This is a genomic window from Pseudomonas sp. 8Z (assembly GCF_902506535.1).
Lineage (GTDB): Bacteria > Pseudomonadota > Gammaproteobacteria > Pseudomonadales > Pseudomonadaceae > Aquipseudomonas.
Map to the genome: position 1 here is coordinate 1 of NZ_LR733827.1, position 111,615 is coordinate 111,615.

The window sequence follows — 111,615 nt, forward strand, 5'->3', positions numbered from 1 at the left end:
TGGAAGGGAGCCATGAATCAATTCGCGATCCTTTACGGAGATCGCTTCACCAGGCCCGCCTGGTGAATTCACTGTCCGTCGGGTGACGGGCGTTAACGCCCGCACACAAAAAATCTGACAGTCTCGGACAGTCCCAACAAAACAACCAACACCGAATTGCCAGCCCGGTATCAAACAAGCCGCCCCTCAAAGAAAGGTGCGCTTTTCATTCAAGACCAAGCCCCCTGCAAACCTGCATCAATCAACCCACCAACAACCACCTCCTCCACAAACCCAGCGACGTTCATCTAACTGTCACATTGGTTTCATAGAGTGTTCACAAGGCCTGCAGATACTTGGGCCCGTTCCATCCAACACTAATCCTGCTAGGAGCAAGGCATGAAACTGAAGCGTTTGATGGCGGCCCTGACGTTCGCCGCTACCGGCGTAGGCGCCGTAACCGCAATGGCTGCCATCGACCCGGCTCTGCCGACCTATGAAAAGACTTCCGGTGTATCGGGTAACCTGTCCAGCGTCGGTTCCGACACCCTGGCCAACCTGATGACCCTGTGGGCAGAGGACTACAAGAAGCTCTACCCCAACGTGAACATCCAGATCCAGGCCGCTGGTTCTTCCACCGCGCCACCCGCTCTGACCGAAGGCACCTCCAACCTCGGCCCGATGAGCCGCAAGATGAAGGACAACGAGCTGCAGGCCTTCGAAGAGAAGTACGGCTACAAGCCGACCGCTATCCCGGTCGCGATCGACGCCCTGGCCGTGTTCGTGCACAAGGACAACCCGATCAAGCAACTGACCATGCAGCAGGTCGATGCCATCTTCTCCAGCACCCGTCTGTGCGGTGAAACCAAGGAAATCAAAACCTGGGGCGACGCTGGTCTGACCGGCGAGTGGGCGGCCAAGCCGATCCAACTGTTCGGTCGTAACTCGGTATCCGGCACCTACGGTTACTTCAAGGAAGAAGCCCTGTGCAAAGGTGACTTCCGCTCCAACGTCAACGAGCAGCCGGGTTCGGCTTCCGTGGTGCAGTCGATCTCCAGCACCGTCAATGCCATCGGTTACTCGGGTATCGGTTACCGCACTGCCAGCGTCCGCGCCGTACCGCTGGTGAACAAGAAGGGTGAAGTCGAAGAAGCCAGCGAAACCAACGCCCTGTCCGGCAAGTACCCGCTGTCGCGCTTCCTGTTCGTCTACGTCAACAAGGCGCCGAACAAGCCGCTGGATCCGCTGGAAGCCGAGTTCGTGAAGCTGGTGCTGTCCAAGCAGGGTCAGGAAGTCGTAGTGAAGGATGGCTACATCCCGCTGCCGGCCAAGGTAGCTGAGAAGACTCTGAAAGAACTGGGCCTGTAATTCAGCCCGGCAGGGCGCTGGCAGCGATGTCATGCGCCCTGTACGACACGCCCGCGACTCCTCTGAGTCGCGGGCGTTGTCGCGTCACTGCGCTGTAATTTTTCTGTCATACAAGCCCGATAAAGTGAAGCACCTCACAATGTGCGGGCGATGTCCGCCGTGCCCGAGACCTCCTCATGAATGACCTGGCCAATAACCGCATGAGCGCTTCCGATAGCCAACGGATCGACTTCGACACCCCCGTCTTGAAACGCAAGCGCCGCATGCGTGCGCTCAAGGATCGTGCCGCACGCTGGTACGTGTCCATTGGTGGTCTGGCCGTACTGGCCTGCATCACCCTGATCTTCTTCTACCTCGCCTATGTCGTGGCGCCGATGTTCGCCGGTGCCGACATGGAGGCGCGCAAGGTTCAGCAGCCGGCCTGGTTGGCCGAGCAGGGTGAGCCGCTGATGCTGGCACTCGAAGAGCAGAACAAGGTCGCCATGCGCCTGTCGCGCAGCGGTCAGGTGCAGTTCTTCACCCTTAAAGATGGCGCGGCCCTCAAGTCCGTGCAGATTGCCTTGCCCGAAGGCGTCAGCATCGTCTCCCATGCCGAGGATCAACCCGGTAGCCACCGCGTGGTGCTGGGCTTGTCCAACGGCCAGGTGCTGGTGTTCCAGGTTGCCTACAAGGTGACCTACCCGAACAACGTCAAAACCATCGAGCCGCAGATTCAGTACCCCTTCGGCGATCAGCCGATCAGCCTGGATACTCAAGGGCGTGCCATCGAGCACGTGGCCATGAGCGAGAACGGCGAGAGCCTGATGCTCAGCGGCTCGGTCGGTGCCGAGCTGCAACTGCTCAACATCAGCCGTGAAGAAAACCTGATGACCGGTGAGGTCAGCCTCGACGAGACGCGCATCGACCTGCCGCAGATCGCTGATCCGATCAAGGCCATGGTTATCGATCCGCGTCAGCAGTGGCTGTTCGTGGTCAACGGTAAAGCCACCGTCGATGTCTTCGATCTGCGCAGCAAGGCGCTCAATGGCCGCTACAAGCTGCTGCAGGGCGATGCCGAAGTCAGCACGGTCAATCCGTTGCTCGGCGGTATTTCGCTGATGATTGGCGACACGCAAGGCGGCATCGCGCAGTGGTTCATGGTGCGTGACGCCGACGGCAAGTCCGAGCTGACCCGCATCCGCGACTTCAAACTGGGTCAGGCGGCGATCACTCAGATCATCCCCGAAGAGCGCCGCAAGGGCTTCATCGCCCTGGACGCCGACGGTCGCATGGGCATCTTCCACAGCACCGCACACCGCACCCTGCTGACCGAGAAAATCGCCGACGGCGCCAGCATCGGCGCCCTGTCGCCGCGTGCTAACCGCCTGCTGGTGGAGTCCGATGGCAAGCTGCAGCGCTTCTACATCGACAACCCGCACCCGGAAATCTCCTGGAGCGCGCTGTGGGGCAAGGTCTGGTACGAGAGCTATGACGAGCCCAAGCAAGTCTGGCAGTCCACCTCCGCCAACGGCGACTTCGAGCCCAAGCTGAGCCTGGCGCCGCTGACCTTCGGTACGTTGAAAGCCGCCTTCTACGCCATGCTTCTGGCCGCTCCGCTGGCCATCTGCGCGGCCATCTACACCGCCTACTTCATGGCCCCGGCCATGCGCCGCAAGGTCAAGCCGGTGATCGAGCTGATGGAGGCGCTGCCGACGGTGATCCTCGGCTTCTTCGCCGGTCTGTTCCTGGCGCCCTACGTTGAAGGTCACCTGCCGGGCATCTTCAGCCTGCTGTTGCTGACCCCGGTTGGCGTGCTGCTGGCGGCCTATGCTTGGAGCCGTTTGCCCGAGCGCATCCGCCTGGTAATACCCGATGGCTGGGAAGCGGCGCTGCTGATCCCGGTGATCCTGCTGGTCGGTGCCAGTTCGCTGGGCATGAGCGGGCACATGGAAAACTGGTTCTTCGGCGGCGACATGCGCCTATGGCTGAGTAATGACCTGGGCATCAACTTCGACCAGCGCAATGCCCTGGTGGTCGGTCTGGCCATGGGTTTCGCGGTGATTCCGAATATCTACTCGATCGCCGAGGATGCCGTGTTCAGCGTGCCAAAAAGTCTGACTTTCGGCTCTCTGGCCCTAGGTGCCACGCCCTGGCAGACCCTGACCCGCGTGGTCATTCTCACTGCCAGTCCGGGCATCTTCTCGGCGCTGATGATCGGCCTGGGCCGCGCCGTCGGCGAGACCATGATCGTGCTGATGGCCACCGGCAACACGCCGATCATGGACATGAACATCTTCGAGGGCCTGCGCACGCTGGCCGCCAACGTCGCGGTGGAAATGCCCGAGTCCGAAGTGGGCAGTACCCACTATCGCGTGCTGTTCCTCTCCGCGCTGGTGCTGCTGAGCTTCACCTTCGTGATGAACACCTTGGCGGAGCTGATCCGTAACCGTCTGCGCAAGAAATACGCGTCGCTCTGAGAACTGGGGAAGACTGATGTCCTTGAAAAGCAAAGAGCAAAACTTCGGCACCTGGTTCAAGAGCGGTGCGCCTTGGGTGTGGATGACGGCCAGTGGCGTGTCAATCGCCGTGATCGTCACCCTCGGCCTGCTCGCCGTGATCGCCGTGCGCGGTCTGGGCCACTTCTGGCCTGCCGATGTGATCGAAGCTCAGTATCAGGTGCCGGGTGAAACCGCCAAGGCCATGGCCGGTGAACTGGTGCAAAAAGAGCAGGTGCCGCGCGCGCGCCTGGCCGATGCCGGTATGCCGGTAGACGTCAATGGTGGCGAGTTCCTCACCCGCGAGCTGTTCAAGGTCGGCAACCGCGAGCTGTACGGTGCTGACTTCAACTGGGTCGTCGCCGAATGGATGAGCGAGCCGCGCACACCGGCTGAGATGCTGGTGGTCGAGCGCCGCGAGTGGGGCAACTTCTACGGCTACTTGGTGGACGTAAAGGAGAACGGCAAGGTCGTTGCCGAGGGCAACAACGCCTGGGCCGATCTGCAACAGCGCATCGCACGCGCCGACGAATTGCAGAGCAAGCTGGCGGCGCTGCAAAAGCGTGATATCGGCAGCATCAACTATGGCCTTGAGCAACTGCGTTTGAGCAAACGTAGCCTGGAGCTGGCCGGTAAACTGGACGCAACAGCCCAGGCTGACCTGGATGCGCGGCGTGCCGAATACGACGCCCAGTACAAGGCGCTCGAAGGCCAGTTGACCGACCTCAACCAGCAGCTCTCGCGTGACAGCATGACGGTCAAGACCGTCGATGGTCGCCAGCAGGAGATTGCCCTGAGCAAGGTGGTGCGCGCCTATCAGCCCAATGCCATGGGCACCGGTGCCAAAATCGGCTTCTACTTCGCCAAACTGTGGGAGTTCGTCAGTGACGACCCGCGTGAGGCCAACACCGAGGGCGGTATCTTCCCGGCCATCTTCGGCACCGTGATGATGACCCTGATCATGGCCGTGATCGTCACCCCGTTCGGCGTGCTGGCGGCCATCTACCTGCGTGAATATGCCAAGCAGGGCGCCCTGACGCGCATCATCCGTATCGCTGTGAACAACCTGGCGGGCGTGCCGGCCATCGTCTACGGTGTGTTCGGCCTGGGCTTCTTCGTCTACGTGCTGGGTGGCTCGATCGACCGTCTATTCTTCCCTGAAGCGGCGCCGGCGCCGACCTTCGGCACGCCGGGCCTGCTCTGGGCCTCGCTGACCCTGGCGATCCTCGCCGTGCCGGTGGTGATCGTCGCCACCGAGGAAGGCCTGGCGCGTATTCCGCGTGCCCTGCGTGAAGGCTCGCTGGCGCTCGGTGCGACCAAAGCCGAAACGCTGTGGAAAGTGGTACTGCCGATGGCCAGCCCGGCGATGATGACCGGCATGATCCTCGCGGTGGCGCGTGCCGCCGGCGAAGTGGCGCCGCTGATGCTGGTCGGTGTGGTCAAGCTGGCGCCGAGTCTGCCGGTCGATGCCAACTACCCGTATCTGCACCTGGATCAGAAGATCATGCACCTGGGCTTCCACATCTACGACGTCGGCTTCCAGAGCCCCAACGTCGAGGCCGCGCGCCCGCTGGTGTATGCCACCGCGTTGCTGCTGGTGCTGGTGATTGTCCTGCTCAACCTGAGCGCCGTCTTCATCCGTAACCACCTGCGCGAGAAGTACAAGGCGCTGGATCACTAATTCTGCTGCAGGCCGCAAGCTGCAGGCGTCAGGCGTCAGGCGTCAGGCGTCAGGCGCAAGCCGACCTGCAGCCTGCCGCTTGAAGCCTATAGCCTCCGAAGGAGACTGCTATGCAACACGAAGTACACACCCACGGTATCGACATGGCCGCCCTTGGCCGCCAGAAGCAGGGTCTGAACCTGGCTGACGAGACCGTTGCCCTGGAAGTGCCCGGTCTGAACCTGTTCTATGGCGACAAGCAGGCGCTGTTCGACGTGTCGATGAACATTCCCAGGCAGCGTGTGACCGCCTTCATTGGCCCGTCCGGTTGCGGCAAGTCGACTCTGCTGCGTACCTTCAACCGCATGAACGATCTGGTCGACGGCTGCCGCGTCGACGGCGAGATCCGTCTCGACGGCCAGAACATCTACCAGAAGGGTGTGGACGTCGCCGAACTGCGCCGCCGCGTCGGCATGGTGTTCCAGAAGCCCAACCCGTTCCCCAAGAGCATCTACGAGAACGTGGTGTACGGCCTGCGTATCCAGGGCGTGAACCAGAAGCGCGTGCTCGACGAAACCGTCGAGTGGGCACTGAAGAGCGCCGCGCTGTGGGACGAGGTCAAAGACCGTCTGCATGACTCGGCACTGGGCCTGTCCGGTGGTCAGCAGCAGCGTCTGGTGATCGCCCGTACCGTGGCGGTGCAGCCCGAAGTGCTGCTGCTCGACGAACCCTGCTCGGCACTCGATCCAATCTCCACGCTGAAGGTCGAAGAGCTGATCTACGAATTGAAATCCAAGTACACCATCGTCATCGTCACCCACAACATGCAGCAGGCGGCGCGTGTCTCCGACTACACCGCGTTCATGTACATGGGCAAACTGATCGAGTTCGGCGACACCGACACGCTGTTCACCAACCCGGCCAAGAAGCAGACCGAAGACTACATCACCGGTCGTTACGGTTGAGGGCAGCGGCAAGCTACAAGCCGCAAGCTGCCAGCCAGCTCGCGGCAACCAGACACTTCACCGATCGGCTTGCAGCTTGGAGCTTGCCGCTTGAAGCTTTCGCGGAGCGAATTTCATGAACAAAGACAACCTGACCCAGCACATCTCCCAGCAATTCAACGCCGAGCTGGAGGAAGTCCGCAGCCACCTGTTGGCCATGGGCGGCCTGGTGGAAAAACAGGTCAACGACGCCGTAACTGCCCTGATCGATGCCGATTCTGGCCTGGCTCAGCAGGTGCGCGAGATCGATGACCAGATCAATCAGATGGAGCGCAACATCGACGAGGAGTGCATCCGCATCCTCGCCCGTCGCCAGCCGGCCGCCTCCGACCTGCGCCTGATCATCAGCATCTCCAAGTCGGTGATCGACCTCGAACGCATCGGCGACGAGTCGACCAAGATCGCCAAGCGCGCCATCCAGCTCAGCGAGGAAGGCGAGGCGCCGAAAGGCTACGTGGAAATCCGCCATATCGGCGACCAGGTGCGCAAGATGGTGCGCGACGCGCTGGACGCCTTCGCCCGCTTCGATGCCGAGCTGGCCCTGGCCGTGGCCCAGTACGACAAGACCGTCGACCGCGAGTACAAGACGGCGTTGCGCGAGCTGGTCACCTACATGATGGAAGACCCGCGCTCGATCTCCCGCGTGATTAACGTGATCTGGGTGCTGCGTTCGCTGGAGCGGATTGGCGATCATGCGCGCAACATTGCCGAACTGGTGATCTACCTAGTGCGCGGCACCGATGTGCGCCACCTCGGCCTGACCCGCATGCGTGAAGAGGTCGAGGGCAAGCCCGAGGCCTGATGCCTGCTAGCGAGTCAACGGCCCGCACTTGCGGGCCGTTTCGTTTGCGCGATTTACTCAGTGTTCGACGTTTTCCGTTGGCCTTTGGCGACTGGCCATGACTATGCTTAGCGTCATTGATACAGGAGTAGCCGATGAGCAAAGTCAGTGTGCTGGTAGTGGACGACGCGACCTTTATCCGCGATTTGGTCAAGAAAGGCTTGCGCGACAACTTCCCCGGCGTACAGATCGAAGAGGCGGTAAACGGTCGCAAGGCCCAGCAATTGCTGGCGCGCCAGGCGGTCGACCTGATCCTGTGCGATTGGGAGATGCCGGAAATGTCCGGCCTCGAACTGCTGACGTGGTGCCGTGAGCAGGACAGCCTCAAGGGCGTGCCGTTCATCATGGTGACCAGCCGTGGCGACAAGGAAAACGTCGTCCAGGCGATTCAGGCCGGGGTTTCCGATTTCATCGGTAAGCCGTTCTCCAACGAGCAACTGGTCACCAAGGTGAAAAAGGCCATGAGCCGCGCCGGCAAGCTGCAGGCGCTGGTTTCCGGTGCCGCGCCCAAGATGCTCGGCAGCGGCGCATTGGCCAACGACTCGCTGGCTGCGTTGACGGGTGGCAAGGCCGAAGTGGTCAAACCAGCGGCCAAGCCTGCCGCCAGTGTCGATGCCGCCGCCGTGTTCGCCAAACCGGCGGCGCCTGCGGCCAAACCTTCCGCGACGCCGAGTGGACGTGGCCAGGGGCAATTGCGTCTGCCCGGCGGCAGCATGCCCTGCGTGATCAAGGCACTCAGCCTCAAGGAGGCGCTGCTGCTGGTCAAGCGCGGCGAGACGCTGCCACAGGTGCTGGAAAGCGCCGTGCTCGATCTGGAGCAGGGCGAAGCGGCGGAAACGGCGCGCCTCAATGGCTACCTGCATGCGGTAGTGGCCCACGAACCCAAGCCCGACAGCGAGTGGCTGCAACTGACCTTCCGCTTTGTCGACCGTGACCCGCAGAAGCTCGATTACCTGTCGCGGCTGATCGCCCGCGGCACGGCGCAGAAACATTTCGTCCCCGGCGCGTAGCGCGGACGCATTCCGAGAGGCTTTCTGCCGCTCGCACCCAGCTTGATGCACGTTCTACCTGACTGAGGTTGTGTGCCCCGGATGCAATTCGGGGCTCTTTTACAGCAGACTGCCCGGCGGTGGTGAGCCGGTTCACAGCCTGACGGTCGGTATCTCGCGGCTCCGGCGCTACGCTGCTAGGCTTGTCTGCCTGGATAGCCAAAAGCCATAAGATCCGAGTAGTCATGCTAGGGCGTCTGATTTTTCTCTGCAGTTTGCTGGCCCTCAGTGGCCAGGCCGCTGCCCTGACCATCTACAAGTACGTCGACAAGAACGGCGTCGTCACCTATAGCGACCAGGCCGCGCCTGGCGCACAGGTGTTCGTGTTCAACGACCGTATGGTCGAGCGTCTCGATACCCAAGTGAAGCTGGAAACCCAGAAGCACGAAGCCGGTGAGACGCTGCTGGTGCGCAACGATTTGTTCGCGCCGGTGGAGGTCGAACTGAAGCTGGAACAGGTGCAGAACGCCATTGGCGCGCCGGACAAACCGATTCGCTGGGTGCTGCCGCCGCGCAGCCATATCCGCCTCGCCACGCTGACCGCCGAAGACCCATCCAAGCCCCTGCGCTACAAGCCCAGGCTGCGCTACGCGCTAGGTGACCCGCGCCTGCAGCCGAGCATTCATCGTTATCCGTTGCCCTGGCGCGGCGGCCCCTTCCGCCAGACGCAAGGCGCTAATGGCACCTACAGCCACTTCACCGCCAAGGGCCGCTATGCCGTGGATGTCGCCATGCCCGAGGGCACGCCTATCGTTGCTGCGCGCGCCGGCGTGGTGGTCAAAACCGAAAGTCAGCAGAGCGGGCGTGGCAACAATCCAGCCGGTAACTTCGTTCGTATCCTGCATGATGACGGCACCATGGGCGTCTACCTGCACCTGATGCGCGGCTCGGTCAGCGTCAAGGAGGGCCAACGCGTGGAGACCGGTACCTTGCTTGCACGCTCCGGCAATACCGGCAACAGCACCGGCCCACACCTGCACTTCGTGGTACAGCGCAACGTCGGCCTGGCCGTCGAGTCTATCCCCTTCACCTTCCGCCAGCCGGTGGACAGCCTGCCCAACTTCGCCGTCGGCGGCGAATAACCCACAGCAGTCGGCTTGGCGTGTGCGGCAGATGCATGCAACGCCATCCGTCAGTGCTGTCGTCCTTGCTCCTGGCTTGCTTAAGCCGTAGCCCTGTCGCGTCGCCTGTGTAAAGAACATGTCCGCCATCTGTGTGATGCGGGCGGAAGTCGCCCTTCCGCCTGTCGCTCGGGGTCTCGTGAGCGGAAAGGATCTTTCACCTGCCTTTTAGCTAAAGTCTTTAATTATCAATGGCTTAGTTGATTGGCACCGCTATTGCTAAATACAGGAAAACGGGTGTCCGACTATGGCTATCGATACAGACTACGTGCAGAACATGGCGACCCAGTTGGCTCAGTATGAAGTACAGGGCCAACTGGCCAGGGCCAATCGCAATCAGGCCTCGTACCAGGCTCAGCTCAATGCATTGAACTCGCTTGATTCCGCGCTCAAGGCATTCAAGTCCAGCGCCAGTGGTCTGAAGAGCGCTGGCAGCACCATGCTGGTCAATAGCGCCAAATTCAGCGAGGAGGGCTATGCCAGCGCCACGGTCAGCAGCAAGGCGGTCAGTGGTAGTTATGACTTTTTCGTCGAGCAACTCGCCAGCAAGAGCCAGTTTGCGCTCGAAGGCCTGCAGGACTCTGATCTGGGTAGCGGCAGCCTGACTCTGGGGCAGGGCGGCGAGTCCTTCACCATCGACCTCGGCGCTACCGCTACCCTCAGCGACCTGGCTGCCGCCATCAATGACGCGGCGGACAATACCGGGCTCAAGGCGACGCTGGTGCGCAGCAGCGGCCAGGTCAACCTGGTGCTGACCAGCGAAAAGACCGGCGCCGATCAGGCCATCAGCCTGTCCGCCAGCGGTAACACCGCGATGCAGAATGCCGTGAGCAATCCGCGTGAGCTGTCCGTGGCCAAGGACGCCATCGTGCGCCTGGGTGGCGAGGGCGGTATCGAGCTGCGCAGCACCAGCAATACCTTCGACAACGTCATCGACGGTGTCAGCCTGACTTTCACCAAGGCTCAGCAGAGTGGTGACACGCCTCTGAATGTCGAGGTCGCCCAGGACCAGAAAGCCACCAAGGAGAAGGCGCAGACCTTCGTGACGGCGTTCAACACCCTGATGAGCAGCTTCGACACGCTCACCGTCAGTGGCAGCGAGAGCAGTGCTCGTGGCGCCCTGGCTGGTGATGCCAGCGTGCGCTCCATCGAGGGCATGCTCAACCAATTGATCCGTACTCCGTTTGGCGGGGCCAGCCTGACCGAGTTTGGCATTAGCGCTGACCGCAACGGCAAGCTGACCATCGATAGCGCGCGTTTCGAGAAGGCCCTGGCGGCCAATCCCGAGGGCTTCGAAAAGCTGTTCAACGACAAGGGCAACCTGCTCGACACCCTGGACAAGAACCTCGCGGCCTACACCAGCAGCGCTGGTGGACTGCTCACCGATCGCAAAGACAACCTCAACCTCCAACTGCGCCGCGTCAACCAGCAGTTCGACACCCTGCAGACGCAGTACGACTCCTACTACAACCGTTACCTGCGCCAGTACACCGGTCTGATGCAGACCATGGCGGCGATGGAACAGACATCCGGAATGTTCTGATGAGCGCTTACACATTCAACGAAAGCTACGACAACTACCGCACCGTCGACCTCGAAGCGCGTGCCGCCTCGGCATCGCCTTACGAGCTGGTACTGGTTCTGTTCGATGGTCTGCTCGATGAGCTGGCCCGTGCCCGTGGCCATATCGAAGCCAAGCGCTACCAGCAGAAGGGTCAGTCGCTGGAGAAGTGCCTGAACATCCTCGGTGGTCTCAGCGGCGCCCTCGATTACGAGAATGGCGGTGAAGTGGTGCAGGGCCTGGCGCGTCTCTATGACTACTGCATCTATCGCCTCTCGGATGTCAGCGTGACCCTCTCGCTGGAAGGCCTCGACGAAGTCGTCGGTCTGGTCGGCGTGCTGCGCGAGGGCTGGGAAGGCGTGAATGCAGCGCGCAAGTGAATTGCGAGTCCTGAAGCAATTGCATGAGCAACTGCAGGACGCATTGCGGCAAGGCCACTGGACGCGGATCGGCGAGATCGATGCGTCAATCCGTGTCTGCCTTCAAGGCTTGGCTGAATTGCCCACCCTGGGCGAAGACGTACAGGCCGCCAAACTCCGGCTGCAGCGACTGCATGAACTGGCTCGTCAGGCCGGTGCCGAGGAGTGCGAGCGCATGCGCAAGATACTGCTGACGCACCGCGAGTATGCCGAAGTGCGTAGTGCCTACATGCATGTCGATCTGTTTCAAGGTGGGAGTTAATAGGTGGTGCAGATGATCCCCAGCAGTGTCCAGAACACCCTCTCCAGCGCCGATGTGGAGTCGTTGCCAGCGGGGTTCGTGCAGGCCCAGGCCGCAGACGCCGAGGGCGCACTGCCAGTGTTCGGCCTGCAATTGGCTGGTGAGGCGGTTGAGTTGGTCGAGCCGCTGCTCATGGTGCATGCGCTGGGTGCGCCGGTCGAAGATCAAGCCGCCTCGCAAGACCTGGGCGAGCCGAATGTTGAGCAATGGTTGCAGGGCATGCTGGAGCAGCAGAGCGTGCAACTGCAGGCGCGTGAAACGCCGCCAGCGCAGGCGCCTCATGACAATGCCGATGAAGCCTCGCAACCGGTTGACGGCGACGTGCTGCTCAATCCATTGCCGCAGATGGCGCAACCTAGCGTTGCGCCTGTAGCGACTGCCGAGCCTGTGCGCAATACACGTACGGCGCTGCCGCTCGCGACAGCCGCTCAAAGCACCGTCGCACCGACGTTCACGCCTGTGGTCGTACCTGAGCAGGACTCCAGCATGGCGCTGCTCAATGCAGAACCAAGCGAGGCGAGCGATGCAGCAGTGGACATTGGCTTGCTGGAGCGTATTGCACTGCCCAGCCAGGATGGCGATAGCAGCGCACCAACCGCCAACAGCAGCGTACAAAACAGCGTGCACAATAGCTCGCAGGCTGCGCTTGGTGAGCGCACGTTGCGCTTGCAAGGCGCACCGGCGCAGTGGGGCGAACAGATGCTGCAGAGCCTGCGCGAGCATGTCGATCTGCAGATCAACCAGCGCATTCAGAACGCCACCATTCGTCTCGATCCGCCTGAGCTGGGCAGCCTGGAAATCTATCTCAGCCACGAGTCCGGTCGCCTCAACGTGCAGCTATCGGCAGCCAACGTCGATGTCGCCCGTCTGCTGCAGCAGACCAGCGACCGCCTGCGTCAGGAACTGGTCGGACAGAACTTCGTGCAGGTCAACGTACAGGTGTCCGCCGACGCCCAGGGTGGCCGTCAGCAAGGGCAGACGCCGCGTCAGGCCTGGGCTGGCGAAGAGCAAGTGGCCGCCGCCAGCGTCTTCCCGACTGACGAGCAGCGCAATACCACGGATTCGACCCGCGATGTGCTGGTCACCGTTTAACCCATGCAAGTGAATCGAGAGCAGTTATGACAGCGCCGCGGATCCTCCTCCTGCTGGTTATCCTCAACACCCTGGTGGTGATCGGTAGCACGGTATTCAACTACACCCAGATCAAGGCGCTGCAGGCCGGTCAAAGTACAACCGGCGAGGCACCAGCCGAGGCGCAAGAGGAAAAGGTCGAGTACCAGTTCTTCCCCATCGAGAAAGTCATCGTCAGCCTCAAAGGCCAGAGCCGCGAGCATTACTTCGTCCTTGACCTGGTATTGCAGGCCGACATCGAAGCGGATCCGAAGAAGCTTGAGCAGATCGACCCGATGGTGCGCAACTCGGTAGTCGCTCACCTCTCGGCAATGACCTTCGAACAACTGCGCGCGCTGCCGATTCCCGAATTGCAGAGCACTCTGGAGCGGGCGCTGTTCGACGACTTCGCCAGCAAGAAACTGGCGATTCCCTTCGCCAATGTGCTGGTCAGCAAGCTGATCGTTCAGTAGCGCACAGCTACGCGGCCGTGCCGAAACGGGAGCAGAACTCATCCATGAACGCCACCTGCGCCATCGACTACCGTTACGCCGCCGAACAGGGCGGTGCCGCCCTCTTCGCCCCCGGTGCCGAGCAGAAGTGGTTGTTGCAGTACCTGCCGCTGGTCAAGCGCATCGTCAGCCAACTGTCGCTGCAGGCCAACCAGGTGCTCGACCGCGAGGATATGGAGCAGATTGGCCTGATGGGCTTGCTCGACAGCTTGCGCCGCTATGGCACGCCGGACGAGCAGTTCGGTCGTTTCGCCGCGTTGCGCGTACGCGGCGCCATCCTTGACGAGTTGCGTCGTCAGGACTGGCGGCCACGCCAGGTGCGCCAGCAGACGCACAAGATGCGCGACGCCATCCGCCAACTGACGCGCCAGCTCGGGCGTATACCGCAGGATGAAGAAATCCTCGCGGCCACCGGCATCAGTGCCAAGGATTATCAGGATTTCCTGCAGGCCGACGCTTGCGAGGCCATCGAAAGCCTCGACGAGTTGCTGCAGAGCGGTCACGAAGCCTTCATCGAAGGCGGCAGCGCCGTTGAAGAGCGTGTACTCAAGGAGCGCCTGCTGGCTCAGGCGCTGAGTCAGCTCAGTGAGCGCGAGCAACTGGTGCTGACCCTTTACTACCAACATGAGCTGAGTCTCAAGGAAATCGCCCTGGTGCTGGAACTGAGCGACGCACGCGTTTGCCAGTTGAGCAAGCAGGCGATCGCCAAGGCCAGCCGCTATCTGAGCGAGAGAGACTAGGGTGCAGAAGTTACTCGGAGCATTGATCATCGTCGCCTGCGTACTGGGCGGTTACATCATGGCGCACGGCCAGTTGGCCATGCTCTGGCAACCGGCTGAGGTGATCATCATTCTGGGGGCCGGTCTGGGCGCGCTGGTGGTGGCCAACCCCAAGGACGTACTGGTGGAGATGCTGCACCAGATCAAGGACGTGTTCGTCTACAAGAAGCGCGGTGAAGAATTTCAGCGCCAGTTGCTGATGCTGCTCTACGAGTTGCTGGAAATGGTCGAGGTTGGCGGCCTCAAAGTGCTCGACGCACACATTGAGGAGCCCGAGCAGAGTGATTTGTTCGCCAAGTATCCGTTGATCCGTCAGGAGAAGAACCTGATGGCTTTCATCGCCGACAACTTCCGCCTGATGGCCATGGGCAAGATCAGCGCGCACGAGCTTGAAGGCTTCCTCGAACAGGAGCTTGAAGCCATGGAGCACGTGCTGATGCAGCCGTCACGCTCGCTGCACAAGATCGGTGAAGCCATGCCGGGCTTCGGCATCCTCGCGGCGATCCTTGGCATCGTCATCACCATGGGCAACATCGGTGGCTCGGTGGCCGAGATTGGCGCCCACGTGGCAGCGGCGCTGGTCGGCACCTTCCTCGGTATCTTCATGTGCTACTGCGTGATGGATCCGCTGTCGAGCGCCATGGGCCAGCGCATCAAGACCGAAATGTCGGCGCTCGAATGCGTGCGTACCACCTTGGTCGCCCACGTTGCCGGTAAGCCTACGCTGCTGGCGGTGGACGCCGGGCGCAAGCTGATCGAGCAGGACGTTAAACCGGCCTTCAAGCAACTGGAGATCTGGGTCAATCGCTACGAGGATGAAAGGGACGCGGCATGAAGAAGCGTGGCGGCGAAGAACACGAAATCATCATCAAACGGCGTGGCAAGAAGGGTGGTCACGACGAGCATGGTGGTGCCTGGAAGGTGGCCTTCGCCGACTTCACCATGGCCATGATGGCGCTGTTCATGGTGCTGTGGATCATCCAGCCGCAGACCCAGGAAGCCAGCCGCGCTAATGCCGACATGATGAACAACCCACTGGTCGATGGCGGTGCCGGTGTCTTCGACGGCACCAGCACCACACCGCTGGATCTCGATGGCATGCCGGTGCAGGTCAGCCCGCGTCAAGACCGCGAGAATCAGGCGCGTACGCCAGACGAAGACCCTGGCGCGAGCATGGACGATGCGGCGCCAGGTGCACCGCGCCGACCGCACTATGACGACCCGGAGCAGATGCAGGAGCTGGTCAAGCTGATGCAGGAGCTGGCGCTGCAACTGGACGCCGAGGCCAATGTCGAGATCAAGGTGGTGCCACAGGGCCTGCGCATCCTGATCAAGGATGACCAGAAGCGTTTCATGTTCAACCGTGGCAGCTCCCAGCTCGATCCGCAGTTCGAGATTCTGCTCAAGCGCCTGGCCGGGATTCTGGCCAAGGTCGACAACCACCTGATCATCAGCGGCCATACCGACTCCACGCCTTACCGCGGCATCGTCGGCGGTTACAACAACTGGAATCTGTCCGGCGATCGTGCCCTGCGCGCGCGCAACGTGCTGGTTGACGGCGGCTTGCCTGCCCCTTCGGTGTTGCAGGTGACCGCACAGGCCGACGGCATGCCGTTGTTGCCGAAAGACCCGGAAAATGGCGCCAATCGTCGTATCGAACTGCTGCTGCTGACGACGCGAGCCGAAGGGCTGTACCGCCAGTTATTTGGCGAGCAGCAGGCGCGGGTTGAATACCGGGATGAGGGCGCGCGTTTCAAGGCGCCACAGGGCTGAGCGGTGTCAGAGGTGCTTCAGACCTCTGGCCGGACAGTAAAGCTGGCGCGTTTCCAAGGCGTAGAGGCAGTCTTCGAGGCGCGTCAGCCGTATGCTGGCGCCCTTGTGTCGACCATAAAGCAGGTTGAACACCAGTTCGTCGTCGCTATCACTGCTCAGCCCGGTGAGCTGGCCGTCTTCAACGTACAGGCGGTAGCTGCCGAGGAAGCCATACTCAACCTTGCCGGAGGTTTCCAGAATGCTGTCGCCCTGGCGGGTCATGGCGTAGAAGCGGCCTTCGTCGACCCGCAGGCTGTGGCTGATGTCCAGCACCTGGCCGTTGCTTAGCTGCACTTGGCCCTGAGACTGGTAGCGGCCGTCGATTTCCGCACTGGAGTGGAAGTTCAGCCACAGCACGAGCATGACCGTGAGCAGCGCGCAGATGGCTAGCGCTACGCCGTGGCGATTGGCGTCGAAACCTGAGCGCGCGGTCACTTTAGGCACCCGATTAGCTGAGCCTGAGCGAGTTGATGGAGCTGGCTATCGTGAAACATCAGTGAGTGAGCCTCGCCGTCGGGATTCAGGCAGAGCAGTTCGTAGAAGCTGCCGTGCAAATCCAGAATCAGAGTGCTGGGACGCTCGGCCAGGCTGGCGAGTTGGCTGGTCAGTGCGTGTGTTTGCAGGATCAGTTGCTGCAGTTGCTGCTCGCTCTGTGCGGTATAGCGCATCTGCAGCGGGCCAAGCGTTATTTCGCTGCTGAACACTGGCTCAGGTTGGCTGGTGTTGTAGAGGTAGGCGAATAGGCTGATCAGCAGCATGCCGAAGAGGGCTAGCAGCACGATCCAGGGCGTATTTGGGCGGTCATGCTGTGCCGTGTGGGGCGTGGCGGATGTCGCCTCGCTCACCTCGCCGATGTCATCGATGCTCGGTGGGTAGACCAGGTAGCTGGGGTTGAGCATGTAGCCGCGACGCGGCAGGGTCTGGATGATCTCGCGGCTTTTCTCGTCGCCGAGCACCTGGCGCAAGGTGTAGATCTGCTGATTGAGGCTGCCCTGGCCGACGACGCGATCCGCCCAGGCGTGGTTCATCAGTTCCTCGCGGGCCACGACTTCCCCAGGTTCCTGCAGCAGGCGTTCGAGCAGGCGACTGCCGGAGTAGCCGAGGTCGACTTTCTCCTCGATGCCTCCTTTGACCAGGGTGAGCTGGTAAAGCGCAGGATAGAAGTGTGCGTAGCAATCACTGCGGCCTGTTTTGATGATCAGGCAGGTAATGGGGCTTCCCGGCTCGGCTGTTAGCGTCTCGATGCTGGTGTTCATGCGATCCTGCGGGTGAAGGGATGTCCGTAAGGTTTTTCGAGGCAAAAACGGTCGGCATTTTGGCGTCAAAATCATATGACGGCAAGTCTTGTGCCAATGCTGCTGAGTCATTGATGACTGAAAGTCGCACTACAGTGGCATGAAAAGTCTCTGGCCGTCATCCGACGGATGATTAAGAATCTCACTAAGTTTTCTGTGGCGTTGGGCGCGAAATTGGCACCACCAATGAAAACGCCCCGCATGAGCGGGGCGCTTGGGGGCGATGGATCGCCGCGGATGACGCAGCAATCAGCCCAGCAGGGACATGACCATGCTCGGCATCTGGCCGGCTTGTTGCAGCATGGAGATGCCGGACTGCATGAGCATGCTGTTTTTGGTCATGTTGGCGCTTTCCTTGGCGAAGTCGGCATCCATGATGCGACCTTTGGCCATGTCGGTGTTGTCCTTCATGTTCGCCAGGTTGTTGGAGGTGTGGTTCAGGCGGTTGATGTTGGCGCCGAAGTCAGCACGCAGCGAGCCGATGTCGTCCAGCGCATCACTCAGGGTGTCGATCATCGCGTTGGCGTTGGTGTTGAGCGCGGTGTCCGGGTCGTCAGTGCTGGCCAGCTCTGTCCCAGTGACGGTGTCGTCGCTGAACGTATCGGAAATGGCGGCCAGGGAGGTGCCCAGCGTGCTCAGCTTGGCGCTGACGTCCAACTCCAGGGTTTCAGCCGAGCTGGCGCCGATCTGGAAGTTGACGGCAGCGGACAGCTTGCCATTGGAGCCGTCGACAGTGGTGCCGTCGCTGAACAGGTTTTCACCGGCGTACTTGGTGTTCTTGATGATGTTGGCCATTTCCTTGCCAAGCTCGTCGTACTCGCCTTGCAGGGCGATCAGGTCGGCGCCGCTGTTGGTGGCGTTGGACGCTTGGGTGGCCAGATCCTTCATGCGCTGGACGATATCGGTCATCTCGCTGAACGCGCCTTCGGCGGTTTGCAGCAGGGAGGTAGCGTCACCGGTGTTGCGCATGGCCACGTCCATACCGCGCGATTGCGCGTTCAGGCGGGTGGCGATTTGCAGGCCGGCGGCATCGTCAGCGGCGCTGTTGATGCGAAAGCCAGTGCCCAGGCGCTGTTGGTTGGTGCCCAGGGCGTTGTTGGTTTTACCCAGGTTGGTTTGGGTAACCAGCGAGGAGTAGTTGGTATGAATCGACAGAGCCATGTGGATATTCCTTCGTGTGTGAGCGCCAGTGCCTGAGCCTCTTGCGGGAGGGGCGACGGCGAGTGGCGCTTACATAAGTCGAGAGTGAGCGTGCGTGTGGCGATGTAAGCCAGAAGGCGCAACTTCTTGCGCCATTCGAGCAATCAGCCCAGCAGGGACATGACCATGCTCGGCATTTGGCCGGCTTGTTGCAGCATGGAGATGCCGGACTGCATGAGCATGCTGTTTTTGGTCATGTTGGCGCTTTCCTTGGCGAAGTCGGCATCCATGATGCGACCTTTGGCCATGTCGGTGTTGTCCTTCATGTTCGCCAGGTTGTTGGAGGTGTGGTTCAGGCGGTTGATGTTGGCGCCCAGTTGCGAACGCAGAGTGCCGACGGCGTCCAGCGCGGTTTCCAGCTCGTCCATGGCACTACCAGCGTTGGTCGCGTCATCAAGGGTTTCGGCCTTGACGGTGGTGATCGCGCCGGTGACGGCAGTGAGGTTGGTGCTGGCGTTGAACGACAGGGTTTCGGCGCTGCTGGAGCCAATCTGGAAGTTCATTGCAGCAGTCAGCTTGCCACCGGCAGCGAACAGGTTTTCGCCCGCGTACTTGGTGTTGCTGATGATGTTGGTCAGCTCGTTGCCCAGCTCGTCGAACTCGGACTTCAGGGACGCGCGGTCGTCGTCACTGTTGGTGTCGTTCGCTGCCTGAGTGGCCAGATCCTTCATGCGCTGCATGATGTCGGTCATTTCGCTGAAGGCGCCTTCAGCGGTCTGCAGCAGGGAGATGGAGTCGCCAGTGTTGCGCATGGCTACGTCCATGCCGCGCGATTGGGCGTCCAGACGAGTGGCGATCTGCAGGCCGGCAGCGTCGTCGGCGGCGCTGTTGATACGGAAGCCAGTACCCAGGCGCTGTTGGTTGGTGCCCAGGGCGTTGTTGGTCTTACCCAGGTTGGTTTGGGTAACGAGCGAGGAGTAGTTGGTATGAATCGACAGAGCCATGGAGAGATTCCTTCAGTTAAATGAAGCTGGCTGTGATTGCCTGCTGTAGGTGAAGGGCGACCGGCTCTTGGCGCTGCTTAAATGACGGTGCAGATTTTTCTGCAGGATCGATTTTCTGGGGACGCGGTGCGCTCGCCGCGATAAAAAACGGCGACCCGAGGGTCGCCGTTGTGTCGCGTTGAGCGATCAGCCAATCTCGATCATCTCGAAGTCCAGCTTGCCGACGCCGCAGTCGGGGCATAGCCAGTCTTGCGGTACATCTTCCCAGCGGGTGCCGGGAGCGATGCCGTCATCCGGCCAGCCTTCACGCTCGTCATAGATCAGTCCACAGACTACGCATTGCCACTTTTTCATCTCGACCTCGGGTGCATCTCACGGTGTCGGCACGCTACCGTAATTGCGCTGGGGCGCCAAGCTGGCGGACGGCAATCGCCCGCCAGCGTCTACCTTGGCTGGCCGTCAGCGGCTGGCCAGCAGTGGATCGCTGATGCCGATGAGGTACAGGCTGACCAGTGCAATGCTACCGGCCATGGCCAGGTAGTAGAGCGTCGGCAGTATGGTCTTGCGCAGGGTGATGCCTTCGCGTCCGAGTAGGCCGACAGTCGCCGAGGCCGCTACCACGTTGTGAATGGCGATCATGTTGCCTGCTGCCGCGCCCACCGATTGCAGCGCCACCATCATCGCCCCGGAAACCCCCAGCAGTTCGGCAGCGTTGTACTGGAACTGCGCCAGCATCAGGTTGGACACGGTGTTGGAGCCAGCGATGAAGGCGCCCAGCGCACCCACGGCCGGGGCGAAGAATGGATAGATGCCACCGACGCTGTCGGCCACCAGTTGCGCCATGGCCACCGGCATCGACGCCAGATCGCTACCGTTGACCCCGGAGTTGATCAGGATACGCACCATGGGAATGGTGAAGATCAGCACGAAGCCGGCGCCGAGCAGGGTCTTACTCGACTCGCCCACCGCCGCCTTGAGTTCGGGTAAGCGCATGCGGTGGATGAAGAAGGTCACCAGCACCACCATGCACAGGATGCCCCCCGGCAGATACAGCGGCTCGATGGTGCCGGACACGCCGGTTTCGCCGAGGATGTCCTTCCAGCCGAAGCTCAGGCTCATCAGCGCCGCTTTCACCTCGGGGAAGGTACGCGAGATCACCAGAAACACGGCGAGCAGCAGATACGGTGCCCAGGCCATGGGCACCGAAATTGGTGCCTTGCCCGCCACCTCGTCGAGCTTCATCTCGATCTTGCCCATCCACTCCGCTGGCCAGTCCTTGGCCTCGGCGAAGTCCCAGGTGTCCTTCGGCAGCAGGAAGCCGGTCTTGGCCGCCGGCACGACGATGGCTAGGCCGACCAGGGCGCCGATCATCGAAGGGAATTCCGGGCCGAGGAACACGCCGGCTGCCATGTACGGCAGGGAGAAGGCGAACGCGGTGAAGAGGGCGAACGGCGCGATGGCCAGGCCTTCCTTCCAGCTCTGATTCTTGCCGAAGAAGCGCGTCATGATCATCACCATGATCAGCGGCATCAGCAGGCCGATCAGGCCGTGAGTGATGGCGACGCGCGAGTAGATCAGGTGGAAGAAGGTTTCCCAGGTGCTGCCGTTGGCCACCAGTTGTTCGGTCAGGCCGGTTTTGTCCAGGCCCGCGCCAACGCCGACGAGAATCGGCGTACCCACCGCACCGAACGACACCGGCGTGGATTGCACCATCATCCCCAGTACCACTGCGGCTAGGGCCGGGAAGCCCAGGGCCACCAGAAGCGGCGCGGCCACTGCGGCCGGGGTGCCGAAGCCGGAGGCGCCCTCGATAAAGCAGCCGAACAGCCAGGCGACGATCAGCGCCTGCACGCGGCGGTCCGGGCTGATATTGGAGAACCCCCGGCGAATCGCCGCGATGCCGCCGGAGTGCTTGAGGGTATTGAGCAGCAGGATGGCGCCGAAGATGATCCACAGGATCGAGGCTGTGAGAATCAGCCCTTGCAGGCTGGACGCGATGACCCGGTTGAGGGACATATCCCAAGCCAGCAAACCGATCAGGGCGGTGAGGACGAACACCAGCGGCATCGCGTACTTGGCCGGCCAGCGAAAGCCGATCAACAGCACACCCGCTAGCACCAGCGGCACGAAGGCCAGGATGGACAGCAGCGTTTGACTCATGGGTTGGTTCCTTCTTTTTCTTGTGAACCACAGTTTCCGGGGCTACCCGGTGCCACGCATCTGGAAGGGCCGGGCGCTGCGGCGCCGACCTTTCCGCGAGCCGCGACGGCAGCCGCCGCGCTCATGCTCGAAAGCCCCGACGGTCAGCAACCGTCGGGGCTTGTTACTGCTCAGTGGAGGCTTTCAGGCCATCCACGGCTGCGAACTCGCTTTGTGTGGGAGGGGCTGGGCGGCATCCCGCTTTAGCCGCGACAAGCAAGCTTTAGAACGCTCGCGGCTGAAGCCCCTCCCACAGTCGTTCAAACCTCCTCTTTGAAGCGCAGACGCCAGGCGTGCAGCAGCGGCTCGGTGTAACCGGACGGCTGCTCGCGGCCCTTGAACACCAGATCACTGGCGGCGCGCAAGGCGTGGGATTGCTCGACGTTCGGTACCATCTGGCGGTAGGCCGGGTCGCCGGCGTTCTGCCCGTCGACCACCTGCGCCATGCGCTGCAGCGTCTCGCGCACCTGGGCCTCGCTGACCACACCGTGATGCAGCCAGTTGGCGATGTGCTGAGCGGAAATGCGCAGCGTGGCGCGGTCTTCCATCAGGCCGACGTTGTGGATATCCGGCACCTTGGAGCAGCCCACGCCCTGTTCGACCCAGCGCACCACGTAGCCGAGGATGCCCTGGCAGTTGTTTTCCAGCTCCTGCTGGATTTCGCTGGCGCTCCACGGCCGTTCGGCGCTGACCGGCACACTGAGCAGCTCGCTCAGCAGGCTGTCGCGCTGGCTGGTCAGGTCGATCAGCTCCAGCTCGCTCTGCACCGCCTGCACGTCGATCTGGTGATAGTGCAGGGCGTGCAGCACGGCGGCGGTCGGTGATGGCACCCAGGCGGTGTTGGCGCCGGCTTTCGGGTGGCCGATCTTCTGTTCGAGCATGGCCGCCATCAGATCCGGCATGGCCCACATGCCCTTGCCGATCTGCGCCTTGCCACGCAGCCCGCAGGCCAGGCCGACCAGCACGTTATTGCGCTCGTAGGCCTGGATCCAGGCGCTGGATTTCATGTCGCCCTTGCGCAGCATGGCGCCGGCTTCCATGGCGGTGTGCATCTCGTCGCCGGTGCGGTCGAGAAAACCGGTGTTGATGAAGGCCACGCGCGCGCTGGCCGCCTCGATGCAGGCCTTGAGGTTGACGCTGGTGCGCCGCTCCTCGTCCATGATGCCCATTTTCAGGGTATTGGCTGGCAGGCTCAGCAGTTGCTCGACGCGCCCGAACAGCTCGCTGGCGAACGCCACTTCGGCGGGGCCGTGCATCTTAGGTTTGACGATATAGACGCTGCCGGTGCGCGAGTTGCCACGGCGCTGCAGATCATGCAGGGCGATCAGGCTGGTGACCACGGCATCGAGAATGCCCTCGGGAATTTCCAAGCCTTCGCCGTCGAGGATCGCCGGGTTGCTCATCAGGTGGCCGACGTTGCGCACCAACAGCAGCGAACGGCCATGCAGGGTCAGTTCGCTGCCATCAGCGGCGGTGTAGACGCGATCCGGGTTGAGGTGGCGGGTGATACGCTTGCCGCCCTTGTCCAGTTCCTCGGTCAGGTCGCCCTTCATCAGGCCCAGCCAGTTACGGTAGACCAGCACCTTGTCGGCGGCGTCGACGGCGGCCACCGAGTCTTCGCAGTCCATGATGGTCGACAGCGCCGCTTCCATCAGCACGTCCTTGACTCCGGCGGCGTCAGTGCGACCGATGGGGCTGCTGGCGTCGATCTGGATTTCGAAGTGCAGGCCGTTGTTCTTCAGCAGCACGGCGCTCGGCGTGGCCGCCTTGCCCTGGAAGCCAACGAACTTCTCCGCTTGCGCCAGCGAGGTCTGCGCGCCGCTGCTCAGGGTCACCTGCAACTGGCCGGCGACCACCGCGTAGGCGCAGGCTTCGGCGTGCGAGCCCTGGGCCAGCGGCGCGGCCTGGTCGAGGAAGGCGCGGGCGAAGGCGATCACCTTGGCGCCGCGCACTTCGTTATAGCCCGGCCCCTTGCTGGCGCCACCTTCTTCGCTGATGGCGTCGGTGCCGTACAGGGCGTCGTACAGCGAGCCCCAGCGGGCATTGGCAGCGTTCAGCGCGTAGCGGGCGTTCATCACCGGCACCACTAATTGCGGGCCGGCCTGGCTGGCAATTTCGCTGTCGACGTTAGATGTGCTCGCCTTGACGGTCTGCGGTTGCGGCAGCAGATAACCGATGGATTCGAGAAAGGCGCGGTAGGCGGCCATGTCGCGAATCGGCCCTGGGTTGGCGCGGTGCCAGGTGTCCAGCTCGCTCTGCAGGCGATCGCGCTCGGCCAGTAAGGCGCGGTTGCGTGGCGCCAGGTCATGCACCAGGGCGTCGAAACCGCTCCAGAAGGCCGCCGCTTCGATACCGCTGCCGGGCAGCACTTCGCTTTCGATGAATTGCTTGAGCTCGGCGGCCACTTGCAGGCGCTGACATTGCACGCGTTCGGTCATGTTGCTGTTCTCCTGTCTGCATCCGGTTGACTGGGATGCCTATAAATATCGTTTTGCCTCGATCAGTCCCTTCGTCCCTTTGGCGGAGGATTAGGGCGGGCCGCGCACGGAGAGAAATAGCGGTATTTCGCGTCGCTTCCAGCCCTCTCCCCCAAGCGGGAGAGGGGAGAAAACGATAGGTGCTGCTTACAGCACCGCTATCCCCGCCTTGGCTACTTGCGCGTCCTGTTCGGCCTTGACCCCGGACACACCCACGGCGCCGACCACCTGCCCTTCGACCACGATCGGTACACCGCCTTCGAGCGAGGTGATCAGCGGCGCGCTGATAAAGGCAGTGCGACCGCCGTTGACCATGTCCTCGTAGCCCTTGGTTTCGCGGCGGCCAAGGGCGGCGCTGCGGGCCTTCTCGGTGGCGATATAGGCGCCGATGGGCGCGCAGCCATCGAGGCGTTCCAGTGCCAGCGGGTGGCCGCCATCGTCGACCACGGCGATGCTCACGGCCCAGCCCTGTTGCTGCGCTTCGCTGCGGGCCGCCAGGAGTATCTGGGCGACTTCGTTCTGGCTGAGTACGGCTTTGCTTTGCATGGCATACCTCGTGTTCTTGGCTTTTTCGCCCCTCTCCCGTTGACATGAGAGGGTGTTCAGTTGCGTAGCCCGGATGCAATCCGGGGATATCTGGCACCTTTCCCGGATCGCATCCGGGCTACCGGGAAATCACCGTGGGAGCGGCTTCAGCCGCGATAACAGCTCGCCGCTAAAGCGCCTCCTACAGGCGGTCTCATTCTTTACATCCACCGCTTTGGTGGATCGATGAAGCGTGATCCACCCTACGGTTAGTCGCGTAGCCCGTCGGGCTACCGGGAAATCACCGTGGGAGCGGCTTCAGCCGCGATAACAGCTCGCCGCTAAAGCACCTCCCACAGGCGGTCTCATTCTTTACATCCACCGCTTTGGTGGATCGATGAAGCGTGATCCACCCTACGGTTAGTCGCGTAGCCCCGTCGGGCTACCGGGAAATCACCGTGGGAGCGGCTTCAGCCGCGATAACAGCTCGCCGCTAAAGCACCTCCCACAGGCGGTCTCATTCTTTACATCCACCGCTTTGGTGGATCGGTGAAGCGTGATCCACCCTACGGTCAGCGTTCGCTGGTCACTCCATCGCCTCCTCGACTATCTCGATCCAGTGCCGCACCGGCGTACGCCCGGCGCCGTCCAGATGGCTCTGGCAGCCGATATTGGCGGTGACGATGGCGTCGGGTTTGCCGCTTTCCAGGGCGTTCAATTTGTTGTCGCGAAGCTGCCGTGACAGCTCGGGCTGGGTCAGCGAATAGGTGCCGGCCGAGCCGCAGCACAGGTGGCCGTCCGGCACGGCGGTGAGGCCGAAGCCGAGGCGCGCCAGTACGCCTTCCACCGCACCGCCGAGCTTCTGCGCATGCTGCAGGGTGCAGGGGCAATGAAAGGCCAGGCGTTGTTCGACTCTTACCTGCAGCTTTTCCAGCGCCTCGTTCTGCAGCACCTCGACCAGATCCTTGGCCAGGGCACTGACCCGCGCCGCCTTGCCCGCGTAGGCCGGATCGCCCGCGAGCAGGTGGCCGTAATCCTTGACGAAGGCACCGCAGCCGCTGGCGGTCTGCACGATGGCCTCAATGCCGGCTTCGATGGCCGACCACCAGGCGTCGATGTTCTGCCGCGCACGTTGCAGGCCCGCTTCCTGGGCGTTGAGGTGATAGTCCACGGCGCCGCAGCAACCGGCCTCGCGGATCGGCGTGACGCTGATGCCCAGGCGATCGAGCACGCGCGCGGTGGCGGCATTGGTATTGGGCGACAGCCCCGGTTGCACGCAGCCTTCGAGCATCAGCACGCGGCGCGTGTGCTGCGTGGTTGGGCGCGGCTTGGCCGGGCGAATCTCGCGCGGCAGCTTGGCCTTGAGCGCGGTCGGCAGCAGTGGGCGCAGGGCCAGGCCGGTCTGGGTCAGCGCCTTGAACAGCGCCGGGCGTGGCACCACAGCGCGCAGGCTCTGGCGCAGTAGCTGCTGGCCTAGCGGGCGCGGCACCTGTTGTTCGGCGACCTCGCGGCCAATGTCCAGCAGGTTGTGGTACTGCACGCCGGAGGGGCAGGTGGTTTCGCAGTTGCGGCAGGTCAGGCAGCGATCCAGATGCTGCTGGGTCTTGGCGGTGACTGCGCCGCCTTCGAGCATCTGCTTGATCAGGTAAATGCGCCCGCGGGGGCCGTCCAGCTCGTCGCCGAGCACCTGATAGGTCGGGCAGGTGGCGTTGCAGAAGCCGCAATGCACGCAGGAGCGCAGGATGCGCTCTGCTTCCTCGGCGCGCGGCAGGCGCTTGGCCTGTTCACTCAGATTGGTCTGCACGTCTTACACCTCGGCGTACATGCGGCCAGGGTTGAAGATACCCTGGGGATCGAGTTGGTTCTTCAACTGGCGCTGGTAGCGCAGCAGCGGGGCGGCCAGCGGCTGGAAGGGATTGGCCTGGCCTCCCGCGAAGCAGGTGGCGTGACCGCCGAGCCCCCCCGTCACACGCTGGATCAGATCGCCGTCGGCCTCGGTCTTCAGCCAGCGCTGCGCGCCGCCCCAGTCGATCAACTGGCGGCCTGGCAGGTCGAGCAGGCCGCTACCCACTGGCAGCGACAGGCGCCACAGGGTGCCGCTGGCGCTAAAGAACGGCAGGCGCTGTTCACGTAGTTGCTGCCAGTAGAGGTTGTCGATTTCTTCGCCGCCCAGGCGCTGACGCGCAGCCTGCACCGAGCCCACGCCGCCTTCCAGGCGCAGGTGCAGCGCCGCGCCGTCATGGCTCGCGGCGCTGATCGGCAACGGTTGCTGGCCCCATTCGGCGAGCTTTTTCAGCGCCTGGCGAGCATCCAGATCGAGGCGCAGGCTGAGCACCTGGCGCGGCTTGGGCAGCACCTTGAGCGACACCTCGGTGAGCAGGCCAAGGCAGCCAAAACTGCCGGCCAGCAGGCGCGACAGGTCGTAACCGGCGACGTTCTTCATCACCTCGCCGCCGAAGCGCAGCAATTTGCCCTGGCCGGTGATGACGCGGGTGCCGAGCACCTGATCGCGCACCGAACCCGCCCACGGGCGGCGCGGGCCGGACAGCCCGGCAGCGACCATGCCGCCGAGGGTGGCGCCTGCGCCCAGGTGCGGCGGTTCGCACGGCAGCATCTGGTTGTTGGCCTGCAGCGCCGCTTCGATCTCGGCCAGCGGCGTACCAGCGCGGGCGGTCAGCACCAGTTCGGTGGGGTCGTAGCTGACGATGCCGCAGTGCATGCGGGTATCGAGCACTTCGCCGGTGGTGGCGCGGCCCAGATGAGCCTTGCTGGCGCTGCCCTGGATGCGCAGCGGTGTGGCGCTGTTGAGCGCGTGGTTGACCTGTTCCAGCAGCGCGGCGCTGGCGTCGAAATCTGCGTGCATCAGAAACGCTCCAGTTCCGGGAAGGGCAGTTGGCCGTGGTGCACGTGCATGGCGCCGAACTCGGCGCAGCGGTGCAGGGTGGGGATGTTCTTGCCCGGATTGAGCAGGCCTGCCGGGTCGAACGCCGCCTTCACCGCGTGGAACAGGGTGATCTCATCGCTGTTGAACTGCGCGCACATCTGGTTGATCTTCTCGCGGCCCACGCCGTGCTCGCCGGTGATGCTGCCGCCGACCTTGACGCAGAGTTCGAGGATCTTGCCGCCGATGGCCTCGGCGCGCTCCAGCTCGCCGGGCACGTTGGCATCGAAGAGGATCAGTGGGTGCATATTGCCGTCGCCAGCATGGAACACGTTGGCCACGCGCAGACCGTACTCTTCGGACAACTCGGCGATGCCGCGCAGCACGCCGGGTAGCTCGCGGCGGGGGATGGTGCCGTCCATGCAGTAGTAGTCCGGCGAGATGCGCCCGACCGCCGGGAAGGCGTTCTTGCGCCCGGCCCAGAATTTCACCCGTTCGGCCTCGTCGCGGGCCAGGCGCACTTCGGTGGCGCCGGCCTTTGCCAGCACCTCACGCACGCGCTCGCAGTCATCGGCGACGTCGGCCTCCACGCCGTCTAGCTCGCAGAGCAGGATGGCTTCGGCCTCCACCGGATAACCGGCGTGGATAAAGTCCTCAGCGGCGCGAATCGCCAGGTTGTCCATCATCTCCAGGCCGCCGGGGATGATGCCGGCGGCGATGATGTCACCGACCGCGCGGCCGGCCTTTTCCACCGAGTCGAAGGCGGCCAGCAGCACCTTGGCCACCTGCGGCTTGGGCAGCAGCTTGACCGTCACTTCGGTGACGATGCCGAGCATGCCCTCGGAGCCGGTGAACAGCGCCAGCAGGTCGAACCCCGGCGTATCCAGGGCGTCGCTGCCGAGGGTCATGAACTCGCCTTCGACGGTGAGGATGTCCACCTTGAGCAGGTTGTGCACGGTCAGGCCGTACTTCAGGCAGTGCACGCCTCCAGCGTTTTCGGCGACGTTGCCGCCAATGGAGCAGGCGATCTGCGAGGACGGGTCGGGGGCGTAATACAGGTCGAAGGGCGCGGCTGCCTGGGAAATCGCCAGGTTGCGCACACCGGGTTGCACGCGGGCGAAGCGGGCCTCGCGGTTGATCTCAAGAATCTGGTTGAAGCGCGCCATCACCAGCAGGATGCCTTTTTCCAGCGGCAGCGCGCCGCCGGACAGGCCGGTGCCGGCGCCGCGTGCGACCACCGGCACGCCACGGGCATGGCAGAGCTTGAGCAACTGCTGCACCTGCTCGATACGCTCGGGCAGCACCACCAGCATCGGCGTGGTGCGATAGGCGGACAGCCCATCGCACTCATAAGGCTTGAGGTCTTCCTGGGTATGCAGGATGCCGAGATCGGGCAGGCGCTGGCGCAGCTCCGCCAGCAGGGCGGCCTTGTCGACCTCGGGTAGCGCGCCGTCGACGCGCTCGTCGTACAGAATGCTCATGGCAGGCTCAATCGTGGACGTTGTTGTTGTTATCGGTCATGTCGCGAACTTGGCAGCATCATTAGGTGCTGTGAGCGCCTGCGTCCATCTCTATTTATGCTGGTACGACCAGTTTCTTTCGGCAGTCTTTCAGCGTAAAAAGCATGAAATACCTGTAATAGCTGGCTAACGGTCAGTTTGGCTGCAGCTTCTCGTAGGCTTTGATTAAGTGGTACGACCAGTTGTTGGAGGCGTGATGGAGCTCAAGCAGAATACGGCGCGGCGTCAGGTCAGCGACGTGGTGGCCGAGCGGATCGAGCGGCTGATCGTCGATGGCGTGCTCAAGGTGGGTCAGCCGCTGCCGTCGGAACGGCGCCTGTGCGAGAAACTGGGCATCTCCCGCTCGGCGCTGCGTGAAGGGCTCAAGGTGCTGCGTGGGCGCGGCATTATCGAGACCGCGCATGGGCGCGACTCGCGGGTGGCCAAGCTCAGCGGCGAGCGCGACGCCAGCCCGCTGATGCACCTGTTCGGCTCGCAGCCGCGCACCCTGTATGACCTGCTGGAAGTGCGCGGCCTGCTCGAAGGCGAGTCGGCGCGCCTGGCGGCGTTGCGCGGCACCGACGCGGATTTCGTCATCCTCACCCGGCGCTACGAGGAGATGCTAGCCGCCCATGCGCAGGAGCAGCCGGTCGACCCACGCGAGCATGCGCGCCTCGATCACGCCTTCCACCTGGCCATCTGCGAGGCTTCGCACAACCCGGTGCTGGTGCACACCCTGCAATCGCTGACCGACCTGATGCTCAGCACCGTATTCGCCTCGGTGAACAACCTTTACCACCGCCCCGCGCAGAAGCGGCAGATCGATCGTCAGCATTCACGGCTGTACCACGCCGTGATCGAACGCCTGCCGGAACAGGCCCAGCGCGCCGCGCGCGACCACATCCACAGCATCCGCGACAACCTGCAGGAGATCGAGCAGGAAGAGCAGCGCCTGGTACGCGCCACCATGCGCCTGGAAGGCTGGGCATAAGCTTCAAGCGACAAGAGCGTAGGGCGGGTGAAACCCGCCACCAATGCCCCGGCGGGTTGCACCCGCCTTACCGGCTAGCGAAAGGTGCTGGTGACCACGCCTTCTTCCACCACTTGCGCCTCGATCACCTTTTGGCTGCCGAGGTTGCGCACGCGAATTACCTCGGCGGCGCGGCCATTGGCCAGGGCTTCGCCGCTGACCGAGGCGGAGATGCCGTCCTGGCTGGCGATGATGGTCACCTGTTGGCCACGGCGTACCAGCAATGGTTCGCTGAGCAGGTTGGGGGCGATCAGTTGGCCGCTGCGGATACGTCGCTTGGCGCCCTGGCCGATCACGTCCTGCGGGTCGTTATAAAAGCCACGGACGTTGCGCGCGATGTTGATGTCCTGCAATTGCACCTGTTCGGCGCTGATGGTCTGGCCGCGTTCAATCACTGTCGCGGCGTGTGCCACGGGCAGTTGCACGCTGGCCTGTACCAAGGCCAGAACCTGCCAGCCCGCCCCATCGGCGCAACTGAGTTCGAGGCGCTGGCGCTCCAGCGGTGAGGGGTCGTCGCTGCGCCGTTCGACCTTTAGGGCCTGGCTGCACGGCGCAAGGTGCTCGGCATTGTTCAGCAAGGTGGTGCCCAAGCTGTGGCGCATGCCTTTCCAGGCTTCGCGTTTGGCTTGTGCTTGCAGTTGCTGTTGCATGTAGGTGGCGATGGCCTGGTCGATTTGCTCGGCGGCGGCGGGTGCGGCTTGGGCGTGCGTGGCAGCGAGCAAAAGCAGGAGGGCGCAGGCGGAAAAGGCACTTCCGCATTTGCTCGGCAGGCCGCGTCGATGCGGAAAGCGGACGACACTCAAGGGCCGTGAGTTATCTATAAAACCTTTGTAAATCAAAAACATATACCAGCCTTTGGGGTTGGGCACGCTTTGTGCTGAAGGCCCTGCATGCAAAACCTTGGTAAGGGTGTCGGCCAATGAGTATACGGATTGATGATGTGGTGGGCCTGCATTCGCGCGCGCTCGAACTGCGCATGCAGCGCAGTGAGATTCTCGCCGCGAATCTGGCCAACGAAGACACGCCGGGCTTTCAAGCGCGTGATATCGACTTCGCCGGTGAGATGCAGCGGCTCGATCCGCAGCAGCCGTTTTCTGCCAGCACGGCGGATCTCAAGTACCGCGTGCCGACCCAGCCATCGCAGGACGGCAATACCGTCGAGCTGAGCGTCGAGCAAACCGCCTTCTCCAAGAACTCCATGGATTTCCAGACCAGCCTGACCTTTATCAGCATGAAGCTGCGCGGTCTCAAACAAGCCATCGAGGGGCGTTGAGCATGGCGTTCGATTCCATTTACCGCATCGCCGGTTCGGCCATGAACGCGCAGACCGTGCGCCTTAATACCGTGGCCAGCAACCTGGCCAACGCCGACTCCGCCGCGAGCAAGGCTGAGGACGTGTACCAGCCACGTCGCCCGGTATTCGCTGCCGTGTATGACAACGACCAGTTAACCCGTGAGGTCGGCATGGGCAGCGCGCATGTGCAGATTCTCGACGTGGTCAGCGACAGCCGCGAGCCGGTGCGCCGTTACGAACCGGACAATCCACTGGCTGATGCCAGGGGCTATGTCTTCTATGCACCGGTCGATCAGATCGAGGAAATGACCGACATGATGTCGGCCACGCGCAGCTTCGAAACCAACGTCGAAGTGCTCAACCGCCTCAAGAGCATGCAGCAAGGCTTGCTCAAACTCGGAGAATCCTGATGGCCACGGTCAGCAATGACACCCAGAACAGCGCCGTATATGGCATCGACGAGGCGGTGAAGCAGTCGGTCAATGTCAGTGACGCGGCGCAGTTGGAAAACAACTTCCTCACCCTGATGGTCGCGCAGATCCAGAATCAGGATCCGACCAGCCCGGTGGACAGCACTGAGTTCCTCAACCAGTTCGCCGCCATGAGTCAGGTCAAGAGCCTGGAGAACATGGCCTCGCTGAGCACCAGCAATCTGGTGCTGATGGATAACCTGCAGACCCTCACGGCTGCTGGCCTGGTCGGCCAGGAGGTGACGGTGGCAGTCGAGCAACTGGATCTGGGTGAGGACAAGGTCACAGGTAACATCAACCTGGAGCATGCCGCGGGTCAGTTGACGCTCAAACTCACCGACAGCAACGGCGTGAGCCGGGAGATCGAGATGGGCTCGCAGGCGCCTGGGTTAATGCCTTTCGAGCTGGACCCGCAGGCACTCGGTTTGGCCCCCGGCACCTACGCGGTCGAGGTCAGCAGTGACAGTGGCGAGTACCCCAAGGTCGAGGTGGTCGGGCGTGTCAGCCATGTACGCGTCAGTAGCGAAGGCCCGGTGCTGGATGTCGCGGGTGTTGGCTCTGTGCCCTTCTACAACATCACCGAATTCGGCCAGCCGCAGACAACCAGTCTGCTCTGATCGCTCTCTTCCCGTTTCTGCAAAGGTTCAGTCGCCATGAGTTTCAACATCGCCATGACCGGCCTCAGTGCCGTCAACGAACAGCTCAACACCATCAGCAATAACATCGCCAACGCCGGTACCACGGGTTTCAAATCCTCGCGTACCGAGTTCGGCAGCATCTATGCCGACAGTCAGGCGATGGGCGTCGAGGTGCTGGCCAGCACGCAGAGCATCAGCCAGGGTGGCTCTCTGGTGACCACCGGGCGCAACCTGGATCTGGCCATCTCCGGTGGCGGTTTCTTCGTCACCCGTGGCAGTAACGGCGACATCAGCTACACCCGCGCAGGGGTGTTCGGCGCTGATCGGAACAATTTCATCGTCAATGCCGCCGGGCAGACGTTGCAGGGCTATTCGGTCGACGCCGCCGGCAACTTGTTGACCGGTGCCATGGGCGATCTGCAATTGCAGACCGCTAACCTGCCGGCCAAGGCCACCGACAGCCTCGAATTCACCATGAACCTGGATTCCAACCAGGACGTGCCGACGGTTGCGCCGTTCGATCCGGCCAACGTCAACACCTACAACTCCACCTACACCACCAAGATTTTCGACTCCCAGGGTAAGGAACACACCCTGACCCAGTATTTCGTCAAAGCCGCCGACAACAACTGGAACGCCCATTACTACGCCGATGGCGCCTCCGTTGGCGGCCCGCAGGCGCTGACGTTCGCCACCAACGGCGCACTGGCCACGCCAGCCGCCCCGGTCAATGTTGGTTTCGCCTTGCCGGGTGTCGACGCCATGAGCATCGACATCGATTACGGCGTTTCCAGCCAGTACGGCTCGGACTTCCTGGTCAGCACCAACCGCCCTAACGGTTACGCGGCAGGCGAGCAGACCGGCCTGTCGGTGGAGAAGGACGGCATGGTCTACGCCAACTACAGCAACGGCCAACGCATGCTGCAGGGCCAAGTGGCTTTGGCCAACTTCACCAATGCCGGTGGCTTGAAGAGCGTCAGCGGCACCGCCTGGGTGGAAACGGCCGATTCCGGGGTGGCGTTGATCGGTGCGCCGGGCCTTGGCTCGTTTGGCGAACTGGTGGCCGGTTCGTTGGAAAACTCCAACGTCGACCTGACCCAGCAACTGGTCGGCCTCATGGAAGGCCAGCGTAACTACCAGGCCAACACCAAGGTGCTGACCACTAACGACGAACTCACCCAAGTGCTGTTCAACGCGATCTGAGGCTGACCCATGGACCGTCTCGGTTACACCGCAATGACCGCCGCCAGCCGCACCATGAGTTCGCTCACGGTGCGCGCCAACAACCTGGCCAACGTCAATACCCCCGGCTTTCGCGCCGACCTGGAACAGGCTCAGGCTCTTGCCGTCGAGGGCTACGGCTACGACAGCCGCCACCTGGCGCAGGTCAAGAACAATGGCGTGAACCTCACGCCTGGCGCGCTGATGGCCACCGGCCGCGATCTCGATGTGGCGATTCAGGGGCAGGGCCTGTTCGTCGTCGAGGGCGACAACGGTGCCGAGCGCTACACCCGCAATGGTGCGCTGCAGGTCGATGCCGAGTTGCGCCTGACCCTCAATGGGCGCCCGGTGATGGGCGAGGGCGGCCCCATCGTGCTGCCCGAGTACGACAGCCTGAGCATTGGTCGCGATGGCACGGTGTCGGTCATCCCGCGTGGCGATTTCGTCACCGCCGAGGTTGACCGCATCCGCGTGGTGGATGTCGATGCTGGCGCGCTGAGCAAGGACGAAAGCGGCCTGCTGTCGCGCACCGACGGCCAGCCCGCCGAGGATCTGGAAACGCCGCTAGTGGTGTCCGGTTATCTGGAGGCGAGCAACGTCGGCGCCATCGACCAACTGGTAGCGACCATGAGCCTGAATCGCCTGTTCGAGACGCAGGTGAAGATGATGAAGGCGGCTGAAGACCTCTCTGAGGCCGGCAACCGCATGATCCGCGGCGGTTGATGGGAACGCCCGTAGGGTGGGCTCCAGTCGTAGGGTGGGCTTCAGCCCACCTGGTTGCTCTGCAATGGTGGGCTAAAGCCCACCCTACAGCGGATCGCCGCCCGGCCCACCCTACGGGTGACCGAACACGACGAGTAGCCCGGATGCAATCCGGGAACGATTTCCCCGGATTGCATCCGGGCTACAGACAAACGAGGTAACGCACATGAGTTCCGCACTGTGGGTCAGCAAGACTGGCCTGGCTGCTCAGGATACGGCGATGAGCGCCGTGGCCAACAATCTGGCCAACGTCAACACCACGGGCTTCAAGAGCGACCGCGTGGTGTTCGAGGATCTGTTCTACGCCATCGAGAAGCAGCCCGGTGCTCAGGCGGATCAGGTCAATACCGTGCCGTCGGGTATTCAGCTCGGCAGCGGCGTGCGCGTGGCCGGTACGCAGAAGGTGTTCACCGAAGGCAGCATCCAGACCACCGGTCAGCCGATGGATCTGGCCATCATCGGCAGCGGTTTCTTTCAGGTTGAAGCGCCTAACGGCGACATCTACTACACCGAAAGCGGCCAGTTCCAGCTCAACGCCGAAGGCGTGATCGTCAACGCTCAGGGCCTGCCGCTGACGCCGAACATCGAAGTGCCCGCCGGCAGCAGCCGCTTCACCGTGGGCAGCGACGGCACCGTCACCGCCGTGCTGGCCGGTGACACCCAGCCCAGTGAGCTGGGCCAGATTACCCTGGTCAATTTCCCCAATCCGGGCGGCCTGGAAGCGCTGGGCGGCAACCTCTATCGCGAAACTGTAGCCAGCGGCGAGCCGGCCGAAGGCGCGCCGGGTGAAGAAGGCCTCGGCAACCTCAAGCAAGGCGTGCTGGAAGGCTCCAATGTGCAGGTGGTCGAGGCCATGGTCAACATGATCTCCATTCAGCGTGCCTACGAGGCCAACGCCAAGGTGCTCGATGCTGCATCAGGCATGCAGCAGTTCCTCAACCAGACCGTGTGATCGCCATGAAGCGTCTGCTCCCGCTCGTTTTGCTGTTGTCGCTCGGCGGTTGCGCCAGTTTCAACGAGATGCTGCCCGACGAGGATTCCAGCCAGTACCAGCCGCTGGAGCTGGACTACAGCGTGCCGCCGCCCTCGCGTGGCGGCCTGTTCCGCAGTGGTTACAGCGGCTCGCTGATCGGCGACAAGCGTGCAGTGCGAGTGGGCGACATTCTCACCGTGGTGCTCGATGAGTCCACCCAATCGAGCAAGAGCGCGGGCACCAGCTTCGGCAAGACCGCCAACGCCACCATCGGCATTCCCACCGTGTTGGGTAAGCAGTACGACCGCCTGGAAAGCTCGGCAACCGCTGATCGCGACTTCGACGGTTCGGCGCAAAGCTCGCAGCAGAACACCCTGCGTGGCTCCATCGCCGTGACCGTGCACCAGGTGCTGCCCAACGGCACCTTGCTGATCAAGGGCGAGAAGGCCCTGCGTCTGAACCAGGGCGATGAGTACATCCGCCTGGTTGGCCTGGTGCGGGTCGACGACATCGACCGTGGCAACCAGATTTCCTCGCAGAACGTGGCCAATGCACGTATCTCCTATGCCGGGCGCGGTGTGCTCAACGACAGCAACTCGGCAGGTTGGCTGACGCGCTTCTTCACCAGCCCGCTGTTTCCTCTTTAAAGGCTCGCCAGCATGCTCAAACGTCTTCTCGTGATCTGCGCCCTGATCTGGCCTGTATCGTCCAGGGCCGTGCCGCTGATGGATCTGGTGGACATCGAAGGCATCCGTGGTAACCAACTGATTGGCTATGGCCTGGTGGTGGGCCTCGATGGCACCGGCGACAAGAACCAGGTGCGCTTCACCAGCCAGTCGGTGGCCAACATGATCAAACAGTTCGGCGTCAACCTGCCGCCGAACGTCGACCCCAAGCTGAAGAACGTCGCGGCGGTCACTATTACCGCCGAGATTCCGCCGTCCTACAGCCCTGGGCAGAGCGTGGACGTGATCGTCTCCTCGCTCGGTGATGCCAAGAGCCTGCGCGGCGGCCAGTTGCTGATGACGCCGCTGCAAGGCGTCGACGGCGAGACCTACGCCCTGGCCCAGGGCGCCGTGGTCGTCGGCGGCCTGAATGCCACCGGCCAGAGCGGTTCCAGCGTGGCGATCAACTCCGCCAACAGCGGCCGCATCCCCAACGGCGCCACCGTCGAGCGCATGATCCCCAGCGACTTCGCCACCCGCGACGAGGTCATGCTCAACCTGCGCCAGCCTAGTTTTCAGACCGCCGCCAAGGTGATTGAGGCGGTCAACGGGCGTTTCGGCAGCGGCACCGCCACGGCGCTGGACTCGACCAAGATTTCCATTCGCGCGCCGCTCACCAGCACCCAGCGCATCGGCTTTATGGCCATGCTCGAAGGCCTGGACGTCGAGGAAGGCCGCGAGCGGCCGAAAGTGGTGTTCAACAGCCGCACCGGCACCGTCGTGGTCGGCCAGGGCGTGCGGGTGAAAGCCGCCGCCGTGGCCCACGGCACGCTCACTGTGACCATCAGCGAGAACCCCCAAGTCAGCCAGCCCAACGCCTTCTCCGGCGGCCAGACCGCCGTTACGCCCAGCTCCGATGTGGCCGTCAGCCAGGACAAGAACGCCATGTTCAAGTGGCCCGATGGCGCCAGCCTCGACAGCATCATCAGCACCGTCAACAGCCTCGGCGCGACCCCGGACGATGTCATGAGCATCCTCCAGGCGCTGGAACAGGCCGGTGCCCTCAACGCCGAATTGATCGTGATTTAAGCCATGAGCATTGTTTCCCTCGCGCAACACATGAACAGCCATCGCGGCAGCGCCGATGGCATCGGCACCGCCCGTGAACAGCAACTGCAGGCTGCTGCCGAGCAGTTCGAGGCGCTGTTTCTGCAGCAGATCCTCAAACAGATGCGCAAGGCCAGCGACGTGCTCGCCGAAGGCAACCCGATGCGCAGCCGCGAGATGGACACCATGCGCGACTTCTACGACGAAGTGCTGGCCGAGACCCTGGCCGGGCGCAAGCAGACCGGCATCGCCGACATGCTGGTCAAGCAGCTTTCCGGTGGCGCCGACAGTGCTCTTGATCTCGATGGCGCAGCGGCTGCGGCGCGTTCGGCCGAGCTGCCGGCGCGCACCGGCAGCAGTCTGCTGGAGCCGCTGCGCGCCACCTGGCAGCGTGGCCTGGATAGCCTCGGGCGGGCCTGGGACAAAGGCTCGGCCGGTTTTGTCGCACTGGTTGACGGCGTCATCCGCCAGGAGTCCGGCGGGCGTATCGATGCCGTCTCGGCCAAGGGCGCACGCGGTCTGATGCAACTGATGCCCGATACCGCGCGGGACATGGCCGCCGAGCTGGGCCTGCCGTTCGATGAAGCGCGTCTGACCACCGACGCCGACTACAACAAGCGCCTCGGCACGGCCTATCTGGACAAAATGCTGCAGCGCTACGACGGCCATCAGGCGCTGGCCCTGGCCGCCTACAACGCCGGCCCTGGTCGTGTTGATGAGTGGCTCAAGGTCAATGGCGATCCGCGCAGTGGTGAGATTGGCACCGGCGCCTGGATCGAGCGCATTCCCTTTCAGGAAACCCGCGATTACACCCGGCGCATTCTGGGTGATCTGCTGCGCGCCGAAGCGCCGCGTGCCGCACCTGTCGAGGCGCAGAGCCAGGCGCCTTTGAGCGCGCAGACGCGCCAGCAACTGGCCAGCGCGCTGAGTGCGGGCAGTGGCTTGCTGCTGGGCAACGTGGCCAGTCGGCCTGTCACAGACCGTGAGCAGAACGCGGTAGGTGAAGCCGCGTTTAAGTCTGCCGATGATTCCGTCGCTCATACTCCTGTAACAGCGCAATTTTCTGCCAGCGGCGCCCAGGGCGTGAGTTTGGCGGCCTTTGCTCAGCCGATGCGGTTCGAGCGCCAGGAGAGCAAGTCGTGAGTATCCTCAATCAGATCGCCTTCAGTGGTGTGCGTGCCAGCCAGGTCGCACTGGCCACCACGGGGCAGAACATCGCCAACGTCAACACGCCAGGCTTTAGCCGCTTGCAGACTGTCAGCGGCTCGCTGGCCGGGCAGGGCAGCCTGAGCGCCGGTGGCGGTACTGAGGTCATCAGCATTCGCCGCCTGACCAACGACTTTCACAACCAGCAACTGTGGCGTGCCACCACCGAGCAGAGTTTCTTCGATGCTTCGCAGCAGTATCTGACCTCGCTGGAAAACCTGATGTCCGGCACCGGTTCGAGCATCAGCGCAGGTCTCGATCAGTTTTTCGCCGCATTCAGTGAAGCCAGCGCCACGCCGGGCTCCATTGCCTTGCGCCAGCAGATCGTCAGCGAATCCGGCAACCTGGCGCAGCGCTTCAACAGCCTGAGCAGCAATATCGATGCGCAGGTCAAGGCGCTGCAGGAGCAGCGCACGGCCATGGCCACCGAAATCAACGGGTTGACCAGCAACATCGCCCTGCTCAACAAGAAGATTGTCGAAACCGAATCGGTTAAAGGCGATAGCACCGCCCTGCGCGATCAGCGTGACAGCCTGCTGGGCGACCTGGCGCAGAAGGCCAAGCTACGCATCAACGAGGCAGCGGACGGCTCGGTCAGCGTCGCTCTGACCAACGGCCAGCCGCTGGTAGCCGGGCCGACGGCCGGCCAGCTCCAGGTGAGCATGAGCGCCAATGGCGAGCAGGAGGTCAGCTTGGCCTTCGCCGGTACCAGTTTTCCGTTGCGTCAGGACGGTTTCGGCGGCGCTTTCGGCGGTCTTTATGATGTCGAGTACAACAACCTGCGGCCGAATCTGAGCGCTCTGCACGATATGGCTGGTCAATTGGCGCAGATGGTCAATGACGTACTGGCCACCGGCTTCGACCTCGACGGCAATCCTGGCCAGCCGCTGTTCGTCTATGACCCGGACAGCACCACGGCGCTGCTGAGCATCGAGCCGCTGACCCCTGAGCAATTGGCCTTCTCTTCCGCCTCCGGCGAGAGCGGTAACAACGAAGTGCTGCTCGATTTGCTGGCGCTGAAGAATCAGCCCATCAACCTGGCTGGCAGCCAGGTCACGCTCAACGATGCCTACGCCGGGCTGCTCGGCCAGGTCGCCAGTGACAGTCGGCAGAACCAGGCCGACCTCAACGCCGCCACCGCCGTCACCCAACAGGCTCAGGCCCAGCGCGACAGCGTCAGTGCCGTCAGCCTGGATGAGGAGGCCGTCAACCTGATGACCTATCAGCAGGCCTATCAGGCCAACATGAAGGTCATCAGTACCGCTAACCAGTTGTTCGACGAGATGCTCGCCGCGTTCTGACGCGCCCACCGAGGAGCCTGACCACAATGCGGATCACCAACTCGCAGATCACCGCGATGATGCACAACTCGATGAACGGCAGTTCCACCGAGTTGGGCAAGCTGATGCAACAAATGGCGACCAGCCAGCGCATCCTCCTGCCGTCCGATGACCCTATCGCCAGCGTCCGCATTCTGCGTGTACAGCGTGAAGAGGCGAACCTGGAGCAATATTCGAAGAACATTGCCAACGTATCGAGCAGCCTGTCGACTCAGGAAGCCAACCTCAAGTCCACCTCCGATGCCATGCTCAACGTGCGCGATCTGCTGGTCTGGGCGGCTAACGGCGCCAATGCCAGTGAAGACCTGGCGGCCATGGCCGGGGAATTGTCGATCATCGAAGACACCATCTTCAGTTTCGCCAACGTGCGTGATGAAGAGGGGCGTTATTTGTTCTCCGGCACCCTGAGCGATACACCGGCGCTGGCCTTCGATGAGGCCACGCAGACCTACAGCCTGACCGGCAACGACAAGCACCGCCAAGCCGCGGTGGCCAATGGCATCCTGGTCGACGAGAACATCACTGCCGCCAGCGTTTATGGCAACAGTGTGAACGTGCTCAACCAACTGCATGGGCTGATCAGCACCTTGCAGGATCCGGCTCTGGACTCCAATGACCCTGCGGTGCAGCAACAGATCAGCGACATGATCGACACGCTGGATGACAGCCATGGCCGAGTGCTGGGCGCGATGACCGAGCTGGGCGGGCGGCAGAACGCCTTGACCCTGCTCGAAGGCAGCAACGAAGAGGTTTCGCTGGTCAACCAGCGGATCGAGGGCGAACTGTCGGAGCTGGATTACGCCGGTGCGTCCATTGATCTGAACAACTACCAGTTGGCGCTGGGTGCGACCCAGAAGACTTACCTGAAGATCAACGAGATGTCGTTGTTCAGCCTGCTGTAAGGAGCCGGTGTGATCAAGGTCGACAAGCAGCTCCCCCTCGTTACCTCCCTCGACCCGCAGGCTCGTCGCCCGGTTCAGGGCGAGCAGGCACCGCAACGGGTGCGCCGTAGTGAAGCCAGTGCCGAGCAGGCACAGACCCAGGCGCAGATGCGCAGCAAGAGCGCCAGCTTCAATCTGCAGCTCAATCAGCAACTCACCTCGATGCAGGCTGCTGACAGCTATTTGGGCGATCTGTCCGGGCGCCTTGGTCAGCTCAAGCTCACGCTCAGTCGCGAACTGAGCAACGCGCAGTCCGGTCAGCGTGAAGGCCTTAAGCGCGAGCTCGATCAGGTCAACAAGCTGCTTAGTGAGCGCAGCCAGCGTTCTGGTCAGTCGTTGGACGCCAGTTTCAAGCTGCGCTTGAACGAGCCGGTGCGCAGCCGCTTCACCCTCGATGGCTTCGACTCTATTGCAGCGCTGCAACAGGCGGGCAAGGAAACCCTGCTGTTCAGTGCCGGGCGTAAGCTCGACGAGCCGCTGGCCGTGGTGCTCGAAGAAGGGTTGAGCGAGCAGCAGATCCTGCGTCGTTTCAACGCCGGGCTTGGCCAGGCCGGGATTCGGGCCGAGCTCGATAGCGGTGGCGCCCTCAAGTTCAGCGCCCGTGAGAGCGACTGGCAGGAACTGCGTGGCGAATTGCGCGTGCAGGGCGAGGGCAAGCTGGCGAACAAGGTACAAACGCCGGTAGTGAGCCATGAGGAGCAGATGCTGCGTCTGCCCGAGGCGTCGCCTTTGGACAGCGCTCGCGAACTGCGTCGTGCGCTCGACGAAGTGGTGGCGGCGCTGGACAAGATCGGCTCGCTACGAGAGCAGCTCAGCCATCGCCAGGAAGAAATCCGTGAGTTCCTGGCCCGTCACGGCGATCAAAACGAGCGCCAGTGGGCGCGTGATTTTGCCGGTGAAGTGTTCAACCTGATGCGCCGCAGCCCCAGCAGCTACTCGGCGGTGACGCAGACAGTCGTAGCTCAGGCCAATATCAGCAGAACCACAGTGGTCAGCCTGCTGTCCTGAGCCCCGCGTGTTTGACTGCTGGCCGCCATCCCCCTCTCTCCGGCGGCCAGCAGTCGTTTTATCGCCGCCAACGCTCGAGTGTCTCGAACCTTGATCCGCTGCGCAGAATGATGGCGTTTTAGCGGCTATCATCGAGGCATTTTTCGCTGTGCCGGGATGACGCGCCCGCGCTTCCTGTCTTTACTCATTCCTATAAAAGCCCCGCACCCAAGGGTTTGATCCGCCATCGACGGCTGACGCGTCGATGCATTGCCTCGTTTTCTAATTGGAGTACCCAACGTGTTGAAGAAGTACATGACCCTGTTTGCCTTGGGCCTCCTGGCTCTGGCAAGCGCCCCGGCATGGGCCGCTCAGCCTACGGATTCGGAAGCCATGAACATGGCCGGTCTGCAGCGCTCTTTGGGCCAGCGTATGGCCAAGGACTACCTGATGCTGGGCTCGGAGGTGCGTGTGGACGCAGCCGAGCGTCAGTTGAAGGAAACTGTCGAGCGTTTCGACGCCAGCCAGAAGGCGCTCAACGCCTATGCGCCGAACCCCGAGATCAAGGCCGCGCTGGCCAAGGTCGATGCCACCTGGGTCGTCTATCGCCAACAAGTCGAGGCCACGCCTGATCATGCCAAGGCTGTTGAATTGCTGGCCAACGCCGAGACTCTGTTGCAGCAGACCCAGGCTGTGACCGATGCCATGGCCAAGCACCTTGGCGAGATGGGCGCCACCGTCAACCGCAGCGGTTGGGCGCGCGTACAAACCCAGCGCATCGCCATGCTCTACATGGCCCAGACCTGGAACGTACCGATGCCGGATCTGAAAGCCAAGCTGGAGAAATCCGTGCAGGACTTCGAGACCATTCTCAAGGAGCTGGAGTCACGCGGTGCGCCCAACGAAGAAATCGCCGCCGCACAGCGCCGCGCCCGCGCTCACTGGGGCTTTACCCTCAAGGGCATCGACCTGAAAAACACCCAAGCTGTGGTGCCCACGGTCATTACCGTCAGCACCGATTCGCTGTTCCGCCAGCTCAACGAGCTGACCCGCCTGTATGCAGGGCTCAAAGCCGACGAGTCCTGATCCTCGTTGGCTGGAAAGCACAAGGGCCGCATTGCGGCCCTTGTGCTTTTTGGGGTATGGCTGCTCAGCGGTAGATCAGCGGCTGTTTGAGCATCTGCTCGTCACAGTTATGCCCCTCGCCGCCACGGTCGACCACAAGGAAGCGGCCAGGATGTTGCAGGCACAGCAGCGGGTGGTGCCAGGTGCCGCGGGCGTAGTTCACACCCTGATCCGGCGCGCTGATGAAGGCGCGAATCTTCGACTCGTCCAGCTCGCCGGGAGGGGCTACGACGATCAGCATGTGTCCGCCGTCTAGCGGGTAGAACGCTTGGCTGCCCAGCGGATGGCGTTCGAGCATGCGAATCTCGATGGGTGCGTGCCAGGCCTTGCCTTCGAAGATATTGACTAAGGTGCGTGGCGATTCGCCCGCCAGATCCACCTGCAGCAGATCGTGGTAGCGAGTGGTGGTGCCGCCGTTGATCGGGAAGGACTTGGCGCCAGCGGTGCTAATTATATCGCCGAAAGGGGCGAAGGCATCGCGGGTCAGCGGCTCGATGCGCAGCGGCAGCGGGTTTGTGGCGTTCACAGGTTCACCGAGCCGATGAAGTTGCGCAGCTCTTCGGTGCGTGGGGCGGCGAACAGTTCCTTGGGGTCGCCGATTTCGTGCACCTTGCCCTGGTGCATGAACACCAGCTTGTCGCCCACTTCGCGGGCGAAGCGCATCTCGTGGGTGACCATGATCAGGGTCATGCCCTCGCTGGCCAGTTGCTTGACCACGGCCAGCACCTCGTTGACCAGTTCCGGGTCGAGTGCCGAGGTGATCTCGTCGCACAGCAGCACCTTGGGCGACATGGCCAGGGCGCGGGCGATGGCGACGCGTTGCTGTTGGCCGCCGGACAGGCGTTCGGGGTAGGCGTCGAATTTTTCGCTGAGGCCGACGCGTTCGAGCATCTGCCGGGCGATCTGCTCGGCCTCGGCGCGCGGGGTCTTCTTCACCACCTGCGGTGCCAGCATGACGTTCTCGCCGACGGTGAGATGAGGGAACAGGTTGAACTGCTGGAACACCATGCCGACTTTCTGCCGCAGGCTGCGCAGGTCGGCGCGGGCGGCGTCGATGTACTCGCCGTCGACTTCGATCACGCCGTCGTTGATCGACTCCAGGCCGTTGAGGGTGCGCAGAAAGGTGCTCTTGCCCGAGCCGCTACGACCGATGATGGCGACCACTTCGCCTTCCTCGACCTTGAGGTCGATGCCCTTGAGCACGTGGTTGTCGCCGTAATACTTGTGCAGGGCGGTGACGTTAAGCAGTGACATTCAGCCTCCTTTCCAGGCGGTATGCAGCGAGCGAGAGCGGGTAGCAGAGCAGGAAGTAACCGAGGGCGACGAAGCCGTAGACCATGAACGGCTCGAAGGTGGCGTTGGCCAGCATGCTGCCGGTCTTGGTCAGCTCGGTGAAGCCGATGATCGAGGTCACCGCAGTGCCCTTGACCACCTGCACGGAGAAGCCGACGGTGGGTGCCACGGCGATGCGCAATGCTTGTGGCAACACGACGTGGCGCAAAGTTTCCAGGCGACTCATGGCCAGGCTTTCAGAGGCCTCCCATTGGCCACGACTGATCGACTCGACGCAGCCACGCCAGATCTCGGCGAGAAAGGCGCTGGTGAACAACGTCAGCGCGGTGGCCGCAGCCAGCCAGGGCGAGACGTCGACACCGAGCAGGGCGATGCCGAAGAACACCAGAAACAATTGCATCAGCAGCGGCGTGCCCTGAAACAGCTCGATATAGCCACGCGCCAGAACCCGTGGTGCCGACAGCGTCGACAGCCGAGCCAGTAACACCAGCAAGCCGGCGATGCCGCCGCAGACGAAGGCCACCAGCGACAGCAGCAGTGTCCACTGCAGGCCGGTGAGCAGGTTGCGCAGGATGTCCCAGAGGGTGAAGTCCATCAGCGGGCTCCCATGATGAAGCGGCGACCCACCCAGGCCAGCACCTGACGAATCAGGATCGCCATGACCAGATACAGCGCGGTGGTCAGCAGGTAAGTTTCGAAGGCGCGGAAGTTGCGCGACTGGATGAAGTTGGCGGCGAACGACAACTCTTCGGTGGAAATCTGCGAGCACACCGCCGAACCCAGCATGACAATGATGATTTGGCTCGACAGGGCCGGCCACACCTTAGCCAGGGCCGGGCGCAGCACCACGTAGCGGAAGGTCTCGAAGCGGCTCATGGCCAGTGCGGCAGCGGCTTCGAGCTGGCCATGCGGGATGGCCTGGATGCCGGCGCGGATGATTTCCGTCGAGTAGGCGCCCAGGTTGATCACCATGGCCAGCACCGCCGCCTCCCACTCGCTCAGGCGTACGCCGAGCGAGGGCAGGCCGAAGAAGATGAAGAACAACTGGACGATAAATGGCGTGTTGCGGATCAGCTCCACGTACACGCCGAAAATTCGGTCGAACGGGCGGATGCGCCAGGCGCGCAGTATCGCCCCGACGATGCCGAGACCGACACCCAGCAGGGTGCCGATCGCCGTCAGGCCGAGGGTGAAGGCCGCGCCCTGCAACAGCAGATCGCTGTGCTGCAGGACGGCGGCAAAATCGAACTGGTACGCCATGGCTCAGCTCTCCGTGCGGCTCAGAGGTCGGCCGGCAGCGGTTGCTTCAGCCACTTCTGGCTGATCGTGTTGAGGCTGCCGTCAGCCTTGGCGGCGGCGATGATGGCGTTGACCTTGTCCAGCAGGGCGGCCTGATCCTTGTTCACACCCACGTACACCGGCGAGTCCTTGAGCTTGAGTTTCATGCTCGGCACGCGCTTGGGGTTCTTCTCGGAGATGGCCACCATCACCACGTTACCGCTGGCGATCAGATCGACCTGGCCGGACAGGTAGGCGGCGATGGTCGAGTTGTTGTCCTCGAAGCGCTTGATGGTGGCGCCTTGCGGGGCGACCTTGCTCAGCTCGATGTCTTCGATGGAGCCGCGGGTGACGCTGATGGTCTTGCCGTCGAGGTCATCGAGGCTGGCGATGGCGGCGTCCTCCGGGCCGAACACGCCGAGGTAGAAGGGCGCGTAAGGTGCGGAGAAGTCGATCACCGCTTCACGCTCGGGGTTCTTGCCGAGGCTGGAGATCACCAGATCCACCTTGCCCGTGGTGAGGAAGGGAATGCGATTGGTGCTGTTTACCGGCGTCAGTTCCAGTTTTACCGCCAGTTTGTCGGCCAGCAGTTGCGCGGTATCGATGTCCAGGCCGCGCGGTTGCAGATCCGGGCCGACCGAGCCAAAGGGTGGGAAATCCTGCGGCACGGCGACTTTCAATACACCGGCCTCACTGATGTCCTGCAGGGCATCGGCATGGGCGGTGGCGGCTCCGAAGGTGAGGGCGGTGAACAGGGTGGCCAACAGGTTGCGATGGATTCTGCGCATGTCGTGCTCCGATGAATTGACGAAAAAAACAGGTTTTGCCTGGTGCTTGCAGTGCATCGCCTGTGCCAAGTCCAATGAAATAGGGCTTTTCATGGCGTTGGCTGAGTGGAAACAAGGTCTTACTGGTCTGAACAGTTGCCAGAGTTGATCGATCAGTCAGGAATATTTTTGTTTCATCTCGGTGCGTTCGCGTACAGGGCTGTTCCACAAGGGTGCATCGCTTGCCTGATGTGGCTCTCTGGCCTTACAAAGGCGGCTTCACTGGACTGACCGGCCCGAACAGCGATGAATGCATCTGCCCCCCGCGCGGTACCCGAGTACGCTCTGCAGGCCATCCGCCGCTTGATAGAGGAGGAAGGCTATCGCCCTGGCGATGCGCTGCCGTCGCAACGCGATCTGGCCGAGCGTTTGGGGGTCAGTCGTGCGTCCCTGCGTGAGGCGTTGTCATCGCTCAGTGCGCTGGGTTTGGTCAGCGTGCAGGCGGGCAAGGGCGTATTCGTTCAGGCGGCGCCCAGGGCCGAAGCCGCCAGTGGGTTCGTCTGGCCTTTCGCCGCGCAGGTGTCGGCGGCTGATACCTTCCAACTGCGCTTCGCCCTCGAAGGCTTTGCCTGTGGTTTGGCGGCGGGGGTGATGACGGCGCAGGAGCTGGACTTCCTTGAAGACAACGTCGAGCAGATGCGCAAGGCGCTACGTGCAGAAGACTTCGAGCAGGCGACGCGGCTGGATTTCGAGTTCCACCGACGCATTCTCGCCGCCAGTGGCAACCAGGCGATGTTCGCCCTGGTGACCTCCAGCGCGGACATCTTTCTGGAGAGTCAGAAGCTGCCGTTCATCCGCCCCGAGCGGGCCATGGAAACCTGGCAGGAGCACCGCAAGATCCTCAAGGCACTGGCTCGGCATGCCGCAGGCGCCGCGCAGAAAGCCATGCAGCAGCATATCCGCGCGGCAGCGCTGCGCACTGGAATTGCGTTCACCATCCTCGCTGATTGAGGTATACCCCGTAGGTGTATTGAAACGCTCAATCGTCAGCGCCTTCCGGTGCCAGGCAAGGCGGGCTATGATGTCGCCACTTTTTTGCTTTCGAATCACGGAGACTTCCCATGAGCGAGTTCATCACCCACGTTAGCGATGCCAGCTTCGACCAGGATGTCATCCAGGCTGAGGGGCCGGTTCTGGTGGACTATTGGGCCGAGTGGTGCGGCCCGTGCAAGATGATCGCGCCGGTGCTCGACGAGATCGCCAAGGACTATCAGGGCAAGCTGAAGATCTGCAAGCTGAACATCGACGAGAACCAGGAAACCCCGCCCAAGTACGGCGTGCGCGGTATCCCGACACTGATGCTGTTCAAGAACGGCAATGTCGAAGCCACCAAGGTTGGCGCGCTGTCCAAGTCGCAGCTGGCGGCGTTCCTCGACAGCAACATCTAAGAAGTAGGGTGGGCTTTAGCCCACCGAGCTGGTTGCAGTTAGCGTGGTGGTGGGCTGAAGCGGAGCGCCGCCCGGCCCACCCTACCGCGCTGGAAGAAACCCCGATGTTTGCGGGGTTTTTTGTTTTTCGGGCTAGACGCTGTTTTTTCACGGTGTTACATTCGGCCTCGCTGCCTCCTACAGGCAGCCCTCTGCATGCCGTCGCCGATTCATTCCAATACGAATTCGTTCGCGATCCTGTCGCCTTCCTTGCGGCGCGGCCTCTCAAGCTAACAGCTTCTTTCTCTTCTTAAATGATCACGTCATTCCTATGAATCTGACCGAACTCAAGCAAAAACCGATTGCCGAACTGCTGGACATGGCCGAACAGATGGGCCTGGAAAACATGGCCCGTTCGCGTAAGCAGGACATCATCTTCGCCCTGCTGAAAAAGCACGCCAAAGGCGGCGAAGAGATTGGCGGCGACGGTGTGCTGGAGATTCTCCAGGACGGTTTCGGCTTCCTCCGTTCCGCCGACTCCTCCTACCTGGCCGGCCCTGACGACATCTACGTCTCGCCCAGCCAGATCCGCCGTTTCAACCTGCGTACCGGTGACACCATCGTCGGCAAGATTCGTCCGCCGAAGGAAGGCGAGCGTTACTTCGCCCTGCTCAAGGTCGACAGCATCAACTTCGACCGCCCGGAAAACGCCAAGAACAAGATCCTGTTCGAGAACCTCACGCCGCTGTTCCCGAATCAGCGCCTGACCATGGAAGCCGGTAACGGCTCCACCGAGGACATCACCGGCCGTGTGATCGACCTCTGCTCGCCGATTGGCAAGGGCCAGCGCGGCCTGATCGTCGCCCCGCCGAAAGCGGGCAAGACCATCATGCTGCAGAACATTGCCTCGAACATCACCCGCAACAACCCCGAGTGCCACCTGATCGTCCTGCTGATCGACGAGCGTCCGGAAGAAGTGACCGAGATGCAGCGCACCGTGCGCGGCGAAGTGGTCGCCTCCACCTTCGACGAGCCGCCGACCCGCCACGTGCAGGTTGCCGAAATGGTGATCGAGAAGGCCAAGCGCCTGGTCGAGCACAAGAAGGATGTGGTCATCCTGCTCGACTCCATCACCCGTCTGGCCCGCGCCTACAACACGGTGATCCCGAGCTCCGGCAAGGTGCTGACCGGTGGTGTCGACGCCCATGCCCTGGAGAAGCCCAAGCGTTTCTTCGGCGCCGCGCGTAACATCGAAGAAGGCGGCTCGCTGACCATCATCGCCACCGCGCTGGTGGAAACCGGCTCGAAGATGGACGAAGTGATCTACGAGGAATTCAAAGGCACCGGCAACATGGAGCTGATCCTCGATCGCCGTGTTTCCGAGAAGCGCGTGTTCCCGGCCATCAACATCAACAAGTCGGGCACCCGTCGCGAAGAGCTGCTGACCGGTGAGGAAGAGCTGTCGCGCATGTGGATTCTGCGCAAGCTGCTGCACCCGATGGACGAAATCGCCGCCATCGAGTTCCTCATCGACAAGCTCAAGGTCACCAAGACCAACGACGAGTTCTTCCTGTCGATGAAGCGCAAGTAAGAGGATCTACTGCGCGCAGGTGATGCTGCGTTAAAAACAGACTCAAGATGCTCATGTACAGTCGTACACTCCGCTCTCTCGCCTGTTTTTGCCTTGCCTAACCTCCGCTCGCTACGACCCGATTGCACTGCCACAAGGCCGGGGAAACCCGGCCTTGTCGTATCTGGAGGCTTTCAAGCCTTCTGAAAGCCCCACTTCGGCGCTAAACTTTGCGGTCACTCAAGCCTGTCCGACACGAGGCTCCTGCATGCAGTATCGCGACCTGCGCGACTTCATCCGTGAACTGGAAAAGCGCGGCGAACTCAAGCGTATCCAGACCCCGGTTTCGCCCATCCTGGAAATGACCGAAATCTGCGACCGCACCCTGCGCAAGGGCGGCCCGGCGCTGCTGTTCGAAAAGCCCGCCGGTTTCGACGTGCCGGTGCTCGGCAATCTGTTCGGCACGCCCAAGCGCGTGGCGCTGGGCATGGGTGCCGAGGATGTGTCCGAGCTGCGCGAGATCGGCAAGCTGCTGGCCTTCCTCAAGGAGCCGGAGCCGCCCAAGGGGCTCAAGGATGCCTGGAGCAAGCTGCCGATCTTCAAGAAGGTCATTTCCATGGCGCCCAAGGTGGTCAAGGACGCGCCCTGCCATGAGGTGATCGAGGAGGGTGACGACGTCGACCTCGGCAAGCTGCCGATCCAGCATTGCTGGCCTGGCGACGTGGCGCCGCTGATCACCTGGGGTCTGACCATCACCAAGGGCCCGAATAAAGAGCGGCAGAACCTCGGCATTTACCGCCAGCAGGTGATCGGCCGCAACAAGGTGATCATGCGCTGGCTCAGCCACCGTGGCGGCGCGCTGGACTTCCGCGACTGGTGCAAGATTTACCCGGACAAGCCTTATCCGGTCTGCGTGGCGCTCGGCGCCGACCCGGCGACCATCCTCGGCGCGGTGACGCCAGTGCCGGACACCCTCTCCGAATACGCCTTCGCCGGCTTGCTGCGTGGCCATCGCACCGAGCTGGTCAAGGCGCGCGGCAGCGATCTGCAGGTGCCGGCCAGCGCCGAGATCGTCCTCGAAGGCGTGATCCATCCGGGCGAGACCGCGCCGGAAGGCCCCTACGGCGACCACACCGGCTACTACAACGAAGTGGACACCTTCCCGGTGTTCACCGTCGAGCGCATCACCCGTCGCCGCGACCCGATCTACCACAGCACCTACACCGGCCGCCCGCCAGATGAGCCGGCGATCCTCGGCGTGGCGCTGAACGAAGTGTTCGTGCCCATCCTGCAGAAGCAATTCCCCGAGATCACCGACTTCTACCTGCCGCCGGAAGGCTGTTCCTACCGCATGGCGGTGGTGACCATGAAGAAGCAGTACCCGGGCCACGCCAAGCGCGTGATGCTGGGTGTGTGGTCGTTCCTGCGACAGTTCATGTACACCAAGTTCGTTATCGTCACCGACGACGATATCAACGCACGGGACTGGAACGACGTGATCTGGGCGATTACCACGCGCATGGACCCCAAACGCGACACGGTGATGATCGACAACACGCCGATCGACTACCTCGACTTCGCCTCGCCGATCTCAGGCTTAGGCTCGAAGATGGGCCTGGACGCCACTCACAAGTGGCCAGGCGAAACCACGCGTGAGTGGGGCCGCGCCATCGAGAAGGATCCGGCCGTGGTGGCGCGTGTCGACGCGCTGTGGAGCGAGCTGGGAATCGATTGATGAACGTCACCCTGCAACCCTCCGGCATTACCCTGGCCCTGCAGCCGGGCGAACGCATCCTCGATGGCGCCCGCCGTCTGGGCTACGACTGCCCGCAGAGCTGCCGCAACGGCAATTGCCATATCTGCGCGGCCTTGCTGGTGGAAGGTCGCGTACGGCAGAACGGTGTCGAGCTGGATCATGGTGAGCTGTTCACCTGCCTCGCCGAGCCGCTGCAGGATTGCGTGCTGCACTGGGATGGCGTGCTCGCCCCCGGTGAATTGCCGGTGCGTGCGCTGAGCTGCCAGGTGCTGGCCTGCGATGATGTTGGCGGCGATGTTTGCCGTGTGCGCCTGCTCGCGCCTGCTGGTAAAGCGCCGCGCTACCACGCCGGGCAATACGTGTTGCTGTTGCGTCCTGACGGCGAGCAGGCGGCGTTTTCCCTGGCTTCGGCGCCGCATCAGGGGCGCGAGTTGGAGCTGCACCTGCTGGTGCGCGATGACAAAAACCGCGCGCTGGTGGCCGAGCTGCGTGAGCAAAAACTGGCGCGCGTGCAACTGCCTTTCGGTGACACGCACCTGGCCGAGCTGCCGGATGGGCCGCTGGTGTTGATCGCCGCCGGCACCGGTATGGGCCAGATGCATAGTCTGATCGAGCACTGCCGCGCCAGCGGCTTCGCCCATCCGGTGCATCTGTACTGGGGCGCGCGTCGGCCCGAAGACTTCTACCAACTGCCGCACTGGGCCGATTGGCAGCTACTGGGCAATTTGCACCTGCATCAGGTCGTCAGCGAGCAATGTGGCTGGCAGGGCCGTTGCGGCCTGCTGCACGAAGCGGTGCGTGAGGACTTCCCCGACCTCAACGCTCTGCACGTCTACGCCAGCGGCTCACCGGCGATGGTCTACGCCACGCTCGATGCGCTGGTTGACGCGGGGATGGACGCCCACCAGATGCGCGCTGATGTATTTGCCTACGCGCCGCGTGGCTGAGTGAGCCCCCCTTTGCCGCGTCTGCCGATAGTGGTGCTGACGCGGTAAAGGGGGGCGTAGGACTTATTGCGCGGCCTTGCTAACCATGCCGGTGTGCCGCAGGGTCAATGCCAGGAAGGCGATGGCCATGACGCAAGAACCCACCAGCAGCACGAAGCCGCCATCCCAACCGAAGTGATCCACGGTGTAGCCGACCAGGGCGCTGGCCGCTACCGAGCCACCGAGGTAGCCGAACAGGCCGGTGAAGCCTGCTGCGGTACCGGCGGCCTTCTTCGGCACCAGTTCCAGCGCTTGCAGGCCGATCAGCATGACCGGGCCGTAAATCAGGAAGCCAATGCACACCAGGGCGGCCAGGTCGACCGTGGGGTTGCCTTCCGGGTTGAGCCAATAGACCAACGTGGCGATCAGCACGCCAACCATGAACACCACGCCGGTCGCGCCACGGTTGCCGCGGAATAGTTTGTCCGACAGCCAGCCGCAGAGCAGGGTGCCGGGGATACCGGCCCATTCGTAGAGGAAGTAGGCCCAGGAGGTTTTATCCACCGAGAAGTGCTTGGCTTCCTTGAGGTAGGTCGGCGCCCAGTCCAGTACGCCGTAGCGCAGCAGGTAGACGAACACGTTGGCGAAGGCGATGTACCAGAGCAGACGGTTTTTCAGCACGTACTCGACGAAAATCTCCTTGGTGGAAAACTCGCGCTCGTGGGTTTCGTTGTAGCCCTCGGGGAAGTCCTGCTTCCACTGCTCCACCGACGGTAAGCCACACGACTGCGGGGTGTCACGCATGACGATGAAGGCAAATAGCGCCACGACCAGGGCGACAACCGCCGGCACGTAAAAGGCCGAGTGCCAGTCGTTGAACCACAGCAGGCCGAGCAGAAACAGCGGGCCGATCAGGCCACCACCAATGTTGTGTGCGACGTTCCAGATCGAGACGATGCCACCGCGCTCCTTCTGCGACCACCAGTGCACCATGCTACGCCCGCTGGGCGGCCAGCCCATGCCTTGGAACCAGCCATTGAGAAACAGCAGCACGAACATGGTGCCAACGCTGGCGGTGGCCCAGGGCGCGAAACCGAACAGCAGCATCACCAGGGCCGATAGCGCCAGGCCAACAGGCAGGAATAGGCGTGGGTTGGAGCGATCCGATACCAGGCCCATGATGAACTTGGACAGGCCATAGGCGATGGCCACGGCGGACAGCGCCACGCCCAGTTCACCACGGCTGTAACCCTCTTCCACAAGGTAGGGCATAGCCAGAGAGAAGTTTTTACGCAGCAGGTAGTAGCCTGCATAACCGATGAAGATGCCCGCGAATATCTGCCAGCGCAGGCGTCGGTAGGTGGGATCGATGCGTTCAGAAGAGAGCAGCGGTCGATGGGCGGCCGGCGCGAAGATGCCAAACATGCAATGCCTCTATATTGTTATTGCTATTTATCGAATTCGAACATTGGCGTTCACTTTCGAATGTTACATTTTTATTACAGCGCGCGAAGCTTTTTGTTTCGTCCGTTGAGCGGCTGGGCAAGATGAGTGGGATAGATCTGGCGGCTTTGTTGCATTGACCTGTGGTGCGCGCAGTTGGCCAGGTGCACCCCGTGCCAGGGCGGGCGGGTTTGCCTATCGGCTTATTGCAGAGGGCTGCGGTGTAGAGCCCCATGTTTGAGCAATCGTTAACCTGGGCGTAACGATTGCGCGGTGTGCTTGATTGATGACCTCTCGGTCACGCTCCTAATGTGCCTCCACGACAGCGGAACCCGTGGAGTCTTCAATGACAACAACAATTTCCCCACCGCCGCAGTGGTCGCGCCGTCGCGCGGAAAAAGCGCGGCGACTCGATCAGGTGCGTCACCTCGCCGATGGCGTGGTGCTGCCCAGCGACAAGATAGTCGCTGCACTTGAGGCGCTGATTGCCCCAGGCGATCGTGTGGTACTCGAAGGCAACAACCAGAAGCAGGCGGATTTCCTCTCCCGCTCGCTGGCCAAGGCCGACCCTGGCCGCTTGCACGATTTGCACATGATCATGCCCAGCGTCAGCCGCGCCGAGCATCTCGATCTGTTTGAACGTGGCATCGCCCGTAAGCTCGACTTCTCCTTCGCCGGGCCGCAGAGCCTGCGCATCGGCCAACTGCTCGAAGACGGGCAGATGGAAGTCGGCGCCATCCACACTTACATCGAGCTGTACTCGCGCCTGCTGGTGGATCTGATCCCCAACGTCGCCCTGGTCGCCGGCTTCCAGGCCGACCGCCACGGCAACATCTACACCGGCCCGAGCACCGAGGACACCCCGGCGCTGGTCGAGCCCACCGCGTTTTCCGATGGCATCGTGATCTTCCAGGTCAACGAGATCGTCGACGAGCTGCCACGCGTGGATATCCCGGCGTCCTGGGTCGACTTCGTGGTGGTGGCGGACAAGCCCTTCTATATCGAGCCGCTGTTTACCCGCGACCCGCGCCATATCAAGCCGGTGCATGTGCTGATGGCGATGATGGCCATTCGCGGCATCTACCAGAAACACAACGTGCAATCGCTCAACCACGGTATCGGCTTCAACACCGCCGCCATCGAACTGATTCTGCCCACCTACGGCGAGTCGCTGGGCCTTAAAGGCAAGATCTGTCGCAACTGGACGCTCAACCCGCACCCAACCTTGATTCCGGCCATCGAAACCGGCTGGGTCGAGAGCGTGCACTGCTTCGGCACTGAGCTGGGCATGGAGGATTACATCGCCCAGCGCCCGGACGTGTTCTTTACCGGCCGCGACGGCTCGATGCGCTCCAACCGCATGATGTGCCAACTGGCCGGGCAATATGCGGTCGACCTGTTTATCGGCGCCACCTTGCAGGTCGATGGCGATGGCCATTCCTCCACTGTCACCCGTGGCCGCCTGGCTGGCTTCGGCGGTGCACCGAACATGGGTCACGACCCGCGCGGTCGTCGCCACGCCACTCCGGCCTGGCTCGACATGACTACGCCGCAAACCCTGCTCGAACGCGGCAAGAAGCTGGTGGTGCAGATGGTCGAGACTTATCAGGAAGGCGGCAAACCCACCTTCGTCGAGCGCCTGGATGCCGTCGATGTGGCGAAGAAGGCGGGCATGCCGCTGGCGCCGGTGATGATCTACGGCGATGACGTCACTCACTTGCTTACCGAAGAAGGCATCGCCTACCTGTACAAGGCGCGCACCCTGGAAGAACGCCAGGCGATGATCGCTGCCGTGGCCGGCGTTACCGCCATCGGCCTGCGGCATAACCCGAAAGACACCGAGCGCATGCGCCGCGAAGGGCTGATCGCCCTGCCTGAAGACCTCGGCATCCGCCGCGCCGATGCCAGCCGCGAACTGCTTGCGGCCAAGAGCATCGCCGAGCTGGTCGAGTGGTCGGGCGGCCTGTACAACCCGCCTGCCAAGTTCAGGAGCTGGTGATGAATGCATTCACTGCAATTCAGCCGCAGCTCTCGCTGTCCTTGGGCGACTGGCTGGCGGATCTGGCGGTCGACGCACTGATCGACGAGGCCGACCTGTCGCCCAAACCGGGCCTGGTCGACAAGCGTGGCAGCGGCGCCCATAGCGATTTGCACCTGGGCCTGATGCACGCTTCGGCGCTGGCCCTGTGGCCGAGCTTCAAGGCTATGGCCGAGGCCGCGCAGCATTCTGGCGAGATTGATCAGGCACTGCGTGAAGACGTCGGCCGTATTGGTCGCGAAGGCGAGGTGGAGATGCTGCGCGTCACTGGCGGCGTCAACACCCATCGCGGCGCGATCTGGGCGCTGGGCCTGCTCAGCGCCGCTGCCGCGCTGGAGCCCCGTGAACTGGCACCAGAACAGGTCGCTGTGCGCGCCGCGCGTTTGGCCCTGCTCAACGACCGCGCCGCGCCTGTCGCCGGAGACAGCCATGGCGCTCAGGTGTGCCGCCTGTACGGCGTGCATGGGGCGCGCGAGGAAGCGCAGCTTGGCTTTCCCGCGGTGATCCAGCAGGCGCTGCCGCAACTGGCGCGCAGCCGCGCCGCCGGGGCAGGGGAGCAGAACGCCCGTCTCGACGCGCTGCTGGCGATCATGACCCAACTGGCCGACACCTGCGTGCTCTACCGCGCCGGCATGGCCGGGCTGACCCGCATGCAGAGCGGCGCCCGTGCGGTGCTCGCCGCCGGCGGCTGCGCCAACCTCGATGGGCGCCGCCTGCTGCGTGATCTGGAACGCGACATGCTGCACCTGCGCGCCTCGCCTGGCGGCGCGGCTGATCTGCTCGCCGCCACCCTGTTCCTCGACCGCCTGCAGCATGGCCTGCCGGCGCAGCTTGGGAGTCTGTGAAATGGAAACCCTGTCTTTTCAATTCCCCGCCGGGCAACCGGCCAAGGGCCGCGTGCAAGTCGGCTGCGTCGGTTCCGGCGACCTGGAAGTGCTGCTCGAACCCGGCCAGGCCGGCACCCTGGCCATCGAAGTGGTCACCTCGGTCAACGGCAGCGCGCCGCGCTGGCAGCAACTCTTTGAGCGCATGTTCCGCGAACAAGTGGTGCCCGCGCTGAATATCGCCATTCATGATTTCGGCGCCACGCCCGGCGTGGTGCGCCTGCGCCTGGAGCAGGGCCTGGAGGAACTCAATCATGGCTGAGCAAAACATTGCGCGCCTGCTGGCGCAGCGCAGCTTTACCGAACTCGGCGCCCGCGAGCGCGCTCGGGCATTGCTCGATGCCGACAGCTTCCGCGAGCTGCTCGACCCCTTTGCCCGGCTGATGTCGCCCTGGCTGCCCAAGCAGGGCATCGTGCCGCAGGCCGATGACGGCGTGGTGGTGGCCAAGGGGCTGATCGATGGCGCGCCTGCGGTGGTTATCGCCATCGAAGGCGCCTTCCAGGGCGGCAGCCTTGGTGAGGTGGGCGGGGCGAAGATCGCAGGTGCCTTGGAACTGGCCGCCGAGGATAACCGTAACGGCACGCCGACTCGCGCCGTGCTGCTGCTGGAAACCGGCGGCGTACGCCTGCAGGAAGCCAATCTGGGCCTGGCGGCGATTGCCGAGATTCAGGCCGCCATCGTCGATCTGCGCCAGTATCAGCCGGTGATCGGCCTGGTGGCCGGGCCGGTTGGTTGCTTCGGCGGCATGTCCATCGCCGCCGGGCTGTGCAGCTACCTGCTGGTCACCCGCGAGGCGCGCCTGGGGCTCAACGGCCCGCAGGTGATCGAGCAGGAGGCCGGTATCGAGGAGTACGACTCGCGCGATCGCCCCTTTATCTGGAGCCTGACCGGCGGCGAGCAGCGTCACGCCAGCGGCCTGGTCGACGGCTACGTGAGCGATGACGTCGAAGCCATTCGCCGCGAGCTACACGGCCTGTTCGCCAAGGGCAAGCCTGAGCGTGAGCGCAGCCGTCGCCACGCCTGGTTCCTGCAGCGCCTAGGCGCCGTCGACACCACCGTCCAGGCCGATGCCGCTGCCGTGCGCAGCGCCTACCGGGGAGCATGAACATGAGCACAGTCCAAGAACAACGCGGCCTGCACTGGTTCCAGGCCCTGGCAGGCGGCGCCCAACCGCTACAAGGCTTGTCTGCTTCGCTGCGGGTGGCCGATGGCGAGCTGGCGGGGCAGGCGGTGCGCTATCTGGCGGTGATCGCTGATGCCAACAACCCATTTCCCCGCGCCCGCAACGGCGAGGTCGGTCTGCTCGAAGGTTGGGGCTTGGCCCAGGCGGTCGATGAGGCCATCGAGGCCGACCGCGACCAGGTGCACAAGCGCGCGCTGATCGCCATTGTCGACGTGCCGAGCCAGGCCTATGGCCGTCGCGAGGAAGCCTACGGTATTCATCAGGCGCTGGCCGGCGCGGTGGACGCCTACGCCCGTGCCCGCCTGGCCGGGCATGCGGTGATCGGTCTGCTGGTCGGCAAGGCCATGTCCGGTGCCTTTCTCGCCCATGGCTACCAGGCCAATCGGCTGATCGCCCTGCGCGACGCCGGGGTGATGGTGCACGCCATGGGCAAGGCCGCCGCCGCGCGCATCACCCTGCGCAGCGTCGACGAGCTGGAGGCGCTGGCCGCCACGGTGCCGCCGATGGCCTATGACCTCGACAGCTACGCCTCGCTCGGGCTGCTTTCGGAAGTGCTCGATGTCGAGCAGGTGACGCAGCCGAGCGCTGCCGACCTGGCCCGCGTGCAGGACGCCCTGAACCGCGCCCTGGCCGATATCGCCGCCAGCCCGCGTGACCTGCGGTGCCGCCTGGGCGCCACCAACCGCGCGGCGTCTAGTCAGGTACGCGAGGCCTTGCGCGCACAGTGGTGAAACGTAGGACGGGTGAAACCCGCCAACGCTGAATCACGTGAAATGGCGGGTTGCACCCGCCCTACATAGGAAATACCGATGCACCCGACACCCCGTCCACATGATCTGCTCTGGGGCCTGCGCCCCGAGCACCTGCCACAGGAGGCGCCGGCCTGGGCTCGCGCCGCCCTGGGCGGGCATGTGCCGGTGGTGGTACGCCGTGCGCCGGCCGAGTCCGGCTGGGTCGCGGTGGGTATTCGCGGCGCGGCGCGTGAGCAACGCCATGCCACCTGGATGCGCCTGAGAGATATCAGCCGCCTAGTCAGTCCGCAGGCGGTGGCCCGAGCCGGGCGCTGGCGCCAGCATGCCCAGCCGCAGTGGTCAGCGTTGCGCGCCCTGAGCCAATTGGCGCCGCGTCTCGATGCCCACGGCTTAGCTTGGGGCGTAACCGGCAGCCTGGGCTTCGAGCTGGCCAGCGGCATCGCCGCTGCACACCTAGACAGCGATCTCGATTTGTCGCTGCGCGCACCGCAGCACCTGCCGCGCGACTGGGCACGGACCTTATGCCGTCTGCTGGGCGAGGCGCCGGGGCGTGTCGATCTGCAACTGGAAACCCCATATGGCGCCGTGGCACTGCGCGAGTGGGCCAGCGAGTCGCCGCGCGTATTGCTGAAAACTCAGCACGGCCCAGTGCTGGTCAGCGATCCCTGGCAAGCGCAGCAGGTGGCAGCATGAGCACGCTGTGGGCCTTCCCCGGTCAGGGCGCGCAGCAACCCGGCATGCTGCATACGTTGCCTGATGTGCCGGTGGTGCAGGCCTGTATCGAGCAGGCCAGCGCTGCGTTGGACGAAGACGTGCGCCTGCTGGATTCGGCCGCGGCGCTGCAAGACACCCGCGCCGTGCAACTGTGCCTGTTGATTGCCGGTGTGGCGGCGGCGCGGGTGTTGGTCGAGCGTGGTCATCGCCCCGATTATGTCGCGGGTTTATCCATCGGCGCCTATGCCGCCGCCGTGGTGGCGGGCGCGCTGGCGTTTGCCGATGCCGTGCGTTTGGTCGCTCTGCGTGGCGAGCTGATGCAGCGTGCTTACCCGAGCGGCTACGGTATGACCGCCATCCTTGGCCTCGACCAGGCCAGCGTCGAGCGCCTGCTGGCCGAGGCCGAAGGCCCGGTGTACCTGGCCAATATCAACGCTGAAAACCAACTGGTGATCGCTGGCAGCGAGGCCGCCATGGCTGCGCTGGCCGATCGCGCCCGAGCATTGGGAGCGGGCGCGGCCAAGCGCCTGGCCATGAGTGTGCCGTCGCACTGCGAACTGCTCGATGCGCCGGCTCGCGAGTTGGCGGCGGCATTCACCAAGGTCGAACTGCACACGCCACAGGTGCGCTACCTGAGCGGCAGTTCGGCGCGCCTGATCCGTGATCCCGAAGCCCTGCGCGACGACCTGGCCATGAATATGAGCCGCGTGGTCGATTGGCAGGCCACGCTCGTCACCGCCTATGAACGCGGCGTGCGCCTGCACCTGGAACTGCCCCCTGGCGGCGTGCTGAGCGGGCTGGCCCGGCGCGTATTCGAACCCGGCCAGGCCATCGCCTTCACTGGCTCACGCCTGGATACACTCGACGCCATGTTGCGTCAGGAGGTAAGTCGCGACCGCTGAGCCGTAGTGTTTACCGAAGCACAAGAACAACAACTTCGATATAAACCGAGGACAACAACCATGATCATCTACGGTGTCGCCTTTCTGGCGTTCTGCACCCTGGCAGGCATCTTCATCGGTGAACTGCTGGGCAAACTCATCGGCGTCCCCGCCAACGTCGGCGGTGTCGGCATCGCCATGATGCTGCTGATCTTCCTGGGCAGTTACCTGAACAAGCGTGGCCTGTTCACCGGCAAGTCGGAACAGGGCGTGGAATTTTGGAGCGCCATCTACATCCCCATCGTGGTCGCCATGGCGGCTCAGCAAAACGTCTACGGTGCCCTCAAAGGCGGGCCGATGGCGATTCTCGCCGGGACAGTCGCCGTGGTGATCGGCTTCGCGCTGGTACCTGCTTTGAGTCGGCTAGGGCAAAAGAAGCCTGAAACCGACGTTGCCCCCTCCCTGACCAAAGCGCCGCGGTGACTGCCATGTACGAATCTTTGATGAAGGTCATTACCAGCTACAGTCTGCTCAGCGGCTTCGCCATCATCGGCATCACGATGTGGGTGTCTTACTGGATTTCCGACAAGTTCACCAAGGGTCGTCTGCATGGCTCGGCCATTGCCATCCTGCTCGGCTTGTTGCTGTCCTATATCGGCGGTGCCTACACGGGTGGGCAGAAGGGGCTGGTGGACATCCCGCTATTCGCCGGCATCGGCCTGCTCGGCGGCGCCATGCTGCGCGACTTCGCCATCGTCGCCACCGGCTTCGGCGTCAGTGTCGAAGAGCTCAAACGCGCCGGGTTCGCCGGGGTGCTAGCGCTGTTCGTTGGCGTATTCACGTCCTTCATTGCCGGCGTGGCGGTGGCCATGGCCTTCGGTTACACCGACGTGGTCAGCTTGACCACCATCGGCACCGGCGCGGTGACCTACATCGTCGGCCCGGTCACCGGCGCGGCGATTGGTGCCAGCTCCGACGTGATGGCGCTATCGATTGCCGCCGGTTTGATCAAGGCGATTCTGGTAATGGTGGCCACCCCCTTCGTCGCCCCCTATATCGGCCTGAACAACCCGCGCAGCGCGGTGATCTTCGGCGGCCTGATGGGCACCTCCAGCGGCGTGGCCGGTGGCCTGGCGGCGACCGATCCGAAGCTTGTGCCGTACGGCTGCCTGACGGCTGCGTTCTACACCGCACTGGGCTGCCTGCTTGGCCCATCCTTGCTCTACTTTCTGATGCGCGGCCTTCTGGGCTGACCTTTCGCCCGCCCTCGTGGCGGGCTTTTTATTCACGGCGAAACCCAGGGCGACGGTTTCTCGGGTTTCGCTTCGCTCTACCCAGGCTACGGTGCTACAGGCTGCCCTGTGGGAGGCGCTTCAGCGGCGACGCTTGCGACTACGACTGCCGACTGTACATCCGGCATTCGGCCAGCAGCGCTAGCAGGTTGGGGTCGCGCTCTTTGGCCTTGAGGAACACCACGCCGATATGCTGCTGCAGGTGGTACTTGGCCTGCAGCGCGATGAGCTTCACGCGGTTTTCGTACACCGCCGCCACGCGCCCCGGCAGCAGGGCATAGCCGACGCCGGAGCTGACCATGCTGAGCAGGGTGAAGATGTCTTTGACCTGCATCGCCACCTTGGGCTCGAACCCCGCCTGTTGGAACACCCGCTCACCGTCGCGAAAGGTGGCGTAGCCCTGGGTCAGGGTGATGAAGGTCGAATCGCGCAGGTCGGCCAGATCCACTTCGGCATGCTCGGCGAAGGGGGAGTCGTTGGGCACGGCGAGAAAGATATCGTCGGAAAACAGCGCCAGTTGCTCACAATCCTGATCGCTGGTGCTGTCGTCGAGGGACACCAGAATGGCGTCCAGCTCCATGTTCTTGAGCTTGTACAGCAGGTCGACGTTGGAGCCGAGGATCAGGTCGATGTTCAGCTCGCTGCGCCGCAGCTTCAGGCCCATGATCAGTTGCGGCACGGTTTTCACCGTCAGCGAGTAGAGCGCGCCGAGCTTGAAACGCTCGGCACCGAAGCCCGCTGCCTCGCGGGTCAGGCGCACCATGTCCTGGGCATCCTGAATCAGCTTCTGCGCCTTTTCTTCCAGCACATAGGCGCTTTCCAGCGGGATCAGGTTGCGCCCCTCGTGCTTGAACAGCGGACAGCGCAGCGCGCTTTCCAGCGAGTGGATGGCGCGGTGTACGCTGACGTTACTGGTCTGCAGTTCACTGGCAGCGCGCGCCAGATTGCCGCTGCGCATGAAGGCCAGGAAGACCTCCAGTTTCTTCAGCGTCAGTTCTTCATCGATCAGCATGGGTTGGTCCTTCTCCAGCGATGGCCGATTGTGCCGCATTTGGCTGCGCTGGCGGGGTGGATCCGTTGGGTATGCTACATCTGTCGATTGTTGCTGTCGGAGGGGGACAAATGCCGTGGTTGTCACTTATCATACGTCCGACAACTGCGCAGGCGGTTGCGAATCCCGGCACTGCCGCCGGGCCTCATTCATTGTCCTCGGGGCGACGTCGTTGTCCCACCTGACAGGAGAACGCCATGCTGAGTCTGACTGGCCACAATTACATCGGTGGTGAGCGCCGCGCCGCCGGCACCGTCGAGCACAAGAGCCTCGACGCCAGCAGCGGTGAAGCGCTGCCTTACACCTTCATCCAGGCTACACCCGAAGAAGTCGACGCCGCTGCCCAGGCCGCCGCCGCTGCTTACCCGATCTACCGCAACCTGTCGGCGGTACGCCGCGCCGAGTTCCTCGAAGCCATCGCTGACGAACTCGATGCCCTCGGCGACGAGTTCGTTGCCCTGGTCTGCAGCGAAACCGCACTGCCTGCCGCCCGTATCCAGGGCGAGCGTGGCCGTACCAGCGGCCAGATGCGCCTGTTCGCCAAAGTGCTGCGCCGTGGCGACTTCTACGGTGCGCGTATCGACCGTGCCCTGCCGGATCGTCAGCCGCTGCCGCGCGTCGACCTGCGCCAGTATCAAATCGGTGTCGGCCCGGTTGCCGTATTCGGTGCCAGCAACTTCCCGCTGGCCTTCTCCACCGCTGGCGGTGATACCGCATCGGCCCTGGCTGCCGGTTGCCCGGTGGTGTTCAAGGCCCACAGCGGCCACATGGCTACGGCTGAGTGCGTCGCTGACGCGATCATCCGTGCGGCGGATAAAACCGGCATGCCCAAGGGCGTGTTCAACATGATCTTTGGCGGCGGTGTCGGCGAGATTCTGGTCAAGCACCCGGCCATCCAGGCCGTCGGCTTCACCGGTTCGCTCAAAGGTGGTCGTGCCCTGTGTGACATGGCGGCTGCGCGCCCGCAGCCGATCCCGGTGTTCGCCGAGATGTCCAGCGTCAACCCGGTGGTCGTCCTGCCAAGCGCCCTGAAGGTGCGCGGCGCGACCGTGGCCAAAGAGCTAGCCGCTTCGGTGGTGATGGGCTGTGGCCAGTTCTGCACCAACCCTGGCCTGATCATCGGCATTCGCAGCGCCGAGTTCAGCGAGTTCGTTGCCGGGCTGAGCGACGCCATCGCCAGCCAGCCCGCGCAAACCATGCTCAACGCCGGTACTCTGCGTAGCTACGTCGGTGGTGTGGCTGCGCTTAAAGCACATGCCAAGGTCAGCCATCTGGCGGGCAACGAGCAAGCGGGTAACCAGGCGCAGCCGCAACTGTTCAAGGCTGATGTGAGCATGCTGCTCGAAGGCGATCACCTGCTGCAGGAAGAAGTCTTCGGCCCGACCAGCATCGTCGTCGAAGTCGCCGACAGCGCCGAGCTGACCCGTGCCCTGCAGAGCATGCACGGCCAACTGACGGCCACCTTGATCGCCGAGCGTGATGACCTGAGCGCTTTCCGCGACCTGCTGCCGCTGCTGGAAGTCAAAGCTGGCCGTGTGCTGCTCAACGGCTACCCGACTGGCGTGGAAGTGTGCGATGCCATGGTGCATGGCGGCCCGTACCCGGCGACCTCCGACGCCCGTGGCACTTCGGTCGGCACCCTGGCGATCCACCGCTTCCTGCGTCCGGTGTGCTACCAGAACTACCCGGACGAAGTGCTGCCAGAAGCCCTGCAAGACGCCAACCCGCTGGGCATCCAGCGTCTGGTCGACGGCGTGCATACGCGTGATGCGCTGAACTGAGCAAAACGCTCATATGAATAATGCCGCATACCCTTATTGCGGCATTCTTCAAGGCGGTGCCTCGGCACCGCCTTTTTTATTGCGTGTTGCACCTCAATAACCCCGTCGAAACACGCTCCGCGTCTCGATGCGCGGAAACTAAGATGCCATGGCGGCATAGCGTCCACGCAATCTCGTGCACTACAGGCTGGCGCGCTCATGCCGTGCATGAGCGTGAGGCGTCTGGCATTCGCTAGATCTTGCCCTGTAGCGCCTTGATGAAGGCATCGATGTTTTCATCATGGCGTTTGTAGTAAGTCCACGGGCCAATTCGCTGCGAAGTCACCAGGCGCGCGCGCTGCAACGCGGTGAGGTACAGCGACGTAGTGGACTGGGAAAGACCCGTACGCGCCTGAATGATGCTGACGCACACCCCCACAGTCTCCGGGTCGACCTCCTGCTCGGGGAAGTGGGTTCTGGGATCCTTGAGCCAATTGAGGATGTCGAGGCGCATCGGGTTCGCCAAGGCCTTGAGGGCTTCGTTGACATCAATGTTCATGGGGGTGGGCACCTGTTTTTCGCGATATCGCGATATCCTCCATCTCCGCGCGAAGAATTGGAAGACCTGCAGCACAGCCTCAACGCTACACCGAGCCACTGCCATTCTGTTCAGCCATTGTGCAGTGAGCCGCGCCCAGACCTGCAGGGCGCGGCTGCAATGGTTCAGGCGCGATAGGCAGGGTAGTCGGTATAGCCCTGCTCGGTGCCTCCATACATGGTGTGCGGGTCAACGGGGTTGAGTGGCCAACCGTTGGCGATACGTTCGGGCAGGTCAGGGTTGGCGATGAACGGGCGACCAAAGGCGATCAAATCCCCCCAGCCAGCCTCGATGGCGCGCTCGCCGCGCTCGGCGGTGTACTTTCCGGCATACAGAATCCTGCCGCTGAAGACCTTGCGCACATCCTGGCGAAAATTCTCCGGCAGTTCTGGGGCGTTATCCCAGTCGGCCTCGGCCAACGATAGATAGGCAATGCCGATCTGCTCAAGCACCTTCACCGCCTCGACATAGGTGCGGTGAGGGTCTTCCTCGACCAGCCCGAGGTAGACGCGATCCTCGTCCGTGGTTGCAAACAGCGGAGCGAAACGCACGCCCAGGCGTTCTTTGCCGACCACCTCGGCAACGGCCTCGGTGATCTCACGCAAGAAGCGCAGACGGTTGTGCAACGAGCCGCCATATTCGTCGCTGCGCCGATTGCTGTGCGCGGAGATGAACTGATTCACCAAGTAGCCGTTCGCGCAGTGCAACTCCACGCCATCGAAACCGGCCTCCAGGGCATTGCGCGCAGCCTGGGCGTAGAGCTGCACCAGCTCCTTGACCTCGGCGGTGGTCAACTCACGCGGCATCGACGGCTCCGCCAATGCCCCCGCGCCAGGCCCTGTTTCGATGAACACCTTGACGCTGTCGGCGCGGATCGCCGAAGGCGCTACCGGCGCTTGGCCGCCTGGCTGCAGCGAGGTGTGCGAAACGCGGCCTACGTGCCAGAGCTGAGCGAAAATCACCCCGCCTTCGGCATGCACCGCCTCGGTGACCTTGCGCCACCCGGCAATCTGCTGCGCACTGTGAATGCCCGGCGTCCACGCATAGCCCTGGCCGCGCGGCTCGATCTGCGTGCCCTCGGTCACCATGAAACCGGCACCGCTGCGCTGTTGGTAATAGGTGGCCATCAGATCGTTCGCGATATTGCCGGGCTGCGAACTGCGAGAGCGCGTGAGCGGCGGCAGCACAATGCGGTTTTTCAGCGTGTAGGGGCCTAACTGGGCGGTCTTGAACAGTGCGGATTGCTGCATGTTGCGTACCTGCATATCTAGAATATTCGATTCATTTGACTGGGCTTATGCCTCAAAGCGTCAGAGCGCGCTGTCGGCGCAGGCGTCTGTTATCTGCTGAGCTGTGTCAGGACGTCGTCAAGGCTATTGAACATATTTAGATATGTCAATGTTTGGTTGTTGCATGACTCGCAACACATCGCCCGAGACGCCCCAATCTGGGTAGTGTGCCAAGCGCACTGCTAAATGGTGCTAGCCGCCGATGTCGAGCGGCGAATAGGGTGACTCGCGGCACAGTCTGCACGGTGCAAGGTGGGCTGTGGTTGTGGGCTGAAATTGAGATGCGTACCCTGCGCAGCGGCCGGGATGGCCTAACCAGAAAAAGGACTTTTCATGCGCGAACGTATTGCTCGAATCCTCGCCCTTGGCGTATTGCTCTGCACACTTACCGGCTGCGGCACGCTATTTGGGCGCGCCGCCAGCAGCACCTCAGGCCCTGATTACTACCGTGGCACGGCCCACGATTTCGGTCTGTTGTTCGGCTCCGAGAGACTCAATCGTGGCTATTTCCCGGCCACGCTCTGGTGTTGGGCATCTGTAGCCTGCCCCATCCTCACCCTGTACTCACTGCCAGCGGACATCGTCGTCGACACCGTTGCGCTGCCGTACGACATCTATCAGGTACACAACTGAACCGCGTCTGCAGAAACCAAAAGGCCCCAGGTTTTCACCTGGGGCCTTTCACTATCTGGCGCATCCGGCGGGATTCGAACCCACGACCCCTGCCTTCGGAGGGCAGTACTCTATCCAGCTGAGCTACGGATGCGTTGCGGGGCGCAATCATACGCATGTCGGCGGTTAGCGTCCATCGTGCATAAGTGTTCATTATTCAGAACGCACTTTACACTTTTAGACGGTATTGGGGCCCGTTCGCGAAGTTTTGGCCATTCTTTCAGGGTTTTTTACCCGATACCTATTGCCCTTTATCGATGCCGCTCCTAGGATTCGTTTGAGATTTCAAACGCGGTGTTCAGCCGTTTAGAACCCTTCGCCCATTCGTCGCTCTGAATTTATTACCCGGCCCGCGTAGCGCCCCCAGGCGCTGCGTGGATTGCGCTCATGACTCCACCCCGACGCCTGGGCGTCGGTATTTGAAGGAGACCGCCATGCAACTGAAAGATGCCCAACTGTTCCGCCAGCAGGCCTATATCGATGGTCAGTGGTCGGATGCCGATAGCGGCCAGACCATTGCCGTGAACAACCCGGCGACTGGCGAGATCATTGGTTCCGTTCCCAAGATGGGCCGCGCGGAAACCCGTCGCGCCATCGAGGCTGCCGAGAAGGCGTTGCCGGCCTGGCGTGCGCTGACCGCCAAGGAGCGCGCGAACAAGCTGCGTCGCTGGTTCGAACTGCTGATGGAAAACCAGGATGACCTGGGCCGTCTGATGACCCTGGAGCAGGGCAAGCCACTGGCCGAGGCCAAGGGTGAGATCGCCTACGCCGCCTCCTTTATCGAGTGGTTCGCCGAAGAAGCCAAGCGCGTCTACGGTGACGTGATTCCGGGTCACCAGCCGGACAAGCGCCTGATCGTCATTAAGCAGCCAATTGGCGTCACCGCTGCCATCACGCCGTGGAACTTCCCGGCGGCGATGATCACCCGCAAGGCCGGGCCGGCGTTGGCCGCCGGTTGCACCATGGTCATCAAGCCGGCTTCGCAAACGCCATTCTCCGCCCTGGCGCTGGTTGAGCTGGCCGAGCGCGCCGGCATTCCGAAAGGCGTGCTGAGCGTGGTCACCGGTAGCGCCGGTGAAGTGGGTGGTGAGCTAACCGGCAACCCCATCGTGCGCAAGCTGAGCTTCACCGGTTCGACCGAAATCGGTCGCCAGTTGATGGCTGAATGCGCCCAGGACATCAAGAAGGTGTCGCTGGAGCTGGGCGGCAACGCGCCGTTCATCGTCTTCGATGACGCTGATCTGGACGCTGCCGTCGAAGGCGCGCTGATCTCCAAGTTCCGTAACAACGGTCAGACCTGCGTATGCGCCAACCGCATCTATGTGCAGGACGGTGTTTACGACGCCTTCGCCGAGAAGCTCAGCGCCGCCGTGGCCAAGCTGAGTATCGGCAACGGTCTGGAAGATGGCGTGACCACTGGCCCGCTGATCGATAGCAAGGCGGTTGCCAAGGTGCAGGAACACATCGAGGACGCCGTTTCCAAGGGCGCCAAGATTGCCCTGGGCGGCAAGGCACATGCCTTGGGTGGCACCTTCTTCGAGCCGACCATTCTGGTCGATGTGCCGAAAAATGCTGCCGTGGCTAAGGAAGAGACTTTCGGCCCGCTGGCGCCGCTGTTCCGCTTCAAGGACGACGCTGAAGTGATCGCCATGGCCAATGACACCGAGTTCGGCCTGGCCTCCTACTTCTACGCCCGCGACCTGGGCCGCGTGTTCCGCGTGGCCGAAGCGCTGGAGTACGGCATGGTGGGTATCAACACCGGCCTGATCTCCAACGAAGTGGCGCCGTTCGGTGGCGTCAAGGCGTCCGGCCTGGGCCGTGAAGGCTCCAAGTACGGGATCGAGGATTACCTAGAGATCAAGTACATGTGCCTCGGTGGCATCTGATTCGGAAATCCGCTGATTTCCAAGACGGGGCAAGGTGCGAAAGAGCGTACGGCGCCCCGGTTGTAAGCCGTAACCCTATTGAGTCCTTGGTGGCCCAGTTCAGTCGATCATCGCATGCTGAACTGACCCACCACCGGGGGCATTCATCCTTCAACCGAGCCGCCCGATGACGGCCAAGAGGACACCATGAGCAAGACCAACGAATCCCTGCTGCAACGTCGCCAGGCCGCTGTACCGCGCGGCGTCGGCCAGATCCACCCGATTGTCGCCGAGCGCGCCGAGAACGCCACCGTGTGGGACGTCGAAGGCCGCGAGTACATCGACTTCGCCGGCGGTATCGCGGTATTGAACACCGGCCACCTGCACCCGAAGGTGATCGCTGCCGTTCAGGAGCAACTGACCAAGCTGACCCACACCTGCTTCCAGGTGCTGGCGTACGAGCCCTACATCGAGCTGTGCGAAGAAATCGCCAAGCGCGTACCGGGCGACTTCGCCAAGAAGACTCTGCTGGTCACCTCCGGCTCCGAAGCCGTCGAAAACGCCGTGAAGATCGCCCGTGCCGCCACCGGCCGTGCCGGCGTGATCGCCTTCACCGGCGCCTACCACGGCCGCACCATGATGACCCTGAGCCTGACCGGCAAGGTCGTACCTTACTCCGCCGGCATGGGTCTGATGCCTGCAGGTGTGTACCGCGCCCAGGCGCCGTGCCCGCTGCATGGTGTGAGCGAGGACGAGTCCATCGCCAGCATCGAGCGCATCTTCAAGAACGACGCGCAGCCGCAGGATATCGCCGCCATCATCATCGAGCCGGTGCAGGGCGAGGGTGGTTTCTACGTCAACTCGCCTGCGTTCATGCAGCGCCTGCGCGCCCTGTGCGACCAGCACGGCATTCTGCTGATCGCTGACGAAGTGCAGACTGGCGCTGGCCGTACCGGCACCTTCTTCGCCACCGAGCAACTGGGCGTGGTGCCGGATCTGACCACCTTCGCCAAGTCCGTTGGCGGCGGCTTCCCGATTTCCGGCGTGTGCGGCAAGGCCGAGATCATGGACACCATCGCCCCCGGCGGCCTGGGCGGCACCTACGCGGGCAGCCCGATTGCCTGCGCCGCGGCCTTGGCCGTGCTCAAGGTGTTCGACGAAGAGAACCTGCTGGCGCGCTCCAACGACGTCGGCGAGAAGCTCAAAGCCGGCCTGAGCAAGATTGCTGAGAAGCACAAGGTGATCGGTGACGTGCGCGGCCTGGGTTCGATGGTCGCCATCGAGCTGTTCGAGGGCGGTGACGTGCACAAGCCGGCTGCCGAGCTGGTGGGCAAGATCGTTGCCCGTGCTCGCGAGAAGGGCCTGATCCTGCTGTCGTGCGGCACCTACTACAACGTCATCCGCTTCCTGATGCCCGTCACCATTCCTGACGCGCAACTGGAAAAAGGCATCGCCATCGTCGCCGAGTGCTTCGACGAGCTGGCCTGAGTCGTTCCTGCCGTACCTGCGCCCGTGGCTCACTAGGCCGGGCGCATCTGAGACCCGCCTTGTGCGGGTCTTTTTTCATGAGCGTTCGTTGATTGCCAGCCTCTGAAGCCTCCCTGGTAGGGCGGGTGAAACCCGCCACTTTCGCCATGGCGGGTTGCACCCGCCCGACGGGATTGTGTCGTGGCTTACCAGGCAGGGCGCATCTGAGAGCTGTCTTACTCGTGGTTGCGCTTGGCCTGGCGCTGGGCATCGATCATCTGTTTGGCGACTGTCCAACTGGTGGCGTTGGGGCGTGTATCGTCCAGCGCCGGTGGGTTGGCGTACTCTGGGTAGTCGCGGGTGATGGCGTCGCGCAGCACCATTGGCAGAGCATCGACACCGGCGACGCTCTGCCCCATGGCGTTGAACACCATCAGCCCTGGGCGGCTGCCCATCTGCATGAACGGTAACCACGGGGCGATACGCACCCAGGCCAGGGCTGCGTTGGCGCTGGCCTGGCTGCGGTCGAGCAGGGTGGCGCGGTCGGCGACGAAGTCGAAAATCTCCATCGCGTGATAGTGATTGCCCACATACTCCGGGTAGTCGCCGGCCAGCGGGTTGGGGTAGAACAGTGGAATCTCGCTGGGGGCGAATACACGCTCGCCCTGTTCGCGGAAGGCAAATGGGAAGGGGCGCCCTTGGGCGTCACGCTCGAAGAACGGCGGCAGGTTCACCGGGTCGTTGGCCACGTGCATCACGCTCACCTCACGGCCTATCCAGGGGTTGTGCCAGGTCTGCAATGGCTGCCCGCTGGTGGGGTCGAGGTAGAGCATCAATTCGCGCGATACCAGGCGAAAGCCTGTGCCGCGCTCGGCGTCGTGCAGTGTGCCGCACTGGCGCACGTTCATGCCCTCGACCTTGAACAGCAGGCGATCACGCTCGCCCTCGATGCGCGACCAGACCTGGCCACTCCAGTGGAAGGTGACCGCCTGGCTATCGTGCAGTGAGCCATGCACCTTGCGCAGCGCCAGGAGCGCGTCGGCAGGTTGGGCAAGGTTCAGGGGGGCGTGTGTTGCGTCGATCATCAGGCCGGCTCCGGTGGCATTGAGCGCGCCAGTGTATGCCAGCATGGGCGCGCTGAGCATGCCCCATCAGCCTGCCAAGCGCGCGGCCGCAGCAAGCGTTCGGGAACTTACTGGGCCTCAAAGATCACATAAACCTTACGGCACGCTTCGAGCACTTCCCAGGTGCCGGAAAAACCGGCAGGAATCACGAAACGGTCGCCCGCGCGTACCGTCTTGGCGTTGCCCTCGGCATCGCGCAGCACGGCAACGCCCTGGAGAATTTCGCAGTATTCGTGCTCGCTGTAATTCACCGTCCATTGCCCCGCGGCGCCTTCCCAGACGCCGCTGCTGAACTGGCCGCAGGGGCTGCTGTAGTGGTTGCGCACGTTCTGCTCAGGGTCGCCCTTGAGCACCTTTTGCGGGGCTGGGCGATAGTGTTCGGCGACCGTTACGGCCTGGGCGAAGTCGACGATCTGCTCAATGTTCATCTGGCTTTTCCGGGGGAGAGAGTGGCCTGCCGGAGGTGTTGGCAGGAGTCGATTCACAGCAGTCTATGTGTGGAAAAATGAACATGACAAGGGTGATTCTGTTGCTTTTGTCAAAAATATTGAAAACCTTCGTGTCGCTGGTTTAGTGTGGCGCACAGGCTTGGGCCAGCACGCTGGCCTCGCGAACTTTTTGCCGGTGCTGCCTGCGTGGCGCCGCCGAACCTTATATAGAGAGGATGCTGCAATGACCGATCTGACCCGCGCTGACTGGGAGCAACGTGCTCAGGCCCTGACCATCGAAACCCGTGCCTTCATCCACGGCGAGTACCGTGCGGCGGACTCCGGCGCTACCTTCGATTGCATCAGCCCGGTCGATGGCCGGGTGCTGGGTCAGGTCGCTAGCTGTGACCTCGCCGACGCCGAGCTGGCGGTCAGGGACGCTCGCGCCACGTTCGACTCGGGCGTGTGGTCGCGTATGGCGCCGGTGCAGCGCAAGAAAATCATGATTCGCTTCGCCGACCTGATCGATGCTCACGGCGAAGAGCTGGCCCTGCTGGAAACGCTGGATATGGGCAAGCCGATCAGCGATTCGCTGAATGTCGACGTCCCCAATGCCTCGCGCGCCATCCGCTGGAGCGGCGAGGCCATCGACAAGATCTATGACGAAGTGGCAGCCACCGCGCATGATGAATTGGGTCTGGTCACGCGTGAGCCGGTGGGCGTGGTCGCGGCCATCGTGCCGTGGAACTTCCCCCTGTTGATGACCAGTTGGAAGCTTGGCCCGGCGTTGGCCACCGGTAACTCGGTGATCCTCAAGCCCTCAGAGAAATCGCCGCTGACCGCCATTCGCCTGGCCCAACTGGCCATCGACGCGGGTATCCCGGCTGGCGTATTCAACGTCCTGCCGGGCTTCGGCCACACGGTGGGCAAAGCGCTGGCCCTGCATATGGATGTCGATACCCTGGTGTTCACCGGTTCGACCAAGATCGCCAAGCAACTGATGATCTACGCTGGCGAATCGAACATGAAGCGCGTCTGGCTGGAGGCCGGTGGCAAGAGCCCGAACATTGTCTTCGCCGACGCACCAGACCTCAAGGCTGCCGCCGAGGCTGCCGCCAGCGCCATCGCCTTCAATCAGGGTGAAGTCTGCACTGCCGGTTCGCGCCTGTTGGTGGAAAACGCCATCAAGGAGCAGTTCGTGCCCATGGTGGTCGAGGCCATCAAGACCTGGAAAGCGGGCAACCCGCTGGACCCAGCCACCAACGTCGGCGCGTTGGTCGACACCACCCAGATGAACAACGTGCTGAGTTACATCCAGGCCGGCCACGAAGACGGCGCCAAACTGGTGGCTGGCGGTAATCGCGTGCTGGAAGAAACCGGCGGCACCTACGTTGAGCCGACCATCTTCGATGGTGTGAACAACGCCATGCGTATCGCCAAGGAAGAAATCTTCGGCCCGGTGCTGTCGGTGATCGGCTTTGATGACGAGGCCGATGCCGTGGCCATCGCCAACGACACCATCTACGGCCTGGCGGCCGGCATCTGGACCAGCAACCTGTCGCGCGCCCATCGCGTTGGCCGCGCGGTGCGGGCCGGCAGCGTATGGATCAACCAGTACGATGGCGGCGACATGACCGCGCCGTTCGGCGGCTTCAAGCAGTCCGGCAATGGCCGCGACAAGTCGCTGCACGCCTTCGACAAGTACACCGAGATCAAGGCCACCTGGATCAAGCTCTGAACAGCGGCTTCAGGCCGCCGGTCACGGCGGCTATCCAACTGCGGCTGGGCTTCCACGGGGAGTCCAGCCGCTTTGCTTCCACGAATATGGACAGTTGGCGCTCACCCATGCGTTGGCGAGTGTGCGGCGCCGCTCGCTAAGCAGTACCGTGACGACAAGGAATCTGGTAATGCGTTGGGGTACCTATTTCGCCGTCTGCGCGGCGGTCATCAGCATCGGCTTGGCGCTGGGGGTGACCATGCCGCTGGTGTCGCTGCGCCTGGAAAGCTGGGGCTACGACTCCTTCGCCATCGGTGTGATGGCCGCGACACCCGCTGTGGGCGTACTGCTCGGTGCTTCGTTGGCCGGGCGCCTGGCGGCGCGCCTTGGTACGACACCTTTGATGCAGCTCTGTTTGCTGTTGGGGGCGCTGTCGCTTGCGGGGTTGGCGCTGGTGCAGAACTACGCCATGTGGCTGGTGCTGCGTTTGTTCATCGGCGTGGCACTGACGGTGGTGTTTATCCTCGGTGAAAGCTGGATCAACCAGATCGCCGTGGAAAAGTGGCGCGGGCGTCTGGTGGCGCTGTATGGCACCGGTTATGCGCTCAGCCAACTGAGCGGGCCGCTGCTGCTCAGCGCTCTGGGCACCAGCACCGATCTGGGTTTCTGGACGGGCGTGGGGCTGCTGATCGGGGGCTCGCTGATGCTGCTCGGGCGCAGCGGTGCACCGCAGGTGGACGCGCACAGTGCCACCGGGCGAGGGCTGTCGGTGTTCTGCCGTACGCTGCCGGCGATTGCCTGGGCGGTGATGCTGTTCGCTGCCTTCGAGGCGATGATGCTGACCTTGTTGCCGATCTATGGCCTGCGTCAGGGCTTCACTCAGGAGGTGGCGTTGTTGATGGCCAGTGTGGTGGTGGTCGGCGATGCCGCGCTGCAACTGCCCATCGGCTGGTTGGCTGATCGTCTGTCGCGGCAGAGGCTGTTCCGCGCTTGTGGACTGGCACTGTTGCTGTCGAGCCTGGCGATTCCGCTGGCGCTGCACACGCCGTTGATCTGGCCGCTGTTCGTCGCCTTTGGCGCCAGCGCCGGTGGCCTGTTCACCCTGTCGCTGATCATCATTGGCGAGCGCTACCGTGACGATGAACTGGTGCGGGCCAATGCCCATGTCGCTCAGCTCTGGGGGCTCGGTTGCCTGGTCGGGCCTTTGCTCACTGGTGCTGTGAGCCAGTGGCTGAGCGGCCATGCCCTGCCGCTGATGATGGCGGCAGGCGCGCTGGTGTTTATCGTGCTGGCCGGGCGGCCCGGTGCTTTCAGCGATGGTGTGGCGGTCACGCGCGGCTGAGGCCGTTCAGCGCCAGAGCCCCTGGTCCTGGGTCTGATCCAGCTCGCTCTCGGCGATCAGCTCGGTGATGCTCGTGCCGATCTGGCGGATGGCCGCCTCAAGCTCCGCGCTGTATGGCTCGGCGTAGTTCAGGCGGATGCAGTTGCGGTACTTGCCTGCGGCGGAAAAGATGCTGCCAGGCGCCACCCGCAGTTTGTATTCGGCCAGGCGCCGGTTCAGGCGCAGGCTGTCGAAGCCTTGCGGCATTTCCACCCAGAGCATGAAACCGCCTTGCGGCTGGCTGACGCGCGTGCCCGGCGGGAAGTAGCGGCTGACCCAGTCGGTCATCTGTTGGCGGCTACGGGCGTAGAGCTTGCGCATTTGCCGCAGGTGCGGCTGGTAGAACCCCTCGCGCAGGAACTCGGCAATGGCTAGCTGGGGCAGTTGAGCGCTCTGTCCGGTGCCCATGTACTTCATGTGCAGCACTTGCTGCAGGTAGCGCCCTGGCGCGATCCAGCCGATGCGCAGGCCCGGCGCCAGCGTCTTGGAGAAGGAGTTGCACAGCAGCACGCGGCCGTCCTCGTCGAATGACTTGATGCTGCGTGGGCGCGGGTAGTGGTAGGCCAGGTCGCCGTAGATATCGTCCTCGATGATTGCCACATCGAAGCGCTGCGCCAGCGCCAACAAGGCGCGCTTATTGGCCTCGGGCATGATGTAGCCGAGCGGGTTGTTGCAACTGGGGGTGAGCTGAATAGCCTTGATCGGCCACTGCTCCAACGCCATCTCCAGGGCCTCCAGGCTGATCCCGGTGAGCGGGTCGGTGGGCAGTTCCAGCGCCTTGAGGCCAAAGCCCTTGAGCACCTGCATGACGCCGTGGAAGCTCGGCGAATCCACCGCAACGATATCGCCGGGCTGGCAGATTGCACGCAGCGCCGTCGACAGCGCTTCGTGACAACCAGTGGTGATGACGATGTCTTCGGCGGCCAACTGGCAGCCGGAGTCCAGTGCCAGGCGGGCGATTTCCTGGCGCAGGGTGATCTCGCCCTCCACCGCGCCGTAACTCAGCTCGCGCAGGCCTTGCCGCCTGCTCAGGCGAGACAGGCTGCGCAGCAGCGGCTTGAGCGTCGGCGAGCTGATGTCAGGAATGCCGCGGCTGAGTTGCAGGGTTTCGCCATAGACCGGCTCGCTGACCAGCTCCAGTACCTGCTCCCACTGCGACACTTCCACCGGCCGCTGCGGCGCACGGCTGATCCGCGGCAGCTCCGGCTGCTGACGCCCGTGGGTGACGAAGTAGCCGGACTTGGGCCGTGGCGTGGCCAGGCCCTGATCCTCCAGTTGGCGATAGGCCTGCTGCACGGTGCTGAGGCTGACGCCGTGCTCCTGGCTGAGCGCGCGTACCGACGGCAGGCGTTCGCCTGGGCGGAACAGCCCCTGCTCGATACGCGCGGCCAGCTCTTCGGCGAGATTCAGGTAAAGCGTCATGGAATGCCTCGATAGACGGGGTGCGACCAGTACAGATTGCGCTAAGAGTGACGATTCAGATGGAAATAAGCGCTTTCTGTATGGAGTTAATAGAGATTTTTTGAATCTGTCATGGTTTTTCTCGCGGGTGCATTCTGGTTTCCCATGAGCGCACCAGGAGGAAAAATCATGCGCGGGATCGACGAGGTAGGCAGAGGCGCGGGCGGTATCGCCCTTGAACCGCAATCGCAGAGCGGCGTTGCACCCGCCCGCATTGCTCGTGACTGGTCGACCTTCTGGCGCCGCCTGCGCACCCGTCGCCCTCTGCTGAATATGAGCGACGAAGACTTGGCCGATGTCGGCCTGACCCGCGCACAAGCCGAGCGCGAGGCGCGCATGCCGTTCTGGAAAATGCTTCCTTAGTGCTGATGAGTGAGCGGCGCTGCTGCCGATCCTTAGGCTGGGTTAGCAGCGCTGAGCACCGCTCTGGCAGACCACGCACAGGCTGGTGCGCGCGTAACCCACCAGTCGGCCTGTCAGGCGGTGTCGCCAAGCCCCCGCTTACAACACTTCCTTCAGCCGATGCCAGAGCATGCCCAGCGCCAGCAGCGGTGAGCGCAGATGCTTGCCGCCAGGGAAGGTCATGTGCGGCACCTTGGCGAACAGCTCGAAACCGCCGCCGACCTGGCCTGCGATGGCTTCGCCGAGCAGCTTGCCTGCCAGGTGCGTGGCGTTCACACCATGGCCCGAGTAAGCCTGGGCGTAGAACACGTTGGGCTGATCCTGAAGTCGACCGATCTGCGGCAGGCGGTTGGCGCCAATGCCGATCATCCCGCCCCACTGGTAGTCGATGCGGGCGTTGGCCAGTTGTGGGAACACCTTGAGCATCTTGGGCTGCATATAGGCCGCGATGTCTGCTGGGTCGCGCCCGGAGTAATGACAGGCACCGCCGAACAGCAGGCGACGGTCGGCGGAGAGGCGGTAGTAATCCACCGTCACGCGTTGGTCGCACAGCGCCATGTTCTGCGGAATCAGTTGCCGCGCCTGCTCTTCAGGCAGCGGCTCGGTGGCGATGATGTAGCTGCCAGCCGGTAGCACTTTGCCGCCCAGTTGCGGGTTCAGCCCGTTGAGGTAGGCATTGCAGGCCAGCACCAGCGTAGTGGCGCGCACCTGTCCGCTTGCCGTGTGCACGCGCACTTCGCTGCCGTAATCGATACGGGTGACGACCGAGTCCTCGAACAGTTGCACGCCCAGCGACTGCGCCGCCGCCGCCTCACCGAGCGCCAGGTTGAGCGGGTGTAGGTGCCCGGAGCCGCTGTCGATCATAGCGCCGTGGTAATTGTCGGAGCCGACCACCTCGTGCACGCGCTCCTTGGGGATCAGGCGCAGTTCGTGGCGGTAGCCGAGGCTTTCCAACTCGGCCTTGTCGGCGGCGAAGTCATCGAGATGGGCGGGCTTGTTGGCCAGGTCGCAGTAGCCCCAGGTCAGGTCGCAGTCGATCTGGAACTGCGCCACGCGCGCACGGACGATCTCCACCGCTTCCAGGCCCATCAGCTTGAACTGGCGCACGCCTTCTGTGCCGACCACCGATTCGAATTGCTCGACGCCATGGCCGACACCGCGAATCAGTTGCCCGCCGTTGCGCCCGCTGGCGCCCCAGCCGATTTTATTGGCCTCCAGCAGGGCCACGCTGAGCCCCTTCTGCGCCAGTTCGATGGCCGTGTTCAAGCCGCTGAAGCCGCCACCGACCACGCACACATCGACCTTCACCTCGTCTTGTAACGACGGGTAGGCCAACTGGCGATTGACGCTGGCGGCATAGTAGGACGCGGCATGCTGAGGCGGGCGAACGCGGGCGTTCATGTGCGAAATCCTGAATTGGTGTGTGGAAAATTCAACGCAGAATAAGCGCGCAATCCTTCTCGCGCCAAGAGATAGGCGGAAAAAAGCAGGCTGCCTCCGCTCATGGTGCCGTGGTCTGTCGCCGCTGAAGCGCTTCCCACAGGGCGTGCTGGGCTTTGTGGGAGGGGCTTTAGCCGCGACTTGAGGTGTCTGAGCGAATGGCCTGGCAGTAAACTGGCCGCCATCACTTCAGGATGCCCAGCCATGAGTTGCACCGACCGCAAGATCGACCACCTGCGCCTGCAGATTCCGCGCTTCGATTGCGTGCCGGGTTGTCACGACTGCTGTGGGCCGGTCACCGCCTCGTCCGAAGAGCTGGCGCGCCTGCCGGTGAAAAGTGACGCCGAACACGACGCGGCGCTGGCCGAATACAACTGTGTGCATCTGGGGCCCAATGGCTGCGAGGTGTATGACCAGCGCCCGCTGATCTGCCGTCTGTTTGGCACCACGCCGAATCTGCCATGCCCCCATGGGCGCAGGCCGGAGCAACCCATCGAGCCGGCGGTGGAGCGCCAGGTGCATCGCCTGATCGCCACGACGCGGCAGCGGTTGGTGTAGGACGCGCACGGCATGCGCCTCACTCCGGCACCGGCAGGGCCAGCGATTCCTTCACCTCTTCCATGACGATATAGCTCTTCGACTCGCGCACATGCGGCAGCTTGAGCAGGATGTCGCCGAGCAGCTTGCGGTAGCTGGCCATCTCGTTGATGCGCGCTTTGACCAGATAGTCGAAGTCACCGGACACCAGGTGGCACTCCAGCACGTGCGGCAGCTTGAGCACGGCGCGGCGGAATTCCTCGAAGGTGTCGCCGGACTTGTAGTCCAGGCTGATCTCGACGAACACCAGCAGGCTGGCCTTGAGGTTCTGCGGGTTGAGGCGGGCGTGGTAGCCCATGATGATGCCTTCGCGCTCCAGGCGGCGTACGCGTTCGGTACAGGGCGTGGTCGACAGCCCCACGCGCTCGCCCAGTTCGGTGAAACTGATGCGCCCATCCTCCTGCAGGATACGGAGGATGTTGCGGTCGATCTTGTCCAGTTCACGACGGCTTTGATGCTGGGTTCTCATGGGGAATCCGCCTCTGTAAAACGGCTTTTTGCCGAGAATTCTCGCCAAATATAACCGTGCATATGGTGAAAAGCACTGCATGGCTCTTTCTATACTGCGCCCATCTACAACAGTGGCCTGTAACGCACGCGCCATAGGCGCGGCGGGGAGAAAAACATGCGTGTTCTGGTTCTCGGCAGCGGTGTGATTGGTACCGCCAGTGCTTACTACCTCGCCCGTCAGGGCTTCGAGGTGGTGGTGGTCGACCGCCAGGATGGCCCGGCTTTGGAAACCAGTTTTGCCAACGCTGGCCAGGTTTCTCCCGGCTACGCTTCGCCCTGGGCTGCCCCTGGCGTGCCGCTCAAAGCCATTAAATGGTTGCTGCAAAAGCACGCGCCCCTGGCGATCAAGGCCACTGGCGATGTTGACCAGTACCTGTGGATGGCGCAGATGCTGCGCAACTGCACCGCCAGCCGCTATGCGATCAACAAGGAGCGTATGGTGCGCCTGTCCGAGTACAGCCGCGACTGCCTTGATGAGCTGCGCGCCGAGACCGGCATCGGTTATGAAGGCCGTCAGCTTGGCACCACTCAACTGTTCCGCACCCAGGCCCAGGTCGATGCCGCCGCCAAGGACATCGCTGTGCTGGAAGCCTCCGGCGTGCCGTTCGAGCTGCTTGACCGCGATGCCATCGCCCGCGTTGAACCGGCCCTGGCTGGCGTCAAACACAAGCTGGCCGGTGCCCTGCGCTTGCCCAACGATCAGACTGGCGACTGCCAGATGTTCACCACCAAACTGGCGGACATGGCCAAGGCGCTCGGCGTCGAATTCCGTTTCGGCCAGAACATCCAGCGCCTGGACGCCGTGGGCGACCGCATTAACGGTGTATGGGTCGACGGCAAGCTGGAAACTGCCGACCGTTATGTGCTCGCCCTCGGCAGCTACAGCCCGCAACTGCTAAAGCCGCTGGGTGTTCGTGCGCCGGTTTACCCGCTCAAGGGTTATTCGCTGACCGTGCCGATCGTCAACGCCGAGATGGCGCCTAAGTCGACCATTCTCGACGAGACCTACAAGGTCGCCATTACCCGTTTCGACAACCGCATCCGTGTCGGCGGCATGGCCGAGATTGCCGGCTTCGACCTGTCGCTCAATCCGCGTCGCCGCGAAACCCTGGAGATGATCACCGCTGACCTGTATCCCGAGGGTGGTGACCTGCAACGCGCCGACTTCTGGACGGGCCTGCGCCCGGCCACGCCCGATGGCACCCCGATCGTCGGCGCCACCGCCTACCGCAACCTGTTCCTCAACACCGGCCACGGCACCCTGGGTTGGACCATGGCCTGCGGTTCCGGTCGTCTGCTCGCCGACCTGATGGCCAACAAGCGTCCGCAGATCAGCGCCGACGGCCTGGATATCTCGCGCTACTCGCGCAATATCCGTGAGGCGCATGGCGCGCCGCAGCCGCTGCGTACCTGATAGGCTGCGCCATCCCGTCATTCAAGGAGTTTTACCCCCATGTCGATTCAGCGCCTGCATGTGGCCAAACGCTACAGCGAAGTGGTGATCCACAACGGCACGATTTACCTCGCTGGCCAGTTGGCCGACGACTTCGACGGTGACATCCGCGAGCAGACCCGCCAGACCCTGGCCAACATCGACAAGATGCTGGCCGAGGGTGGTAGCGACAAGAGCAAGATCCTCTCGCTGACCATCTTCATCAAGGACATGGCCGACTACGACGGCCTCAATGCCGAGTACGACGCCTGGGTTGCCGATGGCCATGCGCCGGCCCGCGCCTGCGTCGAGGCGAAGATGTACAAGCCCGAAGTGCTGGTGGAAATGTGTGTGGTGGCTGCTGTCTAAGGCGCCACCGGTAGACCTTGCAAGCGTTTACGCCCGGCATTTTGGCCGGGCTTTTTACATCGCGAACCATTCCCGGATTGCATCCGGGCTACGAAACCAGCGAAGCAGTGAGAGATAGCGAACCATGCGTCCGGCCCGTGCCCTGATCGACCTCAATGCCCTGCGTCACAACTACCAACTGGCCCGCGAGTTGAGCGGCGCGCGTGCCCTGGCGGTGGTCAAGGCCGATGCCTATGGGCATGGTGCGGTACGCTGTGCGCAGGCACTGGAGGCTGAGGCCGATGGTTTCGCCGTGGCCTGTATCGAAGAGGCGCTGGTGCTGCGCGAGGCGGGGATTCGCGCGCCGATCCTGCTGCTCGAAGGCTTCTTCGAGGCCGACGAGCTGGCGCTGATCGATCAGCATGACCTGTGGTGCGTGGTGCATGCCCAGTGGCAGATTGAGGCCATCGAACAGGCTCCGCTCGGCAAGCCGCTCAACCTCTGGCTCAAGCTGGATTCCGGCATGCACCGCGTTGGTCTGTACCCTGCCGAATACCAGGATGCCTACCGTCGCCTGCTGGCCAGCGGCAAGGTCAGCAAGATCGTGCTGATGAGTCATTTCGCCCGCGCCGACGAGCTCGATTGCGCGCGCACCAGCGAGCAACTGACGGTGTTTCAGCAAGCGCGCGAAGGCCTGGCCGCCGAAGTCAGCCTGCGTAATTCCCCCGCGCTGCTGGGCTGGCCAGAGGTGCCTAGCGACTGGGTGCGCCCTGGCATCATGCTGTATGGCGCCACCCCATTCGAAGAGGCGCAGGAACAGGCCGCGCGCTTGCGTCCGGTGATGACTTTGGAGTCGAAGGTCATCAGCGTGCGTGAACTGCCAGCCGGTGAACCGGTGGGCTATGGCGCGCGCTTTATCGCCGAGCGCCCGACCCGCGTTGGCGTGGTCGCCATGGGCTATGCCGACGGCTACCCACGGCATGCGCCAAGCGGTACGCCAGTTGCGGTGGATGGCCAACTGACGCACCTGATCGGGCGGGTGTCGATGGACATGCTTACCGTCGATCTCACCGATCTGCCGCAGGCGGGCCTGGGCAGCCGCGTCGAACTCTGGGGCAAGCAGGTGCTGGCCAGTGATGTGGCCACGGCAGCAGGCAGCATTCCCTACCAGCTCTTCTGCAACCTGCGTCGGGCGCCGCTGCACTATAGCGGCGGCTGACCCCGCGCCTGTAGGAGAGTCTGCACGCCACTGTTGTAAATTCCGAACGCTATGCCATGATACGGACACTTTTCCGCATCCACCCCCTTAGGGAGGGCACCAGCATTGGACGTCGGCGTTCGCCTGCAATCGATTCGTAAGCTCAAAGGTCTATCCCAGCGTGAACTCGCCAAGCGTGCGGGCGTCACCAACAGCACCATCTCGATGATCGAGAAGAACAGCGTCAGCCCCTCCATCAGCTCGCTGAAAAAGGTGCTCAGCGGTATCCCCATGTCTCTGGTGGAATTCTTCTCCCTCGATCTGGAGCAGGAGAATCAGATTCAGGTGGTTTACCGGGCCGCCGAGTTGACCGACATCTGCAGCGGCGCCATCACCATGAAGCTGATCGGCAAGGCTCATCCGAGCCGCGCCATTGCCTTTCTCGACGAAACCTACCCGGCGGGCTCCGACACCGGTGATGACATGTACGCCCACGAAGGTGAAGAGGCCGGCATGTTGGTCGAGGGTCGCCTGGAACTGACCGTGGGCAATGAAGTGTTCATCCTTGAGGCCGGCGACAGCTACTACTTCGAAAGCAGCAAACCACACCGTTTCCGCAATCCCTTCGATGTGCCCGCGCGACTGATCAGCGCAACCTCTCCGGCTAATTTTTGATCAATAACCCTGCGGCAATATGGGTTGTTCCGAGTCGTGCGGCTAAAGGCTATACTGGCCGCCGCTCGCGAAACCGTGGCCGCGGGCGTGACTAGCCACGAAGAGGGTGTACCGTGAATCTGATGAAGAAAATGCTGGCAGCGCCTGCTGTCGTATTGGCCCTGTGGGCAGTGACTGCTCAGGCCACGACCGATGACGCCATTGCCGAACGCCTCAAGCCTGTGGGCGAGGTGTGCGTGATGGGCCAGGAGTGCAAAGGCGTGGGAACTGTCGCCGCAACTGCTGGCGGTGGCGCGCGTACCCCGGACGACATCATTGCCAAGCACTGCAACGCCTGCCATGGCACCGGTGTGCTGGGTGCGCCGAAAATTGGCGACACCGCTGCCTGGAAAGAGCGCGCAGACCACCAGGGCGGCCTCGATGGCATCCTGGCCAAGGCCATTTCCGGCATCAACGCCATGCCGCCGAAAGGCACCTGCGCCGACTGCTCCGACGACGAGCTGCGCGCCGCGATCCAGAAAATGTCCGGTCTGTAAGCCCAGCGCTTGCGAAAAGAGCCGTCTGCAAGGACGGCTTTTTTGTGCCTGGCATTCCACGCTATGAGGTGCGATTGTTTAGTCGGCCTTTATCCGAGTGTCTGTAAAACCCGATTTAACGCACGTCAAACCCTGTGCGACGCTGCCAAGCCATGATCTCCCTGGCCTGCCAAGTCCATGTCACGCTCTACCGCGCCCCGGCGCGGCGGCGCTTGTTGGAGCGGCTTAACCCGCTGCTGACGATCATCCTCGCATTCTGGGCGCTTTGGCACTGTCGCCATGCGCGCCCCCCGGACGCCGTGCCCGCCCGCTGACTTTCGATGGCTGCGCCATGCCCGCAGCCACGCCTATCACTTTGTCTGCCTGTGCAACCTGTTCGAGCATCGAACGGGCCGTGCGGACACCGAGCGCCCAACGGGCGCAAGCGAGCGCAACATGACGACTTTTGCCCCCGCGCAGGAAGCTCAGGACTTTCTGGCGAACAATCCTGATATCGAACTGATCGAGCTGTTCATTCTCGACGCCAACGGTGTGCCGCGCGGCAAGCTGCTGCACCGTGAGGAATTGCTGGCGCTGTACCAGAGTGGCCGACCGCTGCCGAGCACCATGCTTGGCCTGTCCATCCAGGGGGAGGATGTCGAGGACACTGGCCTGGTCTGGGAGGTGGGCGATATCGACTGCCGTGCCTATCCGCTGTCCGGTAGCCTGGTGCGCCTGCCCTGGCGGCAGATCCCGACCGCCGCCGTGCAGGTGTCGATGCACCCGAGCGAAGGTCTGCCGGCCACCCCGGCTGACCCGCGCCAGTTGCTGATCCGCGTGATTGAGCAGCTCGAAGCCGAGGGGTATTACCCGGTGATGGCCTGCGAGCTGGAGTTCTACCTGCTCGACCAGAAGCGTGACGCCGAGGGCCGCCCGCAGGCAGCGCTGGATGCCGATGGCGGCCGTCCATGGCAAACCCAGGTCTACGGCCTGCGCGAGCTGGAGCAGATCGAACCCTTCCTGCGTGATCTCTATGCCGCCTGCAAGGCGCAGGGCATCCCCGCGCGCACGGCAATTTCCGAATACGCCCCCGGCCAGGTGGAAATCACCCTGGAGCACGGCCCGGTGTTGGCGGCGATGGATCAGGCGGTGCGTTACAAGCGCCTGGTCAAGGGTGTGGCGCACCGCCACGGCATGCAGGCCTGTTTTATGGCCAAGCCGTTCGATCACCTGGCTGGCACTGGCATGCACATGCACGTCAGCCTGGCCGATGCGCAGGGCAACAACCTCTTCGCCAGTGAAGATCCGGCTGGCACGCCGCTGCTGCGCCAGGCGGTCGGCGGCATGCTCGCCAGCCTACTCGATTCGTTGCTGCTGTTCTGCCCCAACGCCAACTCCTACCGGCGCTTCCAGGCCAACAGCTACGCGCCGCTGGCTTTGAGCTGGGGGGTGGACAACCGCACCGTCAGCCTGCGCGTGCCGGGTGGGCCCGCCAATACCCGCCACGTCGAACACCGTATCTGTGGCGCCGACGCCAACCCTTACCTCGCCGCCGCCGCGATCCTTGCCGGGATTCACCGTGGTATTCGTGATCGCCTCGACCCCGGCGCGCCAATCGAAGGCAATGGTTACGCCCAGGCCACGGAATATCTGCCGACCCAGTGGTCGGCGGCGATTCAGGCGCTGGAGCAGTCCAGTTGGGCGCGCGATGCCTTTGGCGACGATTTCCTCAAGGTGTATCTCGCGGTCAAGCGTGCCGAGTACCGCCAGTTCATGGGTGAGGTTGGCGAGCAGGATTGGCGCTGGTACCTGAGTAACGCCTGAAGGCCCTTATCTGAGGAAGTCGCGGCTGAAGCCCCTCCCACAGAGCGGGGGATTTTGGGTGCTCCCTGTGGGAGGGGCTTTAGCCGCGACAATAGATTCATCGGTGCAAATGCCCCCCCAAGGACATGCTATGAACGCGATCAAGCAACCCGTCAAACCCGCCGCCGAGCGCGCGCCTTCCTACTACTCGGCCTCGCTCAATTTCGAGAGCGACTACCCGACCCTGCAGGGCAGTGTAACCGTCGACGTGGCCATCATCGGCGGTGGTTTCACCGGTATTGCCACGGCGGTGGAGCTGGCCGAGCGTGGCCTCAAGGTGGCCGTGGTGGAAACCCACAAGGTCGGCTGGGGCGCCAGCGGGCGCAACGGCGGCCAGGTCACCGGCAGCCTGTCCGGCGACGAGGCCATGCGCAAGCAGATGCGCAACACGCTGGGCGACGAGGTGGACGACTTCATCTGGCACTTGCGCTGGCGTGGCCACGAGATCATCAAGAGCCGCGTGGCCAAGTACGGCATCGCCTGCGACCTCAAGCACGGCCACCTGCATACGGCGATGAAAGCCAGCCATATGGACGAGCTCAAGGCCTCCTTTGAGGAAGCGCTGCGCCGTGGCATGGAGGCCGATGTCACCCTGCTCGACGCTACCGGCGTGCGCGCTCAACTGGGTAGCGACCTGTACTGCGGCGCGTTGAAGAACACCCGCAATATGCACCTGCACCCGCTCAACCTGTGCCTCGGCGAGGCCAAGGCCGCCGAAAGCCTGGGTGCGTTGATCTTCGAACATTCCGAGGTGCTGGATATCGTCCACGGCCCGCGTCCGGCGGTGGTCACCACGGGCGGGCGCATCGAGGCCAAGCAGGTGCTGCTGGCCGGTGACGTCTACCACAAGCTGGAGCGGCGCAAGCTCAAGGGCATGATCTTCCCGGCCATGGGCGGCATCGTCACCACCGCGCCGCTGGGCGCCGAGCTGATCGCGGCGATCAACCCCTTTGACCTGGCGGTGTATGACTGCCGCTTCGTGCTCGACTACTACCGCCTCACCGGCGATGGCCGCCTGCTGTTCGGCGGCGGCGCCAACTACTCCGGGCGCGATTCACGCGATATCGCCGGGGAGCTGCGCCCGTGCATCGAGCGCACCTTCCCGCAGCTCAAGGGCGTGCCGATCGACTTCCAGTGGAGCTGCGCCATGGGCATCGTGATGAACCGCATCCCGCAACTGGGCAAGCTGTCGAGCAATGTCTGGTACTGCCAGGGCTACTCCGGTCACGGTGTGGCGACCACGCACATCATGGGCGAGATCATGGCCAAGGCCATCACCGGCGATCTGGAGCAGTACGACACCTTCGCCGCCTGCAAACACATCAAGGTGCCGCTGGGTGATCAGCTCGGCAACCCGATGTTGGCAGCAGGGATGTGGTACTACCAGATGCTGGAGAAGTTGCGTTGAGTTGCACGGAGCACAGCCAGGATTGAGCACAGTGACAGTCAGGGCAGCATCGTTGGCCTGTAGCGTCCCATGCGAGGAAGGTACAGTTGGCCTCCTCGTTATGCTTATATGCGCGGCTGATTCGAAACCCGGAGACACGGATGATCACCTGCTACCTGCGTTACATCATCGACCCTTACAAGCTCGAAGCCTTCGAACATTACGCCAAGTTGTGGATTCCTTTGGTGGCGAAGTTCGGCGGTACGCACCACGGCTACTTTTTGCCGTCAGAAGGCGCCAACAACGTCGCGCTGGCGTTGTTCAGCTTTCCTAGTCTGGCCGCTTACGAACGCTATCGGCAGGACTCCTTCGCCGACGCAGAATGCCTGGCTGCGTTCAAGTACGCCGAGGAAACCCGCTGCGTGATCAGTTACGAGCGCAGTTTCATGCGGCCTGTGCTGGATTAAGGCGAGCGAGTGAGTGCCGAAAGGGCCTGGCGTCGTTCAGGTTGCCGATCCACTCGGCAACCTGAAGCGGGCGGCGGGCATGTGGGGCTTCAGTTTTGGCCGCGGCATTCGCCTTGGCCGCGGTAGCGGATGCTGCGCAGTTCGCCTGAGGTGTCTTCGAACACCATGAGCTTGGGAACAACGCCGCAGTATTCGATTCTTGGGCTTTGGTGAACGACCTTGGCGATGTTCAGTGGCATGCCGTAGCGGTAGTCCTGAATGTCTGGCATGGGCTTGCCGCTACGCTCGGCATAGCGCTGAGTGATCTCAAGGCTTTTCTGTTCGTTCTGTTTGACCTTGCCTTCGGGGAAGGACAGCGCATACGCGCTGTTGGCGGCCAGAAGAAGGGCGAGCGGAAAAAGGGCAGTAATGGGCTTCATAAGTAGGCCTGCTGGCTAATGTGTTCGAGGCAAACACTAGCGAGCCGTGGCTTACCCAGGCATTGCGGCAAAATTACAATCGCGCAAACCGATGTTGGCAGGCGGCGACGGGTATCTGTTGCGGGCTGTCGATCTCTAACGCGTTATGCGTTGTCGCCCAGTGTCTCAGGGCTCTATATCTCGTCATTTCCCGTACGTTCATTGCAGGTTGCGCCTGGACAGTGCGGCGCATGGCCGGTTCTTGCATGACGAAATTGTAATGCTGCGCTCATCTTCGAGTTATCTGCGAGTTGCAAGGATGTGATGGCCATAACCACAAGAACAATTGGCCTATGACAACCCTAAAACTGCCGGTCAGTATCAGGAGCAATGCATGAACAAGAGCCCCCTAGCCCTGGCTATCACCTGCGCGCTGGCACTCGCCCCAAGCGCAATGATTCAGGCGGCCGAGACGCAGGCGAGCGAAGGCTTCCTCGAAGGCAGCAGCCTGAAGATTCTCAATCGCAATTTCTATTTCAACCGGGACTACCGCAACGGTGAAGCCAGGGTGTTGCCCAATGGTGAGCGCAGCAGCTACACCGAAGCCTGGGCGCACAGCATTCTGGCCAACTATGAGTCCGGCTTCACGCAGGGCACCGTTGGCTTCGGTCTTGATGTCCATGCCGGGTTGGGTATCAAACTCGATACCGGTGACGGGCGTTATGGCCCAGGCGGTAGTGTCAATTTGATGCCAGTCGATAGCGATGGCCAGGCTGAGGATTCCTATTCCAAGGTCGGCGCTGCCGTGAAAGCGCGTTTCGCCGATACCGTCGTCAAGGCCGGTGACGTGTTCCCGACCACGCCGGTGGTGCATTACGGCGATTCGCGTTTGCTGCCGCAGAGTTTCAAGGGCTTTACCCTCGTCAATAACAGCGTTGATGGTCTGACCCTGCAAGGTGGCCGCCTGCACGCCATGAGCCAGCCGCAGGAAAGCACCACACGCGGTGACTTCGCGACCTTCTACGCCGGACAGGTGGACTCACCCTGGGTCAGCTATTTCGGGGGCGATTACGCGCTTAACGACAACATCGGCTTCAGTCTCTACAGTAGCCGCCTGAAGGATGCCTGGGATCAGCATTACGCGGGCATGTCGTGGACGTATCCGCTCTCCGAAGAGCTGTCGCTGTTTGGCGGTCTGAATTACTACAACGCCCGCGATGAAGGTAAGCAACTGCTGGGCGACTTCAACAACAACATCTACAGCGGCAGTGTCGGCGTCAAATACGGTGCCCATCGTCTGGCGCTTTCTCACCAGCGCAACAACGGTGACGACGATTTTGACTACCTGCGTCAGTCCGACTCGATCTTCCTCGATAACTCCATCCAGTACAGCGACTTCAACTCGCCCAAGGAGCGTTCCTGGATGCTGCGTTACGACCTGGATATGGCCGACTTCGGCGTGCCGGGCCTGAGCTTCATGGCGCGCTATGCGCTGGGTCGCGATGCCGATTACTCCAACGCCAACAGCGTGTACATGCGTCGTGATGATGCTGGTAACCCGCTGACCGACCAGAAGCGCTGGGAGCGCAACCTTGAGGTCAAGTACGTGTTCCTTGAGGGCTCGCTCAAGGACCTCTCGGTGCGCGTGCGGCAGATGAATACCCGCGCCACCGCATATGAAAGCGACCTCGATGAGGTGCGCGTCATCGTCGAATATCCGCTTCAGGTGCTGTAACGAATGGCGGGGGCGGCGGTGCCGCCCCTGTCTGACAGGATTGTAATTCGGGCCTCATGCTCTCGTTAGGTGCGGCTGCTTAGCATGGGACTGTCTTCGAAGCGTTCGTATCCACGTTTGCTCAGTCAGTCCGAGGTTTCTATGAAAGTTTTCTCCCAGTGCCTGTTCATCGTTTTTCTGGGTGGCGCCAGCATGTTTGCCAGCGCTGAAGATGGTTCGCAGCGTTCGCTAGAGGCGCTTGCCGAGTTCCGTGAAAACCAGCAACTCATCCATGGCGATAACGCCGGCGAGCAGCAGGTTACCGTTGCTCAACGCGAGCAAGACGATTGATGGCGCGCATTGCCCGAGCTGTACACCCCATCTCTTGGTAGCTCCCGCTCCTTTGGTGAGAGATGGTTTCTTGGCGCCCCAGTCAGACCGTGTGAACGCTACTGCGCTTGGTCGTGCAGTGTTAAAAAGCGGCTCAGAATGCTTCTTTACAACTCGTAAGCTGCGTTTTTTGCCATTTTTTGCCCTGTTAGACCTTCGCGCGCTACGTTTTCATTCAGTCTGCGATGGGGCGCTTTTTTATTGCAGGTCAGAACCCTGGCTCATTCATGTCCGCGATTTTTGCCGTGCTCGGCATCCGGTTGTGGCAGCGGGAAGTGCAGCGTGAATACTGTGGTTGCATCGAGGTTGCTACTTACGCTGACCTGGCCGCGATGCAGGCTCATGATCGAGCGAACGATCGCCAGCCCCAGTCCTGTACCGCTATCGGCACGTGAGCGGCCATTGTCCACACGGTAGAAGCGCTCGAACAGCTTGGGCAGGTGCTCGGCGGCGATGCCCGCGCCCTGATTGCTCACCGCCAGTGTCACGTTCGCTGCGCGGGTGCTGAGTGTGATGTCAATGTTCGATCCTGCCGGGCTATGGGTAATGGCGTTGGATAGCAGGTTGGAGATGGCGCGCTGCACCATCAGGCGATCACCGCTGATCGTCGCCTGGCCAGAGAGCTTGAGGGTGACCTGTTTATCTTCGGCCATGAGGCTGAACAGCTCCGCCACCTTTTCGGCCTCTTCGTGCAGACGTAGGCGCTCGAATGGCACCAGCGCCGCCGGATGGCTGACGTGAGCGAGAAATAGCATGTCGGAGATGATCCGCGTGACGCGCCCCAACTCCTCGGTGCAGTTTTCCAGCACCCGCTTATATTCCTCGGGAGGCCGCTCGCGTGACAGCGTGACCTGGGCCTTGCCGATCAGATTGCTGATGGGCGAGCGCAGCTCATGGGCCAGGTCATCGGAGAACTGCGAGAGCTGCTGAACACCCCCATCGAGACGGTGAAACATGAAGTTGATGCCGTTAGCCAATTCGCGCAGCTCCTGTGGTAGGTTCTCCACAGGTAAGCGGTGGCTCAGGTCGTCAGTCGAGACGCGCTCGGCAATCGTGCGGAACTGGTTCAATGAGATGAGGCCGCGATGTGCGATCCACCAGGCTCCAGCCGCGATAAGTGCCAGCACGAAGGGCAGGGCAATGAGTGTGGATTCGATGTAGGCGCGCAGCAGCGCCTGATCGCTGGCGCGGTCGAGCGTGAGCAGCGCACGTATCCGTGAGCCGTCCTTGCGCTGAAAGAGCTGGGAGGCCGTCAACAAAGCTTTGCCCTGCTCATCCTGCCAGTAGTGAAAGGCGATGCCTTCGGCAGGGATGGCGGCGTCGGGCTGCAATGGTGCTTGCATCAAGCCCACACTCATCAGCTCCTTGGGTGGGGAGCTGTCGTCATAGAGGGTGAGCGAAAGGCTGTCGTGGCCTTGAATCAGGTCGCGGATATTGTGGGTCTGGCTGCCCACTTCGGGGCGAATCGCGACCTCCCGCAGGCTGTGGCGAACTTGCTGTAGCTTGTCCTTGAGGCTTTGTTCGGCAATGCCGTCGAGTTGTCGGCTTAGAGAGAAGTAGGCCAGCGCGCTGAGCAGTGCCACCAGCAGCAAGCCCAGCACTGCGACCGACAGGCTGAGTCGACTCGATAGTCGGTCTGGCTTCATGGCCGTGCTTCCAGTACATAACCGACACCGCGCAGGGTATGGATCAGCTTGTTCTCGAACGGATCGTCGATTTTGGCGCGCAGGCGGCGGATGGAGACTTCGACGACGTTGGTATCGCAGTCGAAGTTCATGTCCCAGACCAGGGAAATGATTTGGGTGCGCGAGAGCACTTCACCGCTGCGTCGCATCAGCAAGTGCAGCAGGGCGAATTCCTTGGTGGTCAGATCGATACGTTGCCCACTGCGGTAGGCACGGTGGCGAGCCGGATCCAGTTCGAGGTCGTCGACCTTGAGCACGTCCGGCACCGGCGCCTGCTCACCACGGCGTAGCAGCGAGCGAACCCTGGCCAGCAGCTCAGGAAACTCGAACGGCTTGATCAGGTAATCATCGGCGCCGGAATCGAAGCCTTTGAGTTTGTCGGCCAGACGCCCGCGTGCTGTCAGCATCATCACGGGGGTGCGGCTGTTACGACGGATGCTGGCCAGTACGCCCCAGCCATCGATCTCCGGTAGGTCAACATCGAGGATGACCAACTCGTAAGCGGCCTGGGCCGCCATATGTATGCCGTCGACACCATTGCTGGCAATGTCGACGATATAACCGCTCTCACTAAGTCCCTGGTGGAGATACTCGGCAGTTTTAAGCTCGTCCTCGACAATCAGGATTCGCATGCAGTGATTGACCTTGGTGGTGGGAAAGTTTTATCGACCCGCGATGAATGTTGGAGTAAGGGGCGGTCGACTTTTATGCGGATTGCTGCGCGGCGCGGATGGTGAGCCCTGTAGCCACTATAGGGTCAAGCATCGGCCTTTTAAATTCAGGCGCTTACAGACCGTTTTTTGAATATTTCGCTGGTTTTTTTAATGTTTTAATTATGTCAGTTTGTAACTTTGCGACGCCTCTAAGTGTTGCGGCGGCGGCATGTTAATACAGCGCTATATGCGGTAGTCGTGGATTACATATTTGTAATCTTGCAGTCACCTCGACGATAAGGGCGGTTCCCTAAATTCTGCACCGAATTAAGTGCTCGGAAATGGCCTAGCTGTCTCCGAATGGATACCGGTGTGGAGGAGGAGCCCTTGTCGAGGCGATATTCGAAACGTGCAGAAGGCGTTTTCCTGGCCGTGGTGTTGCTGTTCGGCACTGCTCAGGCCAATGCGGCGACGCCGCTCACGCTGAGCGAGGCGTGGCAGCAGGCTCTGCAAAGCAACCCGTCGTTACAGGCTGGTGAGCGCAATGTCGGCATCGCCGAAGGTGAGCGCAAGCAGGCTGGAGTGTTGCCTAACCCAGAGCTGTCCTGGGAGGTGGAGGACACGCGCAGTGATACGCGAACCACGACGGTGCAGATCAGCCAGCCGATCGAACTGGGAGGCAAGCGCGGTGCCCGTATCGAGCTGGCCGAGCGTGGCATCGATGGCGCTGCGATAGGTCAGGAGCAACTGCGCAACGAGCTACGTGCTGAGGTGGTGGCGGCGTTTCAGGGCGTGTTGCTGGCACAGATGCGCCAGGCTCTGGCTGAGCAATCACAAACCTTGAGTGAGCGCGGCGTGGCGGTGGTCGAGGCGCGGGTCAAGGCGGGTAAAGCTTCCGCTCTGGAGGCCAGCCGTGCGCGCCTGCAGTTCGAGGAGGTGCGCCTGGAAGCCCTGCGTGCCCGTGACCAGCGCCTCAATGCCATGAGCCAGTTATTGGCGGTCATCGGCCCGCAGTCGTCTGCGGCTGAGTGGGTGCTGGGCGGCAAAGCCGAAGACTTGCCGTCACTGCCTGGCGAAGCGGAGTTGCTGCGGCGTCTGGATGGCGTTGCGCCGATGCGTCTGGCGGAAATCGAGATTGCGCGCCAGGAGGCCTCGGTGACGGTCGAGAAAAGCCAGCGCATTCCCGATCTCATCGTCAGCCTCGGCAGCCAGTACAGCAGCGAGGATCGCGAGCGGGTGAACCTGGTGGGGCTGTCTATGCCGCTGCCGTTGTTCGACCGCAATCAGGGCAACGTGCTGGCCGCTTCGCGCCGCGCCGATCAGGCGCGTGACCTGCGCAATGCCGCGTATATGCGCCTGCGCAGCGAGGTGCAGCAGGCCCACCAGCAATGGCGCACGGCGCAAGGCGCGATCAGGGGCTTCGAAGGGGGCTTGCTGCGCTCCGCTGATGCGGCGCTGGAGAGCACTACGCGGGGCTTTCAGATGGGCAAGTTCGGCTTCATCGACGTACTCGATGCCCAGCGCACCCTGATCGACGTGCGCTCGCGTTACCTGCAGGCGCTCGAAGAGGCCTTGGATGCCTGGGTGCGTCTCGAACGTATCTACGGCGATCTCAGCGTCCGCGCCGATTCCTACTGATTCCTTGTCACGCAGACCGCAGCGATGCCGGTCACTGATCACTGTTTGGGGTTGTTCATGCAGAAGAAACTCGGTGTTGCCATTACGGCAGCCATCGCCGCTGGCTTTGTCGGTGGTGCGTTGTTCTATAACGGTGGGCAGTTCGCCACGGATCTTGGTCAGCGACTGCTGCAAAGCGGTCAGGGCTATATGGCCAGCATCAACCCAGTGGCGCTGGCGTATGCCGGCGAGGGGCATGGCGAGGATGACGATGAGCATGACGAAGAGGGCGCGGGTCATGCCGAGGCTACGCAAGCGCATGACGAGGAGGGCGGGTTGACGCTGAGCGAGGCGCAAATTGCCGCTGCCGGTATCGAAGTCGCCGAGGTGCAGGCGCGCAGCATGAGCACCTATATCTCGCTGCCCGGTGAAGTGAATTTCAATGAGGAGCGTACGGCGCATGTGGTGCCGCCGAGTGCCGGGGTGGTCGAGCGGGTGCTGGTCGGTTTGGGCCAGAAGGTCGCTGCCGGGGAGGCGCTGGCGGTCATTTTCAGCCAGCAGGTTTCCGAGCTGCGCAGTGAAATGGCAGCGGCTGCGCAGCGTGTCGAGCTGGCGCAAACCACCTTCGAGCGCGAGCGTCAGCTCTGGCAGGACGGTATCTCGGCCGAGCAGGATTATCTGCAGGCCCGCCAGGCGCTGAGCGAGGCGCGCATCGCCCTGGGCAATGCCCAGCAAAAGGGCAAGACCCTCAACCCTCGGGGCGATGCTGGTGATGGCAGCCGCTACAACCTGCGCGCGCCTTTTGCCGGGGTGGTGGTCGAGAAGCATCTGGTGCCGGGCGAAGTCGTGGGTGAAAGCAGCACCACCTTCACGGTGGCCGACATGAGCCAGGTGTGGGTCACCTTCAGCGTCTCGCCGCGTGATCTGGAGCGAGTCGAGGTCGGCCAGGACGTGCGCGTGATTGCCCCGGAACTGGGGCGCGAGACGCGCGCCAAGGTGGCTTATGTCAGCCGCTTGTTGGGCGAGCAGACGCGCACCGCGACGGGCCGCATCACCTTGGATAACGCCGATGGCGTGTGGCGCCCTGGGCTGTTCGTCTCCGTCGCGCTGGTTACCGAGCGCCACGAGGCGCAGACAACGATCCCGCTCGCGGCCATTCAGGAGGTCGAGGAGCAGACCAGTGTGTTCGTACGCACAGCCGAGGGCTTCGAGGTTCGCCCAGTGACATTGGGCACGCGCAGCGACGGCTTCGTCGAGGTGCGCGAGGGGCTGAAGGCTGGCGAGCGCGTTGCCGCGAGCGGCAGCTTTGTCCTCAAGTCCGAACTGGGCAAAGGCAGCGCCGAGCACGCCCACTGAACCTCATCGACGAGTATTTTTCATGTTTGAACGCATCATTCAATTCGCCATAGAGCAGCGCTTTCTGGTGCTGCTGGCCGTGTTGGCGATGGCTGGGGTGGGCGTGGCCAGTTATCAGAAACTGCCAATCGACGCCGTGCCCGACATCACCAACGTACAGGTGCAGATCAGCACCGCAGCCGACGGTTTTTCACCGCTGGAAACCGAGCAGCGCATCACCTTCCCCATCGAGACGGCCATGGCGGGTCTGCCGCACCTGAAACAGACCCGCTCGCTGTCGCGCTCGGGGCTGTCGCAGGTCACCGTGATCTTTGAGGACGGCACCGATCTCTACTTCGCCCGGCAGTTGGTCAACGAGCGCCTGCAAAGCGCCAAGGAACAGTTGCCCGCAGGGGTTGAAGCGTCCATGGGGCCGATTTCCACCGGCCTGGGCGAGATTTTCCTATGGACGGTGGAGGCCAAGGATGGCGCTCTCAAGGAAGATGGCACGCCTTACACGCCGAGCGATCTGCGGGTGATTCAGGACTGGATTATTAAGCCGCAACTGCGCACGGTGCCGGGGGTGGCCGAGATCAATAGCATTGGCGGCTTCGCCAAGGAGTTTCAGGTCGCGCCCGATCCCAAGCGCTTGGCCGCCTACAAACTGACGCTGGGTGAACTGCTGCTGGCGTTGGAGCGCAACAATGCCAACGTCGGTGCCGGTTATATCGAGCGCAATGGCGAGCAACTGTTGATCCGCGCACCTGGGCAATTGGAAACCCTGGACGACATCGCCAACATCGTCGTGGCCAACGTCGATGGCACGCCGATCCGCGTCAGCGATGTGGCGCAGGTGATGCTCGGTCGTGAGCTGCGCTCCGGTGCGGCTACCGAGAATGGTCGCGAGGTGGTGCTGGGCACGGTGTTCATGCTCATTGGCGAGAACAGCCGCAGCGTGTCCCAGGCCGTTGCTGCTCGCCTGGAAGAGATCAACCGTTCGCTGCCCGAAGGGGTGGTGGCGGTCACGGTCTATGACCGGACCAATCTGGTGGACAAGGCCATCGCCACGGTGAAGAAGAACCTGATCGAGGGGGCGATTCTGGTTATCGTCATCCTCTTCCTGTTCCTCGGTAATATCCGCGCGGCCCTGATCACCGCCATGGTCATTCCGTTGTCGATGTTGTTTACCTTCACCGGCATGTTCAGCAACAAGGTCAGCGCTAACCTGATGAGTCTGGGGGCGCTCGACTTCGGCATCATCGTCGATGGCGCGGTGGTGATAGTCGAGAACGCGATTCGCCGTCTGGCCCACGCGCAGCAAAAGTATGGCCGCGAGCTGACCCGCAGCGAGCGCCTGCATGAGGTGTTTGCCGCGTCCAAGGAGGCTCGCCGTGCGCTGATTTTCGGCCAGTTGATCATCATGGTGGTGTACCTGCCGATCTTCGCCCTGACTGGGGTTGAGGGCAAAATGTTCCACCCCATGGCCTTCACTGTGGTCACTGCGCTGTTCGGCGCCATGATCCTGTCGGTGACCTTCGTGCCGGCGGCTATCGCGCTGTTCGTCACCGGCAAGGTCAAGGAGGAGGAAAACGTACTGATGCGCTTTGCCCGCCGTGCTTACGAGCCGGTGCTGGATAAGGTCATGCGCTATCGTTTGCAGGCTTTTGGTGGCGCGCTGGTGCTGGTGTTGTTCTCCGGTTTTCTGGCCACGCGCATGGGCAGCGAGTTCGTCCCCAGCCTCAGCGAAGGCGACTTCGCCTTGCAGGCGTTGCGCGTTCCCGGCACTAGCCTGACGCAGTCGGTGGATATGCAGAAACGGCTGGAGCAAGCCGTGCTGGCCCAGATGCCGGAAGTCGAGCGCGTCTTTGCGCGTACGGGGACGGCGGAGATCGCCTCCGACCCGATGCCGCCAAACATTTCCGACAGCTACGTCATGCTCAAACCGCGCGACCAGTGGCCTGACCCGGGCAAATCGCGGGAAACCCTGATCGCCGAGTTGCAGGCCGCCGCCGAGCTGGTGCCAGGCAGCAACTACGAGTTGTCGCAGCCGATTCAGTTGCGCTTCAACGAGCTGATTTCCGGCGTGCGCAGCGACGTGGCGGTGAAAATCTTCGGTGACGACATGGCTCAGCTCAACCGCACGGCTGCCGAAGTGGCGCAGGCCCTGGGTAGCATCGAGGGCGCGTCCGAAGTGAAGGCCGAGCAGACCACTGGCCTGCCGGTGCTGACGGTTGCCATCGACCGCGACAAGGCCGCGCGTTATGGCCTGAATGTCGGCGACATTCAGGAAACCGTTGCCGTGGCGGTCGGTGGCCGCCGTGCGGGCACCTTGTTCGAGGGCGATCGTCGCTTCGATCTGGTGGTGCGCTTGCCTGAACACCTGCGTACCGACATCGATGGCCTGTCGCGCCTGCTGATCCCTGTACCTGCCGCTGGCGCGGCCACCAGTGTCGGCTTTATTGCCCTGTCGGAAGTGGCCAAGCTGGAACTGGCGCCAGGGCCCAATCAGATCAGCCGCGAGAATGGCAAACGTCTGGTGGTGGTGAGTGCCAACGTGCGCGGGCGTGATATCGGCTCGTTCGTTCAGGAGGCCGAAGGGAAGATTCGCAGCGATGTGAAGATCCCGGCCGGTTACTGGACGAGCTGGGGCGGGCAGTTCGAGCAACTGCAATCAGCCGCCAAGCGTTTGCAGGTGGTGGTGCCGGTCGCTTTGCTGTTGGTGTTCATGCTGTTGTTCATGATGTTCAACAACGTGCGCGATGGCCTGCTGGTGTTCACTGGCATCCCCTTCGCCCTGACGGGTGGGGTGATGGCGCTGTGGCTGCGTGACATTCCCTTGTCGATTTCCGCCGGGGTCGGCTTTATCGCCTTGTCGGGGGTGGCGGTGCTCAACGGTCTGGTGATGATCTCCTTCATCCGCAACCTGCGAGAAGAAGGCATGAGCCTGCAGCGTGCCGTCACCGAAGGCGCCCTGCAACGCTTGCGCCCGGTGCTGATGACCGCTCTGGTGGCCTCGCTGGGCTTCGTGCCGATGGCCCTGGCCACCGGTACCGGCGCCGAAGTGCAACGCCCACTGGCGACTGTGGTGATTGGCGGCATTCTGTCGTCCACCGCGCTGACCTTGCTGGTATTGCCGGCGCTGTATCGCTGGGCGTATCGACGCGAGGAGCAAGAGGAAGAGGCCGCCGCCAGCCGCTGAGATGTTTGCTGGCTGAGCGCCTGTTTCAGGTGGCTCAGTCGGCCAGCGGCGCGGGCTTAGCGGCGGTTTGCGCCGCTGTCCGTCGAGGCCGCTGTGCGGTCGGTATGCTTGAGTCGCGTTGCCGTTTCGCTCGTTTCACGCTCGGCGATGAAGGCTACCGGCTCCGAGCCATCGGCGCTGAGCTGGAGGATGTGTTTGGGCCGGCCCTGCTCATCGAAGAACACCTGGCCGAGCCCTGCGCCGTTCCACAGTCGTTCGCCTGCGCGGCTGCGATCCGGGATGATTGGGCTGACGCGCATGCGGCGGCGTTTGGTCAGCCAGTTGAGCGGCGAGGCTGGGGCGTAAAGCCAGCGGTTGAGGCGATCGAACCAGTCCAGCAGCTTGGCCGGAAACTCGTTCTTGATGCCGCTGCTGGTGATCTGCCAGATGGTCGGGCTAGCGCGACGGTGGCGGATGCGTACGCGGTAAACGAAGGAGTAGTGCACGTCACCAGAGAGGATGACGAAATCCCCCGGCGTGCGTGAGTGACGAAAGATATTGAGCATCACGCTGGCCGCGCCGCGGTGGGCCATCCAGTTCTCGGCGTCGACCATCAGTGGGTGCCCGGCCAGGGTGAAGAGCTTCTGGATACCTTCGATCAGCTTGACCCCGAACATCGGCGCGGGCGAGACGATGATGCAGCTCGGGTGGTCGAGCAATGCCTGCTGAAATTCACACAGGGCTTCCCAGTCCATCAATCCTGACGGCCGCGACAGATGCCCTTCGCTGCGCCAGCGCCGCGTGCGCGTGTCGAGCACCAGCAGCGCCGGCGTAGTCGGCAGCACGTAATGCCAGTGCTCGAAGTGCAACAGGGTGTCGATCAGCGCGTCTTGTGCATCGGCCTGTAGGTGGTTTTCCTGGCGTTCGCGCAGCAGTGTGGCGCAGGCCTTTAGCGGCTCGGCGAAGGCATCCGGCTGATTGCCCCAGCCCTGGCACAGCAGGTAGGCGAGCAGGGCGTTGCCGATAATGCGTTTGGAGAAGGGGTGGCTGTAGGCGGTTTGCTCCCAGCGCGCCGAGAGGTTCCAGTCATCGGTGACATCGTGGTCATCGAAGATCATCAGCGTCGGCAGGTGGGCGAGCACACGAGCGACCTGGCCGAGGCTCTGGGCGAAGGCTTCGATGTGCTGACGTTCGCTGGCATAGCGTTGCTGTTGCGCGTCGCTCAGCGGCGGCTGGCCTTCCTCGATCAGTGTCCAGGGCACTGGCGACCAGACCAGCAGGTACATGGCGACCATCTCGGCGAAGGTCACCAGATGGTTGTCGGCGCTGCTGCTGGTGAAAATGGGTTTTTCCACGCCACCGAAGAATTTATCGCGCAGGGTCTGGTTGCTCTTCAGCGCGGGCAATAGGTCGGCGCGTTGGTAGTAGCCGACCGGGTCGGCATAAAGCGCCTGGCTGTCTTCGACCAAGGCGCCTTCAAGGCGCTCGTCGAACAGACCGAGGCGTGCGATCAACTGGTGGATGGCGCGCAGCATCGGCCCGGCTACGTCATCGACGTAGACCTGATCGCCACTCATCAGCAGCAGGGCCGGACGCTGCGTTGCTTCGTGCGGCGTGGCCAGTAGACGGTCGGCGCAGAGCAGGCCGTCGCTTGCCGGATGATGGGGTTTGCGGCAGGAACCATGGAGCAACTGGTCGACCCGAGAACGCAGGACGAAGTCGGCATGCTCGGCACCGTCGTAAAGCAGGTGCGGCGCCCAGTCGGCCATGCCGCGCGCGCTGTTGCCGTCGATGATCTGCACGTCATAGGCGATGCGTACGTCTTGTGGCAGCGCCTGGGCCAGCGGCAGGTCGATCAGGTGCAACACCGCGTGGCGCCCCAGCGGCAGGCGCTGGCAGTGCTCATCGAGCGGCAGGCTGCGCGGCGTTTGGCCCTGCGCCTGTAGCCAGAGTTGCAGCGTGAGTTCGCCGCTGGCGACCAGCCACAGCACCAGGCGGCCAGGCTCAAGGCGCCGCAGCAACGGGCCGACGAGGACTTCGGGCAGCGAGGTGTGGGGCTTCTCCAGCATGACGCTTCCTGCAGGGCAATTGAGCAGATTGGACATTATCAGGCGTTTGGCCGTTCAGCTTGCCGCCTGACGCAGGCGCGACAGATCGAGTATCTCGATCTCGCCGTAGGTCAGGCGGACGATACCCTGCGCCGCCAACTCCTTGAGGATCTGGTTGGTGGTCTGGCGTGACAGCGAGAGCATCAGCGCGAGCTGTTCCTGGGCCAGGTGCAGCACCCGACGTGGCTCGCCTTCGCCGTAGTTTTCGGCAATCAGCAGCAGGCGCCGGGCCAGACGTGGCGCAGCCGGCAGCAGGCTCATGTCTTCCAGGGCGTGGAACGCCAGGCGCAGCTTGTGGCTCATCAGCAGAGCGAAGTCGCGCCAGTATTGCGGCTGGCGTTCGAGCAGGGCGAGCAACTCGGCCTGCGGTAGCAGCAGCAGGGTGCTGGGGCTTTCGGCGAAGGCATCGTGGGTGCGCGGCAGACCGTCGAACAGGGAGATCTCACCGAACCAGTAGGGCGGCTCGATCAGCGTCAGCAGCGCCTCTTTGCCACTCTCACTGACCGCGCCAACGCGCATCGCACCGTCGACCACCGCATACAGGCCGCTGGGCTTGTCGCCACGGCGGAACAGCCGTTGGCCCGCGTCGAGGCGCTGCACCTGGGCCATTTCCAACAAGGCATCGCGCAATATCGGTGGCAGGGCGGCGAACCACTGGCCTTGCAGCAGGCGTGCGAGGTGGGTGTGCGGGTCGGGCATGGCGGTTCCTGTGTTGGGCAGCATTGTCGGCTAGCTGACAGAGTGGCGGTGCAGGGCAGGGCGATGATGCTCCGGCCTGTATCACCTCAGAGGACGATAACAATGAAAACCCTCGTCGATCACCTGGCCCAGTATGCGGCCTATCACCGTGACCGCCGCAACATCGCCAGCCATTTCATCGGTATTCCCATGATCGTATTCGCCGTGACGGTGTTGTTGTCGCGTCCCGGTTTCGCCGTGGCTGGTTTTTGGTTGGCGCCTGCGAGCCTGGCAGCGCTGGCCTCGGTCTGGTTTTACTTGCGTCTGGACCGCCGCTTTGGCCTGGTCATGACGGCCCTGCTGGCGCTGTGCCTGTGGGGCGCCGCCAAGCTGGCGATGGCGAGCACGGCACTTTGGTTGTCGGCAGGTCTTGGTTTGTTCTTGGTCGGTTGGGTTATCCAGTTCGTCGGCCATTATTACGAAGGGCGCAAACCGGCCTTCGTCGACGATGTGATGGGCTTGATCGTCGGGCCGCTGTTCGTGGTGGCTGAGGCCGCCTTCCTGCTTGGCCTGCGCAAAGAGGTCGAACATGCCGTGGTAGACATTGCCGGGCCAACTTGCATCCGCGAGAAGAAAGCACTGGCCTGATGTGGCTCAGCCAAGTGCGTTACGGCGCGCTTGGCCAGGCGTGAACGAGTGGGTTTGCCGCTTGAGAAGGACGTTTTTCAGGGGAGTATCGATGTTGCCAATTGCGCAACTTCTTGCACAGCAAAATGTGGATAAGCCTGTGGATAGATTCCTGCAGGCCTTTGTTGATAAGCCTTAGAAGCTACTGCGCAAAAACTTGCGCAGTAGTGCGCAACTTCTTGCGCACTTTTCCGTGACTTAATGCGCAATATGACCTTTTGGTTGCTTTTGGTCACATTAAGTCATTGATCTATATAAAGTTGCAAAAACTGGCATGCCGTTCGCTTTAGTCCAGGCTCCCGGATCACTCACGATCCATGACCCAGGCAAGGAGAGCACTCATGCCAACACCCGCGTATCTGTCCCTCGAAGGCACCAAACAAGGTTTGATCACCGCTGGCACCTTCACCGAGGACTCGGTCGGCAACATTTTCCAGGAAGGTCATGAAGACCAGATTCTGGTTCAAGCCTACAACCACCAGGTCATCATCCCGCGTGACCCGCAGTCCGGCCAACCGACCGGCCAGCGCGTGCACAAGCCGCTGATGATCACCAAGGTCTTCGACAAGTCCTCGCCGCTGATCTTCAACGCCCTGACCTCCGGTGAGCGTCTGNCAACCCCAAGACCGCACACTGGCAGGCCCTGAGCCAGGCCCACCATCTGGCGCCGTTCAGTGATTACAAGCAGTTGGCCGAGAAGGGCCCGCGCATCATCACCGAGGCCCAAGGCGTGCACCTGTGGGACAGCGAGGGCAACAAGATCCTCGATGGCATGGCGGGTTTGTGGTGCGTGGCCGTTGGCTATGGCCGCGAGGAGCTGGTCGAAGCTGCCGCTACGCAAATGCGCCAATTGCCGTTCTACAACACCTTCTTCCAGACTGCCCATCCGCCCGTGTTGGAGCTGGCCCAGGCCATCTCCCAGTTGGCGCCGGTCGGTATGAACCACGTGTTCTTCACCGGTTCGGGCTCCGAAGGCAACGACACCATGCTGCGCCTGGTGCGCCACTATTGGGCGTGCAAGGGGCAGCCGAACAAGAAGGTCATCATTGGTCGCGACAACGGCTATCACGGCTCCACCGTGGCCGGCGCCAGCCTCGGCGGCATGAAGTTCATGCATGAGCAGGGCGATCTGCCGATTCCGGGGATCGCCCATATCCCGCAGCCTTACTGGTTCGGTGAGGGCGGTGATATGACCCCGGAAGCCTTCGGCATCTGGGCGGCTGACCAGCTTGAGCAAAAGATTCTCGAACTGGGTGAGGCAAACGTGGCGGCCTTTATCGCCGAGCCGATTCAGGGCGCCGGGGGTGTGATCATCCCGCCGCAAACCTACTGGCCACGCATCAAGGAAATCCTCGCCAAGTACGACATTCTCTTCGTCGCCGACGAAGTGATCTGCGGCTTTGGCCGCACCGGCGAGTGGTTCGGCAGCCAGTATTACGACCTCAAGCCTGACCTGATGACCATTGCCAAAGGCCTGACCTCCGGCTACGTGCCGATGGGCGGGCTGATCGTCAGCGACAAGGTGTTTGAGGTGATCGAGGCGCACGGCGACTTCAACCACGGCTTCACCTATTCCGGGCATCCGGTGGCGGCGGCGGTGGGGCTGGAGAACCTGCGCATTCTCAAGGACGAGGGCATCGTCGAACGAGTCCAGGCGCAAACGGCACCGTATTTGCAGAAACGACTACGTGAGCTGGCCGATCATCCGCTGGTGGGTGAGGTTCGTGGTCTGGGCATGCTTGGCGCCATCGAGCTGGTGCAGGACAAAGCGACGCGCAAGCGTTACCCGGATGACGTGGCCGCTGGCATGGTCTGCCGGGGGCACTGCTTCAACAACGGTGCTACGCCGCAGCCAGAAGCACCGCTTACCGTGGCGTCGCTTCAAGCGACTGGTGAACGCATTCATACCTTATGTCAGGTTGGCACACCCCTACCCGGCAGAACGTTTTCGCGTCAAAACCTGAGGCAGGAGCCGTATGCGGTAATGCTGCACGTACGGATCTGTGCGGGGGGCGGTGGGTAACCACCGTCTCTACCGCGACCCCCTTTTTCGTCCCCTTTTTCTCCCTGACTTCTCCACGCGCAAGTACCACGATGTATTGCTGGCCCTCGATGAGCAGACGCGTGGTGGGCGTCCATTCGTGGCGTATTCGACTCGGCACCTGATTGAAGCGCGGCGTTAACCTGGGGCGCTGTCACGCGGGTCGGTTGGGCTACCGGACATTGCCCGGCGCTTGACGTGGATGCTGAAAGGGGTTGACTTAGAGCGCGCTCGAACTTTTAGGATCGCCCCATGGAACCTCATCTGAGCATCGACGAAGTCGCCCGGCGTACCGGGCTGACAGCCCATACCCTGCGCTATTACGAGCGCATCGGGCTGATCGGCCCGGTGGGCCGCACGGCGAGTGGACAGCGCCGCTATGCGCCTTCGAACATGGCTTGGATCGAGTTCCTGCTGCGCCTGCGCACGACCCGCATGCCGATCGGCAAGATGCAGGCGTTCGCGGCGCTGAGGGGCGCCGGAGACTCGACGGTGCCGGCGCGTCGCCAGATGCTGGAAGAACACCTCGCGGAGGTTCTGGCCGAGATCGAAGCGATGCGCTGCGCCGCCGATGCGCTGCAAGCGAAGATCGAGCACTACCGCTCGTGCGAGCAGCGCCTGGCGCTGGAGTCATCAACCGAGAGGGGCAACGAGCATGAGCAACGAAAGTCGGTACCAGCGGGGGCTGGCCAGGCTGAAGGAGATTGACGGCGAGGCCGGCGAGCGGGTGGTGGAGAGTCTGGCTGGCATCGCCCCGGATTTCGCGCGCTACCTGGTGGAGTTCCCGTTCGGCGATATCTACTCGCGGCCGGGGCTGGACCTGAAAAGCCGGGAGATCGCCGTGGTGGCGGCGTTGACCGCCCTTGGCAATGCTGCGCCACAGCTAAAGGTGCATGTGCATGGCGCGCTGAACGTCGGTGTCAGCCGTACCGAGATCGTCGAGACGATGATGCAGATGGCGGTGTATGCCGGCTTTCCCGCTGCACTCAATGGCCTGGCGGTGGCGCGGGAGGTGTTCGAGCAGCGCTCTGAGGCGGCCTGACGCCGGGGCCATAAGCGCGAAGCCCCCAGCGGCGTGGATCCGCTGGGGGCTTCGAGGGAGCGGGGCAGGCTCAGACGTTAAAGCGGAAGTGCATCACGTCGCCGTCTTTGACGATGTAGTCTTTGCCTTCCAGGCGCCATTTACCGGCTTCCTTGGCGCCGGCTTCGCCTTTGAACTGGATGAAGTCGTCGTAGGCGATGACTTCGGCGCGGATAAAGCCTTTTTCGAAGTCGGTGTGGATCGCAGCGGCGGACTGCGGGGCGGTGGCGCCGACCTTGACGGTCCAGGCGCGTACTTCCTTCACGCCTGCGGTGAAGTAGGTCTGCAGGTTGAGCAGCGAGTAACCAGCGCGGATCACGCGGTTCAGGCCCGGCTCTGCCATGCCCATGGTTTCGAGGAACATCTGCATTTCTTCGAGATCGTCCAGCTCGGCGATCTCGGCCTCGATTTTGTTGCACACCGGCACGACGATGGCGCCTTCTTCTTCGGCGATGGCTTTTACCACGTCGAGGTGCGGGTTGTTCTCGAAGCCGTCTTCGGCGACGTTGGCAATGTACATCACCGGCTTGGTGGTGAGCAGGTGGAAGGTCTTGGCCAGGCGCTTCTCGTCGTCACCCAGGTTCTTCAGCAGGCTGCGGGCGGGCTTGCCTTCGGTGAGATGGGGGATGAGTTTTTCCAGCAGGTTCTTCTGCGCTACGGCTTCCTTGTCGCCGCCCTTGGCGGTGCGGGCGACGCGCTGCAGTTGTTTCTCGCAGCTATCGAGGTCGGCCATGATCAGTTCGAGGTCGATGATCTCGATGTCACGCTTGGGGTCGACGCTGTTGGCGACGTGGATGACGTTCTCATCCTCGAAGCAGCGCACGACGTGGGCGATGGCGTCGGTCTCGCGGATGTTGGCGAGGAACTTGTTGCCCAGGCCTTCACCTTTCGACGCACCGGCTACCAGGCCGGCGATGTCGACGAATTCCATGGTGGTGGGGATCACCCGCTCGGGTTTGACGATCTCGGCCAGGGCGTCCAGGCGCGGGTCGGGCATGGGCACGATGCCGCTGTTCGGCTCGATGGTGCAGAAGGGGAAGTTTTCTGCGGCGATGCCGGACTTGGTGAGGGCGTTGAACAGGGTGGACTTGCCGACGTTGGGCAGGCCGACGATGCCGCAGTTGAATCCCATGATGTGTCCCTCGGGGGAAAGGTGGTTACTTGGTTGCCTTTTGGCTATGCAGTTTACGCATGGCCACGGTCCAGTCGCCGGCGAGTATTTCCGGCAGGACGTCCAAGGCGAAGTCGATGCTCTGGTCGAGCAGTTCCTGTTCGCTGCGTGGGGCGCGTCCGAGCACGTAGCCGGATACCAGGCTGGCGTGCCCAGGGTGGCCGATACCGAGCCGCAGGCGATGGAAGTTATTCTGGTTGCCGAGCTGGGCGATGATGTCGCGCAGGCCGTTGTGCCCGCCGTGGCCGCCGCCCTGTTTGAGCTTGGCGACGCCGGGAGGCATGTCGAGTTCGTCGTGGGCCACCAGGATCTCTTCGGGTTTTATCTTGAAGAAATTGGCCAAGGCCGCCACGGCTTGGCCGCTGCGGTTCATGTAGGTGGTGGGGATAAGCAGGCGAACTTCGCGCCCCTGGTGGTTGAATTTGCCCACCAGGCCGAAATATTTGCGATCTACGGAGAGGTTGACGCGCTGGCTGGCTGCCACGCGCTCAACGAAAAGGGCCCCTGCATTGTGCCGGGTCTGGTCGTATTCGGGGCCGGGGTTACCCAGGCCAACGATCAGTTGTACGGCAGTCATACAGGAGCCCTTTCGAGGAATTCGCCCAGCGTGATCGCCTGCTGGGCGGGTTCCGCGCTGCGATTACTCGGCAGCGCCTTCTTCGTCTTTAACGCGGCTGGCGTGGATGTTGGCCACGGACAGGTCGTTACCGTGAGCCAGTGCGACCAGCTCAACGCCTTTCGGCAGTTTCAGGTCGGACAGGTGCACGTTCTGGCCAACTTCTACGGCAGCCAGGTCGACTTCGATGAATTCCGGCAGGTCTTTCGGCAGGCAGGAAACTTCGACTTCGTTGATGGTGTGGGACACTTCGCCGCCTTGCTGCTTCACGCCAACGGAGGTGGCGTCGTTGATGAAGTGCAGGGGAACGTGGGCGCTCAGCTTCTGGCCGGCAACAACGCGCTGGAAGTCAGCGTGCAGAACATAGCCTTTGGCCGGGTGGCGCTGCAGGGCTTTGATTACAACGCTTTCTTTGGTGCCGGCAACGTCCAGGCTCAGTACGTGGCTGAAAGCCGCTTCGTTTTCCAGCAGTTTGGCCAGTTCTTTGGCCAGCAGGCTGATCGATTGCGGGGCTTTCTCGCCACCGTAGATCACGGCAGGCACCATGGCGACGTTACGACGCAGGCGGCGGCTCGCACCTTTCCCCAGGTCGGAACGCACTTCGGCATTCAGGGCAAATTCAACAGTCATTTCACTTCTCCAAAATAACCAAACCGCCTTGGGGCTTGCGACCAGCCTTTGGGCGGTAGGGCAAAAAGCCCCGCACGAGGCGGGGCAGTGTGATCTGGCCTGTTCCTTAGCGGAACATGGCGCTGATCGATTCTTCGTTGCTGATGCGGCGAACCGCTTCGGCGACGACCGGGGCAATGTCGAGCTGGCGAATACGCGAGCAGGACTGTGCCGCAGCGGACAGCGGGATGGTGTTGGTCACCACCAGTTCGTCCAGCGAGGAATTTTCGATGTTCTCGATGGCACGGCCAGACAGCACCGGGTGGGTGCAGTAGGCGTAAACCTTGGCGGCGCCGCGATCCTTCAGAGCCTTGGCCGCGTGGCACAGGGTGCCGGCGGTGTCGACCATGTCATCGACGAGGATGCAGGTACGGCCTTCGACGTCACCAATGATGTGCATGACTTCGGATTGGTTGGCCTTTTCGCGACGCTTATCGATGATCGCCAGGTCAACGCCCAGGCTCTTGGCCACGGCACGGGCGCGTACCACGCCGCCGATGTCGGGGGAGACGATCATCAGGTTGTCGAAACGCTGATCTTCGATGTCGTCGACCAGTACGGGCGAGCCGTAGATGTTGTCGACCGGGATGTCGAAGAAGCCCTGAATCTGGTCAGCGTGCAGGTCGACGGTCAGTACGCGGTCGATGCCAACTACGGTGAGCATGTCGGCCACGACTTTGGCGCTGATTGCCACGCGCGCCGAACGCGGACGGCGATCCTGGCGGGCGTAACCGAAGTAGGGGATAACGGCGGTGATGCGGGTCGCCGAAGAGCGACGGAAGGCATCGGCCATCACAACCAGTTCCATCAGGTTGTCGTTGGTGGGTGCACAAGTCGGCTGAATCAAGAAGACGTCCTTACCGCGGACGTTTTCGTTAATTTCGATCATGACTTCGCCGTCGGAGAATTTACCGACCGAAGCATCGCCGAGTGGAATGTGCAGCTGACGAACGATCCGTCGCGCCAGATCGGGGTTTGCGTTCCCCGTGAAGACCATCATCTTGGACACGCGCAGTACCTGCCGGCTGAGGGTATACCTGGATGGGTATGGAAAATGGCAGGGGCGGCTGGATTCGAACCAACGCATGGCAGGATCAAAACCTGCTGCCTTACCGCTTGGCGACGCCCCTATATTCTGTGTTGAATCTCGTGCTTTTCGGTTTCGATGCCTCCCGTGGGAGGTTATGGCAGGGGCGGCTGGATTCGAACCAACGCATGGCAGGATCAAAACCTGCTGCCTTACCGCTTGGCGACGCCCCTGTATCGTATAACCGAATGCTGAGCATTCACTTCTTGGCCAATGCTTGGAGCTTGCGGTGCAACATCGAGATGTTACGACCTTGAGCGACAAAGCTCGGCAGAGTGCCTGGAAGTTGGCGGGCGACTTTATCAGCATCGTCCCGATTTGGGAAGCTCCCAAATACGCAAGCTCCAGTGCCGGTTAATCTAGCTGGAACAAAATTGTTCAGCAAGAACAAAGCGTTACGAACTTCTGGGTAACGCTTCTCTACAACCGGCTGGCAGTCATTTCGACCACCCCCCGCAAGAAGGCTGCGAACTTTAATGGGCGGCGTATCGCGTGTCAACTCGGGCGAGCAGAAAACTTCTGCTGTGCTTACAAAGACTTGCGGCACTGCGACGAGGAACCAGGGCTCATCCAGCACTACGGGTGTCAGGCGCTCGCCCACGCCTTCGGCGAAGGCCGCGCGGCCACGCACGAATACCGGCACGTCGGCGCCGAGGGCTAGGCCCAGTTCGGCCAGGCGATCCTCGCCCAGTTGGGTGTGCCAGAGGTGGTCGAGGCCGAGTAAGGTAGTGGCGGCGTCTGAGCTGCCACCACCGATGCCGCCGCCCATGGGCAGGCGCTTATCCAGCCAGATGTCGGCGCCGAGCCTGGTGCCGGAGGCTTCCTGCAGTCTTTTGGCGGCGCGCACGATCAGGTTGCTGTCGTGCGGTACACCTTCGATGGGGGTGTGCAGGCGGATTTCGCCGTCCTGACGCAGGCTGAAACCCAGTTCGTCGCCGTGATCGAGGAATTGGAACAGGGTCTGCAGTTCGTGATAGCCGTCGTCGCGGCGGCCGAGGATATGCAGCATTAGGTTGAGCTTGGCGGGGGCGGGCAGGGTGAGTTCGACGTGGGTGGGGATGGCGGTCATAGGTGGCATGGACGACGTAGCCCGGATGCAATCCGGGGCTTGGTGGCGATGGTTCCCGGATTTCATCCGGGCTACTGAGTCTGCTTGGGTCTAAAAAGCGTCGCGGCTAAAGCCCATCCCACTGGGTTTGGTGCGGTTGTAGCTCTTGGCGCTGTGGGAGGCGCTTTAGCGGCGACTGCTTGAAACACTGTCGCGGCTAAAACGGAATGCCGCCCAGCCGCTCCTACGGGGTTGGGTGCGGGCTTACTGGCCTAGCTGGCGCGGTTGCCAGTCCTTGATCACCAAGGTGACGTCCAGATCCTGGCCGTGCAGTTTCATGCGCTGGGGCAGGGCATAGCCGTTTTGCTCGGTGTAGCTGAGGTATTCGACTTGCCAGCCATCTTGCTCCAGGCGGGCCAGGTGGCTGGCGCCGTCTAGGGTGATGCGGCTCTTGCTCTCAGGTGCGGGCAGGCCGCGAATCCACCAGAGCAGGTTGGAGACGGGGAGATCCAGGCGCAGTTGCTCGCGCAGCAAGGCTTCCGGTGACTCGGCCTGGTAGCGGCCACGGTTGGCCACTTCCAGCAGGATGTCGCCCGGACGGCCGGTCAGGCGCGCGGCGCCGCCACCCAGTGGGCCGGAGAGGCGGATGTCGTAGTAGTCCTGACGCTGCAGCCAGAACAGGGTGGCGCTGCCGGAGTCGCGTGGGGCGCGAATGCCGATTTTGCCATTGATCTGCCAGCCGTCGAGCTGGGTGATCTGTTGCTTGTGAGCTTGCCATTGGGCGGGGTTGCCCTTGCCTTCGACAACTTCGTGCGAGGTCAGGCCAGCGCAGCCGGTGAGCAGGGCGAGCAGACTGAATGCGAGCAGGTGACGGAACATCAGAGTTTCTCGGAGCCGGTCAGGCGCAGCACAGTGCTACGCAAAATGGGACTGTCGGGATTGCCTTGTAGCGCTGCGCGCCAGACGCGCTTGGCGTCGTCTTGCTTGCCCTGCGCCCAAAGCACTTCGCCGAGGTGGGCGGCGACTTCGTGGTCGGGGAATTTCTCTAGGGCCTGACTCAGCAGGCGTTCGGCCTCGTCGAGGTTGCCCATGCGGTAATTGACCCAGCCCAGGCTATCGAGGATGGCGGGGTCGTCCGGGTTGAGCTGGTGGGCGCGTTCGATCAGCTCGCGGGCCTCGGCGTAGCGCGTGGTGCGGTCGGCCAGGGTGTAGCCCAGGGCATTGAGGGCCATGGCGTGTTCCGGCTCGCGTTCGAGGATGAAGCGCAGGTCGGTTTCCAGTTGCGCCAGATCGTCGCGTTTTTCCGCCAGCATGGCGCGGGTGTAGAGCAGGTTGAGTTCGTCCGGGAACTGTTCCAGACCCTGGTTGATGGTTGCCCAGGCCGCGTCGACCTGGCCGTTGTTGCTCAATGCCTCGGCTTCCAGCAGATAGAGCTGGATGGCGTAGTCGGGCTGGGCGTCGCGCGCCTTGGCCAGGCGTTGCGAAGCTTCTGCGTAGCGGCCTGCGCGCACCAGTAGTTCGGTCTGGCGTTGTTGCGCGGGGAGAAACTCGTTGCCGGGGCCGACCTGGGCGTATTCGAGCAGGGCGCTGTCGTTGTCTTTCAGTTCTTCATAGGCGCGGCCCAGGTTGTAGTGGGCGGCGTCAACGTGGCTGCGACGCTCGACCAATTCGTCCAGGTAGACGATGGCCTCTTCCCAGGCTTCGGCTTCCAGGCACACCAGCGCCAGGGAGAAGCGCAGGTCGTCGTCGTTGGGGTTTTCCTGCACCAGCTTGGAGAACTCGCCCTTGGCGTCGTCCAGGCGATCGTGCTCGACCAGCAGGCGCGCGTAGGTTAGGCGCAGGCGCTTGTCTTCTGGGTTCTGACGAATACCTTTTTCCAGCAGTGGCAGGGCCTCTTCGCCGCGTCCGAGGCTTTGCAGCAGGCGTGCGCGCAGCAGTAGCGGGGAGACTTCGCGGGCGCTGGCAGGCTGATCTTCGAGCAACTCCAGAGCGTCTTCGGCGCGGCCGTCCTGTTGCAGGAGGATGGCCTTGCCGAACAGCAGTTGGCTGTTGTCCGGGTATTTGCGCAGCAGGCGATCGAACCCCTGCAGCAGGCCGGCGCGGGTATCCGGGTCGGTTTCCGCCGCAGACAGGGCGAGGAAGTCGAAATGGGTGTTGCCCTGGCGTTGCAGTACCTGCTCCATGAAGGTCATGGATTCGTCGTAGCGACCGGCACGCGCCAGTTGCACGGCAGCAGCACGCTGTGCGTCGATGTCGGTCGGCGCGGCGTCGGCCCAGATCAGTGCGCTGTCCAGCGCGGCCTGCTCGGCACCGAGGTATTCGGCGATGCGGAAGGCCCGCTCGGCAACGCCTGGGTCATGCGTGGCCTGGGCCTGTTGCACGTAGTTGCCGAGGGCGATATCGAAACGGTTGCGCTGCCCGGCCAGTTCGGCGCTGAGCAGCGAGTAAAGCGTGTCTTCGCTGAAGGAGCCGTACTCGTCCGGTGCCGGTTTGGCGACCTGATCGGCTTCCTGGATTGGCGGTGTGCCGTCCGGCTCGTTGGGGGCGAAGGTTTGGCAACCGCTCAGGAAGGCGAAAGCAGTGATTAACGCGAGGGGTCTATTCATAGTGCCTTGTCGTGCTTGATGGCGGGCGGGCACTGCCACGTTCTGGCGGCCCTGCCCTGGCGACTGTCGCGGCATCATGACACAAGCCTCGGGGCAAGCCCATGGGGCGTGTGATCTCGTGACGCGTCTATTGGGACAATAGGCTTCGGGAGTTGTTCTCGCCGAAGCGAAGTAGGACAATTGCGGGCTTCCATTTGCTCCTCAGCGACCCTGCATGGCCTTCATCGCCCTC

107 protein-coding genes, 3 tRNA genes and 1 pseudogene (1 of these 111 only partly in view) are annotated in these 111,615 nt (G+C 62.8%); 70 read left to right on the forward strand and 41 right to left on the reverse strand.

Going from position 1 to position 111,615, the window contains the following annotated elements; genetic code table 11:
- Positions 1–378 precede the first annotated feature (378 nt).
- The 15 genes from AERO9A_RS12700 (at position 379) to AERO9A_RS12770 (ending at position 15,951) form a co-directional block, all read left to right on the forward strand.
- Entirely contained in the window at positions 379–1,347 is a 969-nt protein-coding gene (locus AERO9A_RS12700; protein WP_159972328.1) for a phosphate ABC transporter substrate-binding protein PstS, read from the forward strand.
- A gap of 176 nt (positions 1,348–1,523) precedes the next feature.
- Positions 1,524–3,803, forward strand: a complete 2,280-nt coding sequence (locus tag AERO9A_RS12705) for an ABC transporter permease subunit (protein WP_159972329.1) — start codon at positions 1,524–1,526, stop codon at positions 3,801–3,803.
- A 16-nt stretch (positions 3,804–3,819) separates the two neighbouring features.
- Positions 3,820–5,502 (forward strand): phosphate ABC transporter permease PstA, encoded by a 1,683-nt coding sequence (pstA, locus tag AERO9A_RS12710; RefSeq protein WP_159972330.1) that lies wholly within the window; start codon positions 3,820–3,822, stop codon positions 5,500–5,502.
- A gap of 110 nt (positions 5,503–5,612) precedes the next feature.
- The gene (pstB, locus tag AERO9A_RS12715) at positions 5,613–6,446 is read left to right on the forward strand and encodes a phosphate ABC transporter ATP-binding protein PstB (protein ID WP_159972331.1); all 834 of its coding nucleotides are present in this window, start codon (positions 5,613–5,615) and stop codon (positions 6,444–6,446) included.
- A gap of 115 nt (positions 6,447–6,561) precedes the next feature.
- The gene (gene phoU / locus AERO9A_RS12720; RefSeq protein WP_159972332.1) at positions 6,562–7,287 is read left to right on the forward strand and encodes a phosphate signaling complex protein PhoU; all 726 of its coding nucleotides are present in this window, start codon (positions 6,562–6,564) and stop codon (positions 7,285–7,287) included.
- Between the two features lie 134 nt (positions 7,288–7,421).
- A complete protein-coding gene (locus tag AERO9A_RS12725; RefSeq protein WP_159972333.1) occupies positions 7,422–8,336 on the forward strand; it encodes a response regulator in 915 nt (304 codons plus the stop codon).
- Positions 8,337–8,560: 224 nt separating this feature from the next.
- Positions 8,561–9,457 (forward strand): M23 family metallopeptidase, encoded by an 897-nt coding sequence (locus AERO9A_RS12730; protein WP_159972334.1) that lies wholly within the window; start codon positions 8,561–8,563, stop codon positions 9,455–9,457.
- Positions 9,458–9,743: 286 nt separating this feature from the next.
- Complete coding sequence (gene fliD, locus AERO9A_RS12735) at positions 9,744–11,039, forward strand: flagellar filament capping protein FliD (RefSeq protein WP_159972335.1); 1,296 nt, start codon at positions 9,744–9,746, stop codon at positions 11,037–11,039.
- Complete coding sequence (fliS, locus tag AERO9A_RS12740) at positions 11,039–11,437, forward strand: flagellar export chaperone FliS (RefSeq protein WP_159972336.1); 399 nt, start codon at positions 11,039–11,041, stop codon at positions 11,435–11,437. Before fliD ends, fliS begins: the two co-directional genes overlap by 1 nt.
- Complete coding sequence (locus AERO9A_RS12745) at positions 11,421–11,738, forward strand: hypothetical protein (RefSeq protein WP_159972337.1); 318 nt, start codon at positions 11,421–11,423, stop codon at positions 11,736–11,738. Before fliS ends, AERO9A_RS12745 begins: the two co-directional genes overlap by 17 nt.
- Before the next feature lie 12 nt (positions 11,739–11,750).
- The gene (locus tag AERO9A_RS12750; RefSeq protein WP_159972338.1) at positions 11,751–12,869 is read left to right on the forward strand and encodes a flagellar hook-length control protein FliK; all 1,119 of its coding nucleotides are present in this window, start codon (positions 11,751–11,753) and stop codon (positions 12,867–12,869) included.
- A gap of 26 nt (positions 12,870–12,895) precedes the next feature.
- Complete coding sequence (locus AERO9A_RS12755) at positions 12,896–13,360, forward strand: flagellar basal body-associated FliL family protein (RefSeq protein ID WP_159972339.1); 465 nt, start codon at positions 12,896–12,898, stop codon at positions 13,358–13,360.
- 44 nt (positions 13,361–13,404) lie between these two features.
- On the forward strand, positions 13,405–14,139 hold the full coding sequence (locus AERO9A_RS12760; RefSeq protein WP_159972340.1) for a FliA/WhiG family RNA polymerase sigma factor: 735 nt from the start codon (positions 13,405–13,407) through the stop codon (positions 14,137–14,139).
- 1 nt (position 14,140) lies between these two features.
- A complete protein-coding gene (gene motA, locus AERO9A_RS12765; protein WP_159972341.1) occupies positions 14,141–15,013 on the forward strand; it encodes a flagellar motor stator protein MotA in 873 nt (290 codons plus the stop codon).
- On the forward strand, positions 15,010–15,951 hold the full coding sequence (locus AERO9A_RS12770; RefSeq protein ID WP_159972342.1) for a flagellar motor protein MotB: 942 nt from the start codon (positions 15,010–15,012) through the stop codon (positions 15,949–15,951). Before motA ends, AERO9A_RS12770 begins: the two co-directional genes overlap by 4 nt.
- Before the next feature lie 6 nt (positions 15,952–15,957).
- Here AERO9A_RS12770 and AERO9A_RS12775 read toward each other — a convergent pair whose 3' ends face one another.
- The 11 genes from AERO9A_RS12775 to glcD form a co-directional block, all read right to left on the reverse strand.
- The gene (locus tag AERO9A_RS12775; RefSeq protein WP_256665958.1) at positions 15,958–16,425 is read right to left on the reverse strand and encodes a hypothetical protein; all 468 of its coding nucleotides are present in this window, start codon (positions 16,423–16,425) and stop codon (positions 15,958–15,960) included.
- Positions 16,422–17,246, reverse strand: a complete 825-nt coding sequence (locus tag AERO9A_RS12780; RefSeq protein WP_159972344.1) for a winged helix-turn-helix domain-containing protein — start codon at positions 17,244–17,246, stop codon at positions 16,422–16,424. The genes AERO9A_RS12775 and AERO9A_RS12780 overlap by 4 nt, the downstream gene beginning before the upstream one ends.
- 288 nt (positions 17,247–17,534) lie before the next feature.
- Positions 17,535–18,446 (reverse strand): lateral flagellin LafA, encoded by a 912-nt coding sequence (gene lafA, locus AERO9A_RS12785; protein ID WP_159972345.1) that lies wholly within the window; start codon positions 18,444–18,446, stop codon positions 17,535–17,537.
- A 143-nt stretch (positions 18,447–18,589) separates the two neighbouring features.
- Positions 18,590–19,429, reverse strand: a complete 840-nt coding sequence (gene lafA / locus AERO9A_RS12790; protein WP_159972346.1) for a lateral flagellin LafA — start codon at positions 19,427–19,429, stop codon at positions 18,590–18,592.
- 186 nt (positions 19,430–19,615) lie between these two features.
- Positions 19,616–19,783, reverse strand: a complete 168-nt coding sequence (locus AERO9A_RS12795; protein WP_159972347.1) for a rubredoxin — start codon at positions 19,781–19,783, stop codon at positions 19,616–19,618.
- A 105-nt stretch (positions 19,784–19,888) separates the two neighbouring features.
- Positions 19,889–21,589: an L-lactate permease gene (locus AERO9A_RS12800; protein WP_159972348.1), complete on the reverse strand. Its 1,701-nt coding sequence runs from the start codon at positions 21,587–21,589 to the stop codon at positions 19,889–19,891.
- Between the two features lie 299 nt (positions 21,590–21,888).
- A complete protein-coding gene (locus AERO9A_RS12805; RefSeq protein ID WP_159972349.1) occupies positions 21,889–24,066 on the reverse strand; it encodes a malate synthase G in 2,178 nt (725 codons plus the stop codon).
- Between the two features lie 186 nt (positions 24,067–24,252).
- Positions 24,253–24,651, reverse strand: a complete 399-nt coding sequence (locus AERO9A_RS12810) for a heme-binding protein (RefSeq protein ID WP_159972350.1) — start codon at positions 24,649–24,651, stop codon at positions 24,253–24,255.
- A gap of 565 nt (positions 24,652–25,216) precedes the next feature.
- Positions 25,217–26,434 (reverse strand): glycolate oxidase subunit GlcF, encoded by a 1,218-nt coding sequence (gene glcF / locus AERO9A_RS12815; RefSeq protein WP_159972351.1) that lies wholly within the window; start codon positions 26,432–26,434, stop codon positions 25,217–25,219.
- 3 nt (positions 26,435–26,437) lie between these two features.
- Positions 26,438–27,493, reverse strand: a complete 1,056-nt coding sequence (gene glcE / locus AERO9A_RS12820) for a glycolate oxidase subunit GlcE (RefSeq protein ID WP_159972352.1) — start codon at positions 27,491–27,493, stop codon at positions 26,438–26,440.
- Positions 27,493–28,992, reverse strand: coding sequence for a glycolate oxidase subunit GlcD (gene glcD, locus AERO9A_RS12825; RefSeq protein WP_159972353.1), 1,500 nt, complete (start codon positions 28,990–28,992; stop codon positions 27,493–27,495). Before glcD ends, glcE begins: the two co-directional genes overlap by 1 nt.
- 235 nt (positions 28,993–29,227) lie before the next feature.
- Between glcD and glcC the strand changes: the two genes are divergently transcribed.
- Positions 29,228–30,001, forward strand: coding sequence for a transcriptional regulator GlcC (gene glcC, locus AERO9A_RS12830; protein ID WP_159972354.1), 774 nt, complete (start codon positions 29,228–29,230; stop codon positions 29,999–30,001).
- Positions 30,002–30,075: 74 nt separating this feature from the next.
- Here the strand turns inward: glcC and flgA are convergent, their stop codons facing one another.
- Positions 30,076–30,843 carry a flagellar basal body P-ring formation chaperone FlgA gene (gene flgA / locus AERO9A_RS12835; RefSeq protein WP_256665959.1) on the reverse strand — a complete coding sequence of 256 codons (768 nt, stop codon included), beginning with the start codon at positions 30,841–30,843 and terminating at the stop codon, positions 30,076–30,078.
- A gap of 116 nt (positions 30,844–30,959) precedes the next feature.
- Here flgA and AERO9A_RS12840 point away from each other — a divergent pair, with 116 nt between their 5' ends.
- The 13 genes from AERO9A_RS12840 to AERO9A_RS12900 all read left to right on the forward strand — a co-directional run bounded on the left by AERO9A_RS12840 (position 30,960) and on the right by AERO9A_RS12900 (position 42,730).
- The gene (locus tag AERO9A_RS12840) at positions 30,960–31,313 is read left to right on the forward strand and encodes a flagellar basal body protein (protein WP_159972356.1); all 354 of its coding nucleotides are present in this window, start codon (positions 30,960–30,962) and stop codon (positions 31,311–31,313) included.
- A gap of 2 nt (positions 31,314–31,315) precedes the next feature.
- Complete coding sequence (flgC, locus tag AERO9A_RS12845; protein ID WP_159972357.1) at positions 31,316–31,744, forward strand: flagellar basal body rod protein FlgC; 429 nt, start codon at positions 31,316–31,318, stop codon at positions 31,742–31,744.
- Complete coding sequence (flgD, locus tag AERO9A_RS12850; protein WP_159972358.1) at positions 31,744–32,421, forward strand: flagellar hook assembly protein FlgD; 678 nt, start codon at positions 31,744–31,746, stop codon at positions 32,419–32,421. The genes flgC and flgD overlap by 1 nt, the downstream gene beginning before the upstream one ends.
- 36 nt (positions 32,422–32,457) lie before the next feature.
- Complete coding sequence (flgE, locus tag AERO9A_RS12855; RefSeq protein WP_159972359.1) at positions 32,458–33,645, forward strand: flagellar hook protein FlgE; 1,188 nt, start codon at positions 32,458–32,460, stop codon at positions 33,643–33,645.
- Positions 33,646–33,654: 9 nt separating this feature from the next.
- Positions 33,655–34,386 (forward strand): flagellar basal body rod protein FlgF, encoded by a 732-nt coding sequence (locus AERO9A_RS12860; RefSeq protein ID WP_159972360.1) that lies wholly within the window; start codon positions 33,655–33,657, stop codon positions 34,384–34,386.
- 205 nt (positions 34,387–34,591) lie between these two features.
- A complete protein-coding gene (gene flgG, locus AERO9A_RS12865) occupies positions 34,592–35,377 on the forward strand; it encodes a flagellar basal-body rod protein FlgG (RefSeq protein WP_159972361.1) in 786 nt (261 codons plus the stop codon).
- A 5-nt stretch (positions 35,378–35,382) separates the two neighbouring features.
- Positions 35,383–36,045 carry a flagellar basal body L-ring protein FlgH gene (gene flgH, locus AERO9A_RS12870; protein WP_159972362.1) on the forward strand — a complete coding sequence of 221 codons (663 nt, stop codon included), beginning with the start codon at positions 35,383–35,385 and terminating at the stop codon, positions 36,043–36,045.
- 12 nt (positions 36,046–36,057) lie between these two features.
- A complete protein-coding gene (locus AERO9A_RS12875) occupies positions 36,058–37,152 on the forward strand; it encodes a flagellar basal body P-ring protein FlgI (RefSeq protein WP_159972363.1) in 1,095 nt (364 codons plus the stop codon).
- Positions 37,153–37,155: 3 nt separating this feature from the next.
- Positions 37,156–38,313 carry a transglycosylase SLT domain-containing protein gene (locus tag AERO9A_RS12880; RefSeq protein WP_159972364.1) on the forward strand — a complete coding sequence of 386 codons (1,158 nt, stop codon included), beginning with the start codon at positions 37,156–37,158 and terminating at the stop codon, positions 38,311–38,313.
- Complete coding sequence (flgK, locus tag AERO9A_RS12885) at positions 38,310–39,677, forward strand: flagellar hook-associated protein FlgK (RefSeq protein WP_159972365.1); 1,368 nt, start codon at positions 38,310–38,312, stop codon at positions 39,675–39,677. The genes AERO9A_RS12880 and flgK overlap by 4 nt, the downstream gene beginning before the upstream one ends.
- A 26-nt stretch (positions 39,678–39,703) precedes the next feature.
- A complete protein-coding gene (flgL, locus tag AERO9A_RS12890; protein WP_159972366.1) occupies positions 39,704–40,618 on the forward strand; it encodes a flagellar hook-associated protein FlgL in 915 nt (304 codons plus the stop codon).
- A gap of 12 nt (positions 40,619–40,630) precedes the next feature.
- Positions 40,631–41,665, forward strand: a complete 1,035-nt coding sequence (locus AERO9A_RS12895; RefSeq protein WP_178111173.1) for a hypothetical protein — start codon at positions 40,631–40,633, stop codon at positions 41,663–41,665.
- A gap of 279 nt (positions 41,666–41,944) precedes the next feature.
- Positions 41,945–42,730 carry a type IV pili methyl-accepting chemotaxis transducer N-terminal domain-containing protein gene (locus tag AERO9A_RS12900; protein WP_159972368.1) on the forward strand — a complete coding sequence of 262 codons (786 nt, stop codon included), beginning with the start codon at positions 41,945–41,947 and terminating at the stop codon, positions 42,728–42,730.
- Positions 42,731–42,794: 64 nt separating this feature from the next.
- On the opposite strand, the gene AERO9A_RS12905 is transcribed toward AERO9A_RS12900, so the two are convergent.
- From AERO9A_RS12905 to AERO9A_RS12925, 5 genes are read right to left on the reverse strand one after another with little or no spacing between them, the layout of a single operon-like run.
- A complete protein-coding gene (locus tag AERO9A_RS12905) occupies positions 42,795–43,295 on the reverse strand; it encodes an ureidoglycolate lyase (protein ID WP_159972369.1) in 501 nt (166 codons plus the stop codon).
- Complete coding sequence (locus AERO9A_RS12910) at positions 43,292–44,023, reverse strand: amino acid ABC transporter ATP-binding protein (protein ID WP_159972370.1); 732 nt, start codon at positions 44,021–44,023, stop codon at positions 43,292–43,294. Before AERO9A_RS12910 ends, AERO9A_RS12905 begins: the two co-directional genes overlap by 4 nt.
- Positions 44,010–44,660, reverse strand: a complete 651-nt coding sequence (locus AERO9A_RS12915; RefSeq protein ID WP_178111174.1) for an amino acid ABC transporter permease — start codon at positions 44,658–44,660, stop codon at positions 44,010–44,012. Before AERO9A_RS12915 ends, AERO9A_RS12910 begins: the two co-directional genes overlap by 14 nt.
- Positions 44,657–45,322, reverse strand: coding sequence for an amino acid ABC transporter permease (locus AERO9A_RS12920; RefSeq protein WP_159972372.1), 666 nt, complete (start codon positions 45,320–45,322; stop codon positions 44,657–44,659). Before AERO9A_RS12920 ends, AERO9A_RS12915 begins: the two co-directional genes overlap by 4 nt.
- Before the next feature lie 20 nt (positions 45,323–45,342).
- The gene (locus AERO9A_RS12925) at positions 45,343–46,128 is read right to left on the reverse strand and encodes a transporter substrate-binding domain-containing protein (RefSeq protein WP_159972373.1); all 786 of its coding nucleotides are present in this window, start codon (positions 46,126–46,128) and stop codon (positions 45,343–45,345) included.
- A gap of 285 nt (positions 46,129–46,413) precedes the next feature.
- Between AERO9A_RS12925 and AERO9A_RS12930 the strand changes: the two genes are divergently transcribed.
- The 5 genes from AERO9A_RS12930 to AERO9A_RS12950 all read left to right on the forward strand — a co-directional run bounded on the left by AERO9A_RS12930 (position 46,414) and on the right by AERO9A_RS12950 (position 51,807).
- Complete coding sequence (locus AERO9A_RS12930) at positions 46,414–47,118, forward strand: FadR/GntR family transcriptional regulator (RefSeq protein WP_159972374.1); 705 nt, start codon at positions 46,414–46,416, stop codon at positions 47,116–47,118.
- Between the two features lie 110 nt (positions 47,119–47,228).
- Positions 47,229–47,555: a thioredoxin TrxA gene (gene trxA, locus AERO9A_RS12935; protein ID WP_159972375.1), complete on the forward strand. Its 327-nt coding sequence runs from the start codon at positions 47,229–47,231 to the stop codon at positions 47,553–47,555.
- 310 nt (positions 47,556–47,865) lie between these two features.
- Entirely contained in the window at positions 47,866–49,125 is a 1,260-nt protein-coding gene (rho, locus tag AERO9A_RS12940) for a transcription termination factor Rho (protein WP_159972376.1), read from the forward strand.
- A 247-nt stretch (positions 49,126–49,372) separates the two neighbouring features.
- Positions 49,373–50,839 (forward strand): 4-hydroxy-3-polyprenylbenzoate decarboxylase, encoded by a 1,467-nt coding sequence (ubiD, locus tag AERO9A_RS12945; protein ID WP_159972377.1) that lies wholly within the window; start codon positions 49,373–49,375, stop codon positions 50,837–50,839.
- Positions 50,839–51,807, forward strand: a complete 969-nt coding sequence (locus AERO9A_RS12950; RefSeq protein WP_159972378.1) for a CDP-6-deoxy-delta-3,4-glucoseen reductase — start codon at positions 50,839–50,841, stop codon at positions 51,805–51,807. Before ubiD ends, AERO9A_RS12950 begins: the two co-directional genes overlap by 1 nt.
- A 63-nt stretch (positions 51,808–51,870) precedes the next feature.
- Here AERO9A_RS12950 and glpT read toward each other — a convergent pair whose 3' ends face one another.
- A complete protein-coding gene (gene glpT, locus AERO9A_RS12955) occupies positions 51,871–53,211 on the reverse strand; it encodes a glycerol-3-phosphate transporter (protein WP_159972379.1) in 1,341 nt (446 codons plus the stop codon).
- Between the two features lie 364 nt (positions 53,212–53,575).
- On the opposite strand from glpT, the gene mdcA reads away from it, so the two are divergent.
- The 9 genes from mdcA to madM all read left to right on the forward strand — a co-directional run bounded on the left by mdcA (position 53,576) and on the right by madM (position 60,935).
- Positions 53,576–55,228 (forward strand): malonate decarboxylase subunit alpha, encoded by a 1,653-nt coding sequence (gene mdcA, locus AERO9A_RS12960; protein ID WP_159972380.1) that lies wholly within the window; start codon positions 53,576–53,578, stop codon positions 55,226–55,228.
- Positions 55,228–56,112 (forward strand): triphosphoribosyl-dephospho-CoA synthase, encoded by an 885-nt coding sequence (locus tag AERO9A_RS12965; protein WP_159972381.1) that lies wholly within the window; start codon positions 55,228–55,230, stop codon positions 56,110–56,112. Before mdcA ends, AERO9A_RS12965 begins: the two co-directional genes overlap by 1 nt.
- A 1-nt stretch (position 56,113) precedes the next feature.
- On the forward strand, positions 56,114–56,413 hold the full coding sequence (locus AERO9A_RS12970) for a malonate decarboxylase subunit delta (protein WP_159972382.1): 300 nt from the start codon (positions 56,114–56,116) through the stop codon (positions 56,411–56,413).
- On the forward strand, positions 56,406–57,257 hold the full coding sequence (locus AERO9A_RS12975; RefSeq protein WP_159972383.1) for a biotin-independent malonate decarboxylase subunit beta: 852 nt from the start codon (positions 56,406–56,408) through the stop codon (positions 57,255–57,257). The genes AERO9A_RS12970 and AERO9A_RS12975 overlap by 8 nt, the downstream gene beginning before the upstream one ends.
- A gap of 2 nt (positions 57,258–57,259) precedes the next feature.
- Positions 57,260–58,066 (forward strand): biotin-independent malonate decarboxylase subunit gamma, encoded by an 807-nt coding sequence (mdcE, locus tag AERO9A_RS12980; RefSeq protein ID WP_159972384.1) that lies wholly within the window; start codon positions 57,260–57,262, stop codon positions 58,064–58,066.
- A 78-nt stretch (positions 58,067–58,144) separates the two neighbouring features.
- Positions 58,145–58,780 carry a malonate decarboxylase holo-ACP synthase gene (locus tag AERO9A_RS12985; RefSeq protein ID WP_159972385.1) on the forward strand — a complete coding sequence of 212 codons (636 nt, stop codon included), beginning with the start codon at positions 58,145–58,147 and terminating at the stop codon, positions 58,778–58,780.
- Positions 58,777–59,703 (forward strand): malonate decarboxylase subunit epsilon, encoded by a 927-nt coding sequence (gene mdcH, locus AERO9A_RS12990; protein WP_159972386.1) that lies wholly within the window; start codon positions 58,777–58,779, stop codon positions 59,701–59,703. The genes AERO9A_RS12985 and mdcH overlap by 4 nt, the downstream gene beginning before the upstream one ends.
- A 60-nt stretch (positions 59,704–59,763) precedes the next feature.
- Positions 59,764–60,165, forward strand: a complete 402-nt coding sequence (gene madL, locus AERO9A_RS12995; protein WP_159972387.1) for a malonate transporter subunit MadL — start codon at positions 59,764–59,766, stop codon at positions 60,163–60,165.
- 5 nt (positions 60,166–60,170) lie between these two features.
- Positions 60,171–60,935: a malonate transporter subunit MadM gene (madM, locus tag AERO9A_RS13000; protein WP_159972388.1), complete on the forward strand. Its 765-nt coding sequence runs from the start codon at positions 60,171–60,173 to the stop codon at positions 60,933–60,935.
- Positions 60,936–61,074: 139 nt separating this feature from the next.
- On the opposite strand, the gene AERO9A_RS13005 is transcribed toward madM, so the two are convergent.
- Positions 61,075–61,986 (reverse strand): LysR substrate-binding domain-containing protein, encoded by a 912-nt coding sequence (locus AERO9A_RS13005; RefSeq protein WP_159972389.1) that lies wholly within the window; start codon positions 61,984–61,986, stop codon positions 61,075–61,077.
- A 236-nt stretch (positions 61,987–62,222) separates the two neighbouring features.
- Here AERO9A_RS13005 and AERO9A_RS13010 point away from each other — a divergent pair, with 236 nt between their 5' ends.
- Positions 62,223–63,806, forward strand: coding sequence for an aldehyde dehydrogenase (NADP(+)) (locus AERO9A_RS13010; protein ID WP_159972390.1), 1,584 nt, complete (start codon positions 62,223–62,225; stop codon positions 63,804–63,806).
- A 232-nt stretch (positions 63,807–64,038) separates the two neighbouring features.
- Here the strand turns inward: AERO9A_RS13010 and AERO9A_RS13015 are convergent, their stop codons facing one another.
- Together AERO9A_RS13015 and AERO9A_RS13020 are read right to left on the reverse strand one after the other, a co-directional pair.
- Positions 64,039–64,344 (reverse strand): helix-turn-helix transcriptional regulator, encoded by a 306-nt coding sequence (locus AERO9A_RS13015; protein ID WP_159972391.1) that lies wholly within the window; start codon positions 64,342–64,344, stop codon positions 64,039–64,041.
- A 164-nt stretch (positions 64,345–64,508) separates the two neighbouring features.
- Positions 64,509–65,633 (reverse strand): alkene reductase, encoded by a 1,125-nt coding sequence (locus AERO9A_RS13020; RefSeq protein ID WP_159972392.1) that lies wholly within the window; start codon positions 65,631–65,633, stop codon positions 64,509–64,511.
- A 372-nt stretch (positions 65,634–66,005) separates the two neighbouring features.
- Between AERO9A_RS13020 and AERO9A_RS13025 the strand changes: the two genes are divergently transcribed.
- Entirely contained in the window at positions 66,006–66,305 is a 300-nt protein-coding gene (locus AERO9A_RS13025) for a YceK/YidQ family lipoprotein (protein WP_159972393.1), read from the forward strand.
- 56 nt (positions 66,306–66,361) lie between these two features.
- On the opposite strand, the gene AERO9A_RS13030 is transcribed toward AERO9A_RS13025, so the two are convergent.
- Positions 66,362–66,438 (reverse strand) — tRNA-Arg (locus AERO9A_RS13030).
- 340 nt (positions 66,439–66,778) lie between these two features.
- Here AERO9A_RS13030 and gabD point away from each other — a divergent pair.
- Together gabD and gabT are read left to right on the forward strand one after the other, a co-directional pair.
- Entirely contained in the window at positions 66,779–68,230 is a 1,452-nt protein-coding gene (gene gabD / locus AERO9A_RS13035) for an NADP-dependent succinate-semialdehyde dehydrogenase (protein ID WP_159972394.1), read from the forward strand.
- A 186-nt stretch (positions 68,231–68,416) separates the two neighbouring features.
- Entirely contained in the window at positions 68,417–69,697 is a 1,281-nt protein-coding gene (gene gabT, locus AERO9A_RS13040; RefSeq protein ID WP_159972395.1) for a 4-aminobutyrate--2-oxoglutarate transaminase, read from the forward strand.
- 215 nt (positions 69,698–69,912) lie between these two features.
- Here gabT and AERO9A_RS13045 read toward each other — a convergent pair whose 3' ends face one another.
- Together AERO9A_RS13045 and AERO9A_RS13050 are read right to left on the reverse strand one after the other, a co-directional pair.
- Positions 69,913–70,806 carry a DUF1838 family protein gene (locus tag AERO9A_RS13045; protein WP_159972396.1) on the reverse strand — a complete coding sequence of 298 codons (894 nt, stop codon included), beginning with the start codon at positions 70,804–70,806 and terminating at the stop codon, positions 69,913–69,915.
- 62 nt (positions 70,807–70,868) lie between these two features.
- Positions 70,869–71,228: a cupin domain-containing protein gene (locus tag AERO9A_RS13050; protein ID WP_159972397.1), complete on the reverse strand. Its 360-nt coding sequence runs from the start codon at positions 71,226–71,228 to the stop codon at positions 70,869–70,871.
- Positions 71,229–71,472: 244 nt separating this feature from the next.
- Here AERO9A_RS13050 and AERO9A_RS13055 point away from each other — a divergent pair, with 244 nt between their 5' ends.
- Both AERO9A_RS13055 and AERO9A_RS13060 read left to right on the forward strand, forming a co-directional pair.
- Positions 71,473–72,966, forward strand: coding sequence for an aldehyde dehydrogenase (locus tag AERO9A_RS13055; protein ID WP_159972398.1), 1,494 nt, complete (start codon positions 71,473–71,475; stop codon positions 72,964–72,966).
- A complete protein-coding gene (locus AERO9A_RS13060; protein ID WP_372239679.1) occupies positions 72,896–74,287 on the forward strand; it encodes an MFS transporter in 1,392 nt (463 codons plus the stop codon). The genes AERO9A_RS13055 and AERO9A_RS13060 overlap by 71 nt, the downstream gene beginning before the upstream one ends.
- A 6-nt stretch (positions 74,288–74,293) precedes the next feature.
- On the opposite strand, the gene AERO9A_RS13065 is transcribed toward AERO9A_RS13060, so the two are convergent.
- Entirely contained in the window at positions 74,294–75,748 is a 1,455-nt protein-coding gene (locus AERO9A_RS13065; protein ID WP_159972400.1) for a PLP-dependent aminotransferase family protein, read from the reverse strand.
- A 168-nt stretch (positions 75,749–75,916) separates the two neighbouring features.
- Between AERO9A_RS13065 and AERO9A_RS13070 the strand changes: the two genes are divergently transcribed.
- Positions 75,917–76,150 carry a DUF1127 domain-containing protein gene (locus AERO9A_RS13070; RefSeq protein ID WP_159972401.1) on the forward strand — a complete coding sequence of 78 codons (234 nt, stop codon included), beginning with the start codon at positions 75,917–75,919 and terminating at the stop codon, positions 76,148–76,150.
- Positions 76,151–76,288: 138 nt separating this feature from the next.
- On the opposite strand, the gene AERO9A_RS13075 is transcribed toward AERO9A_RS13070, so the two are convergent.
- Positions 76,289–77,590, reverse strand: coding sequence for an FAD-binding oxidoreductase (locus AERO9A_RS13075; RefSeq protein ID WP_159972402.1), 1,302 nt, complete (start codon positions 77,588–77,590; stop codon positions 76,289–76,291).
- Between the two features lie 243 nt (positions 77,591–77,833).
- Between AERO9A_RS13075 and AERO9A_RS13080 the strand changes: the two genes are divergently transcribed.
- Complete coding sequence (locus tag AERO9A_RS13080) at positions 77,834–78,187, forward strand: YkgJ family cysteine cluster protein (RefSeq protein ID WP_159972403.1); 354 nt, start codon at positions 77,834–77,836, stop codon at positions 78,185–78,187.
- Between the two features lie 19 nt (positions 78,188–78,206).
- Here AERO9A_RS13080 and dadR read toward each other — a convergent pair whose 3' ends face one another.
- Complete coding sequence (gene dadR / locus AERO9A_RS13085; RefSeq protein WP_159972404.1) at positions 78,207–78,695, reverse strand: transcriptional regulator DadR; 489 nt, start codon at positions 78,693–78,695, stop codon at positions 78,207–78,209.
- A 156-nt stretch (positions 78,696–78,851) separates the two neighbouring features.
- On the opposite strand from dadR, the gene dadA reads away from it, so the two are divergent.
- The 8 genes from dadA (at position 78,852) to AERO9A_RS13125 (ending at position 86,621) form a co-directional block, all read left to right on the forward strand.
- Entirely contained in the window at positions 78,852–80,150 is a 1,299-nt protein-coding gene (dadA, locus tag AERO9A_RS13090) for a D-amino acid dehydrogenase (RefSeq protein WP_159972405.1), read from the forward strand.
- A gap of 39 nt (positions 80,151–80,189) precedes the next feature.
- Positions 80,190–80,537, forward strand: coding sequence for a RidA family protein (locus AERO9A_RS13095; RefSeq protein WP_017361197.1), 348 nt, complete (start codon positions 80,190–80,192; stop codon positions 80,535–80,537).
- A gap of 124 nt (positions 80,538–80,661) precedes the next feature.
- A complete protein-coding gene (gene alr, locus AERO9A_RS13100) occupies positions 80,662–81,735 on the forward strand; it encodes an alanine racemase (protein ID WP_159972406.1) in 1,074 nt (357 codons plus the stop codon).
- A 105-nt stretch (positions 81,736–81,840) separates the two neighbouring features.
- On the forward strand, positions 81,841–82,389 hold the full coding sequence (locus tag AERO9A_RS13105; protein WP_159972407.1) for a cupin domain-containing protein: 549 nt from the start codon (positions 81,841–81,843) through the stop codon (positions 82,387–82,389).
- 113 nt (positions 82,390–82,502) lie between these two features.
- Positions 82,503–82,925, forward strand: a complete 423-nt coding sequence (locus AERO9A_RS13110; protein WP_159972408.1) for a cytochrome c5 family protein — start codon at positions 82,503–82,505, stop codon at positions 82,923–82,925.
- A 435-nt stretch (positions 82,926–83,360) separates the two neighbouring features.
- Positions 83,361–84,728 (forward strand): glutamine synthetase family protein, encoded by a 1,368-nt coding sequence (locus AERO9A_RS13115; protein WP_159972409.1) that lies wholly within the window; start codon positions 83,361–83,363, stop codon positions 84,726–84,728.
- Between the two features lie 130 nt (positions 84,729–84,858).
- A complete protein-coding gene (locus AERO9A_RS13120) occupies positions 84,859–86,175 on the forward strand; it encodes an FAD-binding oxidoreductase (protein WP_159972410.1) in 1,317 nt (438 codons plus the stop codon).
- Positions 86,176–86,315: 140 nt separating this feature from the next.
- Entirely contained in the window at positions 86,316–86,621 is a 306-nt protein-coding gene (locus AERO9A_RS13125) for an NIPSNAP family protein (RefSeq protein WP_159972411.1), read from the forward strand.
- Positions 86,622–86,710: 89 nt separating this feature from the next.
- Here AERO9A_RS13125 and AERO9A_RS13130 read toward each other — a convergent pair whose 3' ends face one another.
- Positions 86,711–87,040 carry a DUF2790 domain-containing protein gene (locus AERO9A_RS13130; RefSeq protein ID WP_159972412.1) on the reverse strand — a complete coding sequence of 110 codons (330 nt, stop codon included), beginning with the start codon at positions 87,038–87,040 and terminating at the stop codon, positions 86,711–86,713.
- 433 nt (positions 87,041–87,473) lie between these two features.
- On the opposite strand from AERO9A_RS13130, the gene AERO9A_RS13135 reads away from it, so the two are divergent.
- Both AERO9A_RS13135 and AERO9A_RS13140 read left to right on the forward strand, forming a co-directional pair.
- Positions 87,474–88,754 (forward strand): OprD family porin, encoded by a 1,281-nt coding sequence (locus tag AERO9A_RS13135; RefSeq protein WP_256666022.1) that lies wholly within the window; start codon positions 87,474–87,476, stop codon positions 88,752–88,754.
- Between the two features lie 141 nt (positions 88,755–88,895).
- Positions 88,896–89,084: a hypothetical protein gene (locus tag AERO9A_RS13140; protein ID WP_178111138.1), complete on the forward strand. Its 189-nt coding sequence runs from the start codon at positions 88,896–88,898 to the stop codon at positions 89,082–89,084.
- Positions 89,085–89,344: 260 nt separating this feature from the next.
- On the opposite strand, the gene AERO9A_RS13145 is transcribed toward AERO9A_RS13140, so the two are convergent.
- Positions 89,345–90,769, reverse strand: coding sequence for a heavy metal sensor histidine kinase (locus AERO9A_RS13145; RefSeq protein ID WP_159972415.1), 1,425 nt, complete (start codon positions 90,767–90,769; stop codon positions 89,345–89,347).
- The gene (locus AERO9A_RS13150; protein WP_159972416.1) at positions 90,766–91,440 is read right to left on the reverse strand and encodes a heavy metal response regulator transcription factor; all 675 of its coding nucleotides are present in this window, start codon (positions 91,438–91,440) and stop codon (positions 90,766–90,768) included. Before AERO9A_RS13150 ends, AERO9A_RS13145 begins: the two co-directional genes overlap by 4 nt.
- Positions 91,441–91,848: 408 nt before the next feature.
- Between AERO9A_RS13150 and AERO9A_RS13155 the strand changes: the two genes are divergently transcribed.
- From AERO9A_RS13155 to AERO9A_RS13165, 3 genes are read left to right on the forward strand one after another with little or no spacing between them, the layout of a single operon-like run.
- Positions 91,849–93,099 (forward strand): TolC family protein, encoded by a 1,251-nt coding sequence (locus AERO9A_RS13155; RefSeq protein WP_159972417.1) that lies wholly within the window; start codon positions 91,849–91,851, stop codon positions 93,097–93,099.
- Between the two features lie 57 nt (positions 93,100–93,156).
- On the forward strand, positions 93,157–94,434 hold the full coding sequence (locus AERO9A_RS13160) for an efflux RND transporter periplasmic adaptor subunit (RefSeq protein ID WP_159972418.1): 1,278 nt from the start codon (positions 93,157–93,159) through the stop codon (positions 94,432–94,434).
- 22 nt (positions 94,435–94,456) lie between these two features.
- Positions 94,457–97,612, forward strand: a complete 3,156-nt coding sequence (locus AERO9A_RS13165; protein ID WP_159972419.1) for an efflux RND transporter permease subunit — start codon at positions 94,457–94,459, stop codon at positions 97,610–97,612.
- Between the two features lie 56 nt (positions 97,613–97,668).
- On the opposite strand, the gene AERO9A_RS13170 is transcribed toward AERO9A_RS13165, so the two are convergent.
- Both AERO9A_RS13170 and AERO9A_RS13175 read right to left on the reverse strand, forming a co-directional pair.
- Entirely contained in the window at positions 97,669–99,660 is a 1,992-nt protein-coding gene (locus AERO9A_RS13170; RefSeq protein ID WP_256665960.1) for an alkaline phosphatase family protein, read from the reverse strand.
- A 54-nt stretch (positions 99,661–99,714) separates the two neighbouring features.
- Positions 99,715–100,398, reverse strand: a complete 684-nt coding sequence (locus tag AERO9A_RS13175; RefSeq protein WP_159972420.1) for a Crp/Fnr family transcriptional regulator — start codon at positions 100,396–100,398, stop codon at positions 99,715–99,717.
- 102 nt (positions 100,399–100,500) lie between these two features.
- Between AERO9A_RS13175 and AERO9A_RS13180 the strand changes: the two genes are divergently transcribed.
- From AERO9A_RS13180 to AERO9A_RS13200, 5 genes and pseudogenes are all read left to right on the forward strand, one after another.
- On the forward strand, positions 100,501–101,025 hold the full coding sequence (locus AERO9A_RS13180) for a DUF962 domain-containing protein (RefSeq protein WP_159972421.1): 525 nt from the start codon (positions 100,501–100,503) through the stop codon (positions 101,023–101,025).
- 380 nt (positions 101,026–101,405) lie between these two features.
- Positions 101,406–101,678: type VI secretion system tube protein TssD (gene tssD, locus AERO9A_RS13185; protein ID WP_159974046.1), on the forward strand; the 273-nt coding region annotated here is incomplete at its 3' end.
- Between the two features lies 1 nt (position 101,679).
- A pseudogene (locus tag AERO9A_RS13190) lies at positions 101,680–102,904 on the forward strand (aspartate aminotransferase family protein); the annotation flags it as partial.
- A 453-nt stretch (positions 102,905–103,357) separates the two neighbouring features.
- Positions 103,358–103,813, forward strand: coding sequence for a MerR family transcriptional regulator (locus AERO9A_RS13195; RefSeq protein WP_159972422.1), 456 nt, complete (start codon positions 103,358–103,360; stop codon positions 103,811–103,813).
- On the forward strand, positions 103,761–104,147 hold the full coding sequence (locus tag AERO9A_RS13200) for a carboxymuconolactone decarboxylase family protein (RefSeq protein WP_152488005.1): 387 nt from the start codon (positions 103,761–103,763) through the stop codon (positions 104,145–104,147). Before AERO9A_RS13195 ends, AERO9A_RS13200 begins: the two co-directional genes overlap by 53 nt.
- A 70-nt stretch (positions 104,148–104,217) precedes the next feature.
- Here the strand turns inward: AERO9A_RS13200 and ychF are convergent, their stop codons facing one another.
- The 9 genes from ychF to AERO9A_RS13245 all read right to left on the reverse strand — a co-directional run bounded on the left by ychF (position 104,218) and on the right by AERO9A_RS13245 (position 111,383).
- On the reverse strand, positions 104,218–105,318 hold the full coding sequence (ychF, locus tag AERO9A_RS13205) for a redox-regulated ATPase YchF (protein ID WP_159972423.1): 1,101 nt from the start codon (positions 105,316–105,318) through the stop codon (positions 104,218–104,220).
- A 25-nt stretch (positions 105,319–105,343) separates the two neighbouring features.
- Positions 105,344–105,934: an aminoacyl-tRNA hydrolase gene (pth, locus tag AERO9A_RS13210; protein ID WP_159972424.1), complete on the reverse strand. Its 591-nt coding sequence runs from the start codon at positions 105,932–105,934 to the stop codon at positions 105,344–105,346.
- A gap of 63 nt (positions 105,935–105,997) precedes the next feature.
- Positions 105,998–106,603, reverse strand: coding sequence for a 50S ribosomal protein L25/general stress protein Ctc (locus tag AERO9A_RS13215; RefSeq protein ID WP_159972425.1), 606 nt, complete (start codon positions 106,601–106,603; stop codon positions 105,998–106,000).
- A gap of 106 nt (positions 106,604–106,709) precedes the next feature.
- Positions 106,710–107,651, reverse strand: a complete 942-nt coding sequence (locus tag AERO9A_RS13220) for a ribose-phosphate pyrophosphokinase (RefSeq protein ID WP_159972426.1) — start codon at positions 107,649–107,651, stop codon at positions 106,710–106,712.
- Between the two features lie 46 nt (positions 107,652–107,697).
- Positions 107,698–107,772 (reverse strand) — tRNA-Gln (locus AERO9A_RS13225).
- A 55-nt stretch (positions 107,773–107,827) separates the two neighbouring features.
- Positions 107,828–107,902, reverse strand: a tRNA-Gln gene (locus AERO9A_RS13230).
- A gap of 26 nt (positions 107,903–107,928) precedes the next feature.
- Positions 107,929–108,798, reverse strand: a complete 870-nt coding sequence (gene ispE, locus AERO9A_RS13235; RefSeq protein WP_159974047.1) for a 4-(cytidine 5'-diphospho)-2-C-methyl-D-erythritol kinase — start codon at positions 108,796–108,798, stop codon at positions 107,929–107,931.
- Positions 108,799–109,041: 243 nt separating this feature from the next.
- On the reverse strand, positions 109,042–109,656 hold the full coding sequence (gene lolB / locus AERO9A_RS13240; protein ID WP_178111139.1) for a lipoprotein insertase outer membrane protein LolB: 615 nt from the start codon (positions 109,654–109,656) through the stop codon (positions 109,042–109,044).
- Entirely contained in the window at positions 109,656–111,383 is a 1,728-nt protein-coding gene (locus tag AERO9A_RS13245) for a tetratricopeptide repeat protein (protein ID WP_159972427.1), read from the reverse strand. Before AERO9A_RS13245 ends, lolB begins: the two co-directional genes overlap by 1 nt.
- 214 nt (positions 111,384–111,597) lie before the next feature.
- Between AERO9A_RS13245 and hemA the strand changes: the two genes are divergently transcribed.
- Positions 111,598–111,615 carry the start of a glutamyl-tRNA reductase gene (gene hemA / locus AERO9A_RS13250; RefSeq protein WP_159972428.1) on the forward strand. Its footprint extends 1,263 nt past the window's final position, so 18 of the gene's 1,281 nt are visible here — the first part of the coding sequence; the start codon lies at positions 111,598–111,600; the stop codon falls past the right edge of the window.

What these genes read in the sequence shown, in the direction of transcription:
- gabD (WP_159972394.1), top strand. Translation starts at nt 66,779, where the DNA reads ATGCAACTGAAAGATGCCCAACTGTTCCGCCAGCAGGCCTATATCGAT.
- flgE (WP_159972359.1), top strand. Translation starts at nt 32,458, where the DNA reads ATGAGTTTCAACATCGCCATGACCGGCCTCAGTGCCGTCAACGAACAG.
- AERO9A_RS13060 (WP_372239679.1), top strand. Translation starts at nt 72,896, where the DNA reads ATGGCCGCGACAAGTCGCTGCACGCCTTCGACAAGTACACCGAGATCA.
- AERO9A_RS13120 (WP_159972410.1), top strand. Translation starts at nt 84,859, where the DNA reads ATGAACGCGATCAAGCAACCCGTCAAACCCGCCGCCGAGCGCGCGCCT.
- AERO9A_RS13245 (WP_159972427.1), bottom strand. Translation starts at nt 111,383, where the DNA reads ATGAATAGACCCCTCGCGTTAATCACTGCTTTCGCCTTCCTGAGCGGT.
- AERO9A_RS13200 (WP_152488005.1), top strand. Translation starts at nt 103,761, where the DNA reads ATGAGCAACGAAAGTCGGTACCAGCGGGGGCTGGCCAGGCTGAAGGAG.
- AERO9A_RS13140 (WP_178111138.1), top strand. Translation starts at nt 88,896, where the DNA reads ATGAAAGTTTTCTCCCAGTGCCTGTTCATCGTTTTTCTGGGTGGCGCC.
- pth (WP_159972424.1), bottom strand. Translation starts at nt 105,934, where the DNA reads ATGACTGCCGTACAACTGATCGTTGGCCTGGGTAACCCCGGCCCCGAA.
- AERO9A_RS13115 (WP_159972409.1), top strand. Translation starts at nt 83,361, where the DNA reads ATGACGACTTTTGCCCCCGCGCAGGAAGCTCAGGACTTTCTGGCGAAC.
- AERO9A_RS13175 (WP_159972420.1), bottom strand. Translation starts at nt 100,398, where the DNA reads ATGCCCGACCCGCACACCCACCTCGCACGCCTGCTGCAAGGCCAGTGG.
- AERO9A_RS12925 (WP_159972373.1), bottom strand. Translation starts at nt 46,128, where the DNA reads ATGCGCAGAATCCATCGCAACCTGTTGGCCACCCTGTTCACCGCCCTC.
- AERO9A_RS12725 (WP_159972333.1), top strand. Translation starts at nt 7,422, where the DNA reads ATGAGCAAAGTCAGTGTGCTGGTAGTGGACGACGCGACCTTTATCCGC.
- rho (WP_159972376.1), top strand. Translation starts at nt 47,866, where the DNA reads ATGAATCTGACCGAACTCAAGCAAAAACCGATTGCCGAACTGCTGGAC.
- AERO9A_RS12795 (WP_159972347.1), bottom strand. Translation starts at nt 19,783, where the DNA reads ATGAAAAAGTGGCAATGCGTAGTCTGTGGACTGATCTATGACGAGCGT.
- AERO9A_RS13180 (WP_159972421.1), top strand. Translation starts at nt 100,501, where the DNA reads ATGAAAACCCTCGTCGATCACCTGGCCCAGTATGCGGCCTATCACCGT.
- AERO9A_RS12770 (WP_159972342.1), top strand. Translation starts at nt 15,010, where the DNA reads ATGAAGAAGCGTGGCGGCGAAGAACACGAAATCATCATCAAACGGCGT.
- AERO9A_RS13215 (WP_159972425.1), bottom strand. Translation starts at nt 106,603, where the DNA reads ATGACTGTTGAATTTGCCCTGAATGCCGAAGTGCGTTCCGACCTGGGG.
- AERO9A_RS12910 (WP_159972370.1), bottom strand. Translation starts at nt 44,023, where the DNA reads ATGTCACTGCTTAACGTCACCGCCCTGCACAAGTATTACGGCGACAAC.
- AERO9A_RS12700 (WP_159972328.1), top strand. Translation starts at nt 379, where the DNA reads ATGAAACTGAAGCGTTTGATGGCGGCCCTGACGTTCGCCGCTACCGGC.
- dadR (WP_159972404.1), bottom strand. Translation starts at nt 78,695, where the DNA reads ATGAGAACCCAGCATCAAAGCCGTCGTGAACTGGACAAGATCGACCGC.
- mdcE (WP_159972384.1), top strand. Translation starts at nt 57,260, where the DNA reads ATGAGCACAGTCCAAGAACAACGCGGCCTGCACTGGTTCCAGGCCCTG.
- ispE (WP_159974047.1), bottom strand. Translation starts at nt 108,798, where the DNA reads ATGACCGCCATCCCCACCCACGTCGAACTCACCCTGCCCGCCCCCGCC.
- AERO9A_RS13065 (WP_159972400.1), bottom strand. Translation starts at nt 75,748, where the DNA reads ATGACGCTTTACCTGAATCTCGCCGAAGAGCTGGCCGCGCGTATCGAG.
- AERO9A_RS12745 (WP_159972337.1), top strand. Translation starts at nt 11,421, where the DNA reads ATGCAGCGCGCAAGTGAATTGCGAGTCCTGAAGCAATTGCATGAGCAA.
- AERO9A_RS13005 (WP_159972389.1), bottom strand. Translation starts at nt 61,986, where the DNA reads ATGCTGATCGATGAAGAACTGACGCTGAAGAAACTGGAGGTCTTCCTG.
- AERO9A_RS13025 (WP_159972393.1), top strand. Translation starts at nt 66,006, where the DNA reads ATGCGCGAACGTATTGCTCGAATCCTCGCCCTTGGCGTATTGCTCTGC.
- AERO9A_RS13165 (WP_159972419.1), top strand. Translation starts at nt 94,457, where the DNA reads ATGTTTGAACGCATCATTCAATTCGCCATAGAGCAGCGCTTTCTGGTG.
- AERO9A_RS12985 (WP_159972385.1), top strand. Translation starts at nt 58,145, where the DNA reads ATGCACCCGACACCCCGTCCACATGATCTGCTCTGGGGCCTGCGCCCC.
- AERO9A_RS13130 (WP_159972412.1), bottom strand. Translation starts at nt 87,040, where the DNA reads ATGAAGCCCATTACTGCCCTTTTTCCGCTCGCCCTTCTTCTGGCCGCC.
- flgL (WP_159972366.1), top strand. Translation starts at nt 39,704, where the DNA reads ATGCGGATCACCAACTCGCAGATCACCGCGATGATGCACAACTCGATG.
- AERO9A_RS12780 (WP_159972344.1), bottom strand. Translation starts at nt 17,246, where the DNA reads ATGAACACCAGCATCGAGACGCTAACAGCCGAGCCGGGAAGCCCCATT.
- mdcH (WP_159972386.1), top strand. Translation starts at nt 58,777, where the DNA reads ATGAGCACGCTGTGGGCCTTCCCCGGTCAGGGCGCGCAGCAACCCGGC.
- mdcA (WP_159972380.1), top strand. Translation starts at nt 53,576, where the DNA reads ATGACAACAACAATTTCCCCACCGCCGCAGTGGTCGCGCCGTCGCGCG.
- pstB (WP_159972331.1), top strand. Translation starts at nt 5,613, where the DNA reads ATGCAACACGAAGTACACACCCACGGTATCGACATGGCCGCCCTTGGC.
- flgD (WP_159972358.1), top strand. Translation starts at nt 31,744, where the DNA reads ATGGCCACGGTCAGCAATGACACCCAGAACAGCGCCGTATATGGCATC.
- fliS (WP_159972336.1), top strand. Translation starts at nt 11,039, where the DNA reads ATGAGCGCTTACACATTCAACGAAAGCTACGACAACTACCGCACCGTC.
- gabT (WP_159972395.1), top strand. Translation starts at nt 68,417, where the DNA reads ATGAGCAAGACCAACGAATCCCTGCTGCAACGTCGCCAGGCCGCTGTA.
- AERO9A_RS13070 (WP_159972401.1), top strand. Translation starts at nt 75,917, where the DNA reads ATGCGCGGGATCGACGAGGTAGGCAGAGGCGCGGGCGGTATCGCCCTT.
- AERO9A_RS13135 (WP_256666022.1), top strand. Translation starts at nt 87,474, where the DNA reads ATGATTCAGGCGGCCGAGACGCAGGCGAGCGAAGGCTTCCTCGAAGGC.
- madM (WP_159972388.1), top strand. Translation starts at nt 60,171, where the DNA reads ATGTACGAATCTTTGATGAAGGTCATTACCAGCTACAGTCTGCTCAGC.
- ychF (WP_159972423.1), bottom strand. Translation starts at nt 105,318, where the DNA reads ATGGGATTCAACTGCGGCATCGTCGGCCTGCCCAACGTCGGCAAGTCC.
- AERO9A_RS13045 (WP_159972396.1), bottom strand. Translation starts at nt 70,806, where the DNA reads ATGCTGGCATACACTGGCGCGCTCAATGCCACCGGAGCCGGCCTGATG.
- glcD (WP_159972353.1), bottom strand. Translation starts at nt 28,992, where the DNA reads ATGAGCATTCTGTACGACGAGCGCGTCGACGGCGCGCTACCCGAGGTC.
- AERO9A_RS12750 (WP_159972338.1), top strand. Translation starts at nt 11,751, where the DNA reads ATGATCCCCAGCAGTGTCCAGAACACCCTCTCCAGCGCCGATGTGGAG.
- ubiD (WP_159972377.1), top strand. Translation starts at nt 49,373, where the DNA reads ATGCAGTATCGCGACCTGCGCGACTTCATCCGTGAACTGGAAAAGCGC.
- AERO9A_RS13195 (WP_159972422.1), top strand. Translation starts at nt 103,358, where the DNA reads ATGGAACCTCATCTGAGCATCGACGAAGTCGCCCGGCGTACCGGGCTG.
- glcE (WP_159972352.1), bottom strand. Translation starts at nt 27,493, where the DNA reads ATGCACGCAGATTTCGACGCCAGCGCCGCGCTGCTGGAACAGGTCAAC.
- AERO9A_RS12860 (WP_159972360.1), top strand. Translation starts at nt 33,655, where the DNA reads ATGGACCGTCTCGGTTACACCGCAATGACCGCCGCCAGCCGCACCATG.
- AERO9A_RS13080 (WP_159972403.1), top strand. Translation starts at nt 77,834, where the DNA reads ATGAGTTGCACCGACCGCAAGATCGACCACCTGCGCCTGCAGATTCCG.
- AERO9A_RS13095 (WP_017361197.1), top strand. Translation starts at nt 80,190, where the DNA reads ATGTCGATTCAGCGCCTGCATGTGGCCAAACGCTACAGCGAAGTGGTG.
- AERO9A_RS12965 (WP_159972381.1), top strand. Translation starts at nt 55,228, where the DNA reads ATGAATGCATTCACTGCAATTCAGCCGCAGCTCTCGCTGTCCTTGGGC.
- dadA (WP_159972405.1), top strand. Translation starts at nt 78,852, where the DNA reads ATGCGTGTTCTGGTTCTCGGCAGCGGTGTGATTGGTACCGCCAGTGCT.
- alr (WP_159972406.1), top strand. Translation starts at nt 80,662, where the DNA reads ATGCGTCCGGCCCGTGCCCTGATCGACCTCAATGCCCTGCGTCACAAC.
- AERO9A_RS13050 (WP_159972397.1), bottom strand. Translation starts at nt 71,228, where the DNA reads ATGAACATTGAGCAGATCGTCGACTTCGCCCAGGCCGTAACGGTCGCC.
- flgH (WP_159972362.1), top strand. Translation starts at nt 35,383, where the DNA reads ATGAAGCGTCTGCTCCCGCTCGTTTTGCTGTTGTCGCTCGGCGGTTGC.
- AERO9A_RS12920 (WP_159972372.1), bottom strand. Translation starts at nt 45,322, where the DNA reads ATGGCGTACCAGTTCGATTTTGCCGCCGTCCTGCAGCACAGCGATCTG.
- AERO9A_RS13020 (WP_159972392.1), bottom strand. Translation starts at nt 65,633, where the DNA reads ATGCAGCAATCCGCACTGTTCAAGACCGCCCAGTTAGGCCCCTACACG.
- phoU (WP_159972332.1), top strand. Translation starts at nt 6,562, where the DNA reads ATGAACAAAGACAACCTGACCCAGCACATCTCCCAGCAATTCAACGCC.
- AERO9A_RS12840 (WP_159972356.1), top strand. Translation starts at nt 30,960, where the DNA reads ATGAGTATACGGATTGATGATGTGGTGGGCCTGCATTCGCGCGCGCTC.
- flgC (WP_159972357.1), top strand. Translation starts at nt 31,316, where the DNA reads ATGGCGTTCGATTCCATTTACCGCATCGCCGGTTCGGCCATGAACGCG.
- AERO9A_RS13075 (WP_159972402.1), bottom strand. Translation starts at nt 77,590, where the DNA reads ATGAACGCCCGCGTTCGCCCGCCTCAGCATGCCGCGTCCTACTATGCC.
- AERO9A_RS13170 (WP_256665960.1), bottom strand. Translation starts at nt 99,660, where the DNA reads ATGCTGGAGAAGCCCCACACCTCGCTGCCCGAAGTCCTCGTCGGCCCG.
- pstA (WP_159972330.1), top strand. Translation starts at nt 3,820, where the DNA reads ATGTCCTTGAAAAGCAAAGAGCAAAACTTCGGCACCTGGTTCAAGAGC.
- AERO9A_RS13015 (WP_159972391.1), bottom strand. Translation starts at nt 64,344, where the DNA reads ATGAACATTGATGTCAACGAAGCCCTCAAGGCCTTGGCGAACCCGATG.
- AERO9A_RS13010 (WP_159972390.1), top strand. Translation starts at nt 62,223, where the DNA reads ATGCTGAGTCTGACTGGCCACAATTACATCGGTGGTGAGCGCCGCGCC.
- AERO9A_RS12730 (WP_159972334.1), top strand. Translation starts at nt 8,561, where the DNA reads ATGCTAGGGCGTCTGATTTTTCTCTGCAGTTTGCTGGCCCTCAGTGGC.
- AERO9A_RS12930 (WP_159972374.1), top strand. Translation starts at nt 46,414, where the DNA reads ATGAATGCATCTGCCCCCCGCGCGGTACCCGAGTACGCTCTGCAGGCC.
- AERO9A_RS12800 (WP_159972348.1), bottom strand. Translation starts at nt 21,589, where the DNA reads ATGAGTCAAACGCTGCTGTCCATCCTGGCCTTCGTGCCGCTGGTGCTA.
- trxA (WP_159972375.1), top strand. Translation starts at nt 47,229, where the DNA reads ATGAGCGAGTTCATCACCCACGTTAGCGATGCCAGCTTCGACCAGGAT.
- flgG (WP_159972361.1), top strand. Translation starts at nt 34,592, where the DNA reads ATGAGTTCCGCACTGTGGGTCAGCAAGACTGGCCTGGCTGCTCAGGAT.
- AERO9A_RS13125 (WP_159972411.1), top strand. Translation starts at nt 86,316, where the DNA reads ATGATCACCTGCTACCTGCGTTACATCATCGACCCTTACAAGCTCGAA.
- AERO9A_RS13055 (WP_159972398.1), top strand. Translation starts at nt 71,473, where the DNA reads ATGACCGATCTGACCCGCGCTGACTGGGAGCAACGTGCTCAGGCCCTG.
- fliD (WP_159972335.1), top strand. Translation starts at nt 9,744, where the DNA reads ATGGCTATCGATACAGACTACGTGCAGAACATGGCGACCCAGTTGGCT.
- AERO9A_RS12705 (WP_159972329.1), top strand. Translation starts at nt 1,524, where the DNA reads ATGAATGACCTGGCCAATAACCGCATGAGCGCTTCCGATAGCCAACGG.
- lafA (WP_159972346.1), bottom strand. Translation starts at nt 19,429, where the DNA reads ATGGCTCTGTCGATTCATACCAACTACTCCTCGCTCGTTACCCAAACC.
- AERO9A_RS13160 (WP_159972418.1), top strand. Translation starts at nt 93,157, where the DNA reads ATGCAGAAGAAACTCGGTGTTGCCATTACGGCAGCCATCGCCGCTGGC.
- glcC (WP_159972354.1), top strand. Translation starts at nt 29,228, where the DNA reads ATGGAGCTCAAGCAGAATACGGCGCGGCGTCAGGTCAGCGACGTGGTG.
- AERO9A_RS12805 (WP_159972349.1), bottom strand. Translation starts at nt 24,066, where the DNA reads ATGACCGAACGCGTGCAATGTCAGCGCCTGCAAGTGGCCGCCGAGCTC.
- AERO9A_RS12755 (WP_159972339.1), top strand. Translation starts at nt 12,896, where the DNA reads ATGACAGCGCCGCGGATCCTCCTCCTGCTGGTTATCCTCAACACCCTG.
- AERO9A_RS12875 (WP_159972363.1), top strand. Translation starts at nt 36,058, where the DNA reads ATGCTCAAACGTCTTCTCGTGATCTGCGCCCTGATCTGGCCTGTATCG.
- madL (WP_159972387.1), top strand. Translation starts at nt 59,764, where the DNA reads ATGATCATCTACGGTGTCGCCTTTCTGGCGTTCTGCACCCTGGCAGGC.
- AERO9A_RS12975 (WP_159972383.1), top strand. Translation starts at nt 56,406, where the DNA reads ATGGCTGAGCAAAACATTGCGCGCCTGCTGGCGCAGCGCAGCTTTACC.
- lolB (WP_178111139.1), bottom strand. Translation starts at nt 109,656, where the DNA reads ATGTTCCGTCACCTGCTCGCATTCAGTCTGCTCGCCCTGCTCACCGGC.
- AERO9A_RS12760 (WP_159972340.1), top strand. Translation starts at nt 13,405, where the DNA reads ATGAACGCCACCTGCGCCATCGACTACCGTTACGCCGCCGAACAGGGC.
- AERO9A_RS12880 (WP_159972364.1), top strand. Translation starts at nt 37,156, where the DNA reads ATGAGCATTGTTTCCCTCGCGCAACACATGAACAGCCATCGCGGCAGC.
- AERO9A_RS12970 (WP_159972382.1), top strand. Translation starts at nt 56,114, where the DNA reads ATGGAAACCCTGTCTTTTCAATTCCCCGCCGGGCAACCGGCCAAGGGC.
- AERO9A_RS12950 (WP_159972378.1), top strand. Translation starts at nt 50,839, where the DNA reads ATGAACGTCACCCTGCAACCCTCCGGCATTACCCTGGCCCTGCAGCCG.
- AERO9A_RS13150 (WP_159972416.1), bottom strand. Translation starts at nt 91,440, where the DNA reads ATGCGAATCCTGATTGTCGAGGACGAGCTTAAAACTGCCGAGTATCTC.
- AERO9A_RS13145 (WP_159972415.1), bottom strand. Translation starts at nt 90,769, where the DNA reads ATGAAGCCAGACCGACTATCGAGTCGACTCAGCCTGTCGGTCGCAGTG.
- AERO9A_RS12810 (WP_159972350.1), bottom strand. Translation starts at nt 24,651, where the DNA reads ATGCAAAGCAAAGCCGTACTCAGCCAGAACGAAGTCGCCCAGATACTC.
- glpT (WP_159972379.1), bottom strand. Translation starts at nt 53,211, where the DNA reads ATGTTTGGCATCTTCGCGCCGGCCGCCCATCGACCGCTGCTCTCTTCT.
- lafA (WP_159972345.1), bottom strand. Translation starts at nt 18,446, where the DNA reads ATGGCTCTGTCGATTCATACCAACTACTCCTCGCTGGTTACCCAAACC.